The sequence below is a fragment of the Bifidobacterium cebidarum genome (assembly GCF_009193305.1).
GTDB classification, from domain to species: Bacteria; Actinomycetota; Actinomycetes; order Actinomycetales; family Bifidobacteriaceae; genus Bifidobacterium; species Bifidobacterium cebidarum.
Genome location: NZ_WBVS01000005.1, coordinates 57672 through 166752 on the forward strand (window position 1 = coordinate 57672; position 109081 = coordinate 166752).

Annotated in this window: 75 protein-coding genes, 3 tRNA genes, 1 rRNA gene and 1 pseudogene (1 of these 80 running past the window's edge); 30 read left to right on the forward strand and 50 right to left on the reverse strand. The window is 60.3% G+C overall.

The features are described from left to right. From F7D08_RS06145 to F7D08_RS06175, 7 genes are all read right to left on the reverse strand, one after another. Positions 1 to 2659, reverse strand: partial view of an ABC transporter ATP-binding protein/permease gene (locus F7D08_RS06145; RefSeq protein ID WP_152209788.1) — the 5' portion only. The gene continues 1190 nt to the left of window position 1, outside the view; only the first 2659 of its 3849 coding nucleotides appear in the window; its start codon is at positions 2657 to 2659; the stop codon falls past the left edge of the window. A 327-nt stretch (positions 2660 to 2986) separates the two neighbouring features. Continuing rightward, the gene (locus F7D08_RS06150) at positions 2987 to 3790 is read right to left on the reverse strand and encodes an ABC transporter ATP-binding protein (RefSeq protein WP_152209789.1); all 804 of its coding nucleotides are present in this window, start codon (positions 3788 to 3790) and stop codon (positions 2987 to 2989) included. After that, complete coding sequence (locus F7D08_RS06155; protein ID WP_226803406.1) at positions 3787 to 4617, reverse strand: ABC transporter ATP-binding protein; 831 nt, start codon at positions 4615 to 4617, stop codon at positions 3787 to 3789. The genes F7D08_RS06150 and F7D08_RS06155 overlap by 4 nt, the downstream gene beginning before the upstream one ends. Next, positions 4614 to 5423 carry an ABC transporter permease gene (locus tag F7D08_RS06160; protein WP_152209790.1) on the reverse strand — a complete coding sequence of 270 codons (810 nt, stop codon included), beginning with the start codon at positions 5421 to 5423 and terminating at the stop codon, positions 4614 to 4616. Before F7D08_RS06160 ends, F7D08_RS06155 begins: the two co-directional genes overlap by 4 nt. Then, the gene (locus tag F7D08_RS06165; RefSeq protein WP_226803407.1) at positions 5420 to 6421 is read right to left on the reverse strand and encodes an ABC transporter permease; all 1002 of its coding nucleotides are present in this window, start codon (positions 6419 to 6421) and stop codon (positions 5420 to 5422) included. Before F7D08_RS06165 ends, F7D08_RS06160 begins: the two co-directional genes overlap by 4 nt. Before the next feature lie 39 nt (positions 6422 to 6460). Further along, a complete protein-coding gene (locus tag F7D08_RS06170) occupies positions 6461 to 8035 on the reverse strand; it encodes an ABC transporter substrate-binding protein (protein WP_152209791.1) in 1575 nt (524 codons plus the stop codon). A gap of 199 nt (positions 8036 to 8234) precedes the next feature. Beyond that, the gene (locus tag F7D08_RS06175) at positions 8235 to 9689 is read right to left on the reverse strand and encodes an MFS transporter (protein ID WP_152209792.1); all 1455 of its coding nucleotides are present in this window, start codon (positions 9687 to 9689) and stop codon (positions 8235 to 8237) included. A gap of 591 nt (positions 9690 to 10280) precedes the next feature. On the opposite strand from F7D08_RS06175, the gene F7D08_RS06180 reads away from it, so the two are divergent. Beyond that, on the forward strand, positions 10281 to 12104 hold the full coding sequence (locus tag F7D08_RS06180) for an AMP-dependent synthetase/ligase (protein WP_152209852.1): 1824 nt from the start codon (positions 10281 to 10283) through the stop codon (positions 12102 to 12104). Between the two features lie 628 nt (positions 12105 to 12732). Here F7D08_RS06180 and araA read toward each other — a convergent pair. From araA to F7D08_RS06220, 8 genes are all read right to left on the reverse strand, one after another. Next, on the reverse strand, positions 12733 to 14250 hold the full coding sequence (gene araA, locus F7D08_RS06185) for an L-arabinose isomerase (RefSeq protein ID WP_152209793.1): 1518 nt from the start codon (positions 14248 to 14250) through the stop codon (positions 12733 to 12735). Positions 14251 to 14407: 157 nt separating this feature from the next. After that, positions 14408 to 15100, reverse strand: coding sequence for an L-ribulose-5-phosphate 4-epimerase (locus tag F7D08_RS06190; RefSeq protein ID WP_033891525.1), 693 nt, complete (start codon positions 15098 to 15100; stop codon positions 14408 to 14410). Positions 15101 to 15141: 41 nt separating this feature from the next. Further along, a complete protein-coding gene (locus F7D08_RS06195) occupies positions 15142 to 16788 on the reverse strand; it encodes a xylulokinase (RefSeq protein ID WP_152209794.1) in 1647 nt (548 codons plus the stop codon). Between the two features lie 172 nt (positions 16789 to 16960). After that, positions 16961 to 18076 (reverse strand): LacI family DNA-binding transcriptional regulator, encoded by a 1116-nt coding sequence (locus tag F7D08_RS06200; protein WP_152209795.1) that lies wholly within the window; start codon positions 18074 to 18076, stop codon positions 16961 to 16963. A gap of 157 nt (positions 18077 to 18233) precedes the next feature. Next, on the reverse strand, positions 18234 to 18932 hold the full coding sequence (locus tag F7D08_RS06205) for a ribonuclease HII (RefSeq protein ID WP_152209796.1): 699 nt from the start codon (positions 18930 to 18932) through the stop codon (positions 18234 to 18236). Positions 18933 to 18941: 9 nt separating this feature from the next. After that, complete coding sequence (gene lepB / locus F7D08_RS06210) at positions 18942 to 19835, reverse strand: signal peptidase I (protein WP_152209797.1); 894 nt, start codon at positions 19833 to 19835, stop codon at positions 18942 to 18944. Positions 19836 to 20014: 179 nt separating this feature from the next. Next, complete coding sequence (rplS, locus tag F7D08_RS06215; protein ID WP_033891529.1) at positions 20015 to 20380, reverse strand: 50S ribosomal protein L19; 366 nt, start codon at positions 20378 to 20380, stop codon at positions 20015 to 20017. Positions 20381 to 20585: 205 nt separating this feature from the next. Beyond that, entirely contained in the window at positions 20586 to 21599 is a 1014-nt protein-coding gene (locus F7D08_RS06220) for a LacI family DNA-binding transcriptional regulator (protein WP_193316216.1), read from the reverse strand. A 298-nt stretch (positions 21600 to 21897) separates the two neighbouring features. Here F7D08_RS06220 and F7D08_RS06225 point away from each other — a divergent pair, with 298 nt between their 5' ends. Together F7D08_RS06225 and F7D08_RS06230 are read left to right on the forward strand one after the other, a co-directional pair. Beyond that, positions 21898 to 23160 (forward strand): MFS transporter, encoded by a 1263-nt coding sequence (locus tag F7D08_RS06225; protein ID WP_152209799.1) that lies wholly within the window; start codon positions 21898 to 21900, stop codon positions 23158 to 23160. A 105-nt stretch (positions 23161 to 23265) separates the two neighbouring features. Beyond that, complete coding sequence (locus F7D08_RS06230; protein WP_152209800.1) at positions 23266 to 24846, forward strand: alpha-N-arabinofuranosidase; 1581 nt, start codon at positions 23266 to 23268, stop codon at positions 24844 to 24846. A gap of 310 nt (positions 24847 to 25156) precedes the next feature. Here F7D08_RS06230 and F7D08_RS06235 read toward each other — a convergent pair whose 3' ends face one another. The 4 genes from F7D08_RS06235 to pgi form a co-directional block, all read right to left on the reverse strand. Further along, on the reverse strand, positions 25157 to 25585 hold the full coding sequence (locus F7D08_RS06235; RefSeq protein ID WP_152209801.1) for a DUF1893 domain-containing protein: 429 nt from the start codon (positions 25583 to 25585) through the stop codon (positions 25157 to 25159). Positions 25586 to 25591: 6 nt separating this feature from the next. Further along, the gene (locus tag F7D08_RS06240) at positions 25592 to 26176 is read right to left on the reverse strand and encodes an ECF transporter S component (protein WP_152209802.1); all 585 of its coding nucleotides are present in this window, start codon (positions 26174 to 26176) and stop codon (positions 25592 to 25594) included. A 17-nt stretch (positions 26177 to 26193) separates the two neighbouring features. Then, positions 26194 to 27102, reverse strand: a complete 909-nt coding sequence (locus F7D08_RS06245; protein WP_226803408.1) for a DUF362 domain-containing protein — start codon at positions 27100 to 27102, stop codon at positions 26194 to 26196. A 366-nt stretch (positions 27103 to 27468) separates the two neighbouring features. Then, the gene (gene pgi, locus F7D08_RS06250) at positions 27469 to 29169 is read right to left on the reverse strand and encodes a glucose-6-phosphate isomerase (RefSeq protein ID WP_100494596.1); all 1701 of its coding nucleotides are present in this window, start codon (positions 29167 to 29169) and stop codon (positions 27469 to 27471) included. 469 nt (positions 29170 to 29638) lie between these two features. On the opposite strand from pgi, the gene F7D08_RS06255 reads away from it, so the two are divergent. From F7D08_RS06255 to F7D08_RS06265, 3 genes are all read left to right on the forward strand, one after another. Beyond that, a tRNA-Thr gene (locus F7D08_RS06255) sits at positions 29639 to 29711 on the forward strand. Between the two features lie 78 nt (positions 29712 to 29789). Next, positions 29790 to 29870 (forward strand) — tRNA-Leu (locus F7D08_RS06260). A 438-nt stretch (positions 29871 to 30308) separates the two neighbouring features. Further along, the gene (locus tag F7D08_RS06265; protein WP_152209803.1) at positions 30309 to 31310 is read left to right on the forward strand and encodes an AEC family transporter; all 1002 of its coding nucleotides are present in this window, start codon (positions 30309 to 30311) and stop codon (positions 31308 to 31310) included. A 133-nt stretch (positions 31311 to 31443) separates the two neighbouring features. Here F7D08_RS06265 and F7D08_RS06270 read toward each other — a convergent pair whose 3' ends face one another. The 4 genes from F7D08_RS06270 to F7D08_RS06285 all read right to left on the reverse strand — a co-directional run bounded on the left by F7D08_RS06270 (position 31444) and on the right by F7D08_RS06285 (position 34977). Then, entirely contained in the window at positions 31444 to 32718 is a 1275-nt protein-coding gene (locus F7D08_RS06270; protein WP_152209804.1) for an aminoacyltransferase, read from the reverse strand. Positions 32719 to 32777: 59 nt separating this feature from the next. Continuing rightward, on the reverse strand, positions 32778 to 33443 hold the full coding sequence (locus F7D08_RS06275) for a non-canonical purine NTP pyrophosphatase (RefSeq protein WP_152209805.1): 666 nt from the start codon (positions 33441 to 33443) through the stop codon (positions 32778 to 32780). Between the two features lie 43 nt (positions 33444 to 33486). Continuing rightward, positions 33487 to 34251 carry a ribonuclease PH gene (gene rph / locus F7D08_RS06280; protein WP_193316217.1) on the reverse strand — a complete coding sequence of 255 codons (765 nt, stop codon included), beginning with the start codon at positions 34249 to 34251 and terminating at the stop codon, positions 33487 to 33489. Between the two features lie 99 nt (positions 34252 to 34350). Next, positions 34351 to 34977, reverse strand: coding sequence for a Pr6Pr family membrane protein (locus F7D08_RS06285; RefSeq protein WP_152209807.1), 627 nt, complete (start codon positions 34975 to 34977; stop codon positions 34351 to 34353). A gap of 105 nt (positions 34978 to 35082) precedes the next feature. Here F7D08_RS06285 and F7D08_RS06290 point away from each other — a divergent pair, with 105 nt between their 5' ends. Next, positions 35083 to 36405 carry a nicotinate phosphoribosyltransferase gene (locus tag F7D08_RS06290; RefSeq protein WP_152209808.1) on the forward strand — a complete coding sequence of 441 codons (1323 nt, stop codon included), beginning with the start codon at positions 35083 to 35085 and terminating at the stop codon, positions 36403 to 36405. 219 nt (positions 36406 to 36624) lie between these two features. Then, a complete protein-coding gene (locus F7D08_RS06295; RefSeq protein WP_193316218.1) occupies positions 36625 to 37293 on the forward strand; it encodes a TenA family protein in 669 nt (222 codons plus the stop codon). 11 nt (positions 37294 to 37304) lie between these two features. Here F7D08_RS06295 and F7D08_RS06300 read toward each other — a convergent pair whose 3' ends face one another. Beyond that, positions 37305 to 37733: a MerR family transcriptional regulator gene (locus F7D08_RS06300; RefSeq protein ID WP_152209810.1), complete on the reverse strand. Its 429-nt coding sequence runs from the start codon at positions 37731 to 37733 to the stop codon at positions 37305 to 37307. A 251-nt stretch (positions 37734 to 37984) separates the two neighbouring features. On the opposite strand from F7D08_RS06300, the gene F7D08_RS06305 reads away from it, so the two are divergent. Beyond that, on the forward strand, positions 37985 to 38995 hold the full coding sequence (locus F7D08_RS06305) for an aldo/keto reductase (RefSeq protein ID WP_152209811.1): 1011 nt from the start codon (positions 37985 to 37987) through the stop codon (positions 38993 to 38995). A 204-nt stretch (positions 38996 to 39199) separates the two neighbouring features. Here F7D08_RS06305 and F7D08_RS06310 read toward each other — a convergent pair whose 3' ends face one another. Further along, the gene (locus tag F7D08_RS06310; RefSeq protein ID WP_152209812.1) at positions 39200 to 39496 is read right to left on the reverse strand and encodes a DUF3039 domain-containing protein; all 297 of its coding nucleotides are present in this window, start codon (positions 39494 to 39496) and stop codon (positions 39200 to 39202) included. A 111-nt stretch (positions 39497 to 39607) separates the two neighbouring features. Here F7D08_RS06310 and coaD point away from each other — a divergent pair, with 111 nt between their 5' ends. The 7 genes from coaD to ilvN all read left to right on the forward strand — a co-directional run bounded on the left by coaD (position 39608) and on the right by ilvN (position 45566). Beyond that, complete coding sequence (gene coaD, locus F7D08_RS06315) at positions 39608 to 40108, forward strand: pantetheine-phosphate adenylyltransferase (RefSeq protein ID WP_152209813.1); 501 nt, start codon at positions 39608 to 39610, stop codon at positions 40106 to 40108. Further along, positions 40108 to 40998, forward strand: coding sequence for an ATP synthase subunit B family protein (locus F7D08_RS06320; RefSeq protein ID WP_193316219.1), 891 nt, complete (start codon positions 40108 to 40110; stop codon positions 40996 to 40998). Before coaD ends, F7D08_RS06320 begins: the two co-directional genes overlap by 1 nt. A 67-nt stretch (positions 40999 to 41065) precedes the next feature. Continuing rightward, positions 41066 to 41698, forward strand: a complete 633-nt coding sequence (locus F7D08_RS06325; RefSeq protein WP_152209815.1) for a YceD family protein — start codon at positions 41066 to 41068, stop codon at positions 41696 to 41698. A 101-nt stretch (positions 41699 to 41799) separates the two neighbouring features. After that, entirely contained in the window at positions 41800 to 41994 is a 195-nt protein-coding gene (rpmF, locus tag F7D08_RS06330) for a 50S ribosomal protein L32 (RefSeq protein ID WP_100494607.1), read from the forward strand. 90 nt (positions 41995 to 42084) lie between these two features. Continuing rightward, positions 42085 to 42873 carry a ribonuclease III gene (gene rnc, locus F7D08_RS06335; protein WP_226803409.1) on the forward strand — a complete coding sequence of 263 codons (789 nt, stop codon included), beginning with the start codon at positions 42085 to 42087 and terminating at the stop codon, positions 42871 to 42873. A 181-nt stretch (positions 42874 to 43054) separates the two neighbouring features. Continuing rightward, the gene (locus F7D08_RS06340; protein ID WP_152209816.1) at positions 43055 to 44995 is read left to right on the forward strand and encodes an acetolactate synthase large subunit; all 1941 of its coding nucleotides are present in this window, start codon (positions 43055 to 43057) and stop codon (positions 44993 to 44995) included. A gap of 16 nt (positions 44996 to 45011) precedes the next feature. Next, the gene (gene ilvN, locus F7D08_RS06345) at positions 45012 to 45566 is read left to right on the forward strand and encodes an acetolactate synthase small subunit (protein ID WP_033891554.1); all 555 of its coding nucleotides are present in this window, start codon (positions 45012 to 45014) and stop codon (positions 45564 to 45566) included. Between the two features lie 98 nt (positions 45567 to 45664). Here the strand turns inward: ilvN and F7D08_RS06350 are convergent, their stop codons facing one another. Further along, positions 45665 to 46345, reverse strand: a complete 681-nt coding sequence (locus F7D08_RS06350) for a nucleoside/nucleotide kinase family protein (RefSeq protein ID WP_152209817.1) — start codon at positions 46343 to 46345, stop codon at positions 45665 to 45667. A gap of 221 nt (positions 46346 to 46566) precedes the next feature. On the opposite strand from F7D08_RS06350, the gene F7D08_RS06355 reads away from it, so the two are divergent. The 3 genes from F7D08_RS06355 (at position 46567) to F7D08_RS06365 (ending at position 48657) form a co-directional block, all read left to right on the forward strand. Then, entirely contained in the window at positions 46567 to 47796 is a 1230-nt protein-coding gene (locus tag F7D08_RS06355) for an ROK family transcriptional regulator (RefSeq protein ID WP_193316220.1), read from the forward strand. Between the two features lie 158 nt (positions 47797 to 47954). Then, the gene (locus F7D08_RS06360; protein WP_152209819.1) at positions 47955 to 48245 is read left to right on the forward strand and encodes a FitA-like ribbon-helix-helix domain-containing protein; all 291 of its coding nucleotides are present in this window, start codon (positions 47955 to 47957) and stop codon (positions 48243 to 48245) included. Further along, positions 48232 to 48657, forward strand: coding sequence for a type II toxin-antitoxin system VapC family toxin (locus F7D08_RS06365; RefSeq protein WP_152209855.1), 426 nt, complete (start codon positions 48232 to 48234; stop codon positions 48655 to 48657). Before F7D08_RS06360 ends, F7D08_RS06365 begins: the two co-directional genes overlap by 14 nt. 20 nt (positions 48658 to 48677) lie before the next feature. Here F7D08_RS06365 and F7D08_RS06370 read toward each other — a convergent pair whose 3' ends face one another. Both F7D08_RS06370 and F7D08_RS06375 read right to left on the reverse strand, forming a co-directional pair. Beyond that, positions 48678 to 50930: an ABC-F family ATP-binding cassette domain-containing protein gene (locus F7D08_RS06370; RefSeq protein ID WP_152209820.1), complete on the reverse strand. Its 2253-nt coding sequence runs from the start codon at positions 50928 to 50930 to the stop codon at positions 48678 to 48680. Positions 50931 to 50982: 52 nt separating this feature from the next. Continuing rightward, positions 50983 to 51711 carry a type 1 glutamine amidotransferase gene (locus tag F7D08_RS06375; protein WP_152209821.1) on the reverse strand — a complete coding sequence of 243 codons (729 nt, stop codon included), beginning with the start codon at positions 51709 to 51711 and terminating at the stop codon, positions 50983 to 50985. A gap of 147 nt (positions 51712 to 51858) precedes the next feature. Here F7D08_RS06375 and cysS point away from each other — a divergent pair, with 147 nt between their 5' ends. Continuing rightward, complete coding sequence (gene cysS / locus F7D08_RS06380) at positions 51859 to 53508, forward strand: cysteine--tRNA ligase (RefSeq protein WP_152209822.1); 1650 nt, start codon at positions 51859 to 51861, stop codon at positions 53506 to 53508. 233 nt (positions 53509 to 53741) lie between these two features. Here the strand turns inward: cysS and F7D08_RS06385 are convergent, their stop codons facing one another. Beyond that, positions 53742 to 54650, reverse strand: a complete 909-nt coding sequence (locus F7D08_RS06385) for a cation transporter (RefSeq protein WP_152209823.1) — start codon at positions 54648 to 54650, stop codon at positions 53742 to 53744. Between the two features lie 290 nt (positions 54651 to 54940). Between F7D08_RS06385 and ffh the strand changes: the two genes are divergently transcribed. The 5 genes from ffh (at position 54941) to rimM (ending at position 59306) form a co-directional block, all read left to right on the forward strand. Beyond that, entirely contained in the window at positions 54941 to 56602 is a 1662-nt protein-coding gene (gene ffh, locus F7D08_RS06390; RefSeq protein WP_152209824.1) for a signal recognition particle protein, read from the forward strand. Positions 56603 to 56692: 90 nt separating this feature from the next. Then, complete coding sequence (locus F7D08_RS06395) at positions 56693 to 57745, forward strand: endonuclease/exonuclease/phosphatase family protein (RefSeq protein ID WP_193316221.1); 1053 nt, start codon at positions 56693 to 56695, stop codon at positions 57743 to 57745. 215 nt (positions 57746 to 57960) lie between these two features. Next, positions 57961 to 58425 (forward strand): 30S ribosomal protein S16, encoded by a 465-nt coding sequence (gene rpsP, locus F7D08_RS06400; protein WP_152209825.1) that lies wholly within the window; start codon positions 57961 to 57963, stop codon positions 58423 to 58425. 17 nt (positions 58426 to 58442) lie between these two features. Then, on the forward strand, positions 58443 to 58676 hold the full coding sequence (locus F7D08_RS06405; protein ID WP_033891569.1) for an RNA-binding protein: 234 nt from the start codon (positions 58443 to 58445) through the stop codon (positions 58674 to 58676). 15 nt (positions 58677 to 58691) lie between these two features. Then, positions 58692 to 59306 carry a ribosome maturation factor RimM gene (gene rimM / locus F7D08_RS06410; RefSeq protein ID WP_152209826.1) on the forward strand — a complete coding sequence of 205 codons (615 nt, stop codon included), beginning with the start codon at positions 58692 to 58694 and terminating at the stop codon, positions 59304 to 59306. Between the two features lie 127 nt (positions 59307 to 59433). Here rimM and F7D08_RS06415 read toward each other — a convergent pair whose 3' ends face one another. The 8 genes from F7D08_RS06415 to F7D08_RS06450 all read right to left on the reverse strand — a co-directional run bounded on the left by F7D08_RS06415 (position 59434) and on the right by F7D08_RS06450 (position 77970). Continuing rightward, positions 59434 to 60300, reverse strand: coding sequence for an aldo/keto reductase (locus F7D08_RS06415; RefSeq protein ID WP_100494623.1), 867 nt, complete (start codon positions 60298 to 60300; stop codon positions 59434 to 59436). Between the two features lie 10 nt (positions 60301 to 60310). Next, complete coding sequence (locus tag F7D08_RS06420) at positions 60311 to 61507, reverse strand: glycosyltransferase family 2 protein (RefSeq protein ID WP_152209827.1); 1197 nt, start codon at positions 61505 to 61507, stop codon at positions 60311 to 60313. Continuing rightward, entirely contained in the window at positions 61504 to 63027 is a 1524-nt protein-coding gene (locus F7D08_RS06425) for a polysaccharide biosynthesis protein (RefSeq protein ID WP_152209828.1), read from the reverse strand. The genes F7D08_RS06420 and F7D08_RS06425 overlap by 4 nt, the downstream gene beginning before the upstream one ends. Positions 63028 to 63091: 64 nt before the next feature. Further along, positions 63092 to 64348: a glycosyltransferase gene (locus F7D08_RS06430; protein ID WP_193316223.1), complete on the reverse strand. Its 1257-nt coding sequence runs from the start codon at positions 64346 to 64348 to the stop codon at positions 63092 to 63094. A gap of 146 nt (positions 64349 to 64494) precedes the next feature. Then, positions 64495 to 73233: a Spy0128 family protein gene (locus F7D08_RS06435; RefSeq protein WP_193316224.1), complete on the reverse strand. Its 8739-nt coding sequence runs from the start codon at positions 73231 to 73233 to the stop codon at positions 64495 to 64497. Continuing rightward, entirely contained in the window at positions 73223 to 74698 is a 1476-nt protein-coding gene (locus F7D08_RS06440) for an isopeptide-forming domain-containing fimbrial protein (RefSeq protein WP_226803411.1), read from the reverse strand. The genes F7D08_RS06435 and F7D08_RS06440 overlap by 11 nt, the downstream gene beginning before the upstream one ends. Positions 74699 to 75124: 426 nt before the next feature. Then, positions 75125 to 77392 carry a DUF2207 domain-containing protein gene (locus tag F7D08_RS06445; protein WP_152209832.1) on the reverse strand — a complete coding sequence of 756 codons (2268 nt, stop codon included), beginning with the start codon at positions 77390 to 77392 and terminating at the stop codon, positions 75125 to 75127. Continuing rightward, positions 77392 to 77970: a LemA family protein gene (locus F7D08_RS06450; RefSeq protein ID WP_152209833.1), complete on the reverse strand. Its 579-nt coding sequence runs from the start codon at positions 77968 to 77970 to the stop codon at positions 77392 to 77394. The genes F7D08_RS06445 and F7D08_RS06450 overlap by 1 nt, the downstream gene beginning before the upstream one ends. 325 nt (positions 77971 to 78295) lie before the next feature. On the opposite strand from F7D08_RS06450, the gene F7D08_RS06460 reads away from it, so the two are divergent. Together F7D08_RS06460 and F7D08_RS06465 are read left to right on the forward strand one after the other, a co-directional pair. Next, the gene (locus F7D08_RS06460; RefSeq protein ID WP_193316226.1) at positions 78296 to 80029 is read left to right on the forward strand and encodes an ABC transporter permease; all 1734 of its coding nucleotides are present in this window, start codon (positions 78296 to 78298) and stop codon (positions 80027 to 80029) included. Between the two features lie 77 nt (positions 80030 to 80106). Further along, positions 80107 to 80829 carry an ABC transporter ATP-binding protein gene (locus F7D08_RS06465; protein WP_152209834.1) on the forward strand — a complete coding sequence of 241 codons (723 nt, stop codon included), beginning with the start codon at positions 80107 to 80109 and terminating at the stop codon, positions 80827 to 80829. 295 nt (positions 80830 to 81124) lie between these two features. Here the strand turns inward: F7D08_RS06465 and F7D08_RS06470 are convergent, their stop codons facing one another. The 11 genes and pseudogenes from F7D08_RS06470 to F7D08_RS06520 form a co-directional block, all read right to left on the reverse strand. After that, complete coding sequence (locus F7D08_RS06470; RefSeq protein ID WP_226803412.1) at positions 81125 to 82090, reverse strand: hypothetical protein; 966 nt, start codon at positions 82088 to 82090, stop codon at positions 81125 to 81127. A 676-nt stretch (positions 82091 to 82766) separates the two neighbouring features. Further along, the gene (locus F7D08_RS06475; RefSeq protein WP_152209835.1) at positions 82767 to 85547 is read right to left on the reverse strand and encodes a polyribonucleotide nucleotidyltransferase; all 2781 of its coding nucleotides are present in this window, start codon (positions 85545 to 85547) and stop codon (positions 82767 to 82769) included. A gap of 311 nt (positions 85548 to 85858) precedes the next feature. After that, positions 85859 to 86128, reverse strand: a complete 270-nt coding sequence (gene rpsO, locus F7D08_RS06485; protein WP_044089619.1) for a 30S ribosomal protein S15 — start codon at positions 86126 to 86128, stop codon at positions 85859 to 85861. 141 nt (positions 86129 to 86269) lie between these two features. Continuing rightward, positions 86270 to 86941, reverse strand: a complete 672-nt coding sequence (locus F7D08_RS06490; protein ID WP_152209836.1) for a hypothetical protein — start codon at positions 86939 to 86941, stop codon at positions 86270 to 86272. Between the two features lie 109 nt (positions 86942 to 87050). Then, positions 87051 to 87124 (reverse strand) — tRNA-Gly (locus F7D08_RS06495). A gap of 138 nt (positions 87125 to 87262) precedes the next feature. Then, positions 87263 to 89230 (reverse strand): alpha-amylase family protein, encoded by a 1968-nt coding sequence (locus F7D08_RS06500; RefSeq protein WP_152209837.1) that lies wholly within the window; start codon positions 89228 to 89230, stop codon positions 87263 to 87265. 126 nt (positions 89231 to 89356) lie between these two features. Continuing rightward, positions 89357 to 89884, reverse strand: a complete 528-nt coding sequence (locus tag F7D08_RS06505) for a holo-ACP synthase (protein ID WP_152209838.1) — start codon at positions 89882 to 89884, stop codon at positions 89357 to 89359. A 445-nt stretch (positions 89885 to 90329) separates the two neighbouring features. Next, positions 90330 to 92450 (reverse strand): beta-ketoacyl synthase N-terminal-like domain-containing protein, encoded by a 2121-nt coding sequence (locus F7D08_RS09965; RefSeq protein WP_452082086.1) that lies wholly within the window; start codon positions 92448 to 92450, stop codon positions 90330 to 90332. Next, positions 92438 to 99803, reverse strand: a pseudogene (locus tag F7D08_RS06510) (fatty acid synthase subunit beta domain-containing protein); the annotation flags it as partial. The gene F7D08_RS09965 and the pseudogene F7D08_RS06510, both read right to left, overlap by 13 nt. A 36-nt stretch (positions 99804 to 99839) precedes the next feature. Continuing rightward, positions 99840 to 101486, reverse strand: coding sequence for an acyl-CoA carboxylase subunit beta (locus F7D08_RS06515; protein ID WP_152209840.1), 1647 nt, complete (start codon positions 101484 to 101486; stop codon positions 99840 to 99842). After that, positions 101479 to 103362 (reverse strand): ATP-binding protein, encoded by a 1884-nt coding sequence (locus tag F7D08_RS06520; protein ID WP_152209841.1) that lies wholly within the window; start codon positions 103360 to 103362, stop codon positions 101479 to 101481. Before F7D08_RS06520 ends, F7D08_RS06515 begins: the two co-directional genes overlap by 8 nt. Positions 103363 to 103794: 432 nt before the next feature. Here F7D08_RS06520 and F7D08_RS06525 point away from each other — a divergent pair, with 432 nt between their 5' ends. After that, on the forward strand, positions 103795 to 104394 hold the full coding sequence (locus F7D08_RS06525) for a biotin transporter BioY (RefSeq protein ID WP_152209842.1): 600 nt from the start codon (positions 103795 to 103797) through the stop codon (positions 104392 to 104394). A gap of 234 nt (positions 104395 to 104628) precedes the next feature. On the opposite strand, the gene F7D08_RS06530 is transcribed toward F7D08_RS06525, so the two are convergent. Then, positions 104629 to 105528, reverse strand: coding sequence for a biotin--[acetyl-CoA-carboxylase] ligase (locus F7D08_RS06530; RefSeq protein ID WP_152209843.1), 900 nt, complete (start codon positions 105526 to 105528; stop codon positions 104629 to 104631). 197 nt (positions 105529 to 105725) lie between these two features. Between F7D08_RS06530 and F7D08_RS06535 the strand changes: the two genes are divergently transcribed. Continuing rightward, positions 105726 to 107825, forward strand: coding sequence for a DUF6020 family protein (locus tag F7D08_RS06535; protein WP_404979657.1), 2100 nt, complete (start codon positions 105726 to 105728; stop codon positions 107823 to 107825). Positions 107826 to 107854: 29 nt separating this feature from the next. Further along, entirely contained in the window at positions 107855 to 108709 is an 855-nt protein-coding gene (locus F7D08_RS06540) for a PucR family transcriptional regulator (RefSeq protein WP_152209845.1), read from the forward strand. Positions 108710 to 108955: 246 nt separating this feature from the next. On the opposite strand, the gene rrf is transcribed toward F7D08_RS06540, so the two are convergent. After that, a 5S ribosomal RNA gene (gene rrf, locus F7D08_RS06545) occupies positions 108956 to 109072 on the reverse strand. Positions 109073 to 109081: the final 9 nt, after the last annotated feature.

The following is a 109081-nucleotide window of genomic DNA, read 5'->3' on the forward strand; positions in this document are numbered from 1 at the left end:
TGGCGAAGAACCTCGGGATGATGACGCCGATCGCCAGATGCGCGACAATGAGTGCGAACGCCATCCACGGATTCAGGGTCGCCGCAATGATCGCGTAGACGATGGTGGTGGTCACGGCGATGGCCACCGGGCTGATGGTGTGCGCGAAGAAGATCTCGAGCAGTTCCACATCGGTGGTGAGCATGGCGATGAGGTCGCCCTTGCCCTTGCCGGCGAGCTTGGCCGGGGCGAGGCGGCGGAGTGCCGCGAACGCCCTGGAACGGAAGAGCGCGAGTAGATGGAAGGCCACGTTGTGGTTGAGGTATTGCTCGACGTACCGGGTGATGCCACGCAGGAGCGCGCAGATAATCATGCCGATGACCGCCGGCGTGACGCCCATGCCCCACACCGGATGGCCTGCGATGGCGAACGCTGCGACTATGCCGAACACCGGCAGGAAGGTCGCGGCCAAGTGTCCGATGGAGCCGGAGACGGTGGCTGCCACCATCAGACGGGTGAGAGGTGCGGCGACCTTGAGCAGACGCTTGACCGTCTGAAGGGTGGTGAGTTGGGCGGGCTTGATGGCAGACGGCTCGGGAGAGACGGACGATGTGGATTGTGCACCCTTATTATTGGAGATCTCTTCCCCACCCGGTCTGCGATCGGGAGTCCCCTCGTCAGAGCGGGCCTGTGAGGCGGATGCCTCGGCAAAATGTTCGATATTGGCTTGCGTGATGAACAGTTCGGCGTATCGACCGTTCGCGGCCATCAGCGTGGCATGGGTACCGGTCTCGGCAACATGCGCATGGTCGAGCACCACGACCTGATCGGCATGCTCGGCATTGGCCATGCGATGCGTAATCATAATCACCGTTTTGCCGCGAGATTCCGCCAGTTCACGGATGGTCGCGAGAATCAGTTCCTCGGATTCCACATCCACGCTGCTGGTAGCCTCATCGAACACGAACACCGGAGAATCATGCAGCAACGCACGGGCGATGGCGATGCGCTGGCGTTGCCCGCCGGACAGGTTGGCGGCATCCGGTTCAATCACCATGTCAAGTCCAGCCGGCTGAGCATGCACAAAATCGGCGATGCGAGCCTGTTCCAGAGCTTGCCACAGTAGCGATTCCACAGGAGAATCAGTGCGTTCGCCATCATCAGCATTGTCCAGCACCGTCTTAGGCAAAGCCATCATCAGATTCTCGCGCAACGTTCCGGAGAACAGGTGGCTGCTGGCACCAATCAGTGTCACGTTGCGTGCGAGCGTATCGCCGGAGAGTTCGCGAATCTCGCGGCCGCTCAACGTCACCGAGCCTTGATACCCGGTCAATGTTCCAGCGAGCAAAGCCGCAGCGGTGGATTTGCCGGACCCCGAGACGCCGACGATGGCGGTGAGCCGACCCGGGCGTGCGGTGAAGGACACGTCCGTCAGCGCTTCAGTACCATCTTCATAGGCGAAGGACACGTGGGAGAAATCGACTTCGAACGCAGCATCATTCGGCAATACCGCCGTGCCATGCGCCGGCTCGGGCGCGTCGAGCAATGCGAAGATGCGCTTCGTGGAGGTCATGCCGTTCATAGCCACATGGAAGAACGAACCGAGCTGGCGCATCGGAATGAAGAACTCCGCGGAAAGCAGCACAATGAACAGCAGTCCGGTAAGGGTCAGCGGGTATCCGATGCCGAATGGCAAGAGGTATTGCAGACCGTACACAGGGTAGCGAAGCACTTCAGGCACCTTGGATGCGAGGAACGCCATCGACAGTCCGGTATCGAACACATGGGCATGTGCATAACGCCATAGCGCCACGCCTATGCCGGCGGCCGCACCGCCATAGGCCACCACGTCCATGGCGGTCAGCGAGCGCAACTGGATCTGCAGCACGCGCATGGTCATCACGCGGAAGTTCTCGGCCTTCTTGTCCATTTCGGCGGCAGCGCGATCGTCGGCGTCGAAGTTCTTCAGGGTTTCAAGACCTTGCAGGTTGTCGAGGAACGCGGCACCCATATCGGTGTAGCGCCCCCAGTATTTCTTGAAGGCGCGGGCGGCTGTCATCGACACCATGCCGGTCACGATGATGATCAGCGGAGCGCAGACAAGCATGGTGAGCGCGGCCGGCATATCAATCGGTGCGATCGCCACGAACAAGGTGATCGGCGCGAGAATCGCATAGAACAGTTGAGGCAGGAACAGCTCGAAGAAGCTTTGGATCTGTTCCACGCCTTCGCCGGCGGACTGCACCACATCTGAGGTTTTGACGCGGCTGGCGTAGGAGGGGCCGAATGCCAGCATCTTGCGGTAAAGCTTGGAACGCAACGCGAGTTTGACGCGTTCGGCGGCTTCGGTGCCGAGGCGCGTGGCATGCGTGGTGGCGGTGTATCGTATGGCGGCGCACAGGAGTGCGAGGAGCACATAGAACATGATGTCGCCGGCCATCGGAAGCACACTGCTGCCTGCTACGTCTTGCAGCTGCGTGGGGCATGGCCACGAGTCAGGTGATGTGTCATCGCACTGGTAGAGCGGCGGATCGACTGCCGTCAGCGCATTGCTCAACAGCATGACCAATGAGAGTACGAAACCGATATTGGCGAGCAATCCCACCCACATCAAGGCCACTTTGCCGGCTATGAGTCTCCCGAGGCCCGGCGTCAGCTGGAATAGTCGCTTATCGAACATGCTTCCCCTCAATACGTGTCATCAATCTTCTTCACCGTAATGGAAAAGCGCGGCACACGCCAGCCTTGCCGATAGCGAAATACGTCACAGAGGCCTTTATGCAGCTATCTCGCTTACGAAGGGTACATTGGAGGCTTCGGGAACATCTATCTGCTTTACGAGGGGTTCCTAATCAGCCTAATCGCGACTAGAGCATCTTTCCTTGCATCGTTATTTCGCCGTTTTGAAGACCGGTCTACTCGGAGAGGAACCCCTTGTAAAGCAGATAGACCTTCCGACAAGCCCAAATCAACCCCTCGTAAGCGAGATAGCCATTGTTGCGGCAGCTCATCCGCGCATACCGGGTGCAATGCTGACGCTGCGGGCCGCAGCGAGCAGATCCTGTGCGTATTGCGGGCCTGGATCGGCGAACAACCCCTCCGTTGATTTATGGACCACGCTTCTGCCGCCGCGCATGACCATGATGTCATCACATAATGCGTTGGCCACACCTAAATCATGAGTAATGAGCATGAGGCTCAAGCCGTTGGTTTGGCGTAGTTCAGCCAACAGGTCCAAAATCTCGTGCTGCACAGAGACGTCCAATGCACTGGTGGGTTCGTCGGCTACGAGCACATCGGGATTCACCGCGAGCGCGCGGGCGATGGCGATGCGCTGGCGTTGCCCGCCCGAGAAGGCCTGCGGCCGGCGGGAGAGGATGCCGGCCGACTCGCCGAGACCGACCATGCGCAGCAGCTCGAGGCAACGCCGTGTAATGACCTCGCGCGAAGGCCTCGAGCCTAATGTGTGATGCAGCAGCATGCCTTCGGAAAGAATGCGATAGACGCTATGGCTTGGATTGAGCGAGGAATCCGGATTCTGGAACACCATTTGGACGCGTCGGCGTTGTTCACGGGTACGGCGTATCGGTGCAAGGGGCTGGCCGGCGAGTAATACTTGGCCTTCCGCTGGCGCAATCAGCCCGGCGGCCACACGCGCCAAAGTGGATTTGCCGGCACCGGACTCCCCCACAATGCCAATCGCCCTGCCTTTCGGCAGGCTCAACGACACATGGTCCACGGCGGTGAAACCGCCATAGTGCACGGTGATGCCGCGCATCTCAAACAATGCTGATGATGCATGTCGTGTCATCGGTCTTGTTCTCCCGGAATCGGCAGAATGGCGCTGACCAGTCGCCGTGTGTATTCCTGCTGTGGATTGTTGAGCACATCCTCAGTTGCGCCGGCTTCCACAATGCGCCCGTGCTGCATCACGATGAGCCGGTCGCACAGATGCGCGGCGACGCCAAGATTATGGGTCACGAACAGCATGGTGAGGCCGAGACGCTCGCGCAAATCGGCAAGAAGGTCGAGGATCTGCAGCTGCACGGTCACATCCAATGCCGTGGTCGGCTCATCGCACAGCAGGATGTCCGGCTTGGTGGCGAGCGCGATGGCGATGCCGACGCGCTGGCATTGGCCGCCCGAAAGCTGGCCAGGGTATCGATCGGCGGCGCGCAATGATGCCGGTAGGCCAAGGCTTATCAAGAGATCTGCAGCTTGGGCTTGCGCCTCTCGGCGTGGTAGATGCTGGTTATATCGCATCACCTCAGCCACTTGCCTGGCCACTCCGGTCAGCGGATCGAGCGAAGACACCGGGTCCTGGAAAATCATGGCGAGACGCTTGTGCTCCGAGATTGAGATTGATTCGGAATCGGCAAGCACCACACCTTCGGGCAGCAACCCCATAATCGCCCGCAAGGTCAGGCTTTTGCCGGAGCCGGATTCGCCGACAAGTCCCACGGTTTCGCCAGGCTGCACATCGAAGGAGATGCCATCGATCAACGGCCGATTCCCCATGGCCGTTGTGATGCGCAGATCGTTGACGCGGATGATGGGCTCATGGCACGAGTCCGCATGACTTCCGGCGGCAGCGCCCGGATGCTCCTGATTGCTGATGATGGAAGCGTCTGCGTTCATACCTGCCTCCTTGCGTCGTTGAGGCCGTCGCCGATTAGGGCCAGCGCTATGCCCACCAGCACCACAGCAGTCCCAGGCAACGTGGACACCCACCAGCGGGTGGCGAGGAAGGACTGCCCGTCCGCAATCATCGTGCCCCAATCCGGGGTGGGCGGGGTGACGCCGAGACCCAAATAGCCGAGCGTCACAATCGCCACCAGCAACGCCACCATGTCGCTGACCAGCACGATCACCGCTTGGGAGAACACGTTCGGCAACATCTGGCGCAGCAGAATGGAGGTGTCCGAGAAACCCATCACGCGAGCGCTTTCCACCCACTCCTCCCCCGCGAGCGAGGCCGTGGCGCCTTTAACCGTACGCGCGAAGATGATCCAACCCATAATGAGGAAGGTCAGGAATATGCCGGTGACGCCGGTACCGGTTACGAACGCCACGACCGCGACCAGCAGGTAGAACGGGAATGCGATCAGCGCATCGGAGAGCAGCGTGATGATGCGGTTCGGCCAACCGCCGTAGTAGCCGGCGATGAGGCCGGCCGCCGTGCCGATAATGAACGGCAGCAGTTCCACGCCAACCATCAGCGCAAGGTCCACCCGTCCGGCCGCGGCCACGCGTACCAGCAGGTCGCGGCCGAGCTGGTCGGTGCCAAACGGGTGCACGAATGATGGCGGCTGCAGCATGGAGGAGATGTCTTCCGCCGTTGGGTCGTATGGGGACAACAGCGGAATAATCAGTACCGCCAGCACGATGGCGGCAAGCAAGGCGACACCGGCCGCCAACGTGCGAGGTAAGTGCAACCGCTTCATGCCACTCCCCCGGCTTCCTGATGCCGTGCTTCGCCGCCAAGTCCGCCGCGCACGCGATAGTCGATGAGTCCGCCGGCAATCTCCACGATTATGGAAATCAGCACCACGCCGAGCGCGCAATAGATGGCGATGGCCTGGATGAGCGGGAAATCACGGACGGTGATGGCGCTGAACAGCAGCGATCCCACGCCTTTCAGGCCGAAGACCTGCTCGACCACCAACGTGCCGCCGACGAGGAACGAGATCTTCATGCCGTACAGCTGCAGCGCCGGCAGCAACGCATTGCGCAGCACATGGCGACGGATCACGCGCTCGGGCAGATGGGCGGCGCGGAGCGTTACCACAAAGTCAGCACCGAGCACTTCCAGGATTCGAGTGCGCAGCGAACGTACGATAAACGGGGTCTGTGCGAGCGCGATGGTCAGTGATGGCAGGGCCATCGAATACAGCATGCCATCGATGCCGGGCTGCGTGCCGCCGACCGGGAATATTTTGAGTGTCACCGCAAAAAGCAGCACGAACACCAATCCAACCCAGAATTCCGGCATGCCAAGGGTGATGGTGGGCACGATGCGCACCAATTGATCGACCCATCCGCCTTTGTGGAGGGCTGCGGTCATGGCCAGCGGCAGGGAAATCGCCACGACCAGCACGGCTGAGCAGCCGATGAGCCATAGGGATACTGGCAGACGACTCAATACCAGCGCGCGTGAGGATACGTTATAGGCGATGGATTGGCCGGTGTCGCCGGTGGCGAGCAGGGTGCCGATGAACGAGGTGAACTGTTTGCCGATGGATTGGTCGAGACCGAGCCGGTGATGCATGTCGGCAATCTGCTCGGGGCGGGCTTTGAGCCCCAACACCATTTGCGCGGGGTCACCAGGCACAAGGCGCACGATGAGGAACACGCCGATGGTGACGAGCACCAGCACCAAGAGCATATGAACGACAATGCCGCCCAGCCATTTGGCTAAGGCGGCAGGTCGTGATGTGGTCATAGTGGTTATTGTACGACCGAGCGGGTCATGAGGCCCGGATCAGCCGATCTTGACGTCCTGGAAGCGCACGGAGTTGTTCGGCAGCACTTCGAGACCGGTCACGTTCTTGCGCACGGCCTTGACGATCTGCGGGGAGTACAGCGGGATGTACGGCACTTCGTCGGCCAGGGTCTGCTGGATCTTCTCGTAGAGGGCGGCGCGCTCGTCACCGTCCGGGGTCACCTGGGCCTTCTTGAGCTCTTCGGTGACTTCGGGGTTGGAGTAGCTGGTCCAGTAGGACTTGCTGAAGCCGTCCGGGTCGGCTTGGAAGTCGATGATCGAGTCGGCGTCCGGGTAGTCGGCCTGTGCGGAGTTGATCATGATCTGGTAGTCGAATGCCTTGAAGCGGGAACGGAAGGTGGCGATGTCCACGGATTCGATCTCGAGCTTCACGCCGATCTTGGCGGCTGCGGACTGCAGCAGCTGAGCGGCCTGGGAGTAGGCGTTGTTGCCGGAGGCGAGCAGGATCTTGGCGTCGAAGCCATCCGGATACTTGGACTGGGCGAGCTCTTCCTTGGCCTTGTCGAGGTCGTTGTCCACCGGCTCGATGGAATCCTGGGTGCTGTATTCGATGGCCTTGGGCAGCACGGTCTTGGCGGTGTCGGCGTGGCCGAAGGAGACGGCCTTGGTCACATCGGAGCGGTTCAGCGCATAGGCGAGGGCGCGGCGCACGTGCACGTCGGAGAAGTGCTCGTCGGCGGTGTTGAAGAAGAAGGTGTGGGTCACCCAGCTACCGGCGGTCTCGACCTTGGTGTCGTTGCCGTTCTCGAGTTCGTCGAGGTTCTCGAGGGCCGGGTCTTCGATGCCGTCCACCTGGCCGGTCTTGAGCTGGTTCACGGCCTGGGTGCCGTCTTCCACGAGCTTGTAGACGAGCTTGGTGATGCCCGGCTTGCCCTGCTGCCAGTAGTTCTCGTTCTTGGTGAAGGTCAGGTCGCCGGACTTATCCCACTTGGAGACGACGAACGGGCCGGTGCCCACGGGGTTCGCGAAGAAGTCGGCCTCGGACTTGCCGCCGAAGTCCTTCGGCACGATGCCGTTGGAGAAGTTGGCGAGCTCGGCGAGCAGCGGGGTGTACGGGCTGTTGAGCTTGATCTCCACGGTCTTCTCGTCCGGGGCGGTGACGGATGCGATGTCCGCGGTGAGCGGCAGGGCGGCATCCTTCTCGGCCTGGTGCTGCTCGATGGAGAACACGGCGTCTTCGGCGGTGACGTTCTTGCCGTTGGAGAACTTGAGGCCGTCGCGCAGTGTGAAGGTGTAGGTCAAGCCATCGTCGGAGATCTTGTGGGACTTGGCGAGCCAGTCGATGATCTTGCCGTCCTTGTCGAAGCTGACGAGCGGCTCGAAGATCTTGTCGATGGCGAACGCGTTGTTGGAGGTGATTTCGGTCCACAGGTTGAGCGAGGTCACGGCGGCGGAGCGCGCGTAGGTGAACGTGGTCTGGTCGCCGGAGGCGCTGGTGCCGGCCGTGGTGGAGCCTCCGGTCTGCGAGCAAGCGGCGAGCGAAATTGCGAGCACGGCGGCGGTCGCGGCCGTCAGAGCCGTGCGAAGGGCACTGAACGTGCGGGTCTTCTTCATTATGTTCCTCTTCTTGAATCCTCTGTTTTGGCTCAGGCATCGGCGCGATTACGCGAACGAACGCGTGCAGCTGACGCACCGGCCTGAAATACAAAAGCGCAGTCCATCCTAGGATGGGCTGCGCCCTGCCGCAATCGCCGTCTTATCGCAGCGTTATCGGCATTGGTTACTACCGGTTATTAGGCGGGCAGGCAACCGATCAGGCGGCAGCGTCGGCGATGGCGCGGCGCTTGGCCAGCTCGGCGCGGATGGCCGGCTCGTTCTTCTCGAAGCGACGGTAGAAGAGCATGATGAAGATGCAGATCGCGTAAACGATGATGGGCAGCCAGATGAAGCAGAACTGGATGGCGCTCAGGGCCTGGGCGCTCTGCTGCTGGTTGGCCACGTAGCCGGCGGCGGCCATGATCTTGGACGGGATCAGGTTGCCGAGGCCGGAGCCGAACTGGATGCAGAAGGAGGCGCCGACCGCGGAGAGCAGACCGGCGGCGCGGATGCCGTTCTTCCATTCGCCGTAATCGACGGTGTCGGCCAGCATGGCGAACGGCATGGCGAGGGCCATGGCGGCGCCGAGGATGGAGATGGCCCAGAACACCACGAACAGGGCGAAGCTGTGGGATGCGGTGAGCAGCAGGAGCTGGCCGATGATGGCCATGACCATGCCGAGAATCATCGTGTCGGTCTTGCCGGCCTTGCCGAAGCGCTTGGAGATGATCGGGATGAGGAAGGTGGTCACGAGGCCGAGAATCTGCATGCCGTTGAGCACGGTGGCGAGGTTCTCATTGTTCAGGTTGTACTTGGCGTAGTACACAGCCACGGACATGCGGTCCTCTTGGGCGATCCAGAAGATCACGAAGGCGATGATCAGCGTGATCCACGGCCAGTTGCCCTTGATGGCGTGCAGGCTTTCCTTGAACGGCAGCGGGTTCTGGGTCTTCGGATCATAGTTATGCTCGCGGATGTTGCGGAAGGCGAACCACAGCAGCGCCACGGCGATGATGCCGTAGACGGCGAAGGTGAACATGAAGCCGATCTTCTGATCGGTGTGGCCGGTGATGGCCTTGCCGGCCCAGTTGACCAGCGGCAGGGTGCACACGGCGGTGATGAAGGTGCCGAACAAGCCGCCGGAAAGACGGAAGGTGTTGGCCTTCACGCGCTCGGCCGGGTCAGGGGTGAGGTTGGAGAGGATGGCGGTGATAGGCGTCTGGATGCCGGTGTACACGAGGCCTGCGGCGAGGATGTAGGTGATGGTGGCGTAGACGACCTTGCCGAACGGCGGCAGGTCAGGAGCGGTGAACGCCAGGAACACGGTGATGGCGAACGGCACGGCCATCCACAGGAAGAACGGGCGGGACTGGCCCCACTTGGTCTTGGTGTGGTCGACGATGGACCCCCACACCGGAGCGGAGATGCAGTCGCCGATACGAGCGATCAGCAGAATCCAGCCTGCGGCGGCTGCGGTGATGCCGAACACATCGGTGTAGAAGAACATGATGTAGGTGCCGAGCGAGGAGTACAGCAGGTTGCCTGCCATATCGGTGCTCAGGTAGGAGACCTTCTCCTTGAGCGGCAGCGTGCCGTCGAAGGCTTCCTCAGCTTCGGTTTCCCTCACCCTGCCGGCGGCGGTGGCCACCTGGCCAGTCAAAGCAACAGACATAACTCTTCCTCTCTTACGCCTGTTTGGTGTGCGTGCGCTTGTTCGCAATTGTTTGGATTGTTTGTTTTATCGGTAATGTTTGCGCTATCACCGATTGCCGAAATGGTATGTTATGCCCCTTTTAACGCAAAAACGCTCAAAAACTACCATGCATGCGAATCGTTGTGGAACCGTTATGAACATGGCGCGAAAACGGCTTCATCGTTATCATTGCGTTGCTGTTTCGTTATCGTTTCGTGCTTTTTTGGCCCTTGTTGCCACGCTTTTGCCATGCGAAAAATTTCGCTTATGCGCCTCCGCGCATTCCCGCCACGTGAAACGTGATACGCGCACCGCTTGTAGGCAATCCACAAAAGGGCGAGCATGACTTTTCCGCCGCGCACAACGCGCCTGACGCTACGCGCGCGTAACCTCGACTAACAGAATGGCAAGAAATGTCAACGCACGATGACTTTGCGCTATGACTTTTCCGCCTATGGCACTGCCGAGTTGCGGCTCGGTGACGGCCAGACACAACCCAAGACTTAGCCAACCGCAAGGCATTTAGCAGCACGCCGAGCGCACCAGCGCGGCATGAAAGAACAGGCACCAATGCTCACCGAATACACCACCCCCGGCGAATCCATTGCATTACGCGACAATCAGACCATCTATTCCTTGCTCACCGACCGCATCGCCCGCACCGGCGAAGATACGGTCATCGCAGCCAAGAAACTAGGCCCCGGCCGCTGGCAGGACGTGACCACCGGCGAGTTCCACAAGCGCGTCATCTCCGCCGCCAAAGGCCTGATCGCCCTAGGCATCGGCAAGGGAGACGCCGTGACCATCTTCTCCTCCACCCGCCTCGAATGGGGCATTCTTGATTTCGCCCTGGCCGCAGTAGGCGCAGTGAGCGTGCCGATCTACGACACGGATTCCGCTTCCCAGGCACAGCGCATCATGAATGACTCCGCGGTCAAACTGGCCGTGGCGGACAATCGCGAGCGCTTCGACCGTCTTGATTCCGTCAAGGACCACTGCCCCACGTTGCGCCAGATTCTGATGTTCGACGGCAACGCGCTCGGCGCGCTCGAAGGCTTGGGCGTCACTGTATCCGACGAAGAATTCGACGAGCGCGTGGCTTCGGTGCACATCGACGACCTGGCCACAATCGTGTATACATCCGGTTCCACCGGCAATCCGAAGGGTGCAGAACTGACGCATAAGAACTTCGTTTCCATTACGGTTGCGGCTTCCCAGGCGCTGCATGAGGTGATCCTTGACGACCATCCGCGACTGCTGCTGTTCCTGCCGCTCGCCCACTGCTTCGCGCGCTTCATCCAGTACGCCTCCATCGCCTCCGATGACGGTGTGGTCGGCTATCTGCCGGACACCAAGTCCTTGCTGCCCGACCTGCGTTCCTTCGAACCGACCTATCTGCTCGGCGTGCCGCGTGTGTTCGAGAAGGTGTACAACGCCGCCTCCCGCAAGGCCGGCACCGGCTGGAAGGGCCGTCTGTTCCTCAAGGCCGCCGAAGCCGCACGCGCTTGGAGCCGCAAGGAGCAGGCCGGCGAGAAACATACGCTGGCTGAGATCGCCGAGCACGCCAAGTATGAGACGCTGGTCTACCGCACGGTTCGCGGCGCTTTGGGCCCGAAGATCAAGTACGTGGCCTGCGGCGGCGCTCCGCTCTCCCTGGATCTGGCGCACTTCTACAACGGCATTGGTCTGCCGATGATTCAGGGTTATGGCATGACCGAGACCGCCGCTCCGTTCGCCGCCACGCGTGTGACCGACAATGTGATCGGCACGGTTGGCCAGCCAGCTCCTGGTTCTTCGATCCGCATTTCCGATGAGGGCGAGTTGCAGGTCAAGGGCCCGAATGTGTTCCGCGGCTACCATAATCTTCCGGAGAAAACCGCCGAGGCGTTCACCGCCGACGGCTGGCTCAGGACCGGCGATTTGGCTGAGATCGACGACGAAGGCCGCATCATCATCACCGGCCGCATCAAGGACATCATCATCACCGCCGGCGGCAAGAACGTCTCCCCGATTCCGCTGGAGGAGGAGATTGCCAAGTGCCCGATTGTGGAGCACTGCGTGGCGGTGGGCGACCGCCGCCCGTTCATTGGCGCATTGGTGACGCTTGACCCTGAGGCTCTGGCTGCCTGGCTGCCGGCTCACGGCCTGTCCGCCGATACGCCGGTGGACCGTTTGGCCGTGAACGCGGCGGTGCGCGAGGAGATTCAGCAGTACGTGGATAAGGCGAACGCCACGGTCTCCCGCGCTGAGTCCGTGCGCAAGTTCGCCGTGTTGGATACGCAGTTCACGCAGGAGAACAAGTGCCTGACGCCGTCCCTGAAGGTGGTGCGCCCGGCTGTGAACCGCGTGTTCGCCGATGTGATCGACCGCGAAATCTACAACGGCAAGCGCTGAGGTTGCGCAGGCAGCGCTTTCCTTAAAAAATAACGCTGCCACGCTGCCGCAACATGGGTTAGACGCCCGATTCTGATTGTTGGGACTTTTATTTGCGCCACAACAATCAGAATCGGGTGTTTTTGTATTTTCGTGACAACTGCCGGCAAAGATGCAGTACGCAGGTATCCCAATCGGCTTGCCACATGATGTCAAAAAGAGCTTAATTGGGCTTCATGTGCCATGAATATTTGTCACCAGATTGCAATGGCGGTGTTTTTGAAGGATCGTGACAAAAAAGGCCGCTCCGGTTTCCCGAAGCGGCCTTAGGCAGTTTCACTGGTTAAGAATAAGGAGGAAATTGAATAGCGCGTGCGGAGACCGCCGTCTGAAGGCGAAGGAGCTGAGCCGTCTAGCGGGTAGCCCGGTGGGCTGCCCGTAGGCGAGGGGAGCAGCTACGCTGCGACGGTTGGGCGCAGCACAACAAGGTACTTCAAGCCTGAAGAAAGGCGGTATACGCTCCGCTATTCAATTTTCCAATCAGTGGCGGCTTGCCGGCGCTGATTAATGTGTGTGTCCTCTAGGCGTACCGAGGGAAGGCGTACGAAGGTACGTCGACCGAGGAACAACGACGAGGACACCCCATTAATCAGTGACGGTTGTCGAGACGGTGGTACATCTCGGACAGCTGCAGTTCCTTCTCGAACTGGCGAGCGGTGGTCTTGTCGTCGATGACGGCAAGTTCGACACCAGCGATGCGGGCGAAGTCTTCCCAGGCCTCGCGACCAACGGAGGTGGTCATGCAGGTGTGGTGAGAGCCGCCGGCGGTGATCCAGCACTGGACAGCGGTCTTCAGGTCAGGCTGCGGCTTCCAGACGGCGCGTGCGCACGGCAGTTCCTTCAGGGAGCCCTGCGGCTCGACGACGTCGACGACGTCCATGAGCAGGCGGAAGCGTTCGCGCTCGTCGGCCATGGAGACCACGACTGCGTCCTTCTTCGGAGCGCCGGAGAAGACCAGGCGGACCGGGTCGGCCTTGCCGCCGATGCCCAGCGGGTGGATCTCCAGCTTCGGCTTGGCGATGGTGCCGATGGCCGGGGAGACCTCGAGCATGTGGGAGCCCATGTCGAGCTCGTTGCCCTCGGTGAAGTTGTAGGAGTAGTCCTCCATCAGGGAGGCGCCACCCTCGAGGCCGTAGCCCATCACAGCGCCGATGCGGACGAGGACGGCGGTCTTCCAGTCGCCTTCGGCGGAGAAGCCCCAGCCGTACTCGGACGGGAAGCGCTGCGGGCCGACGCCCGGCAGCTGCGGCAGAGCGCCGAGGTCTTCGAAGTTGTCGACGCCGGCGGTGCAGCCGTTGGCGCGCATCATGTTGACCATGGCAGCCTCTTCCTTGGCTGCGATGAACAGGGAGTCGTACTTGGCGTCGAGCAGAGCAGGGTCAACGTCGTACTTGGCCTTGTAGTCCTCGATGATTTCCTTAACCTGATCGTCCTTGACGGCATCGTAGGCGGCGACGAGCTCGTTGACGGCCCAGGTGTTGATGGAAGCGCCGAACACGCGCTCGGCTTCAGTCTTGTCGCCTTCAGTGACGGCGACGTTACGCATGTTGTCGCCCCAACGCATGACCTTCATGTTGTTGGAGGCATCCCAGCCGGCGCAGGCGCGAGCCCAGGTGCCGACCTTCTCGGCGACTTCCGGATCGGTGTAGTGGCCGACGACGATCTTGCGCGGAATGCCGAGGCGGGAGACGATGTAACCGAACTCACGGTCGCCGTGGGCGGCCTGGTTCAGGTTCATGAAGTCCATGTCGATGGTCTCCCACGGAATCTCCTTGTGGTGCTGGGTGGCCAGCTGCAGCAGCGGCTTGGTCAGCACTTCGAGGCCACGGATCCACATCTTGGCCGGGGAGAAGGTGTGGCACCAGGTGATGACGCCGATGACGTTCGGGTTGGCGGAGGCTTCAACCATGAACTGCTTGACGCCGTCGGAGGACTTCAGGGTCGGCTTCAGCACGATCTTGGCCGGAATCTTGCCGGTCTTGTTCAGGTAGTCGACCATTTCGGCGGAGTGCTCAGCGACCTGACGCAGAGCTTCCTCGCCGTACAGGTCCTGGGAACCGACGCCGAACCAGATTTCCTTGCCCTCAAAGGGGTTTTCCATTGCCATAATGGCTCCTTTTATTTACTTCGTTGTGTGGAGTTTTCAAAAATCAATGCTGGAAGCACTGAGCTATCCATTTGATGCGTGCGGCCTCTAGGCGTGGAAGGCGCAGGAGTACAAAGGTACTTCGAGCCTTCCACAACGACGAGGACGCTCCATCAAATCAGTGCTGTCCGTAGACGTTCTGGTAACGGTCGTTCAGCTTATCGATATCGGCCTGATCGATCTCGATGATGTCGCCGAGCTGCTTGGCGGCCCACATGGTGTGAGCGACTTCCTCGGTCATGGCGGCAGCCTTGACGGCACCTTCTGCATCCTTGCCGATGGTGAAGGGGCCGTGGTTCTGCATGAGGACAGCCGGGGACTTCGGGTACTTCTTGAGGGTTTCGACGACGCCCTTGCCGATGGCTTCAGAGCCGATGAGACGGAACGGACCAACCGGAACCGGGCCGCCGAACTCGTCGCCCATCATGGTCAGGCCGCAAGGAATGTTCTGGCCGGTGGCGGCCCATGCGGTGGCGTAGGTGGAGTGGGTGTGCACAACACCGTAGACGTCAGGCATGTTGCGGTAGATGTAGGCGTGGGAAGCGGTGTCGGAGGACGGGGCTTCGGTGCCGTCGACAACGTTGCCGTCAAGATCAACGACGACCATGGAGTTCGGGGTCAGGTTCTCGTAGCGAACGCCGGAGGGCTTGATGACGAACAGGTCGGCGGTGTGCAGACGCTGGGAGACGTTGCCTGCGGTCCAGACGACCAGGTTCCACTTGATCAGCTGCTGGTGCAGGTTGGAGACGACCTCACGAACCTGCTTGACCTCGGCGCGAACCTCGGGGCCGTAATCAGCCAAAGTTGCCATTGTTGGTTTTCCTTTCCACTTGGTTGGAAGCTTGCTAAAAGTTACTTGTCTTCGAGGTTGATGGACTCGATGGCGGTGTGCTCGATCGGCAGACCCTTGGAGAAGCGGGCGAAGAAGTCCTCGAAGCCGATGACGTCGGAGGCCACGGGGGTCTCGGTGACGGACTGGGCGTCCTTGAAGACGCAGCCGTCAAGGTAATCGGCCAAGTTGGAGCGATCCTCGTTGGTGTTCCACAGGTAGTTGGCGAGCACTGCCATGCCCCAGGCGCCACCTTCGGCGGCGGTGGACATGACCTTGATCGGGGTGTTGAAGGCGGCGGCCAGAATCTTCTGGGCGACCTTCGGGGTGGTGAAGATGCCACCGTGGCCCACGAGGGAGTCGATCTGCACGTGCTCCTGCTTGGTCATGACATCCATGCCGATCTTGACCGGGGAGAATGCGGAGAACAGCTGTGCGCGCATGAAGTTGCCGAGGGTCATGTGGGCCTCAGGGCTGCGGGCGAACAGCGGGCGGCCTTCGGGCAGGCCGGCCAGGAATTCGCCGGAGCGGAACGGGTAGTTCAGCAGGCCGCCGCAGTTGGCGTCCACATCGTCGGCGATGGCGGCACGAAACAGGGTGCCGTACAGTGTGCCGGCGTCGACCGGCTGACCGATGGCCTTGGCGAACTCGCCGAATAGGCCGACCCAGGCGTTCAGGTCGGAGGTGAAGTTGTTGGCGTGGCTCATGCCGGCCAGATCGCCGGCCGGGGTGGTGACCAGGTCGACTTCCGGGTGCAGGGCCTTGAGCTTGTGCTCGAGCACGACCATGGCGAAGATGGAGGTGCCGGCGGAGACGTTGCCGGTGCGCACGCGCACGGAGTTGGTGGCCACCATGCCGGTGCCGGCGTCGCCTTCCGGCGGCGCGAGCACGATGCCGGGCTTCAGGGTGCCGGACGGGTCGAGGAGCTTGGCACCTTCCTCGGTCAGCTCACCGGCCGGGGTGCCGGCCACGAGCGGGGTCGGCAGCAGGTTCTCGAGCTTCCACGGCTGAGCGGCGACCTCAGGCAGGGCATCGAACTTCTCGATGAACTCGGTTTCGTAGGTGTGGGTGGTCGGGTCGATCGGGAACATGCCGGAGGCATCGCCAACACCGAGCACCTTCTTGCCGGTGAGCTTCCAGTGCACGTAACCGGCCAGGGTGGTGAAGTAGGCGACCTTGGAGACGTGCTCCTCCTTGTTGAGCACGGCCTGGTAAAGGTGGGCGATGGACCAACGTTCCGGAATGTTGTACTGGAACAGCTCGGAGAGCTTCTGGTGGGCTTCGGAGGTGTTGGTGTTCTGCCAGGTGCGGAACGGAACGAGCAGTTCGCCGTTCTCGTCGAAGGCGAGGTAGCCGTGCATCATGGCGGAGAAGCCGATGTGGCCGATGTGGGTGAGCTTCTCACCGTATGCGGTCTCGACATCGTTGGCCATGGAGGCGTAGGCGTGCTGCAGGCCGCCCCAGATCTCCTCGGTGGAGTAGCTCCACAGGCCATCCTCCAGATGGGAGGCCCAGCTGTAGTCGCCGGAGGCGATGGTGTGGAAGGTGTCGTCGATCAGGACGGCCTTGATTCGGGTGGAGCCGAATTCAATGCCCAGCGTGGTTTTACCTGCGCGAATCTTCTCGGCGATGCTGGCGACCTGCTCGGCCGCATTGTCGATAACTGCCATATCTATCCTTACCCTGCGGAGCGCTGGGGTTTGCTCCCCTTCCTTGGGGTGTTTTTGTTAGCGCTCACAATTTCCGAAAATCATTGTACCTATAACCGAGGTTCGACACAACTTATAGCGCCAACCGGTTTATAACGAATCGATAACAGCGGATGGGGCGATTGCCGACGCCCTACCTGCGAGGGGCCGGCCCCAGGGAGCTACGGCTCATCACCTTGGCGGGAATCAGGCCCACGCCGTGCTGATTCGTCAGGAACACCGGCTCAGAGCCCTCCCCCAGCAGCCGCAGCGTCTCGCGCATCGCCACGCCGCCCAACGCCTCGAAATCGGGGTGCACGGTGGTCAGCGGCGGGTAGAGGTTATCCATGCCCGGCATGTCGTCGAAGCCGACCACGCTGATATCCTGCGGGATCCGCAGCTTATGCTCATGCAGCGAGCGGATGATGCCGACCGCCTGGCTATCGTTCGCGGACACCACCGCGGTGGGCAATGGCGCGCCTTTCATACCGTATTCGTCCAGCAGATGATTCATCTGCGCGTACGATTCGTCCGAATCCCAGGTATGGCAGCGCACGATCTGGGAATCGATGGAATGCATGGCGGAGAGCTTGCGCCATGCGTCCAGGCGGGTGTGGGCGTCTCGCCATTCGTTCGGACCAGCGAAATACAAGGCCGACTTATGCCCGTATTCGCTCATCAACCCCACGACTTTGGCCATCGCATCCCACTGGTCGATGCCCACGATGGCGGTGCGGCGCTTGTTGTCCGCGGAGATCAGGCTCAATCCCTCACGCACGGTCATCTGCCCGTGCGTGGAGGTGACGATGACGCGCGGCTGGCTGACTTTGGCCCGGCATGCGGCGGCGAACATCACATCCGTTGGCGTCAGGAAGATGAAGGCGTCCACGTTCTGTTCGATGAACGTGTCGCATAGATTATCGAACTCGGCCTGAGTGCACAACGCCTCGTGCACCATCATCACGCTCATGAACAGGCCATGTTCGCGCGCAATGGATTCGATGGACGCGATGGCGGAAATCGGACCGAAGAACTTCATGCCGCCCGCGATGAGACCGATGGTGCGGGAGCGTCGGGAGGCCAGGGCACGCGCGGAATTGGACGGACGGTAGCCGAGCTGGTCGACCGCGGCCTGCACTTTGGCTCGCGTGGCATCGGAGACATCCGGGGAATTGTTGATGACACGGGAAACGGTCTGGTGGCTGACGCCCGCCAGCTTGGCCACTTCGAACATGGACGGACGTTTACTTGGTTTGCGGCTGTTCACCATACCACCTGAACCTTTCCGCTCGCGGTCGGCATCCGTTGCCAAGCCGTTGAATGTACTGCATCACCACTGACTTTAGCGCGTTTTCGCAGCACGGCGTTAACGCTCACATCGCCGTGTCGCAGGGAATGCCACACCCGCAACGACTCACAGACGATGATCAGGTCAGATGCCAGCTGATGCGATGCAGAGGGCTCGGACCATGTTCGGCGATGGCGGCACGATGCGCCGCGGAACCGTAACCCTTGTTATGCTCCCATTCATACGGTGCATATTGCGGATTGCCGTGCGCGAGATCGACCATCAGCCGGTCTCGGGTGACTTTGGCGATCACCGCTGCGGTGGCCACGGTGGCGCAATGCTGATCGCCTTTGACTTTGGTGGTGACCGCAGCTGGAACAGGTACGTCCGGGGCATCGAAAGTGCCCAACGCCTTGGTGATGTAATCGTTTGGCCCATCGAGGATCGCACCGACGCGCCACGGCCGAGCACCACCATTCCCCAGCCCGAGCCGCCGTTCGGCTTGTTCGAGCGCGCGCAGCGCCGCGATGCCGAGCGCATAGGAGATGCCCCAATCATCGATTTCCGCATTGCTGGCTTGGCCGACCGCCCAGGCGGCGCACCAATCGCACAGTTCGTCGTAGATGGCCTCACGGCGGTGCTCGGTGAGCATTTTGGAATCGGCTACGCCTGCGGGCACATCAAGCGTATTCAGATCACGCGCCCAGATCGCGGCGCAACCGACCATCACCGGCCCGGCGAGCGCGCCGCGGCCGACCTCATCGAATCCGACGATCAAGTCAAATCCCTGGGCGGCAAGATTTCGTTCCAGGTCAAGTGTTGGCGTGATTTTCGGCATGGTTCACATTCAGGAGGCAGAGGCGTTGCGGTTGGGAACGTCGGCGAAGACGTCGTGATGGGCATCGAGCACGCCGATGCGGTCGAGGGGCCAGTACGTGACCAATCCGGTCCCCACTACGTCCGAAATGGGCACCAGGCCGTGGTCGCCATCGTCCTGATGGTAACGGGAATCGGCGGAGTTGGCGCGATTATCACCCATCACGAACACATGGCCTTCGGTCACGGTCACCGAGAACGGGAAGGCGCTCGGATCCACGCCGGGGCGGATATACGAGGACTCATTGATCGCCACGCCATTGATGGTGATGGGCTGGCCCGCACCCTTGCATTCCACGGTGTCGCCGGGCAGACCGATCAGGCGTTTAATAAGGAACCCGCCACCGAGTCCGCTGCTTTGTTCGGCACTCAGCCAATTGTTCGGATCTTTGAAGACCACCACATCGCCGCGCTGCAGATCAAAGTATTTCGGCGTGAGCTTGCTGGCGATCACACGATCGCCGGGCACAATCGTATCCATCATGGAGCGCGAGGGGATTTCATAGAATCCCAGAAGAAATACGCGAACCAGCACCACGATCAAAACCGGAACGCCGCACCAGAGGAAAAAATCACGCACGGTGAAGCGGTCATTGGACTGTTCGTCTCGCTTGGCGTGCCGTTTCACGGCGGCCGCCCCGCCCGTGACAGCCGCAGCGGATGCAATCGCAGTCGCCGAAACGGCAGGAGGCACGGGAGTCACGTCAACCCCATGATCGGCGACCTGCACAGTGCGCAGATCGCGGGCTGAGGATTCGGCATCGGCATCAAGCTCGTCGGCATCAGCGGATTGCTGCGCATCGGCTTCAGCAGCCTCGGCAATGACGGAAATCGGAAGCGGTTCGTTCTCCTGATCGTCCTGCATGTGCGTATCCTCCGTGGTTCAGACTGTTGCTTGCATAGCCGGCGGTCGGCATATAAGCGGGCTCCATCTTACTTGCCCATTACGAATTCAGCCCGGAACCAAGAACGATTCCGGGCTGAATTTCACGGTTTATTCGCGCGACTGCAGAGTCGCAAACTGCAACAAACCTACCGACGAACTCACTTAGCGGAGTTGTCGCGGCGCTCGACGATACGAGCGGCCTTGCCGCGCAGAGCGCGCAGGTAGTACAGCTTGGCGCGGCGCACACGGCCCTTACGCACGAGCTTGATGGACTCGATGGACGGGGAGTGAACCGGGAAACGACGCTCCACACCAGTGCCGAAGCTGATCTTGCGGACCACGAAGGTCTCACGAACGCCAGCACCCTGACGAGCAATCACCACACCGGTGAAGGTCTGGATACGGGAGTTGTTGCCTTCCTTGATCTTCACGTTCACGTCGACGGTGTCGCCGGGACGGAAGGCCGGGATTTCCTCAGCCGGCTTCATGTGCTTGGCGTCAAAAGCCTCAATAGCGTTAACCATTGTTGTTCCTTCAGTGCTGCCGCATACCAGCCCTAGGTCAAGGATTGCCGCCCGCGTTGTTGCATTGCCGGGCGCAATCGCTCTTAATCATCCCTCGGGTTTGCCCTTGGGAGGCCTGCCGATCCGCCGAAAGTCACGTTCGGCTGGACCCTGGGAGAAGCCGGCTTATGCGGCGGCCTGCCTCTCGACACAGCAAGGCAAAAGTCTACGGCAGCTTGCGGACACTTTGGCGCACAATCAGGTTCGTGGTCAGCTCGATATGCGTAGGCATCGAACCGCCTTTGCCCTCCAACAGTTGCATCAGCGTCGTGGCGCCGAATTGCGCCATTTCTCGCACGGCATGATGCACGGTGGTCAGCGGCGGCAGCAGCATGCGACTGGTGGGCATATCGTCGAATCCGACCACCGAGAGGTCATCCGGGATTTTGAGCCCACGCTCCCACGCCACCGCATAGACGCCGGCCGCCTGCATGTCGCTGGCGGCGAAGATGGCCGTGGGAGGATTCGGCAATGCGAGCAGATCGCGCGCACGCTCCCGACCGTCCTCATAGCGGAATTCGCCAGCCGAGACGAGCGTCGGATCCACGGCGATGCCGGCTTGACGCATGGCGCCGCGGAATCCATCCAAGCGAGCCAAAGCGGTCTGCAGATAGGTCGGCCCGCCAATGAATGCGATGCGCGTATGGCCCTGAGCAATCAGGTATTCAGTGGCTTCGCGCACACCGACATAATCATTCGACCCCACCGTAGGTACATTTTGCGGCACTTCGCCGGTGGGATCGACGAGCACTGCGGGAATGCCGGAGCGGGCCAGTCGCTCTTCGGCCTCTTTGGGAAATTCGAAGAGCGGGATGATCACGCCGGCCGACTTGCGCGCCAACACTTCCTCCAACCATGCGCTGATGTTCCAATCATCACTGGTTCGGGCGGAGACAATCGGCACATACGGCTTGTTGAGCCCTGCAAGCACGCCGGAGAGAATCTCCTCGGACCATGGGGTGTCGAGGTCATCGAGCAGCAGCTCGACCATGTTGGTGGTGGTCTGCTCGGTACGCCTGCGGCGGCGATACCCGTTCTTCTCCAGCAGCGCCTCGATGCGCTTGCGCGTGGCGTCGGATACACCCGGACGATTATTGAGCACCTTGGACGCCGTGGAGAGGGACACTCCCGCCTCTCGGGCGATCTGGGCGAGCTTGGCATTGCCGGGTTGGGAAGTCATGGCCCTTACCATAGCGCAGTTTGGGCACAGCATGGCCCACCGCCAATCCTGCTGCAGCTCTTCGAAGGCCATCACCCAGCAAAGGAAAAGTTTTTAAGAAACTTTCTTTCATTGTCAAGAAAGTCATAAAACCTCAAAAATCGGCTACATTCCAATAAACACGCCGTATTTTTGCACCGTACTTACGCAGTATTACAGTCACAAATAAACAACGAAGTTTCTCTGAAATAGAGAAAGTTTCTTAACCGTGTAGTGCAGCGTTGTCACCACTGGGAACAACAGAAGAAAGGACTTCCCCATGTCTTCCAACGAAGCGTCCACCGCAACGGTGGGTGTCACCAACGAATCGCAGCCCAAGCTGCCCACCCGCATCGGCTGGGCGCTGGTCATCGGCCCGGCCTGCTGGCTCGGCCCATACGTCGGCACCTCGGTCACCCTGCTGCCGGCCAAGATCCAGCAGCTCGCTCCGAACGACAAGGTCACCTTGGTGGCCACCTTCTCCGCCGTGGCCATGATCGTGGCCACCATCGCCAACATTCTGGCCGGCGCACTGTCCGACATCACCCGCACCAAGCACGGCAAGCGCACGCCATGGATCGTCATCTGCTCAATCCTTTCCGGCGTACTGCTGTGGCTGCTTTCCATGGCTCCGAACATCCCGGTGCTGCTCGGCGTGTGGGCCGTCTACCAGGCCGTGCTGAACGCAGTCGTCGCTCCGATGATCGCCCAGCTTTCCGACCGCGTCGCCCCGCGCTGGCGCGGCACCATCTCCTCCTTCTACGGCATCGGCATGGCATTCGGCAACTACGGTTCCGGCATCATCGCCTCCCAGTTCCTCGGCAATGTGGGCACCGGCATCCAGGTGCTCGCCGCGTTCGCCGTAATCGGCGGCATTCTCTCCGCAGTCATCGCCAAGGAGCCCAGCAACCTCGACGAGCCGCGCGCCAAGTTCGATCTCGACACACTGAAGCAGAACTTCATGTTCCCGACTCAGAACTGCCGCGACTACTACCTGGCCCTCGCCGGCAAAATCCTCATGGTCACCGGCCAGTACGTGATTGTGGGCTACCAGCTGTACATCTTTACCGACTACATGAAGCTGGACGACAAGGCCACAGCAAACTCCGTCTCCATCATGTCCGTGATTCTGATGATCACCGGCATCGTGTTCTGCGCCGTGGCCGGCCCGCTGGCCGATAAGTTCCACCGTCTCAAGGCCCCGGTCGCCGTGACCACCGTGATGCTCGGCGTGGGTGCGTTCTTCCCGTTCATCGCCGCCGAGCCGTGGACCATGCTCGCCTACGCGCTGGTCGCCGGCATCGGCATGGGCGCCTACAACGCCGTGGACGGCGCACTGAACGTGGCCGTGCTGCCCGACCCGAAGACCGCCGCCAAGGATCTGGGCATCATCAACATGGCCAACACCTTGGGCCAGGTCTTTGGCCCGATGATCGCCGCCGGTGTGATCAACATCCTCGGCTACCGCGCCATCTTCCCGACCGAAACCATCATCTGCGTGATCGGCGGCCTGCTGATCATGATGATCAAGCGCGTGAAGTAATCAATCATAATGCGATTACCAATGAGCCAAGCCTTGCCGCCGAGCAGAGCTTGGCTCCAGTAATCTTTCAGTCATCGATGACTTTTCTCCTCTAAGGACAGCACCATGAGCACCACTCCACAATCCAGCGCAACTTCAATTTCAGCATTCACCCCGGTTGCCGATATTCCGCGCCGCCTGTTCGGCTCGTTCGTTGAGCAGCTCGGCCGCAGCGTGTACGGCGGTATCTACGAGCCGACCCATCCCACCGCCGATGAATACGGTTTCCGCAAGGATGTGCTCGACCTCGTCAAGGAGCTCGGCGTCACCTGCGTGCGCTACCCGGGCGGCAACATCGTCTCCAACTACCGCTGGGAAGACGGCACCGGTCCGCGCGAGAAGCGCCCGGTGCGCCGCGAACTGGCCTGGCACCAGACCGAAACCAACGAAGTCGGCATCGACGACTTCTACCACTGGAGCAAGAAGGCCGGCACCGAAATCATGCTCGCCGTCAACATGGGCACCCGCGGCCTGCAGGAGGCACTTGACGAACTTGAGTATGTGAACGGCGCCCCCGGCACCACCATTGCCGACCGCCGCGTGGCCAACGGCATTCCGGAGCCGATGAACATCGCCATGTGGTGCATCGGCAACGAGATGGATGGCCCTTGGCAGGTCGGCCACATGACCCCCGAGGAGTACGCGAGCCGCGTGGAGAAGGTGGCGCACGCCATGAAGCTCGCCGAATCCGGCCTGGAAATGGTGGCATGCGGCTCCTCCAGCGCCCAGATGCCAACCTTCGGCACGTGGGAGAAGACCGTGCTCACCCGCGCCTACGAATATCTGAGCTTCGTCTCCGCGCACGCCTATTACTACGACCACGATCATGATTCGCACAAGCCGGAAGGCATGCGCGAATTCCTCGCCTCTTCCGAAGACATGAAGCAATTCATCGCCACCGTGGCCTCCTGCGCTGACTATGCGCGCGAGCAGAACCACGGCACGAAGGACATCGCCATCTCCTTCGACGAATGGGGTGTGTGGTATCAGGACGTTTGGCAGAAGCAGGAGGCTGAGTGGAAGGCCGCCGAGACCGAAGGCCTGCACACCGAACCGTGGCCCAAGGCGCCGCATCTGCTCGAGGATGTGTACAACGCGTCCGACGCCGTGGTTGAGGGCTCGCTGATGATCACGCTGCTCAAGCATTGCGACCGCGTGCGTTCCGCGTCGCGCGCCCAGCTGGTCAACGTGATCGCACCGATCATGGCCGAGGAGAACGGTCCGGCTTGGAAGCAGACCATTTACTATCCGTTCGCCGAGGTCGCCAATCATGCTCACGGCGTGGCCTATGCCCCTGAGGTCGATGGACCGACATTCCATACTGCGACGTATGGCGACGTGCAGGCGCTGGAGTCCGTGGTGACTTGGGACGAGGAGACGCGCGAAGGGTTGATTCTGGCCGTGAACCGTGACCCGGATGCCGCGCATGAGGTGTCGATTGACGTCTCGGCCCTGCCAGGCGTGGATGCTGCTCGCTTTGCGGTGACGCATGCCGAGGTGCTGCATGACGACGATCCATACCGCCAGAACACGGCCGCAAATCCGCTGGCCGTGACGCCGCAGGAGCTGACGGTGGCTGCCGATGGCGCTTCGGTGACCTATGAGCTGCCGAGCATTGCTTGGTCGGCGGTGCGTTTCAAGGCGTGAGTCTCCCAGTCCCCGCACAGTTCGGCGTCGGCGTTGGAACCGTGCGAGGGGAAATCGCACATAAGCTCTCAAACGAACAATGGCGGAATCATTGCGATTCCGCCATTTTCTTATGCTTCGACATGCGATTCAGCGCTGGCCTGGACACAGGCATCACCCTGATTGACACCGCGGAAATGTATGCCGACGGACGCGCGGAGTCACTGGTGGGCGCGCGACTGCCGATCACGATCGTTCCCAGCTATTCCTGGTTTCCAAGGTCCACCCCGTCCCACCAGCAAACAGCCGCTCGACATGGAGTAGCCGCGAGTCAGCCTCGCATCAGCTGGGCTACGGCTGCGCGAATGGCGGCCTCGGCGGCGGCCGGGTCGCTGATGGCTGTCACTGACCGCTCGATCGGGCACATGCCGGTGCCGGCACGATTGAGAATCATCGGCACCAAGGTGCCGTACAAGGCTGCGATGCCTTTGCTTTGCAAGGTCGCTAACCCTGCTTCACTCATCGTTTCGGCATACACGGCTTTGGCACCGAGCTTGGCATAGAGCAGTGCAGCGCCTTTGCCGACTACGCGGTCGGCAACAGAGTAGCCAGCCAAGCTTTGCCCGGCAGCAAGCCATTGCAACAGTGGCCGCACTCCTCGGCCAGTGCCGGTCAGGATCCCAGCACCACTGCGGCAGGCCACACAGCCGAGCGCAGAGTCGGATCGCAGCAGAGCTTTCGCTTGCTCGATATCGGACATAATTGCTCAATCACGCTTGCGATCCACAGCGAACATAATCATCGGAATCGCAATCCATTGCAGAATCAAGCCCGGCAGACCGGTTACGACCGCAGCCGCAACCGAGGCAACAGACATCTGAGCATTGCCCAGCAGATAGACAGCCACGGCGATGGCGATCGCATCGACCACACGGCCGGCGACCTGCGCGCCGAGCAGTTTGATCAGCCAAGCGATGGGCGAGGGAATGGACGCCGGCAGACTCATCCCGCGCAGCAGACCGGCGAACAGGCCGTATGCCGCAAGTTCGATGACCATGAACGGCACCATCGGAGCCATCGGCATGCCGGTCAGCGCAAAGCTGATGATCGGCGCAAAGGCGCCGGTGGCCACGCCGGCGTAAGGGCCGGCCAAAAGACCGACCAGCAATACCGGCAGATGCATCGGCAGCAACGTTTGGCCGAGGGCCGTACCGAGGCCAAGCGCAGCACCGGCTACGTGAAAAATCTGCGGCAGCGCCACTGCGGCGATGACGGCGAGCGCGGCGGCTGCAGTCTGGAATTTGATGGACGGCAACGCGTATGTGCGTGACGTGGTTGCATTGGCTTGCATAACGGAAGCTCCTTTTTTTACCGCTGATCGAGGTCGACGAGATGGTAGTCGCGCGAGCCCAGGCCCATTTCCACGGCGTGCTCGATGGTGTGGATGCCGTGGCGGGATTCGATGCGTTCGATCAATGGTTCCTTGTTGTCGTGCGAAACGTAGACCATGTCGACGCAAGCCTGATCCACGGCCACCGGGTCAAGCGAGGCGCAGATGCCGATGTCGGCCATGACGGGCGGGTGCGGGTTGCCATCGCAATCGCAGTCCACGGAGAGGTTGTTCATCACGTTGATGAAGAGCATATTGCCTTTGAGCGCGTTGAACACGGCGGTGGCGGCTTCGGCCATGGCCTCGAGGAAGGCATCCTGATCGCCGCTGAACGGGTTGGGCAGGATCTCGTCCTGCCCGGAATGCAAGCGTTTCTTGCCGTTAGACGAGGCCATGCCGATGGATATGTTCTTCAGCGCACCGCCGAAGCCGCCCATCATATGGCCTTTGAAGTGGGAGAGCACGGCGTAGTAGTCGTAGTTCGGGAAGTGCGAGCCGACGATGTCGCCGGTGATGCGTTTGCCGCCTCCGACCGGGATTTCGATTTCGCCTTCCTCATCTTGGATGTCGCAAGGGGCGATGTCGAGGAAACCGTGGTCCTTGATGGTTTGCCAGTGGTGTGCGGAGATATCGCGCGTGCCGGGATAGGCGGTGTTGCACTCCACGATGGTGCCGTTCAGGTGCTGCACCAGGTCTTTGATGAGCGCCGGCTGCAGATAATGTGTGTTGCCACCTTCGCCGGAGCTGAGTTTGACGGCCACCTTGCCTTGCGGGCGAGCGCCGAGCGCCTCATAGACGCGCATGAGGCCGGCCGGGCTGATGTCTCGTGTGAAGTAGACGTTGGCCGCCATCGGGTAGTCGGTGTCGTGATTATGCGTTTCCACCATGTGCTGCCTCCTTGCCGCATTGGTCGCATCCAGCTATAAGGATACTCGGAACGCCTCACCGCAAGAAATTTGGGAAATCATTGGCTTCAGCCGGAATTTCTTGCACTCAGACGCGCTCAGTGCAAGAAATTCGGGGAGACGGCCCTGATTTCCGTAATTTGTTGCACTGACAATGGCTCAGTGCAACAAATTACGGAAAACAAAATGAGCACAGTCGCAGGACCATTCCTTGGCCATTTCACATCGCTTCACTTACGCAAAAAGCCCGACAACATGACGTTGCCGGGCTTGGTCTCTCCCTCAGTCACCTATCGGTGACAGCTCCCTCGTCAGAGGGAGCCAGGAAGGAACGCGAGCAAAGCGAGATCAGAACTCGCGGTTCTTGCGGTAGAACTCAATCAGGGACTGGGTGGAAGCGTCCTGAGCGGCCAGAGCCTCGTCATCCTTGGAGATGGCCGGGGTGATCTGCTTGGCCAGCTGCTTGCCGAGCTCAACGCCCCACTGATCGTAGGAGTCGAGGCCCCACACAGTGCCCTCAACGAAGGTGATGTGCTCGTACAGAGCGATCAGCTCACCGAGGGAGAACGGGGTCAGAGCCACGCCGAAGATGGAGGTGGTCGGACGGTTGCCGGTGAACACGCGGGCCGGGACGATCTCTTCCGGAGTGCCCTCGGCGCGCACCTCGTCGGCGGTCTTACCGAAGGCGAGGGCCTTGGTCTGAGCCAGGTAGTTGCCGAGGAACAGCTCGTGCACGTCCTGGTCGCCGTCCTTGGTCGGGTTCGGGGTGTTGACGAACGCGATAAAGTCGGCCGGGATGAGCTGGGTGCCCTGGTGGATCAGCTGGTAGAAGGCGTGCTGGCCGTTGGTGCCGGGCTCGCCCCAGAAGATCTCACCGGTTTCGGTGGTGACCGGGGTGCCGTCCCAACGCACGGACTTGCCGTTGGATTCCATGGTCAGCTGCTGCAGGTAGGCCGGGAAGCGGTGCAGGTACTGGTCGTACGGCAACACGGCATGGGAAGCGGCCTTGAAGAAGTTGCGGTACCAAACGTTCAGCATGCCGAGCAGCACGACGACGTTCTTCTCGAACGGGGTCTTGGCGAAGTATTCGTCGATCTCGTGGAAGCCGTGCAGGAACTCCTCGAAACGAGCCGGGCCGAAGACCACAGCCAGGGAGGTGCCGACGGCGGAATCAACGGAGTAACGGCCGCCGACCCAGTTCCAGAAGCCGAATGCGTTGGCCGGGTCGATGCCGAACTCCTCAACCTTCTCCAGGTTGGTGGAGACAGCCACGAAGTGCTTCTTGATGGCCTCAGCGCGCTGAGCTTCGTCGCCCTCGGCGATGGCGCCGTTGGCGGTGAGCTCTTCAAGCAGCCAGGTGCGGGCTTCGCGAGCGTTGGTCAGGGTCTCCAGGGTGGTGAAGGTCTTGGAAACGATGATGAACAGGGTGGTCTCCGGGTCAAGACCCTTGGTCTTCTCAGCCAGATCGTTCGGGTCGATGTTGGAGATGTAGCGAGCGGAGATGCCGGCGTCAGCGTACGGCTTCAGGGCTTCGTAAGCCATGACGGGGCCCAGGTCGGAGCCGCCGATGCCGATGTTGACCACGGTCTCGATCTTGCGGCCGGTCACGCCGGTCCACTTGCCGGAGCGCACGTCGTCGGCGAAAGCGTAGATCTTGTCGAGGGTCTCACGCACGTCCTTGACGGTGTCCTGACCGTCGACGATGTACTTGCCCTCATCCTCGACCGGGCGGCGCAGCGCGGTGTGCAGCACAGCGCGATCCTCGGTGTTGTTGATGTGCACGCCGGTGTACATGGCCTTGATGCGGTCGCCGAGCTTGACTTCGTCGGCGAGGAAGGTGAACAGGCGCAGGGTTTCCGGCTTGATCAGGTTCTTGGACAGGTCGAAGTGCAGGTCGCCTGCGTCGAAGCTCAGCTCCTTGACGCGATCGGGATCTTCAGCGAACCACTTCTTGAGGTCGATGCCTTCGGCCTGAAGTTCATCATAATGCTTCTGCAGCGCAACCCATGCAGGGGTCTTGGTGGCGTCAACAGGAGGATTGATTGCCATTGGAATTTTCCTTTCCTCGGTGACTGGAGCACCCTCGCACACAGTTCGGATATGCCCCGTATCACCAAACAGAATACTCACAAATTCGGACATGAACAGAACAAAAACAGTCAGTGTCGTAGAACCGAACTACGTTGCATGCGCCAGAAACCTATATATAGTTACCGTTTGGTCACTCATTGGCAGCGAATCGCCCGGCGTTTCCTGAGTCGACTCATCCGCGATCAGACACGGCGACCATCAGCGCAGAACCCCACAAAAGCCCTACGGTTTTTCAGAGTACCTCCATCCGGCACTCGATACTCAAATCACTCGACATAAGGCCAGCATCAAACCGAGCCAGTTCCTGACGTTCACGACGTCTGCGACCTTCATGACATCGCAAGAACACGTCCGATTAGCGTTTTTCCACAGTGTGCTTTATACTCATTATCTTGTGCGCGGTTAGCGAACGCTTTCCGCGAGACAAGCCACTTTAGCTCAGTCGGTAGAGCGGCTCACTCGTAATGAGCAGGTCGTCAGTTCGATTCTGACAAGTGGCTCGACTGCCCTAGGTCGGTTCATCCGCCTAGGGTTTTGCATATCGCCCTGCTTCAATCGGTGCAAGTGATATGCACAACGCGCGAGTGGCGGAATTGGTAGACGCGCAGGATTTAGGTTCCTGTGTCTTTGACGTGTGGGTTCAAGTCCCATCTCGCGCACCCTCTACTACAGCCCGAAAACGGCGGCATTCCAATGAAAGAAGAGCCTGCCGGGCGCCTAAGACGGCGGAGATATACCAAAAATGTGACAGTACACCAATAAGGATTCACCCAAACAGTACCGTTTAATGTTTAATGTCTAATGTCTAATGTCTAATGTCTAATGTCCAATGCCCATATACGCCCATATAACTGTAGGTTTTTTGACACTAACTGTAGGAATTTGAACACTGACTGTAGGTTTTCTGACGGAATTCGTTCAAAAACCTACAGTCAGTGTCAAAAAACCTACAGTCAACGTCAGAAAACCTACAGTCGGTGTTGGAAAACCTACAGTCGAAGATTGTCCGCGGTGTGAGAAATCCCCCAGCGCCCTACGCCCCACGTCCTCCACGGCGAGGATAGTGAAACCCGTACGCGAATCGAGGGAGAGAAGCTGTGTCTGCCATACTTACGCCAGTCGGCCTGTTGCTGATCATTCTTGCCGGCTACCTGTTTCGGCGTTTTGGCCTCTTCGGGCAGAAGGATTACCGAGTCCTGCAAACCGCGGAATTCAACATCGTGCTGCCCGGCGCCATCGTCTACTCGTTCGCCACGAATCCACATGACATTTCATTGCTGTGGATCTCGCTGTTCGCATTCTTCTGCTCGTTCATTCCCGTGGTGTGCATTTTCATCGCCACACGCAAGCGCAACGTCACCGACCGCGCATTCCTGATGCTCAACGGCGCGGGATTCAACCTCGGCTGCTTCTGCTTCCCGGTTGTGCAATCGTTCTGGGGCGCGGGAGCCGTGGTGCCTGCCGCCATGTTCGATATCGGCAATTGCATCATGGTGGCTGCCGGCACCAATGTGCTCACCCAGCAGCTGCTGCACATCCAGCCGGGCAAAACACTCGCCGAACAGCATGCCGGTTCAGCGCCTACCCTACCGTACGAGAAGCCGAAGGATCGCGACGCGAAACGACTGGCCCGGCGCGCACTCCTGCGCACCATCGCCAAAAGTTTCTTCGGATCCGTGCCGTTCGACACCTATCTGCTGATGATTGCGCTCACAATCTTGAATGTGAAAATTCCAGGCTGGATCGCCACCCTTTGCGAACCACTCAGCGGCGCGAACGCGCTGATGTCGATGCTGATGGTGGGCATGCTCATGGATCTGCCGCAGTCCAAGCATGATGTGCGCGAAGTGCTGGCTGTGGTGGCTTGGCGACTGCCGTTCAGCATCATCTTCGCCCTCGCCGCATGGTTCCTGCTGCCGTTCAGCGCATCCATCCGAGCCGTGGCGGTGATCGCCAGCCTCGCCCCGATCGCCATCTTCTCCACATTGTTCACCGACAAAGTGCTCGGCAACGCCAAGCTCGCCGGATTCTCACTGGCATTGACGGCGATTATCGCACTGGTGTTGATGGCTATCGCGCATGCGCTGATGGGCGTGTGAACGGCTCGCTCCGGCAACACGCGCGGACGCACGGGCACATACAACTCCGTTTTCCTTCACATCCCATCGAAAGGGGCTGGCACCTGCCACAACCAGCAGATACCAGCCCTTTCGCATGAATGCATTCAGCCAATCATCGATTCAATAGCTTATGCACCAAACGACTCACCGCGCACATGAACGGATTGACGTCCAATGTGAATTCTCCCGGCAACTCTTCGACATAGCCATTGAATCCCTGCTTGAATTCCAGTACGCCGCGGCCTTCATCGTCAGGGTCATCGAACACACCGGAAATGCCGTAGAAATTATAGCGAGTGATGCCGCGTTCCAGGCATTGCGTCATCGCCACGTGCTGAATCAATGCGGATGCGTAGAACGGCTTATATTGTTCGATGCTTCCTGAGAACAGGTACACGCGTTCCTGCGGATGATCCACGAACATGGACGCCGCTGCGGGGAGGACATCCCCGCCCTTCGCGAATTCAGCGGCCTCAGCCAAACGCTTTTCGGCCGCCGCCAGATTGCGCTGCTCCTCGCCCAGCTGGCGTTCGGTCCTGGTCGTCGGATGCTCATCGTATTTGGTCTGGAGATTGGCCACTTTCGCCTGCAACGCTTCACGCTTGCGCTGCATGTCGGCCACATATTCGGCAATATGAATCTCGGCCAGCATATAGTGGACATCATCGCCGAACGCATGCTTGAACTGATGGAAATATTGCTCATCACGAGCGGCGAAATTACGGCGATTCGCGGTCTGACGTTCAATCTCCGAAAACACGTTCAGCTCATCTTCGCCGATTTCACGCACATGAACGCCCATGGAAGACGCTCGCTTCACGCTCCACTGAGTACGTTTGTCGTATGATTTCAGCAGCGCTTTCTCATCGGCGATGCCTGCAAGATCCTTGACATACACCCAGCGATTAATCACAGAGCCATAGCCACGGGTGAAACCAGCATGCCGCCACCCCAGGGCCTTGTAATTCTCCACCAGGGCATCATCGGCGCTGCCTACCGGATTGCCCTCGGAATCACGCCTGCAATATACAGCGCATGGCCAAGCCGTCACCTTGATGGCCTTATGCCTGCGGGCCGAATCTCGAATGGCGTCGGTCATGGTCTTCAGCACATCGGCATCATCCGGGTCGCACAGCGGGCCAAGCCATACGGAGCCTTCCAAGCCAAACCGGCTGCGCGTATATACGATTTCGGTCGCACCAACCAGCTCCTCGCCACGCCAGACGCCCATATAATCAGCGATTCGACCGGTGTTGGTCACATGACGGGCCATATCGAGGGACTGTTGGAAATTGCCTTGGGGGTACGTGCGCGAGAACGAATCCAACTGCTCACCGCTAATGGGCGAGTATCGAAGCGACCCATTATTGTTCGCTGTCATCGACATTGTCCTTTACTTATTTGTCTTCAGCATTGTTCAAATCGCGTCCGCTGCCGGACCGCGACCTAGCTCAGCAGCGCTTCAATTTCAGGCACCAAGGCCTTGAGCGCCTTGCCACGGTGGGAGATCGCGTTCTTTTCGGCCGGAGTCATTTCGGCACTGGTCAGCGGCTCGCCTTCATGATCAGGTTCGGTGCTGGTACGGCCGGCCGGCTGGTCATCAGGAACGAACAACGGATCGTAGCCGAAACCGTGCTCGCCTCGAGGTTTGCGAATAATACGACCGACCATATCGCCGAGCTTGACCACTTCGGATGCGATGCCGGCTTTCGTATCCGGCACGACCAACGCCGCCGCGCAACGGAATCGGGCAGTGCGCTTGTCATCCGGAATATCCTCGATCTGAGCAAGCAGCAGCGCGTTGTTGGCCTTGTCATGACCATGCGCGCCGGCCCAGCGAGCGGACAGGATGCCCGGGGCGTTGCCCATCACGTCCACGATCAGGCCGGAATCGTCGGCGATGGCGGGCAGGCCGGTGCGGCTGGCCACATCGCGTGCCTTGAGCAGCGCATTCTCCTCAAACGTGACGCCGGTTTCCACCGGATCGGGCAGGTGCAGGCTGCCGGCGGAGACCAGCTCGATGTTCGCGGCGTCTTCGCCGAGGTCCTCTTCGAGGATGCGGCGAATTTCCACCAGCTTGCCTTCGTTGTGCGTGGCGACGACGAGTTTCATGTGGGGATGTTCTCCTTATCGTTCATTCGATTCGCGAAGTCGATCAGTCCAGGGCCAAAGCGGCGCGCTGGGCGGCCTGCAGCTCCTTGTTGCCCTTCTCGGCGAGGTCGAGCAGGGTGCCAAGTTCGGCGCGGTTGAACGGACGGTGTTCGGCGGTGCCCTGGATTTCGATGAACGTACCGGAACCGGTCATGGCCACGTTCATATCGGTCATGGCCTGGCTGTCTTCTATGTAAGGCAGGTCGAGCATCGGCGTGCCGTTGATCACCCCCACGGACACGGCGGAGACGGTGTCCTTGAGCACCTTGGCGGCGGACTTGATGTGGTGGTTCTTCTCCGCCCAGTTGACCGCATCGACCAAGGCCACATACGCACCGGTCACGGAGGCGGTACGGGTGCCGCCGTCGGCCTGCAGCACGTCGCAGTCCAACTGGATCTGATTCTCGCCCAGTGCCTTCATATCGACGACGCCCCTGAGGCAGCGGCCGATGAGTCGGCTGATTTCCATGGTGCGGCCGCCGAGCTTGCCCTTGACGGATTCACGATCGGTGCGCTCGGAGGTGGCGCGCGGCAGCATCGCATATTCGGCGGTGACCCAGCCAAGGCCGGAGTCCTTGCGCCAGCGCGGCACGCCAGGGGTGAAGGTGGCGGTGCACATCACGCGGGTGTTGCCGCATTCGATCAGCACAGAGCCTTCCGGAGCATCGGTGAAATGACGGGTGATGCGAACCGGGCGCAGTTCGTCCACAGCACGGCCGTCCGCACGAATAATCTGATGATTGGGAAGCAAATCTTTAATTTCAGCCATGAGGCCCAGCATACGCCACCCGGTTCACGCGCGAATCGCGAGGTTCCCGACGATTGCGCACCGGCCTGTGCGCCGACCCGGGAATGCGCCGCACAGGAATCAGCCGACCAAGGCTCTTTTGGGCAGTACACGGTCGAACACCCATACCACCAAGGAAAGCGCCGCGAACGCGAGCGCCAGTTTGCCACAGCTCACCGCAAACCCCTGCCAGCCAAGCGCATTCACATTGATGAATTCATACGGATATGGGCTGCCGCCGGCGGCTGGCCCGGAATCAGGCCACAGCGCCGCGCGCATCAGTACAAATGTCAGGTACAAGGGGAAGTACAGCAGCCACGAGAACATGTAATGCCAACGGAATCGGCGATGCGGGTCGAACAGCAGGAAATCGATCACCGCCATGACCGGAGCGATTTTGTGCAGCATGGTATTGGTCATAATGCCAATGATCTGCGGCACGTAGGCGGGATCGTCAGGTGGCATCAGGAGGAACGCGACCAATGCGGTCACGATGGCGTAGAGCGTCACGCATCCTTTAAGCCATGCGGGCGGCTGTATGCCTTTGAGCAGCGTAGCGGCCCCGGCCCAGAGCATCACGACGCCCAGCACGAAACCGGTTTGGAAGGTGAAATACACCCAATACTGCGGCTTGGACCAAGCCTCATATGTGCCCACGAAGCAGAAACCCGCAATGGCCAGTCGCCATAATGCCGCGATGAATCTCATGACTGCGAGTCTACCCGCGCATTCGGCAATCAGTGGGGCAATCCACGGACTACACTTATAGTCAGTTTTACTATTACTAGAAAAGCAAATTTGAAAGGCCCGATAATGGTCGATTATTCGCCGGCTCTGATGACCGACATGTATGAATACACGATGCTCGACGCCGCGCTCAAGGACGGCACCGCGAACCGCAAGTGCGTGTTCGAGGTGTTCACGCGCCATCTGCCCGAAGGCCGCCGCTATGGCGTGGTGGCCGGCACCGGACGTATTTTGGACGAGCTCGAGCGCTTCCACTTGGACGACGAGGATCTGAAGTTCCTCGCCGACCGCCATGTGGTGAGCCCCGAAACCATCAACTGGCTGGAGAACTTCCACTTCTCCGGCTCCATCAAGGGCTACCGCGAAGGCGAGATGTTCTTCCCGAACTCCCCGATCCTGCAGGTCGAGGGCACGTTCGGCGAGTGCACGCTGCTGGAGACGCTAATTCTGTCCATCCTGAATTATGATTCCGCCGTGGCATCCGCCGCGTCCCGCATGGTGTCCGCTGCCAAGGACCGACCTTGCATGGATATGGGGGGCCGCCGCACCAACGAATGGGCTGCAGTCGCCGCCGCACGCGCCGCAGTGGTAGGCGGCTTCAAGGGCACGGCGAACCTGCTCGCCGCCCAGCTTTACGGTTTGAAAGCCATCGGCACCGCCGCGCACTGCTTCACGTTGGTGCATGATTCCGAGCGCGACGCGTTCGAATCGCAGATCGCTGCACTCGGCAAGAACACCACGCTGCTGGTGGACACCTATAACATCGAGGAGGCCGTCAAGACCGCCGTCGAGGTGGCAGGTCCGGAGCTCGGCGGCATTCGCATCGACTCCGGCGATTTGGCCGCGATGGCACAACGCGTGCGCAATCAACTGGATGCGCTGGGCGCCACAAACACCACGATCACCGTAACCAATGATCTGGATGAATACGCACTGGCCGCACTGCAGACCGCACCGGTGGATTCCTATGGCGTGGGCACGATGCTGGTCACCGGTTCCGGCGCTCCGACCTGCGCGATGGTATACAAGCTCACCGAGCGCGAAGGCGCGGACGGCACGATGCAGCCCGTGGCCAAGAAGTCGAAGGACAAGGCCACGGTGCCGGGCCGCAAGTTGGCCTACCGTTCGTACGAGTACTCGCTGGCCGAGGCCGAGCATGTGATCTCCGGCTCGGAGGAGAAGCTCGCCGGCTTCACGCCCGATCCGTCGTGGAAGAATCTGCTCGTGCCCTTTGTGGACCACGGCAAGACCGACCCCCAGTGGCAGGGGCACGACGCCATCATGGCCGCGCATGACTATCGCGCCAAGGCCTTGGCCGAGCTGCCCATCACCGCCCAGAGCCTGATGAAGGGCGAGCCCGTGATTCCTACGGAAACCACAGTGTTGTGATTTCCGTAGGAATCCGTCGCGGCATAGCCGCTCCCCTCATCTACGAATAGCCCACCGGGCTATTCGTTGAACGATTCGGCTACAGAAACCACAGTGTTGTAAGTCATAGCGCATGCCTCTTCCGCAGCATGGCGTATGCCGGTAGACTGGCGCGCGAAGGGGCATGCCGCCACCACGGCGGCCAATGCACAACCAACAATCCGAGGGAAGGCTCCAATCATGACCGAAACCAGTTCCATCAAGACCCCCTACGAGCAGCTGCGCGAATTGACTCACAACGACTGGGAGGCGGCGGTCAACCACCGTTTCGTCAAGGAGCTCGTGAACGAGACCATCGCTCCGGAAGTGCTGCGTGACTACCTGATTCAGGACTACCAGTTCGCCAGCGACTTCCTTTCCCTGATCGGCCAGGTGCTGGCCAGCGCCGACACGATGAAGGCCAAGGTACGTCTCGCCGCACAGCTCGGCTTCATCGCCGCCGACGAAGACACGTATTTCCAGGACCGCTTCGACCAGTACGGTGTGAGCGAGGACCAGATTCTGCACCCCGAACTGGCTCCGGCCAGCCTGGGATTCAAGAAGCTGTACACCGACACCATCAAGACCCGCTCGTACGCGGACGGACTCGCCGTGCTCGTGGTGGCCGAAAGCCTGTACCTTGATTGGGCCGAGCGCGCCACGGACCACGGCCGCAAGCTGCCGGTCAAGCCCGAACATCGCGGCTGGGTGGACGTGCACCGCGGCGACTACTTCACCGAATGGGTCGACTTCCTTATCAATGAATTCAACCGCGTGGCCGACCCGAACGACCCTGAGCTGCGAGAGCGCTTCCAGACCGCCGTCAGGTACGAGCTCGGCTTCTTCAACGATCCGTACGCCGGCAAGTAAGCCTCACTCTTCTAACAGTCGATTGAATAGACGCGGGTTTTGTAGTTCTTCCAATCCGGCAAGGATTCGCCCGCGTCTATCGCGCGCTTGATATCGCCGTAATAGTGGAGCTTGCGCTGCACATGGATGGCCGCCTCATTGAGTGCGCGACGCTGCTCATCCAACGCCTTGCGACGGGATTCCAGAAGCTCCAGAATCTCATCGATATGTTCCGGCTCATTGGACTCGTATACGAAGAACTTCTTCAAATCATCAATCGTCATACCGGCGTTCTTGAAGCAGCAGATGGCGCGCAGCCGGTCGATATGGCAATCCTCATACACACGCTGCCCGGTTTCCGTGCGCCCCACGTTCGTCAGTAATCCCTGATCCTCGTAGTAGCGCAGCGTGGATGGCTGCATATGAAACTGCGTGGCCACTTGCCGAATCGTGTATGACATGCCTTGCTCCTTCTCCGATGCGCAAATGCCACGCGACACGCCGACGTGTCACCCAGCATTTGCATTCAAGTTCACTTGAACTGGAACCATAATAACCGACAACGAAAGAGCACACCCCGAGTCGCGCGCCGCAATCTCACGCAGTTCCAGTTGCGGCGCATACGATAGGGCATGCATCGAGGCATACCACCCGCGCAAGGCTGCATCGGTCCGCGGCCAACAACGGCAACACCTACATAGGAGCAACAATCATGTTCGAACCAACCGCCACCTACTCCCCCAACCCTCACCGCTACGACACGATGACCTACAACCGTGCCGGCAACTCCGGTCTGAAGCTGCCGGCAGTGTCTCTCGGCTTCTGGCACAACTTCGGTGATATCACGCCATTCGAGCAGATGAAGTCGTTGGTGTTCACCGCATTCGACAACGGCATCACCCATTTCGACCTAGCCAACAACTACGGCCCGGAACCCGGTCAGGCCGAGAAGAACTGCGGACTGCTGCTCGCCAAGTATTTCAAGCATCACCGCGACGAGCTCGTGATCTCCACCAAGGCCGGCTACGAAATGTGGGCAGGCCCGTACGGCGACCTCGGCAGCCGCAAGTACCTGCTCGCCTCGCTCGACCAGTCGCTCGAACGTCTCGGCCTCGATTACGTGGATATCTTCTACCACCATCACCCGGATCCGGAGACTCCGCTTGAGGAGACTATGGGCGCGCTGGCCCAGGCCGTGGACTCCGGCAAGGCACTGTATGTGGGGCTTTCCAATTACGACGGCCCGACGATGGAGAAGGCCGCCGCGATCCTCAAGGAGCTGCACGTGCCGTTCATCATCAACCAGAACAAGTACAACATCCTCGATCGCACGGTGGAGCACAACGGTCTGAAGGAAACCGCATACAAGCTCGGCAAGGGCCTTATCACCTTCTGCCCGCTGGAGCAGGGCCTCCTGACCAACCGCTACCTGAACGGCATTCCCGCCGACAGCCGCATCGCCCACGATCCACGGTTCCTCAACGATTCCGCGCTCACCGACAAACTGCATAAGCAAGTGGTGGACCTGAACAATCTGGCGGCCGAACGCGGCCAGTCGCTTGCGGAGATGAGCCTGGCCTGGCTGCTGCACGACGGCAAGGTGACCTCCGTGCTGGCCGGCGCCTCCAAGCCGCAGCAGATCCTGGACAACATCGGCGCGCTGAAGAACACCCACTTCAGCGACGAGGAACTCAAGCTGATTGACGAGATTGCGGCCCGCTAGGCCGTACATCCAACCAAAATACGGGCTGAAATGGTCGAAAACGCCAATTCGCAGCGTCAAATAGGACAAGTTGCACACGCAAAACGTCCGGTTGATGCTGCGAATTGCGGGAAACGGCCATTCCAGCCCGTATTTTGCACTGGCGACGCCGTCACAGACGCCGCGGCCCGACGCGGCCGACGCCAGCAGGTGCCGGCAGCGGCCTCACGCCATCATTTCGTCATAAATGCGCTTGCAATCCGGGCAGACCGGGTACTTGGACGGATCATGCTTCGGCACCCACACCTTGCCGCACAAGGCCACGACCGGACGGCCGGTCGCGCGGGACTCGGCGATACGATCGCGGGACACGTAATGCGCGAATCGATCCGCGTCGCCCCCATCATCGCGAACCGGCGACTCCTCAACCTGCGGACGCTCCAGCACCGAAGTCCCTGCGGACTGATCCGGGTTCCTCAGCGGCTCAGCAACATCAGCAAAGCTTGCAACATTCAGGCTCATGGCGTACTTCTTTCCTTGGCATACAACGGCATACAGCGTCCGTCATCGACGGATATCCGCATTCCATCATAGATTCCCGTCGTTACCGGCGAACGATGTAGTCTAGAAGTCATGACTATCGCAGTATGCCCCGGCTCGTTCGACCCCGTAACCGCCGGCCACTTGGATGTAATCGAGCGCTCGGCGCGATTTTTTGATGAGGTTCACGTAGTGGTGGCTGTCAACGCCGCGAAAACACCGATGTTTTCCGAAGCCACCAGAGTCAACGTGATTCGCCATGCCCTGAAGGAGGCCGGCTGCACCAACGTGGTCGTCTCATCCACCGAGGGGCTCATCACCGACTACTGCAAAAAGGTCGGAGCAAGCGTCATCGTCAAGGGTCTGCGCCAGAACGGCGATTATGAGGCCGAACTTGGCATGGCTTTGGTCAATCGCAAACTCGCCGGAGTGGAGACCCTGTTTCTGCCGGCTGACCCGATTCTTGAACATATCTCCAGTTCCATTGTCAAAGACGTGGCACGGCACGGCGGCGACGTGACCGGCATGGTGCCCGATTGCGTGGTGCCGATGCTTGCCGAGGCCTTGACGAAGGAAAGTCAGAAGAAGGACTGATGACCATGAGTGACGATCACCCCACCGGATACGTTGACCTGACCAAGCCGGAGCAGGCACCGCAGGAGCCAGACCCGGCGACCGGCGCAGCCCCATCTGCGGACCAGGCGCCCTTGCCTCCCACCGAAGCCGCCTCCATCGTGATGCCGGCCGCCACCTCGCGCGCACCGCATGTCGATCATCCCGAGAACGCTGCACCTGCGGCAGCCGCAGCATCATCTGCCACAGCGTCGACGGTTGCCAGCGAAAGCACAAACGCAGGCAAACCACGATTCAGCATGGATGCGCTTCCCGATCTGCGAGAAACGTTGAATCCCGATTCCCCGGCGGAGAAGAGCCGAGAGGAATTCACCACCGTGTATGACGTCATCGATCAACTGGACGCCATGCTCGCCGAAGCCAAGACCAGCATTTTCACGCCCGGCATGGTCCGCGTGGACCGTGACGAGTTCACCGCGCAGCTCAACGAATTGAAGAAGCTGCTGCCCGTGCAGCTGGAACGCGCATCCGCGCTGATGCGCGAAGCCGAGCGTCGTCTGGAATCTGCGCAAACGCAGGCCAATGCGGTTGTGGCATCCGCGCAAAGCCGTGCCGCGGATATGATCAAGGAGGCCAACGAACAGGCGCAATTCCTGGCCGGTCAGGAGAACGTAACCGAACTGGCCCGTCAAAAGGCGCGTGCGATTCTGGAGCAGGCGCAAAGCAAGTCGGATCACCTGACCCAAGGCGCCGACCAGTACTGCACCACCGTGATGGAAGGCCTCTCCCAACAGCTCGCCAAGCTCAATCAGGATGTTCAGGCCGGCCTCAATGTACTGAACGAGCGGCAACGTGCGGCAGCGGAAAAGATGCCGAACATCACGCTGAACGATTATCCTGAAGCGCAGTAACGCATAAGCATCACACACAGCACGAAGTGCAGTTAGCACAACAAAGCACGAAAGGCACAGCACGCATATGGCACGAGTTGAGGATTCCCCGTGGGCTATTCCGGTAGCGCAGATTGCCTCCCGAGCCGGCCAGTCCAAGCCGGTTGACGCCGATTTCCCGGCACCGAGCGGCATCGGTGACAATATTGTGGGCATCAAGGAGGGTGCGCCAGTTCACGTCAGCGGCCAGTTTGATTCGATTGTGGACGGACTGATCTTCACCGGTCGGCTCGTCGCACCGTTCGTCAGTGAATGCACTCGTTGCCTGAAGCCGATTGACGAGGATTGGCCGGTGAACGTCACCGTGTTCTTCCCGTATGAATCCGCGGCGGATAAGAACGCGGCCCGCGGCGGCAAGGGTAAAGGCGGCAAGAGCGGCAAAGACGAGGAAGTGGAGATCTTCGCCGGCGAGGACGAGTCCGAAGATACCTATCCGTTGCTGGAGAATGGCGCATTTGCGGACATCGAAGCGATGATCCGCGACACGCTGGTGGAATCCCTGCCGCTGCAGCCACTGTGCAAGCCGGATTGCAAGGGACTGTGCTCCCAGTGCGGCGTGGATCTGAACGAGAACCCAGAGCACCACCACGAGTCCACGGATATCCGTTTCGCTGGCCTGGCGGCGCTGAAAGCCCAGCTGGAGGCTGAGCAGGGCGAATAAGGAAGCCTAGACGAGCAAACGCGTTTGGCGTTTGTACGAGCCATGCGTTAAGATAACGGACGCTTAAGCTCAATTGTTCGAACGAAACAGAGGATACTCAAATGGCACTGCCTAAGTACAAGACCTCTCGCGCCAACACGCATTCGCGTCGCGCGAACTGGAAGGCCACCGCTGCTGCGACCGTGAACTGCCCGAACTGTGGCGCTCCGGCCCTGCCGCACATGGCTTGCCCGGCATGCGGCAACTACCGCGGCCGCACCTACCGCTCCGCCATCCAGCCGGCTCACACCAAGTGAACCCTGCGATAACGGCTTCATGAAGACCCTGCCATCGACGGGTGGCAGGGTCTTCGCATATCAATCATCGCGAAGGATTGTGCATCAACTATGACTGGAACCTCAGCTGAAACATCGGCCGAACATCACGTGCGCGTAAGCACCCAGGATGCCGACTACACGCCGGCCAGCGAACTGCTGGAGGCGTTGGGCACCACCATCAGCCCCGACTTGCTGGTGCAGGCTTTGACCCATCGCTCCTTCTCCCACGAGAACCCGGGCGCGCTGAATTATGAACGTCTTGAATTCCTGGGCGATGCCGTGCTGGAGCTTGTCTCCACCGAAACGCTGTTCAAGCTCCACCCGGACATGACCGAGGGCCAGCTGGCCAAGATGCGCGCCAAGGCCGTTTCCGAGGACGCGCTGAGCGCCATCGCCAAGACCAAGCTCAAGGTCGGCCCCTACATTCTGCTGGGCCATGGCGAGGCCGAACAGGGCGGCGCCGAGAAGAACTCCATTCTGTGCGACATCGTCGAATCGCTGATCGGCGCCACCTTCCTGGAACATGGCATCGACGAGGCACGCAAGGTGGTGCATCGCCTGATTGACGATACGCTTGCCGAAGTGGCAACCGAAGGCCCGGCATTGGACTGGAAGACCTCACTGACCGTCAAGGCCCATGAACTGGGCAAGCCGGAGCCGGTCTACCACATGGAGGTCTCCGGTCCGGAATACGCCCAGGTGTTCACCGCCAAGGCCAGCCTGGGTGATAACGACCAGATCATCGGCGTCGGCAAAGGATCCAGCAAGCGCAAGGCGCAGCTGGCCGCCGCAGAGGCAGGCTGGAAGGCGCTTGACCGCCAGCACAAGTCCGACGCTCTCAAGAAGCGGACTAAGTAAGCCCGCTGTCAGCGATACGAATAGACTGATACCAACTAATACCACAACATGAGCAGCGAGCCGCATGCTGAGCCACAAGCCCAGACTACCGGCCGGAATGAGATGAGCGTGACCCCGGCTCCTATTCCACTGCCGAGCGGTTCGACGCGGTTAATCGCGTAATTATGAGGTGAGAGGAATCATGGCTTTACCCACGCCTTTGCAGGCTTTCAGTGGCGTGCCCAAAACCACTGCGGCCACGGATAAGCAGACCATTGTCGACGGTGAGAAGATGACCGGCGCCGAGGCGCTGGTCCGCTCGCTGGAGGACCTGGGAGTCGAAGATGTGTTCGGCATCCCCGGCGGCGCGATTCTGCCGGTCTATCATCAGATTAACGGCAACACGAAGTTCCGTTTCGTGCTGATGCGCCACGAGCAGGCCGCCGGCCATGCCGCCGAGGGCTATGCGCTGGCCACCGGCAAGGTGGGCGTGTGCATCGTGACATCCGGCCCGGGCGCCACGAACGTGGTCACCGCCATCGCGGACGCCAACATGGACTCCGTGCCGATGGTGGTGATCACCGGCCAGGTGGGTGTGAACGCCATCGGTACCGATGCCTTCCAGGAGGCGGATATCGTGGGCATCACCTACCCGGTGTCCAAGCATTCCTTCCTCGTGACCTGCGCGCAGGATATTCCGCGCGTGCTCTCCGAGGCATACCACATCGCCAGCACCGGCCGCCCCGGCCCGGTCGTGGTCGATCTGACCAAGACTGCGCAGACCGGCGAAATGTACTATTCCTGGCCGCAGCGCATGATCCTGCCCGGCTACAACCCCACCACCAAGGCGCACGGTCGCGTGCTCTCGGATGCCGCGAAGCTGTTCTCCAAGTCCTACCGCCCGGTGCTGTACGTGGGCGGCGGCGCGGCCCGTTCCAACGCCGGCGCGCAGGTCAAGGCTCTGGCCGATCTGACCGGTGCCCCCGTGGTCACCACCCTGCCCGCCCGCGGCATCATCCCGGACACCGATCCGAAGAACCTCGGCATGCTGGGTATGCATGGCACGATCGCAGCCACTGGCGCTGTGCAGCGCGCTGATCTGCTGGTGGCTATTGGTGCTCGCTTCGATGATCGCGTGACCGGCAAGTTGGACGCCTTCGCACCGACCGCTCGCGTGATTCATATCGATATCGATCCGGCTGAGATCGGTAAGAACCGTCAGCCTGATGTGCCGATTGTGGGCGATGTTGCTACAGTGCTGGATGATCTGATTCCGGAAATCGAGCGTACGCAGGCCATCGTGGGCAAGCCGAACCTGAAGCCGTGGTGGGACGCCATCGATGGCTGGCGCGAGAAGTACCCGATGACCTGGGATGAGCCGACCGATGGTTCCTTGGCTCCGCAGTGGGTCATCAAGCAGCTGTCCGAGCTCGCCGACCCCTCCACCATCTGGGTCACCGGCGTGGGCCAGCATCAGATGTGGGCTTCCCAGTTCATCGATTTCGAGAATCAGCACTCCTGGATTTCCTCCGGCGGTCTCGGCACGATGGGCTATGGCCTGCCGGCCGCCATCGGCGCTTCCGTGGGCTCGGCCCGCGAATTCGACGGCAAGAAGCCGGTGTGGCTGATTGATGGCGATGGCTCCTTCCAGATGACCTCCGAAGAGCTAGCCGCCGCATTCCTCGATCATGCTCCAGTGAAGATCGCCATCTTGAACAACTCCGTATATGGCATGGTTCGCCAGTGGCAGACCCTGTTCTACAACCATCATTATTCGCAGACCAACCTGAAGGACGGCGAGGCCCACGGCACCGAGGGCGAGGCCCAGCTGACCGCCGGCGATGCTCCGCTCGAGGTTCCGGACTTCATCAAGCTGGCAGAGGCCTATGGCTGCGTTGGCATCCGCGCCTTCACCGAGGATGAGGCGATCGCCGCCATCAAGAAGGCCAACGAGATCAACGATCGTCCGGTGCTCATCGACTTCCGCGTGTGGAAGGATGCCATGGTCTGGCCGATGGTCGCCGCTGGCGCCTCCAATGATGAAGTGACGTACATGCCTGGCATCAAGCCGCTAATCGGTGGCACGCCGGCTCCGGGAACCGGTGCCGATGATGCCGACGATTCCGCTGCGAACGAGCACTGAGGGGAGAAGATTTACGATGGCTATTTATCCTGCATCCCAGCCGGGTTCTGAGCGTCATACCCTGTCCGTGCTGGTGGAGAACCGCCCGGGCGTACTGGCTCGTATCGCCGGCCTGTTCGCCCGCCGTGCGTTCAACATCAACTCCCTGTCCGTCTCCCCCACCGAGCGTCCGGATATCTCCCGTGTGACCGTGACCGCCGACGTGGAGGCCGTGCCGCTCGAGCAAATCATCAAGCAGCTCAACAAGCTGCTGCACGTGCTGAAGATCGTGGAGTTGGACCCGAATTCCACCGTGGAGCGCGAACTCGTGCTCATCAAGGTGGCGGCCAACCAGTCCAACCGTTCCGACGTGCTTGAGATCGTGCGCCTGTTCCGCGTGCGCGTGGTGGATGTGAACCCGGAGTCCCTGACCATTGAGGCCACCGGCGCTGAAGGCAAGATCGATGCGTTGCTCGGACTTTTGGAGCATTACGGCGTGATCGAGCTGGTGCGCTCCGGTGCCGTGGCCGTGACCCGCGGCCCACGCGCCTTGAGCGAAAAGGTAATCGGTTCCGAAGTCACTGGCCGCTGAGCCGTTCCAGCCCAAAAGCCCAATCCAATTGCCTCACTAAACGTACGCTGAGCGTTCGCCAGCGTACGTTTTGCGAGGTAATGATGGCAATGTCGCTGTTAATAGAGATTCAGCGTCGGCAGTTCGACCGTGGCATCGGCACGGCCTCGGCATGCGGCAATGCGACGCGCGTTAATTTCGTCGACTTCCATCACCCACTTGCGCGCCTGCTCGGGAGTCTTGCCGAATTGAATGTGGCGTTCCACCAAGCGCTCACGGCGCAGATCATCATCCACATCCACGTACCAGACTTCGGTCATGGCAGCGCGCACGTCCTTCCATGCATCGGCTTCGTCAAGTAGATAGTTGCCTTCAGTCACCACCAAACGCGTCCATGGGAATACCGGAATCGCGCCAGCCAGCGGCTGCTCCAAGTCACGCTCAAACATCGGAGCGTAAATCACACCATCTTCGCCCTGATGAATCCGCTGCAGCAACGAACGATAGCCACGCGCATCAAATGTATCGATGGCACCCTTGCGCTGCAGACGGCCCAGGCGCTTCAACTCCACATCCGCCAAGTGATAGCCGTCCATCGGCACCCACGCGGCGAAATGATCGGCAGGATTAACAAGCCCGGTCTCACTGCCATCCTCGAACGCCTCAGCCAGCAACTGAGCCAACGTGGACTTTCCAGCACCTGGCGCGCCGACAATGCCGAGAATCACACGTTCATGAGATTCGAGCAGTTCCCTGACACGAGCCTTGGCTTCTTCGAGATTTGCGATGTTGACTACCATTGTCGTTTCCTTCCTCGGAATTTACCCTGCTGTATTTACGTTGGCCTCGTTGGAATTCCGCTATCGCAGACTCTCAGCGAGCTGGAGTTTCGAATGCTTCACCGTCATTCGTTTACTCTTTACGATACATAACTATACCATTGTTTTGTATATCCCTATACAAAAGCAAGAGGATAATTGTAAAAGATTTGTCAAATATCTGATGCTGTATGCTAACAACTATGGATAAGTCATCGGAGCTCATCGAGGTCAGCATCGGAACCATTGAATTGCTCACCCTCTTGCGAGAACGTGGACCGATGACACGCAGTGAAATCGGCACCGCCACCGGTTGGGCGCGACCCACCGTGAACAGGCGCATCGATGAACTGGCCGCCATTGGCATCGCACAACCGCTCGCCATTCCCAGCGCAACAGGAGGCCGCCCCGCACAAGGTTTTTCGTTCAACGCATCCTGCGCGTATATTCTGTCCATAGACATTGCCACTACGGCCACAGCGATTGCCTTGTGCGACCTTTCCGGGCAGCCAATCAGCACACAGACGATCAACGTCGGCGCGGAGAACGAACCAGAAGATGCTTTGCGCGCGATTAGCTCAATCGCCGACGCCATACTCACCGCAGGATTAGACGATACCGGCAGTACGCACACGCCTCGCTTATACGCAATATCCGTTGCCGTCACCACTCGAGTCGAGACAGTTACCGGCAACATCATTCAAGCTCCGGTGATGCAGCATTGGGAAAACCATCATTTGCGGGAATATTTTGCCGGCCGTTATCATGTCTCCGCCTTTATCGAGAATGACGCCAACGTTCGCGCCCTCTGCAAGGCACACGACCTAGCCACCGATCGCGCGCACATCGTGCCCAATCTGCTGTATGTGCACGCCGGTATGGGACTCGGCGCCGGCATCATCTCCTCTGGCACCATCATGCATGGCACCTGTGGAGCTGCAGGAGACATCGGACACATCCACGTCTTCGGCAGTATTGGCGAGCGCAACCTATGCCGCTGCGGCAATACCGGATGCGTAGAGGCCACCGCCGGAGGATGGGCCATATTGCAGACCCTGCAAGCTCAGGGCAAGCCTGCGCACACTCTGGATGATGTAGTGGAGCTCGCCAACCACGGCGATATTGAAACCATACAACTTATCCGCCAGGCTGGCCGACTGATCGGCGACGTAGTCTCCGCCTGCGTCAATATGCTCAATCCATCATGCATCGTGGTCGGAGGCGAGCTTTCGCACTGCGGCGAACTGTTGATGAATGGCATCCGCGAGCGTGTATGGGCGCGCGCGCAGCCGCTCGCGACCAAATCGTTGCGCATCGAAACCTGCTCCGACGAGGCGCAAGCCGGCATTATCGGGTTGGCGTATGTTGCCATCGACCAGGGATTGACTTCGTTGGATATGCTGCAGAACTTCGCCGATCAACAGAACCAATAGCCCATCATCTCACTCAACGTACGCTGAGCAGCAGTCACCGTACGTTGAGTGAGGTGTTTCTGTCTTGTTATCTGCTAGCAAAATGCATGCAGATTATGCTAGCATTTTGCTAGCACAGACAACGATGTCTTACAACGATTACGGAAAGGGGCTCCACCATGGCAACCATCACTTTGCGCAAAGTACCTGACGAATGCGTGGAAATCTTGAAGAAGGCAGCCAAGAACAATAATCGCTCTATGGAAGCCGAAGCTAAATCAGTGCTGGAAGAGTTCACTGCGCAGTATGCGGCACATAAGATTGTCACTAACGCTGATCTGGTTCAGGAAATGTGGCGTCTGCTGGATGGGCACGGGCTCGACGAGGATGAGGAACTCGTGCCGCCGCGCAATACATATGACACCGAACCACGCCCCGTTGATTTCGGAGACGATGATGATTGTGCTTGATACCAACGTCGTGAGCGAAATCCTCAAAAAGGACAAGAGCGATCACAACGTCATTAACTGGTTTATCCAATTACCTCCGCAAGAGTGCCGCACAACAACGGTTACCGTGGCGGAATTGTTGTATGGACTTGCTCTCAAGCCGGCCGGATGGAAAAGAGACGCATTGTCTCAAACCATTCAGGCATTCATCGCAACCTATAGAAACCGAACCTGGTCATTTAACCAGACAGCCGCAACCCATTATGCGGCAATCGCCGCATCACGCCGGCAAGCCGGACGGCCCATCGGCGTGCAGGATGCCATGATTGCAGCTATCGCACGCTCTCACGGCGCTACAGTCGCAACCCGCAATATCAAGGATTTTGAGGGCACCGGAGTCGAACTCATCAATCCATGGGAGTACGCGCAATAATGTCGCAGCGGAGCCGATAGTTACCCCAGCTGTTCGGAGAGTTCCATCCATTCGGCGGTAAGGTCGTCGGATTCGGAGTTGATGGCGTTGAGCTGCTCGTTGAGCTTGTTGAGGCCCTCGTAGTCGGCGGGATCATGGGCGGCCATCTTCGCTTCAAGGTCACTCTTCTGCTCCTCGAGCTTGGCGAGTTTGCGTTCGATGGCGTTCACGCGCTTGGAAGCCTCATGGAAGGCCTTGCCGGTGAGTTTGGCCGAATCATCAACACTATCCGAGGAGGAAGCCGACTGAGTCGCAGGTTGAGCGAAAGATGCAGCAGTATTGGCGGCAGCCGCCTTGCCCTTGCCGGACTTCGCCGAGCTGCTGCCCGTGCCTGCAAAGCCAGGGTTGTCGGCCGGCAATCCCTTGCCGTTCTTGATGTCCTCGACCATATCGAGGTAATCCTGCACACCGCCGGGCAGATGGCGCACCTTGCCGCCAAGCAGGGCGAACTGCTGGTCGGTGACGCGCTCGAGCAGGTAACGGTCGTGGGAGACCACGATCAGCGTGCCAGGCCAGGTATCGAGCAGATCCTCCATCACGGCGAGCATATCGGTGTCCAGATCGTTGCCGGGCTCGTCCATGATGAGTACGTTGGGCTCATCGAGCAGAATCAGCAGCAGCTGCATACGCCGCTTCTGACCACCGGAGAGGTCACGAATCGGCGTCATCAGCTGGGCGGACTCGAAGCCAAGCCGCTCCATCAACTGGCCCGGCGTCACTTCCTTGCCGTCCACAATGTAGCTCGGCTTATAGCGGGAGAGCACTTCCTTGATCTTGTACTTGCCAAGCTTCTCCAGCTCGTCGAGTCGCTGCGAGAGCACCGCGAACTTCACTGTCTTACCGATGTTCACGTGTCCCGCGGTCGGGGTGAGCGTGCCATCGATGAGCTTCAGCAGCGTGGACTTGCCGGCGCCGTTCGCACCGACGATGCCGAAACGATCGCCCGGTCCGATCAGCCAGGTCACATCGTCGAGAATCTCACGGCCGGACACCGTCACCTTGCGTGCGGCCGAGGTGGCGGCATCGCCATCGGCACCGGATGCAGCAGCATCACCGCCGATGGTCTCGCCACCGGTGTTCATGCGACGCACCTCGCGATCGTCGGCAAGCTGCGGATTGCCACCCTCGGCTTCGGCCTTCTTAAGGGCCTCTTCCGCAGCCTCTACGGCCTCCGGCACACCGGCATCCACCAGGCGCGGGTCGGTCATGTCGGTGACCGCCACCTCGACGGAACCATGCAGCTGCGGTTCGGCATACATGGCGTTGACCACGTCCACGCGGGAGGCGGATGCGGAGAGCGCGGCAACATCCGGGTCGATGTCGGCCATGCCCTGCGGCTTTTCGAAGATCTGCGTCACGTCGACGAGGTCGACCACCTGCTTGCCGAGGCGGGAAGTGGCCATCTGCTTCAGTTCGAGCGTGTTACGCATCGGCGGCACATCGGCGATGAGCTCGCGGGCTGCCTTCACATGGAACTTCTGCTTGGTAGAGCGGGCACGAGCGCCGCGGGAGAGCCATGCGAGCTCCTTGCGCGCCAGATTGCGACGCTTGGTTTCGCGCACGTCGGCCTGGCGGTCGCGTTCCACGCGTTGGAGCATGTATGCGGAATAGCCGCCTTCGAACGGTTCGATCTCGCCATCGTGGACTTCCCACATCGACTCGCAGACCTCGTCCAGGAACCAGCGGTCGTGGGTGACCAGCAGCAACGCGCCCTGGCCCTTCGGCCAGCGGTTCTTCAGGTGTTCGGCAAGCCAGTGGATGGTGACCACGTCGAGGTGGTTGGTGGGCTCGTCGAGCGCGAGGATATCCCAGTCCTTGAGCAGCAGTCGGGCCAAATCGGCACGGCGGCGCTGACCGCCGGACAGAGAGCCGATCTTGGCGTCAAGGCTCATGCCGCCGAGCAGCGCTTCGACGATTTCGCGGGAGGTGTTATCAGAGGCCCATTCGTAATCCGCACGGCCTTCAAGCGCGGCTTCGCGAATAGTGGCGTTGTCATCCAGCGGATCACGCTGGTCGAGCATGCCGAATGTCAGTCCACCGCGCTTCGTCACACGGCCGGAATCGGGCTCCTGCGCGCCACGGAACAGGTGCAACAACGTGGATTTGCCGTCGCCATTGCGGCCGACGATGCCGATACGGTCACCCTCGAAAACACCTTGCGTCACATCCGTGAAGATGGTTTTGGTGGCGAAAGCGAGCGAAACGTGTTCAAGTCCAATATCGTAAGTCGGCATGATTCACCAATGTAGCGGCATGCTTGCCCATCGGCAGTCTCATGCCGCAGACCTACTCAGTCAGCGTCTGCGCATACGAGTTACAGCGGGCCGCGAATCCGGAGAAGACCTGCTCGGCGAGCGGCTGCAGCAGCGGATCATACTGCGCGAACTGTTCACGCAACTGCGACTTCGAGCCGCCGGCATCCTTCAGATCCTTGACCATGCTGGGCTCTTCCAGCCATTCGTCCAGCAGCGAACCGCACACCTCGAGATGAAACTGCAGGCCCAATGCCGATCCGAGGCGGAATGCCTGCACCTTGGTGCCGGCCGAGCGGGCGAGCAGCTCGCCACCTTCCGGCAATCCCACCACATCGTTATGCCAGTGCAGCACGTTCAGCTGTTTATCCCACATGGAGAAGTAGTCGTGCTTTTCCACGCGCTTGATTGGCGCGAAACCGATTTCAGGCGCATCGCCCTTGCGCAGCTGGGCACCCAGCGCCGTAGCGATGATCTGATGACCCAAGCACACACCGAGCACCGGCTTGCCGGAAGCCACAGCGGCCTTGGCAAGCTTGGCCTCGGTTTTGAGCCCGGGATACTTGTCGTAATCAAGCGCGCCCATCGGGCCGCCCATAATCACCACACCTGCAAGTTCGCCAAAATCCGGAAGGTCGGGCTTCTTCTTTTTGGTGATGTTCATCGTCACCGTCTGAATGCCGAGATCCTCAAGGTTCGACAGGATGCGCCCGGGGCGTTCCCATGAAACATGTTGCAAAATGAGCACTTGTGGTGTGACCATGCCTCCCATTGTGGCACGAGCGTTTCCCGTTTGCGTTAATTCCGTGGTGTCGGCTACGTATCGCCCTACATCACCGCGTCCGCATCCAGTCCATATTCGCGGCCGACGCAACCTCCATGTCTGGCTTATTCCCTACGCTTGGAGGCTATGGGAAACAGCCAAGAACCGCATGATTTCAACATTTCCGTTATGCCTTCGAGCCTTACGCCGGTGCACGTGGCCAAGGCTGCCGAGGGCTTGAACCTGTACGACACCGCTTCGCATCAGGTCAGTCATTTCGTGCCGCTGAAGCCCGGCCGCGTGGGCATTTACGTGTGCGGCGCCACGGTGCAGTCCTCCCCGCATATCGGCCATATCCGCGCCGCCGTGGCGTTCGATGTGATTCGTCGCTGGTTCCTGAAGCTCGGCTATCAGGTGACGTTCGTACGCAACGTGACCGACATCGACGACAAGATTCTTGACAAGGCCGCCGCCGCAGGCCAGCGCTGGTGGGCCCGCGCCTACTACTACGAGCGCGAATTCACCGAGGCATACAACACGCTCGGCGTGCTGCCACCTACTGTTGAGCCGCGTGCGACCGGTCACATGTCGGACATGATCAATCTGATTCAGCGCATCATCGACAATGGCCATGGCTATGTGGTACTGGATGACGAAGGCAAGCCCACCGGCAATGTGTACTTCGATGTTGCCTCCTGGCCGCATTATGGCGAGCTGACCCACCAGAAGCAGACCGCCGAGGTGGACGAAGCCGCTGCCGTGGCCGACCGCATGGGCCCGTCCGTGGACGCCACCGGCACCGACAAGTACAACCCGGTCGATCCGGCCGACGCATCCCCCGACAAGCATGACCCGCGCGATTTCGCCCTGTGGAAGGCCCCGAAAGACACCGATCCGGAGGATGCCCGCTGGTCCACGCCGTTCGGCGTCGGCCGCCCGGGATGGCATATCGAATGCTCCGCGATGTCCCACCGCTATTTGGGCGACGGTTTCGACATCCACGGTGGCGGCTTGGACCTGCGCTTCCCGCACCATGAGAACGAGATGGCCCAGACCCGCGCAGCCGGCTACCCGTCCGCGGCCCGTTGGATGCATTCCGCCTGGGTGACCGCCAAGGGCGAGAAGATGTCGAAGTCCCTGGGCACCGGCCTGTCCGTGCCTTCCGTACTGGCCGAGCATTCCGCATGGGTGGTGCGTTACGCTCTCGGTTCCGTGCAGTACCGTTCGATGCTCGAATGGTCCGATCAGGCGCTGGTCGAGGCTCAGGCCGCTTATGACCGTGTTTCGAACTTCATCGAACGCGCTGGCGTGGTGCTCGGCGAGCAGCCGACCCGCGATGAAGTCGTGGCAGTGTCCGCCGATGAACTGCCGGCCGACTTCGTGGCCGCGCTGAACGACGACATCAATGTCTCCGGCGCCACCGCCGCCATTTTCACCGCCATCCGCTCTGGCAATACGCTGCTGTCCAAACTGGCCGACCGCGTGGATTCCGAAGCCGCCAAAGCCGAAGTTCGCGAGACGCTGGTCGCCGTGCGCGCCATGCTCGACACCTTGGGCCTCGACCCGCTGGCCGAGCCGTGGCTCTCCGATGGCGCCGCGGGCGGAGCCGGTGCCGGCGCTGGCGAATCGCCTGAGCACACAGCACTGGAAGCCTTGATTGCCGAGCAGCTTCAGGCTCGCCAGGAGGCCCGCAAAGCCCGCGACTTCGCCAAGGCCGATGCCATCCGCGATGCTCTGAGCGCTGCCGGCATCGCCATCGAAGACGGCCCGCAGGGCTCCACGTGGAGCTTGAAGTAGTTTCCGATGATAACTTGCGGATGTCTCAGTGGTACGTTGTCGTGAAATAAGCGATTTCGAGACAACGTACCACCGGATTTTGCCACAACAGCACGGTACTCTTGCTTCTCATACGGTTGTACCGCGTTTTTTGGCTCAACATGGAAAGCCGCCAAAAAACGAAGTGGTACGTCATCGCAGAATAAGCAATATTGCGATGACGTACCACTCATCATTAGTAAGTCAACCAACAATCAGTCGAAAACAAAGTCGACATCCACGATGTGCAGGCGTTTCGTCAGCGCCTTCTCCAGCGAGCGCTTGCATTCCACCAGATTCGCCACGTCAATGGTTGCGCCGGTGCCGGCCAAATACACATCGACCGTGTAGTTCATGCCGGTTTTGAAAATCAGCGTCTGCTCATATTCGGTATTGGCCGGTAGGTTCCGTTGCGCAGTCGCCTCGACGAACGCGTTGGTCTCGTCGTCGTCATGAATCCCGCCGACCAGTTCGATGAATGCATCCTTGAGCACGCTGAACGGTTCTTTAATGGTCAACGCGACCAGCGCCACGGTGATGAAGAAGTCGCCGGTGTAATGCAGGAAATCCAGCGGACCGCCCGCAGGCAGCACCATCAGGAATACCGCCACCGCACCGATGCCGAACGACATCGCGCCATCGACCAGCGTGCTTTTGCATTCCGCGGTGAGCATGGTGCTCGCGTTGCGGATCGCCCGGTTTTCGCGACGGTAATACATGAACAATCCGAAGCAGATCAGTACGGTCACGACCTCATAGATCACCACCGGCCCGGTGACGATGCGTTCGCCGTCGCCGAGCACGAAGTAGTCGTAGGCCACTTGGCAGACGTCGATCAGCGAATACACCAGCAAGGACATGGTGAAGATGGCCTTGCAGATCGCGTAGATCGGTTCCAACGCGAACATGCCATTGGGAAACCGTTCGGTGGTGCGCACGGTTCGCGTGGAGAGGTATACCGCCACAAGGCCCGAAAGCACGGATATGGCGGTGAAGGAGAAATCAAGGAACATGGCCTTCAGGCCGGTCATAAAGAACACGGCCATACCGGCGGCGACCTGAATGACGTTGACGACAATGCCGACGATCAGGGCTTTGCGTTCGATGGTTTTCGTTTGGGGCATCGGTGGTCCTTCCGTATTGCACGGCATGTCTGCGTTGGCCCGCTACTTCACTGGTCGATCTGGGAGCTTGCTCGTTCCGGTCGGCTCGATTCGCGAGGGCGCACGGCAGTCTGCGTATAGGGCGGTGTCCAAGGATTTTCAAAACTGCGTAAGCATTCCAAAAAACACTGGATTTTTGCCCTTACATGGTACCGGAAACCCCTCGATCAACATGGGGGCATCTGTGCCGTGGGCAGATAGGGGCTGCTCTCGACCCAATTTCCCGCGTGGCGGCTAGACTGTTGCCCATTATGGCAGCTTTTTCTTCTTTAACTGACAGGCTCTCGAATGCGTTCAAGCATCTGAAGAGCAAAGGCAAACTTTCCGAGGCGGACATCGACGGCACTATCCGCGAAATCCGCCGTGCACTGCTCGACGCCGATGTGGCGCTCGAAGTGGTCCGTTCGTTCACCGGCAAGGTGCGCGAACGTGCGCTCGGCACCGAGGTTTCCGAAGCACTCAACCCGGCGCAACAGGTGGTGAAGATCGTCAACGAAGAGCTCACCGATGTGCTCGGCCAAGGCGTGGACCGTCCGCTGAACTTCGCCAAGAATCCACCGACGATTATCATGCTCGCCGGTCTTCAGGGTGCCGGTAAGACCACGCTGGCCGGCAAGCTCGGCTACTGGCTGAAGGATTCCGGGCACACGCCGCTGCTGGTGGCCGCCGATCTGCAGCGTCCGAACGCCGTGACCCAGCTGCAGGTGGTCGGCGAGCGCGCCGGCGTGCCGGTGTACGCACCGGAGAAGGGCGTGCAGTCCGACGGCGGCGAGGCCGTGGCCGCTCCGGGCCAGGTGTCCGGCGACCCGGTGAAGGTGGCCCGCGACTCCATCGCCTTCGCCAAGCAGAAGCTCTACGACACGGTGATCATCGATACCGCAGGCCGCTTGGGCGTGGACGAAGAGCTGATGAAGCAGGCCCGCGATATTCGCGACGCCGTGCAGCCGAACGAGATTCTGTTCGTCATCGATGCGATGATCGGCCAGGATGCCGTCAAGACCGCCAAGGCGTTCGATGAGGGCGTGGACTTCACCGGCGTGGTGCTTTCCAAGCTTGATGGCGACGCCCGCGGCGGTGCGGCACTGTCCGTGGCCTCAGTGACCGGCAAGCCGATCCTGTTCGCCTCCACCGGCGAGGGCCTGAAGAACTTCGAGGTCTTCCACCCGAATCGTATGGCTTCCCGCATCCTCGACATGGGCGACATCATGACCCTGATCGAGCAGGCGCAGAAGCAGTTCGACGAGGAGGAGGCCCGCAAGGCCGCCGAGAAAATCTCCGAAGGTTCCTTCGGCTTGGATGACTTCCTGGATCAGCTGCAGCAGGTGCGCAAGCTCGGTTCGATGAAGTCGCTGCTCGGCATGATTCCGGGCATGGCCCAGCATCGCAAGGAGTTGGAGCAGTTCGACGAGAAGGAGATCGACCGCACTGAGGCGATCATCCGTTCGATGACCCCGGCCGAGCGCCGCGATCCGTCTATTATCAACGGTTCTCGTCGTGCCCGCATCGCCTATGGTTCCGGCGTGACCGTTTCCCAGGTCAACGCGCTGCTGCAGCGCTTCGAGCAGGCCGCGAAGATGATGAAGCGCATGTCGAACCGCGCCGGCATGGGCGGCGGCATTCCCGGCTTCGGCGGTCCGGCCATGGGCGGCGGCAAGAAGAAGGGCAAAGGCAAGAACAAGAAGAAGGGCGGCAGGTCCGGCAACCCGATGAAGCGCGAGGCCGAGGAGAAAGCATTGCGCGATAAGCTGGCCGGCAAGCCCTCCGGCTCCACCGGCGGTTCCGCGTTCGCCAAGAAGCCGCAGAACCCGGCCCTGCCCGCAGGTCTTGAGCAGATGATGAACAATGCCGAGGGCGATGGCATGGAGCTGCCCCCGAACCTTGGCGGCGGTCTCGGCGGTCTGTTCGGTCGCTGACACTGACTGCTTCCGGCTCCCCTCTTATGGAGGGGAGCCTCTTTTTGTACTGCATTACTTCCGTTCTTCACTACTTGAAGGAGTTTGTTCGTGACTACGTTGTTCGCTGTGGTAGTCATTCTCGCATGGCTTTGGCTGGGATTGTCCGCGTTGCCGGCAGGGCTTGAAGCGCACATGCCGATGCCGTATATGATTGCGCTCACGCCGTTTCTGTGGGTTCCGTTGGTGATATTGGCCGGCATGGCGGCATGGCAGCACCATTGGGGAGCCGTCTGTCTGCTGCTGGTCACCGCTCTGATGACCAGCTCCCAGCGCATCAGCTACTGGGGCACCGGTCTCAGGACCAGTGCGCGCCCAGTGCGTGAAACAACACGTGAAACAAATCCCGAGCCTCGTGAAACTTCTCGTGAAACATTGCCGAATCAGTTCTCGGTCATGACGTTGAACTGCCGATACGGCCGCGCGAACGCCGCGAATATCGTGGCCGCCATTCGCGAACGCAATATCGCGGTGCTGGCATTGCAGGAGGTTTCCGACGAACTCATCGCGCGTCTGGATGCCGCGGGAATTGCGGATCTGCTCCCCTACCGTCAATCCGGCGACCCTCAAGACTCGGATAATGGCGGCTACAATGTGCTGTTTTCCCGCTATGAGCCTGCCTCAGCCGTGCCGAATGTGGTTACGATCCCGGCTGCCGATGTACCGGCGCTCACCCTGAAGCTCGCCGCTGATTCCGCGGTCACCGACAATACCGACAGCGACAGCCGCACCGTCACCTTCTGCTCAGCGCATCCGAAGTCGCCGATGCGCGGTTGCGCGGATTGGTCGGCCGGCATTCTGGGACTTGGCGCGATTGCCAAAGCATCTTCCATCGGTGAGCACAACATCGCCGTGGTGATGGGCGACTTGAACTCCGGTACCGATCATCCGAGTTTCCGCGCACTGCTGAAAGCCGGGTTCAAGGACGCCAGCTTGACTCAGGCGACCGGCCCGAACCTCACCTTCCCCCGCTGGGTCAAATGGCCGCGCATCGAGCTGGATCATGTGCTGTTCACGGCCGGTCTCAAGCCGTCTGGCGTGAAAGCGTTTGAGGTCAAAGACACCGACCATCTCGCCCTTGCCGCCACGCTTACCGTGCGCTGATTCATGTGCCGGTCCGTACACCGTCGCAGCCCCTGCCACGAACACCAGCACAGGCGTGTTCCACGTCCGGGGCTCGGCGCTATAATGGGCCAGTTATTCACGCGCGCGTGGCGCCCTCTACACCCCGCACCGTGAGGACACGTGGGTTCCGGCGAGCCGTGCCCCACACAGCACACCGAGAAACCACAAACCTAGCATTTACAAGGAGAGCCATTTTGGCAACCAAGATTCGTCTGAAGCGAATGGGCAAGAAGTTCTACGCCTTCTACCGCGTGGTGGTCGTTGATTCCCGCAAGAAGCGCGACGGTAAGGTCATCGAGGAGATCGGTACCTACAACCCGAACACTCAGCCCTCCACCATCGAGATCAAGTCTGAGCGTGCTCAGTACTGGCTCGGCGTCGGCGCTCAGCCGTCTGAGCCGGTCTTCAAGCTGCTGAACATCACTGGCGACTGGCAGAAGTTCAAGGGCCTCGAAGGTGCCGAAGGCACCCTGAAGACCGTTGAGGCTGGCCCGGACGCCGCTGCTCGCGTTGAGGCTGTGGAGAACGAAGCTCAGAAGCTGAAGGCCGCTAAGTCCGAAGCTGAAGCCAAGGCTAAGGCGGCGTCCTCGGCCGCTGCCGCCGCCGAAGAGGCCCCGGCCGAGGACGCCGCCGCTGAAGAAGCTCCGGCTGAAGCCTGATTCGAGAAAGGCTCGCAATGCTTGCACAGGCTGTGGAACACCTCATCAAGAACATCGTTGATTTTCCGGACGATGTTTCCGTCAAGTCCCATGAGAACGCGCGCGGCGAACTGCTTCGCGTTCGCGTGAATCCGGAGGACATTGGTCGCGTGATTGGCCGTTCCGGCCGCACCGCCAATGCGATTCGCACGGTGATTCAGGCACTGTCCGATCACAAGGTGCGCGTCGATATCATGGACGTCCGTCGATAAGGTAAAGTTCACAGCATGGCACAGCAAGACATGCACGACGACCCTCAGCAGCTTGAGTTGCTGAGGGTCGCTCGTATTGGCAAGGCACAGGGTTTGAAGGGCGAGGTTACCGTCCGCCTGTACACCGACGATCCGGAATGGCGGTTTGAACCAGGCTCCGTGCTCTACGATGCGGACGGCGAGATCGAATACATCGTCGAGAATTCACGCACGTTCAAGGACCGTTGGATCATCAAATTCGAGGGAACCGATGATCGCACCGCCGCCGAGGCATTGAACGGCATTGAACTCTATGGCGAAGCCGATGACCCGGAGGAGATGCTGGAGGCCGACGAATGGTATCCGAAGGACCTCATCGGTCTGGAGGCACGACTGGCCGAAGGCAACGGATTGGGACTGCCCGCCGGCCAGGTGGTCGGCAAGGTGGTCGATGTAGTCGACTCCCCCGCCCAGTCACTGTTGAAGATTCGTCTGACTGAGCCTGTGGTAACCGGACAGAATTCCAAGGGCGAGGATGTGGTCGAGAAGACCGCACTGGTCCCGTTCGTGGAGCAGCTGGTTCCGGAAATCGACCTGGATGAGCAATATCTGACAATCGACCCGCCCGGCGGTCTGATTCCCGGACTGTGAAAAACAGCGCAATAAGTAACGCTGAACGTGGCCCAAGTCACGTTCAGCGTTACTTATTGCGAAGCGACACATATCTCGTGAAAAAGGCACGCTGAGTCACTCTCAGCGTGCCTTTTTCACGGAACAATCAACCGAGCTTGGCCAGTTCCTCGGGGCTGAGCTCCAATTGGTCAGCCTTCAGGGAGTCGAGGATAGTTTCGGGGCGGTGGGCGCCCGGAATCACGAACATGTGGTTGCCCTTGGCGAGCTCCCAAGCCAGCACCACCTGCTGGTAGCTCACACCGTGCGCGGCGGCCACTTCGCGGAATGGATCAAACTTGGACTCGTCATACGGGTGGCGATAGCCGCCGAGCGGGCTCCAGCACACGAAGGCGAGGCCGAGTTTGGCGCAGTAGTCAAGCGTGTCCTGGGTTTCCAGGTGAATCGGCGAATACTGGTTCTGTACAGCCACGAGTTTGTCGCCCAGAATGGAACGGGCGATGTCGATCTGCTCGATGGAGGCATTGGAGACGCCGGCCACGCGGGCCACGCCCTCGTCCACCAGCTGCTTCAACGCCTCGATGGACTCGTTGTACGGCACTTCCGGGTCATGACGGTGCAGGTACAGCAGGTCGATGGTGTCTACGCCGAGCGCCATGGCGGACTGCTTGCCGTATTCGATCAGGTGCTCGGGCTTGCCGTCGCGCGGCCACAACGGCTCACCGTTCTCGCCCCACACACGGCGCAGACCGATCTTGGTGGCCACGGTGACCTCGTTGCGTGGGCCCTTCCACGTGGCGAGCGCCTCACGCACCAGCTTCTCGCCGGTCTGCTCCTCCTCGCCCGGCGTGTAGTAGGCCCATGCGGTATCGATATGGCGGCAGCCTGCATCCAAGGAAGCGTGCAGGGTCTCCAAACCAACCTCATGGCCGCGATTGTTTTCGATGGTCAGCGGCATTTCGCCGTGGCCGATGGCGGTGGTGGAGAACGGACCAAGATTACGGAACAGCGCCATAATGACTCCTTTAATCTAAGCGACGGATAATGCAGGTTCTACTGGTAACTATAAGCCGTAAGCCGCTGCTCACAAGAGCATTCCATGGCAAATATGTCAACGAGCCATATCCCTCAGCCATCGCACGATATGCTGCGCCACCCATGCCTTGCCCCGATGCAACCACCTGAACAATGGATCCGCACGGCTGCGCCACCGATAGCGAAACGCACCCAATACCGCATAAACCCCTGCATGACGGCATGCCATCGAACAATACGCCGCCACGCACGGCGACAAGTACGGGTGGATGTCCGGCAGCAAATCTTTCAGTTCGGCAAAGAGCCGATTCACCCGTTGCGGGGTATGCCTCTCCGCTTTCCTCTTTCCGTTGCAGATACACCGTTCTCATGAGTTTCAGGAACAACACCGTCAGCGTATTGGCGTATTCCCTTAATATCGAGACATATCCATGATCCAAATAAAAACGCATCTCTACGAGATACACCTGTGCAAGATCCAATTTGCGAACATCATGGATAGCGTGGGTTATGCCATCAGGATTGTTGTCATAGCAGTACAGCGATCGTTCCAATCCAACAACGATATTCGCCGCATGGAAGAAGCGGAAAAACGTATATCGGTCTTCATATAAAAGATTGTCGGGGAAACGCACCGTTTTGCATAAATCGATGCGATACAGACGATTCCAAGCCACCGTATATACGCTGTTGATGATGTCCGCGTGCTTCAGATATTCGCGTCCGCCGCACACACCGCCATACGGTAACGATTGCGATGTTCTGCCACCCATCGAGACATTGGAATATCCGCAAATGACCAAATCGGCGTGATACCGTATAGCGGCATCGACCATTGCACCCGCATATTCAGGAGCAAGCCAATCGTCGCTATCAACGAAACATAGAAATGCGCCATGCGCATGATCGACGCCAGCGTTTCGCGCAGCGGATAGTCCCTGATTACGCTGATGAATCACTGTGATCCGCACATCCCGGGCACCCCATACGTCGCATAACCGCGATGAGCCGTCAGTCGATCCGTCATCGACGAGAATGATTTCCAAGTGACGATATGTTTGGCGCACAATACTCCGCATGCAGCGGTCGAGCGTACGCACAACGTTATAGACCGGCACAACAACACTGACCAACGGCTCGGCCGTGCGGCCAGCGTTGCGAACATTCTCTCCCTCACCTTTGCTCATGACCACCCCTTCGCCATGCCCAAACGCTGCCTGAGCATCGCAATCACACGACGGCGGTCATCGGAGCGAAGCAGAACAAGCCAATCGGCAGCGGCGACAAGCGACATGCATACCATGCTCATTACCGCAAACGTCGCCCACCCATTCACCGAAATCCATCGCCCCACGATGAGCCGGAACGCAACGGCCACTATCAAAGCCAACGCCGTGGCGCCGAATTGCCGGATATACAGCGGAATAAAGTATCCGCGCTTCAATTCAAGGCATCGGGCCGCGTAGCCGGCCACGAATATCACATTCGTAGCTATGTCGAATACCGGTTGCATAACGGCAATCGCGATGATCGCCCATTTCGGGAGCAACAGCGAGAAGCCACACATCGATATCAGGCAAAGCACGCCGGACCCGAGCCACACCAGCGAGTAGGTGCGCAGCTTGTTCAACATGAGCGGTAGATTCTGCAATGTCATGGAGATGCCGGATGTCAGGAAACCCGCGGATGAGCACACCATCAGTACATAGAGCAATGAATCATCCTGCCCCGGTTGCCACAGCCGGAGAAAATCCCAGCCCATAACAACCGTGGTCACAAAAGCGAGGTCTGCGAAGAAACCGCAGATATGCATGCAATACACTAATTCGCGAATCAACAAATCGATGCGACGCTGCGCATAATATTGCATCTGCGGGGCCGAGAAAATATAGGAAATACGGCCTATAAGCCCGTTCAGCACCGATGGAATCGTCTGCGCCACGGACAGCATGCCCATCAGATACGGTCCGGTCATGAGATTGGCGATGAGCAGTCGCACGCCGCTGCTCATGATCTGCTGCATTTTGATCACCACATTCCAGATGCCGGCGGCGACCATTTCCGTCAATGGTTTCCAGGAGACGAAACGCATGTTGAACTTCAGATCAGGCAGAATCCGACGCTTGCCATACCAGGAAAGCGCCGCAATCGTGAGGCTCATCACGCATCCGGCCATCCCCACGTACACGATATTCGCCGGGAATAATCCGAACAACGCGAGCAGCATCGCCAGGCGGGCAAGCGTGCCTATCAGATTGATCAGGCTGGTGATGTACAGCATATTGCCGATGAACATGGCCACGCCATACACGGAACTTATCGCGGAAATAACGAATACCAGCAGCGAGCAGGCGAACAATGCCTTGACATCGGCAAGAAGGGCCGCTGGGATGCGAATGAAAAGCTCCAACATGGTCAGAGGCGGGATCGTCAGGGCGATTACCACTCCGGACATGGCCATATTCGCGATAATCGTCGATGAATAATACCGCAACGCCTGTTTGGCGTCGCCCCGATGATAGGCAACGGTGATGAATCGTGAAGCGACTGAATTCAGGGCTATGGTCAGCAGAGACGCGTAATCCATAAGGCTATTGACCAGGCCGGTGAATCCGTAGGCCTCCACGCCCACTTTGGCAACCACGTATGGAGGCAGCACCATTCCTATGGCGATGCTCACGGCAAAGGCGGCGATAGTGGCCGACATGTTCAGCATGGTTTGCCAGTGAGTATTGATTTTGCCCGTACCCTGGCCCGTCATGATTGTCGCCTCACTCGGCAGAAGGCCTGACAGATGAATGCAGATAGTTCATCAGTTGCGCCATGGTCTCCTCATCGCTGTGCGCGATGGTTTTCAGATGTTCGCTGATCTTCTCCCGCTGCTCCGGCGAAGAGGCCAGGCGCAGTATCTCGTTGGCGAAGGCCTCGGGATCCAACGGGCACAATATGCCGGTCACGCCATGTTCGATCTGCTCGCTCATCGCCGGTATATCCGTGGCAATCACTGGCTTATTCAGCACCAATGCCTCTTGCACGGCCAGTCCGAATCCTTCGCTTCTGGAAGGTTGCACATAAAGGTCCGCATGTTTGACATATGGCATGGGGTTTGCCATATCACCGCACAGTATGAAGGATTCTTCCAGATGCAGCCGGCGTATTCTGCGCTCCAGTGGCTTGCTGTAGTATCCTCCTCCCATCACATACCAGGTAAAGGCAAGGCCGCGGTCACGCAGCAATGCGGCCGCATCGATGGCGATGTCCAGTCCTTTGATTTTGTCCAGCCTGGCAACGGTCACGATATGCAGATCATTCGCATCGCGCCACTGGGGCATATATTGGGCTGCTCGTTGCCTGATGCCATCCGCATCAATGAGGTTGTACAGCACTCGGGTTTTATCGGCGTATTGGGGCCATGTTGCATCAACGGCCTCTTTCAACTCACGTGAGACGCAGAATATGGTGTCGAAATCCGGAGCCAGATCACGAAATGCAAACCTGAGATGAAGATGTGCATGGAGCCATACCGCTTTTAACGGAGCCGATAGGCACGACGCCGCAGCCATCGATATTCCCGGCCCCGTGAAACCCAGAACGGCATCAAAGGAATCCTGAGGCAGCCCCGTTACATGATGCATGGCATAGACTTCAGACCACCACGCTGGCCGAACGCCGAACACCATCGCCGCCGCTTTAATGCAACGAGCAATCAATCTGAAGATTCGCGGCGTTGACTGCCAATTGAGGCCAGACATCATGTCGGTAAAGAATGTATCGGAATGAAGGTAATGCACACGCACCCCTTCCGGAATCAGATCCCGAATCGTATGCCGTTCATCGGCGCATACGATCACATCAACATCGTGACCATGATCGCGTAGCATTTTCAACAACCGAAATAAGGCGGATTCAGCGCCACCTCGCACATTCAATGTGCAGCACACTGCGATACGCAGGGCATTGCCTTGCGATGAATCAAAAGGAACGCCCCGCCGAACCGCAACCCGATAGATTTGAACGTCACTGTTCATACAACCACCATCCCAAATAAGGGGTAAGAGCACCATTATATCCCCCCTTAAATCGTTATAGTACGGGGGTGTTAACGGTAAAACAATGGGTGCCCTCCCAGTCGAGAGGACACCCATTGCCCGCGGCTTATATGCAGTCTATCGGGTTACTTGCAGTGCTTGCCGCGGAAGGCCGCCATATCCCCTTCGCGCTTGCGGCGAATGGCGATGATCATCAGTCCGCCACCAAGCATGGCCAGCGCAAGCGCCGCAACGGCCGCCGTGTTGGAGCCGGTGTCGGACAGCGGTGGCGTGTAGGTGTTTTCGAAGGCGGGGGTCTTGTGGTCGAGGCCGAGCAGACCGGAGGAATACGTGGCCGTTGCGGTCATCGTACCGTTGAGATTGTCGGCCACGGTGACCTTGGCGGTGTACACGGTCTTGTCGTACGAGATGCCTTGCGCATCGCCGGCGGCCTCTCGAATCGTGTACTTGTACTCCCCGGCCTTCTCGAATGTGATCGGCTTGAAGGCGATGGTACCGTGGGCGGTGTTCTTCGCCTGCTGGAGCGTCTTGCCGTCGGCATCGCGCAGCTCGAACGTGAACTCGCCATCCTTCAACGCACGGCCCTTCAGCGCCTTGGTGGCATTGAAGGTGAACTCCGTAGGAACCGGAACGTAGGCGTTGGCGAACACCGCATCCTTGTCGCTCACTGCGGCAAGGACCGGCTGTTCAGAGCCATCGGTGGGTGCCATGCGCGCGATGTGATGCGTGGCGCTCATCGTGCCGTCGTGGTTATCCACCACAGTGACGGTGGCCGCATAGACCGTATCGTCATAGGTCACACCACCCAAGTTGCCAGCAACTTCACGCACGGTGTACGCGTAGGTGCCGGGCTTGCTATAGGTGATTGTGCCGAATGCGATCTTGCCGTCCTTGCCGTTCGTGACGGTCTTCGCACCGTTCTTCGCGCCTTCCGGCAGCGGGGCGTCCGCCCCACCGGTAAGCGTGAACGTGAACTCACCCTTGTTGAGCGCGCGACCGCTGAGCTTCTTCGTGAACTTGAAGGCATCGGTAGCCTTACCAGCGGAGTATGCGTTCGTGAAGGCGAACAACGCTCCAGAAACCGGATCGGTGGTGGCACTCAAGGTGCCGTCGCCATTGTCGTGCAGCGTGACAGTGAAGGTACGGGTAAGGTTGGCGTCATTGGTGACGCCTGCCACCTTGCCGGATTCGGTGACCGTATAGGTGAACTTGCGTTCGGTCTGGCCATCGAGGTCGGCGAAGTGGTAGACCACCTTGCCGAAGTCCACGTTGCCGGCCTCGTCATTGGAGACTTCCACCTTGCCGTTCTTCGCGCCTTCCGGCATCGGGGCCGGCTTGGAGGAATCCGCGGCGTCCACGCCGGTAAGCGTGAAGGTGAACTTGCCCTTGAGCTGGGAGAGCGTGGTGGCGTAGTCGCCATCATCGAGCAACTTCACACCCTTGAGCTCAATCGGAGTGGAGTCCATGGTGGTGTAGTTGTTCTCGAACGTGAGGCTGTTGTCCTCGCCGAGACCACTGGTGGTGAGCGTGAGCGTGCCGTTGTGATCCTTATCCTCCACGTTCACGGTGAACGTGCTGGTACGGGTCACGGCGCTCACGCCACCAGGCAGACCTTCCTCGGATTCCACCACAGTGTAAGTGTGATTGCCGAGGTTGGCGAGCGTGTAGCTCAGTGGCTTGTCGAAGGTAATCGTGCCGGAGGCATCATTGGTGCCGGTGGCGACTGGGTCGCCAGTGACACCCGTACCTTCGTAGACGTTGAAGGTGAATACATCGTCGGCGGTCAGCGCACGGCCTTCGAGCGTCTTGGTGCCGGTGAGCGTGAGCTGGGCGGAAGCGGCGTACGTGTTTTCGAAGGAGAACAGGTTGGCCGTGTCTCCCGGCTCAGTGGTCACCTTGAGCGCACCGGTGCCGTTGTCTGCAACCGTAACCGTGAAGGTCTTGACTACAGCGGCATCATTGGTCACGCCGTCCGCAGCACCGCTCTCCGCGACCTCGTAGGTGAAGGTCTTGGAGCGAGTGCCGTCGGCCGCTGGCGCGGCATCCGCCAAATCGGCAAGCGTATAGTGCAACGCACCGAAGTTCACGGTGCCAGCCGCGGTGTTCCGCGCGACGAGCGATTCCTTGGTCTCGAGCGTTCCGGAATCGCCCGCAACACGGATGGGTGCGCCGTCCTTGCCCGTGAGCGTGAACGTGAACTTGCCGCCGAAGTCGGCCGTGTAGTCCTTGCCGTCATCACCCTTCACCGACTTGGTGCCAGCGACGGCAAGCAAGCCAGCTGCGTCATAGGTATTGGTGAACAGAGCCACTGAATCGCCGGTGGCATTCACCGTTTCCGCGCTTCCGTTCCGCTGGGAGACCGGTTCCATGGCGACCGCGGAGCTGAGCTTGCCCTTACCGTTGTCGGTAACGGTGACTGTGGCACGATACCAGTCGGCGGAGTAGGAGACGCCAGGCAGCGCGTGCTCAGGCTTGACTTCGCTGATGGTGTACGTGTAGATGCCGGCCTTCGTGTAAGTCATTCGGCCGAAGCCGAACGACTTGCCGTCGGTGGCGTCATGCGTGAGTACACCATTTCGAGCGCCGTCAGGCATTGGTACGTCATTCTTGGCCACATTCGTGCCGTGGTCGGCAAGCGTACCGCCCACCGCCTCAAGCTTGAACGTGAACGAATCACCGTCTCGCCAGTCGCGGCCTTCAAGCTGCTTCTGTGCATGCAGCTCGGCCGTGGCGCGAGTGACGCTCGGCACTGGCGGCGTGTAGGTGTTGGCGAACACCGCATCCTTGTCCTTCACCGGAGTGGAGGCAGCTGATGCCGTACGCATAATCTGATGCGTGGCGGTCATCGTGCCGTCGTGGTTATCCACCACGGTGACGATGACGGTATACACAGTGTCGTCATAGGTCACGCCGCTCAGGTCGCCGGCGGTTTCACGTACGGTGTACGTGTAGACGCCGGGCTTGGTATAGGTGATCTTACCGAAGGCAATCTTACCGTCCTTGTCGTTCGTGACGGTCTTGATACCGTTCGTTGCACCTTCCGGCAGCGGAGCGTCCGTTGCGCCCGTAAGTGTGAACGTGAACTCACCATCCTTCAGCGCACGACCGCTGAGGGTCTTCGTGAAGTTGAAGGCGTCGTCTGCCTTGCCGGCAGAGTAGGTGTTCGTGAAGGCGAACAATGCTCCGGAAGCCGGATCGGTGGTGGCGCTCAGAGTGCCGTCACCGTTGTCATGCAGCGTGACGGTGAAGGTGCGAGTGGTCTTCGCATCGTTCGCCACGCCCGCGACGTCACCGGATTCGGTGACCGTATAGGTGAACGTGCGTTCGGTCTGGCCATCGAGATTGGCGAAGTGGTAAACCATCTTGCCGAAGTCTATATTGCCGGCCTCATCGTTCTTTGCGGTCAGTTCGCTCTTGTCCGCGGCGGTCTTGCCGTCCGCATCAAGCACGTGAAGCGGGGCACCATCCTGGCCCTTGAGCGTGAAGGTGAACTTGCCCTTGAGCTGGGCGAGCGTGGTGGCGTAGTCACCATCGTCGAGCAGCTTCACACCCTTGAACTCGATCGGAGTGGAATCCTCGGTCGTGTAGTTGTTCTCGAACGTGAGACCGTTGCTGCCGTTCTGGTCGCCCAGGCCGTTCGCGGTGAGCTTGAGCGTGCCATTGTGGTCCGTGTCCGCAACGTTCACGGTGAACGTGTGGGTGCGGGTCACGGCAGTCACCCCTCCTGGCATGTTCGCGTCGGATTCGACGACCGTATACGTATGATCGCCGAGATCCTTGAGCGTGTAGCTCAGCGGATTGCTGAACGCAATCTTGCCCGTTGCGTCACTGGTGCCGGTGGAGATCGGCGTACCGGTGGTATCAGTGCCCTCGTAGACATTGAACGTGAACACATCGTCGGCGGTCAACGCACGGCCTTCGAGCGTCTTGGTGCCGGTGAGCGTGAGCTGGGCGGCAGCGGCATACGCGTTCTCGAAGGAGAACAGGTTGGCCGTGTCTCCCGGCTCAGTGGTCACGGCGAGCGCTCCGCTGCCATTGTCTGCAACCGTGACCGCGAAGGTCTTGATCGCGGCGGCGTCATTGGTGACGCCGTCCGCAGCACCGCTCTCCGCGACCTCATAGGTGAAGGTCTTGGAGCGAGTGCCGCTGGCATCGGCCACAGCATCCTTCAGATCAGCCAGCGTGTAGTGGAGGCTGCCGAATGCTACCGTGCCGTCCGCATTATTCGTGGCGGTCAGTTCGCTCTTGTTCTGAATCTTGCCGTTCGCATCTGCAACGCGAACAGGAGCGCCATTCTGGCCAGTGAGCGTGAACGTGAACTTCTTCGCGAAGTTCGCGGTCTGGTTGCTGCCGTCATCACCGGTGACCTTCTTGGTACCGGCGACAGCGGTCTGGCCGGCTGCATCATAGGTGTTGGTGATTCGAGCCAATGGCTCGCCGTTCTGAGCCTTGGTCTCGACGGGCCTACCCTGCTTGGCGGAAGGATCGACCTTGGAAACCAGTTCCATGGCGACCTTGGAGCTCAGCTGGCCCTTGCCGTTATCGGTTACGGTGACCGTGGCACGGTAGAGATCGGTGGAGTAGGAGACGCCAGGCAACGGATTGTCAGGCGTGACTTCGCTGATGTTGTACACGTAGGTGCCAGCCTTGGTGTACTCGATGTCGCCGAAATTGAACTCGTTGCCGTCGGTCACGGACTTGATGAGTTCTCCATTCACCGCACCGGTAGGCATTGGGATGTTGGCCTTGGCTACATCAGCCTTGTTTGCGGTGATCTTGCCGCTGACGGCTTCGAGCTTGAAATCGAAGTTATCAGAGCCATCCGCGGCCCAGTCGCGACCGTCAAGCACCTTTTGCGCGTACAGGTTGGCCGTTGCGGGAGCTGGAACGTACACGTTGTTGAAGGCGGCATCCTCGGAGTCGGCGTTGGTGGAGGTGTTCGGATCACCGTCGCTGACGATGTATCCGGTCTGCAACGCGCCATTGCCGGTATCAGTCACGGTCACTTCAATCTTACGAGTGGTGGTGTCGTAGGCGACGCCATCCTTCGTGTAGTCTGCAGCAACCGGGTTGCCGTTGGCATCGAGCTCGGCGGCCGTGTAGGTCAGGTTCCACGTCTTGGTGACGGCATTGTAGGTTGCATAGCCCTCATTTACAGCCTGTGCAAGTGAGGCAGGAGTGTAGTCGATGCGTTCGAAGGTGACATTGCCCGTGGTTCCGCCAAGCGCCGGAGCAACATTCGTCTTGGTTTGAATCGGCGTCTTGCCGTCCGTGCCATCGCCCTGGTACAGGCCGAAACTGAACTTGCCAGCGGTGAGCTTTGGTGCAGCAACACCGTCTGATGCGGTGAGCTTCTTGTGCAGCTGGAAGAACGCGTAGCCGGTCGGCGCATAGCTGTTGGTGAAAGCGGACTTATCCGTAGCTGCCTTGTCCGAATCAGTGAGGGCATCGGCATTGTCGTAAGCGGGGGTGGCAGTGAGCGTGCCATCACCGTTGTCCTTCACCATGACGGTCACATAACCGACATGCCCGTCCTTGTGCGTTCCAGCCTTGACGTTGCCCACCTCGGTGACCGCGAACTTGAAGGTTCCAGGCTTGATGAAGTGGATGCCGTCGAAGTTGAAGGCAGCAGGCCGACCATCCTGTGCATTCTCGACAGTGGTTTCCAGCTTGTCGGCGGACTTGTCGGAGCCGAAGACAATGGAATCATCCTTGAGACCGGCACGAGCGGCCCGAGCTTCAGCGGTGTCGTCTTCGGCAGCGGCAAGACGGAACGTGAACTTCTCGTTCGCATCCATGTTGCGGCCGGTCAGTGTCTTCTGACCTGCGATGTTCGCTTCGACTGGGGTCAGCTGGTAGGTGTTGGAGAACACCGGGCGGCCGTTGTCGAGCTTGGAGGCATCGACCGCATTGCCATTCTCGTCAAGCACCTTGACCTGATATCCCAGTACCTGCTTGCCATCCTTGTCGGTGGTCATTGCCACTGGAACCTGCACGGTATAGGTGGTGAGATCGTAGGTCATGCCGTTCAATGTGGCGGTCTTGCCGTCAGCGCTTGTCAGGGCGCCGGACGGCACGTTCTCCTTGAGCGTGTACTCGTAGGTCTTGCCGTCATCGCGTGCACTGGTGAGCTTGATTTCAGGGAATGAAGCAACACCAGCCTTGGTTACGTTGGCAACCACGGAATTGCCTGTAGCGCTTGCTGGAAGCGGCGCACCATCCTTTGCGGTAAGCGTGAAGGAGAACTTGCCATTGGTCAGCGGATTCGAGCCGGTCTTATCCGTGTACTTCTTCATGACAAGCAAGCCAAAATTGGCTTCCTCGGCTTTGTAGGTATTGGTTACCGCGGCCACATTGCCCTTGACTACTGCACCGTCTGCCGCAGTACCGTCATCGTTCTGTGCCTTGGTCATGGTGACGCCACCATTGGTGAGCTTGCCCTTGCCGTCATCCTTAATGGTGACGGTGACGTTATACAGCGCGTTGGAATAATCCACGCCAGGCAAAGCATGCTCGCCATTGTTGGCGGTGGGCGTGTGCTCGAACACGGTGTAGTGGTATTCGCCAGCCTTGGTATAGGTGATGCTGCCGAATGCGTGTTCGTTGGTATCGGTCACGTTGAGCTTGGCATAGCCATCAGCCGCACCGTCGGGAAGCGGAGCGTCTTCAGTCGGTGCCGCGGGCTGCAGACGGAACTCGAACGAATCGCCGTCACGCCATTGACGCCCTTCAAACGTCTTCTTCACCTTGATGGCATTGCTGACCGTGGTTTCAGTGGGCTTGTACGTGTTCGAGAACGTCCAGTTACCCTGATTTTCGGTGATGCCGGACACTTCAGCCTGGCCGCCCTTGATCTCGAGTTTGCCGGAGGCGTCCTGCTCCACCGCGAACTTGATGGAAGCGGAGCGGGCATCAACGGTCACGCCGTTGCCGCCCTTGCTGGTTTCCTTCACCGTGTAGGCGTAGGTGCCGGGTTCGGAGAAGGTGAAGCCGCCGAACGCGAATGTGGAAATGCTACCGTCTGCGCCATTACCGGTTTTCCTGGCAGTGGCGGTAGCGGTCTTCGGCATGGCGGCCTTGACCTCGTCAGCAGTCACATCCTCGCTGTTCTTCGTATCCGGGGCGAGCTGGAATGTGAATGCATCAGCATCGGTCCACGCACGCCCGGTCAGCTGCTTACCAAGGATCACGGAACCATTCACGGCGACGGGTTTGCGCTCGTCGTACACGTTGAATGATGTGCTGTCGGAAACCGGCAGTCCAAACGCTTTGGCCTTGGCGAGCGCGGCAGCCGACTCGTTAGCATCAGTGCCAGCAAGCATGAAGTAATGCGGCGTGGTGTCGAGTTTGTATTCAGTGCCGTCGGCGGCCTTCGGAGCCACGGTTTCCACGAAGTAGTAGAGCGTATTGGTGGCGAGTGGCTTGTCGGTAGATCCGAATGTGGCGACTCCATTGGCGTTGGTCGTGACATCATCACCGGCCTTCGTGGCGGCGGCCTTCACTTGGTCGAACGTCACGTTGGCGCCCGAGAGCTCGTCCATCTTCACCTGGTAGAGTGCGAACTTCGCGCCGGAAAGGTGACGGGACAGGTCAGCCGCATCGGTTTTGGTGATGGCAATGGAGCCTGCTGCACCATCGGTTCCGGAGCTCGGGTTGGTGACTGTCCAGTCATGCTTGTTGATGTCCTGCCCATTGACGACACCTTCAAGCGTGGCGGTGTTGGTGAGATTCACCTTGTCGCCAGGCTTGCCGTTGGGCTTCACATCGTACACGACGGTGACAGGCGTCGAGTCCGGCAGAGCGAGTGTGAGCTTGGTGGTAGGAGCGCCATTGTCGCTGACATTCTCCACCTTGACAGGCACGATGAGCGTGGCACCGGTGTTGCTGTTGGTGATTTTAAGAGAAGACGGAATAAACGTGCCTTCGGGGTCCATCAGATCGGACAGGGTCACAGTGTCGGAATCCTTGACGAGATCCGTACCTTCCGGGTTCACCTTGATGGTGTAGCGCACGTGGTTGAGGTCTTTGTTTTGCACCGCGGACTTGTCGATGACCTTGCTGCTACCGGTCACGGTGCTGGAATCCTCGCCGAAGTGGGTGCTACCGGAGTCGGCCGCGGCCTTGTTGGTGAAGGAGACCTCCTGGCCGGTGCCCTTGGCCGCAGTCTGGTAGGTGAGCTTGGCATACGCCTTGTCGGAACCGTCTTGCTGTTTGACACCATCCGTAGGAATGGTAAAGGTAAGTTGGCTGTTGGCGCTGCTCATAACGTCGTCGAGCTTGCCGGCCTGAGAGCCAGGTTTGCTTCCAGCCTTTACGGTGTACTTGCCGGAGCTGGGCACGTAGCTCATGCCCTGCGGCAAGGTATCAGTCACGACGATCGGCTTGCCGAGGGTATCAATTTTGCCGATGCCGCCATCGCCCTTATTGACATCGACCTGCCAGTCGGCCACCCAAGCGCCCTTGGTGGTGTCGGCAGGGTCGATCTGACTCCAATCGAAGTCCTTGACCCACTTCATGGAACCGGTCTTGTTGACCAGATTCGTGTTTTCGATGTCGTAGGAGTCGCTGGCTGAAGTGGTCTTGCCGTTGTACTTCATCTTGGCGGTGTTCTTGTAGGTGCCAGGTGTCTTGTCGCTGACGGTCCAGTACTTCACCTGCACGTCGGCATTGCCGATGGCGGTCTTAATGGCGTCACTGTTCTTGAACGTGATCTTGAACGAATCCGCGTCGTACTTGTCGAGCGAGTAGTCAGTACCTTCGGTGAGCGTCGCGTCGCCAATGGTGAGCACCGGCTTACGGGTCTGGTCGAAGCCGAAGCCGCCGTCCTTGGACCCATCGGCGTTCGATGCTTTGTCAAAACTCAAGCTTCTCATCAGTAAACTGCACACTCGTCGGGTCAGTGTTCGCTGCCATCAACGAGAATTTCACCAGCGAGGTCCATTCGGCCTTGCCGTCCGTAGCGGCCGTGGAAGAATCCACGTCCTTAGTCACATAGATGTTCTTATCATCCGGCTGCTGCGGTCCCTTCGGAGTGTAGGAACCGTCATCGCTGCCGCCTGGATGGTTCTTGTCCGGAGGCGTGACCTCAGCGTGGTTATCGACCTTGGCAGTGGAGTTCGCATCGTCGAGCGCGGTGTGGTATTCGATGGTGTACTGCTGCGCGCCGGCGTTCTGCGGGAACGTGTAGCTGAAATTCTTGGCCGAGCCGTCGAGCGCGCCTGTGCCCACCGTGTTGCCCTTGGCATCCTTCACGGTGTAGGAACCAATGTAGTACTGGCCCGTCTTGATGGAGTCCTTGAACACATAACCGCCCATGTCGGCCTTGAGGCTGCCGGTGTTGAGCTTGACGGTCCATTTGATGTCGGCAGCAGTGCCGGAGCCATTGGACTTCTGCACCATCTTGTAGCTGAGGTTCGGGGTGACATCGGCCTTGCCAGGCTCGTCTGCACCATCCCAGATCCAGCTGGCAACGTTCTGAGCGTTATCAAGCTTGCCGCCCTGGGCGAGTGTCTGCTTGGCGGCGTCGGTGAGCTGCGCCTTGTAGGTGAGCTGGTAGCCGTCCTTGTCGGCCTTGGCGAGATCGCCGAGGTCAATGCTTGCGGTCTGACCGCTGATGGTAGCATTTACAGGCTTGCCATCGAGCTGGAAGGAACCGTCGACGAACGTGAAGTTGGAGCCCATCGTATCGGTGACGACCATGTTCTTCACGTCAAACTGCGGCTTCAACGTCACGGTGAAGGTCACAGTGCCGTCGTCGTTCAGTTCATAGTCTTTCTGACCGCTCACCTCGGACTTGTCGATGGTGATGGTGATGTCGCCGCCGCCACCGGGGAACGTGATGTGCTCCTGGTTGCCGTCGCCGCCGGCGTTCTCATTAAGCGTGAAATCAAAGCTCACGAATGACGTGATGTCGGAAGGATGATTCGTCAGCCAGTCTTCGTTCCATGTAGCGGTAACCACGCCATCCTTGATCGACCAAGTGCCGGCTTCATTGCCGTCACCGTCGTACAGCGTGGAATTCTTTACATCTTTGACGTTAATGTTGCTGGGGAACTTGTAGGAACGCGTTGGGCTGTCAAGCGTAGGTTTCTCGGCCTCGGAGAAGTCGAAACTGATTTGCCCGTAGAACGTCTGGCCTATGGCGGCAGGCTGATTCGGATCGTATAGCTGTGTATGGTTCTTGTCTTTGTAAACCTTTACCGTCACGCCGCTGGTAACCTGCACAGCCGGAGCGTCCGGGTTATACGCAGTCTCAGCCGCATTGACCACGGGAGTGAGATTCACGCCCGTTATCAACATGGCCACCGTGGCCAACATAGCCACCAGCATTCGTCCGATTGTATTGTTCGACAGGCGAAGCATCCTGATCCCCTTGTTTCTTCTTCAACAAGAAGGCCTGCCGAGATGAACCGCCATCCTGCAGCACGTATATATCGCGCGCAGGACTCCCCTCAGACCTCATAGGGCGCAGAATACCCCCCCCCGAGGAACAAATCGCCGACTGCAAACGTTGCAATACCAACGATGCAAACGATTGCAAAATATTAACTCAGTTAAATACACCCCCGTTTCCCTTACCGCAGTATGGAATTGCTCCATCATGCGAACATTGACATCATTGTGACGCATTGCACAAAACATGCGTCTCAATAAGACACGCCAGCAACGCATGCATGCTCAATATCCCACCTGCACGTATTTGCAACGCCTCTTCAATCAGCGCCGATAACGCTCCTTCACAAGAGGGCCGGCATCTCAACGTCCTCCGAAACTGCCGCCGCCAGAGCCTCCGGAGGAGCCGCCGAAGCCGCCACCGGACGAGAAGCTGCCGCTGGAGCTGAAATCACCGCCGCTTGACGAACTCGGTGCAGCGGCATTGATGGTGGAGGTGATGTCCGCGAATCCGGAGGAAAGCTGCGAGCCAAGGTCGCCGAAGCTCAAGCTCGGCGCGTAGGAAGAGTCGCTGAAGCTGCCGCCCTGCATACCGACGCGCGCGCCGTAGCCGTAGCGGGCATCATCCCAGCTATGCGCGCGGTAGGACCAGTAGAGCGTGGAGTCGGAGGCATTATCGTCGAGCCAGCGAGGATCGGTCACCTGCGGATATGCCTTGGCCAGCTCGGCGGCCGCACGGTCGCTGATGCCGAATGCGGCGGCGTACACCATATACCAATCCCACATGGCCAAATCAGCGGTGCCGCGATCGGTGAAACTGGAGAAATCCTGCATGTAATGCTTGAGCCCCAAGCACTTGCCGGCGACTTCCTGGCCTTGCTCGGTAAGTTCCTTCGCCGCACCGCCCGCCGCGCAGAACATACCGATGAAGAAGATCGGCACACCGATGATCACACCGACCATCGCATAACCCAAAATCGCATTGCTGAGCATGGCGCCGAAGCCGATGATCCCAGCGAAGATACCGGCCACGATCGACTGCCAGCCGCGCGAACGCGAAGCGTTCAAACGCGCGTATTCGATATCGCAGGCACCGGTGAACTTATCGAGCTCCAGATAGCCGTCTTCCCAATCCTTGCAGGCTTGCTTCATCTGGCCGAAGTCGAATACCGGGGAACCGACGCGCTTGGAGATCACAATCAAGAGATCGAGCAGCGCGTTCTCGGATTCACTTAAACCCAACTGCTCGGCGTTCGGCACGCCATCGATGGCGGCCGGCAGAATCACGATGGTGCTCGTGGTGCGAGCGGCCCATCGTCTGCCTGCATCGGCATCAATCATATGGCTCAAGCCCACCGGCGTCGCCTTGCTCATGTCGATGCCGCGATAGATGTCTGAAGAACCGGGATAGATAGCGATGGCCTTTTTGACGGCGAGCGACAGCATCGTGGCCGTCAGCTCGCGGTTCGTTGGTCGCGAATGTTTCGGCGGTTCGACCACCTCGATGAGTCGCGCCGCCGAAGCCGGGCTGACGCCGGGTTGATCGCGCCAGTATTCAATCGGTCCGCGATACTTCGAGTTCCTATTGCTTCGGACCACGACCACGATGCCCCACACGCAGAAGATAAGGCCGAGCACTATTGTCGCAATCCAAATGCCCAAACGCACGCGGGCCAACGTGCGCTGCTTATCGCGCCACTGCTGTTCCTGCTCGTATTCGCTTTGCTTCAGCGCATCCAAGTGATCGCCGGATTGACGGCGGGCGATGCCGGTTTCATTCGGCGTTGCCTTGAACGCGGCGACCACATCGAGATAGTCGCCGGAACGCACGTTGTAGGCCTTGAATTTGAGACTGCCGTCCGCCGCTCGGCTGGTTTCCGACGTGCGCTCGGTATGCAGCCAGCCCCATGAGGTGTCTGCGGTGATGCCTTCCGGGAAATGCACGGTGCCACTCACTGTGCCGATGGGCACCGGATTGGACTTGCCGAACGGCTCCCATTGCAGGCTGGCGATGTCATCCCACTGAGTGGCCACATCGTGCAGTGTGAATGAAACATCGAATTCCATCGAATCCGCGGAGACGGTGGCGGGGATATTCCAGCCGATTTCCACGGTTTTCTGGGTTGAGTCGGCGCCGCCGGGCGCGGTGACCGCGAGCGCGTCCTGGCCGGGGGCGTACGGGTGGGCGTCGTTCTCGCCGGCGGTCACGTCCGCGATATACCAGTGGCCGGCGTAATCGGAGTTCCACGCATCGTCGCTCGGCACGTCGCCCGGCATTGTCAGCTCGGTCTGCTGTTGGTAGGTGGTGCCGTCGGTGACATTGCGCACGTAGATGTCGCTGATGTCCGTGAGATTGTCGCTACGCAGCGTGTACTGCTGGTACAGCTGTTTCCATGGCTTGGTATCGCCGTTCTCGTCCTCGCGCCTGCGCAGCTTCACATCGATGTGCTGCGTGACCTTGAGGTCGCCTTCGCTGGTGAAGGTGGCGTCATAGTCAAGCGTGCGATAGCTCAGATCGGCACCGCCTCCAGCGGCCGCGGTCGTGCCGAAGGCGAACACCATGAACATGCTGCTGGCCATCAGCGTGATCGCCACGCTGAAGATGATGGCTCGAATTAGCCGCTTCTTCATCAGAACTTGACCTGCGGCGCCTGACGGGCGGATTCGTCAACCTGGAAGTACTGCGCCTGCTCGAAACGGAACAGGCCGGCGATGATGTTGGTCGGCACGGTTTCGATGGCGGTGTTGAGCTTGAGCACCACATCGTTGTAGAACTGGCGGGCGTACGCAATTTTGTTCTCCAAATCCCTGAGCTGCCCCTGCAGATTCATAAAGTTCTGATTGGCCTGCAGTTGCGGGTAGGCCTCCGCAGTCGCCTGCAGGTTGAGCAGCGCGCGGGAAAGCTGATTCTCCGCGGCGGTACGTTGCGCGATCGTCGCATTCGGATCATTCGCGGCGGCGACAGCGCCTGCACGAGCCTGAGTCACTTGGACGAACACCTGTGATTCATGCGACGCGTAACCCTTAACCGTCTCCACCAAATTCGGAATCAGATCGGCACGCTGCTTCAACTGCACGTCGATCTGCGCCCAGCCGTTCTTCACACGGTTCTTCAGCGTCACCAAATTGTTGTAGGCACTGATGCCCCAACCAATCACGCCCACGATAATGACGACGATAACAATGCCGATGATTGCACCAGTGCCCATCACTGCCCCCCTTGCCAGCCCGAGTGGGCTTTCCAATCTTGACTGCCATTCTTCCACCACTCAGTGCAAAAAGCGAGGAGGACAGATGAACTTTTTGGCGTTCGCGCATAACAGTTCGGTCCAGCAAGCATTCAGGAAGGCTTCAGTCAAGTGCAACGTAGTTTGCCAGCGACTGTCAGCCTCACACCAGCACGCAATCATCATGGACGCCGATAGTTAGGGGCAGAAGTTCCACGCACGGCGGGCTGCTTGACGTGGGACTTGCGAACAACCATAGTTCCGCGGCCTTGGATTTCCCAGCGCCGCACCCACCCAAGGACCCGTTATGTTTGTGTTGAACAACGCCTGGAAAACCGTGATACGGAACAAGGGCCGCAATATTTTAATCGTGCTCATCGTGGCGATCATCGCCGCGGCAGCCACCATCGGACTCGCCATTCGCAATGCCGCAAGCACCGCGCGCGAAACCGGCTTGGCGAACACCTCCGTGACCGCCACCATCAGCGTGGACCGCAGCAAGCTGATGGAGCAGGCGCGCGAATCGCAGTCCAGCTCTTCAGATTCGTCTGATTCTTCTTCCTCTTCATCTTCCGGGGATTCCGCGCCTGATTTTGATTCGATGCGCAGCGCCCTGGAGGGCAGCACGCTTACTCTTGCGGATTACCAGAAATATTTGAAGGCCTCAAGCGTTTCGGTGAGCTCGTACTATTCCGAGAGCACCGGCGTCTCCGGCACCGATTCGTTCCAGCCGGTGGAATCCAGCACGGCGAATGCCGCGAACTCCAGCTCTTCTGATTCGTCTTCCTCGTCTTCCGATTCCTCCAATTCCGGCGATAACCAGCAAGGCCCGGGCGGCGATGGCGGCCAAGGAGGCGGGCCCGGCAACATGATGACCTCCGGTGACTTCACCCTGACCGGCTTCTCCTCCGACACCGCCATCGCCAACGCATCCAACGGCTCGTTCACCATGTCCAGCGGCGAAGTGTTCGGATACGACGAATCCGACAACGGCAAAGTCATCATCTCCAAGACCCTGGCCGACTTCAATAACCTCTCCGTGGGCGACACCATCACCGTGACCAATCCGAGCGACACCTCGCTCACCTATACACTGACCATCTGCGGCATCTACGAGAACTCCACCTCCAGCAACACCAACGCGATGGGCCCGATGGGCGGCACCTCGCAGGACGCGGATAATGCGATCTACACCTCCGTTTCCACGCTGAAATCGCTCGGCCTCGACTCCGACACCACCGCCAACGACGATAACGACGACACCACCACCCAGCTCAACTACACGTACGTGCTCGCCAACGCCGACGATTACGAGGCCTTCGCCGCCGACGTGAAGGCCGCTGGTCTGGACGATACCTACACCGTGCAGTCCGCTGACGTCGAGCAGTACGAGTCCAGTCTGGTGCCGCTCGATAACCTTGCGAAGTTCGCGCTGACCCTGCTCATCGTGGTACTTGTGGTGGGTGCCGTGGTGCTCGTGGTCTTGAATCTGTTCAATATTCGCGAGCGCAAGTATGAGGTCGGCGTGCTGACCGCCATCGGCGTGAAGAAAGCCAAGGTCGCAGCACAGTTCGTCATCGAGCTGTTGATCGTCACGATGTGCGGCATCGCACTCGGTGTTGCAGGCGGCGCGGTGGCCTCCGTACCGGTGTCGAACCAGTTGCTGGCATCTCAGGTGTCCGCGCAGGAATCCGAGGCCTCAAGCCAACAGCAGCAGTTCGGCCGCGCTGCGGACATGGGCGGTGCACCTGGCGGTGAGCAGCAGTCGAGCTCTTCGGATTCGTCTTCCTCCGATTCCGGCTCTTCGAGCTCGTCCACAGACTCCACCAAGAGCGATACCGCCCAGCCTTCGCAGCAGGGCGGACCGGGCGGTATGCGTCAAGCAGTGGACTACGTCAGTGAAATCAACGCCACCGTGAACCTGGCGGTGGTCGGGCAGCTGATTCTCATCGGTCTTGGATTGACTCTTGTCTCCGCACTGGTCGGCATCGTGTTCGTCATGCGTTACGAGCCGCTGCAGATTCTCGCCGATCGTTCGTAATCGCTCTCCCCTGCTCACCCGCCACACCATGGGATGGGTGAGCCATCCCAAATCACCCTTAAGTTAAGGACTTCATCATGAATACTGCAATCGAAACTACTGCCGACCCTGCGGCCACCGATACGGCTGCCCCGGCAACCACGCCGGCACTGGAACTGGAGCACGTCTCCTACTCGTACACCAAGGGCGGCAAACGCGTGCTCATCGACAAGAACTATGCGTTCCGCACCGGGCAGGTTATTGCCATCACCGGCCCGTCCGGCGCTGGCAAGACCACGCTGCTCTCGCTGCTGTCCGGACTGACCACGCCGACCAAGGGCCGCGTGCTGCACAACGGCGAGGACCTGGCCAAAGCCGATCGCTACCGCTTCCGCAGCCACGATATCGGCGTGATCTTTCAGAGCTTCAATCTGCTGCCGGCACTGACCGTGGCGGAGAACATCATTCTTTCCATGGATGCCTCAGGCAAGACCTTCGACAAGCCGAAGAAGGAAATTGCCGCCGAACTGATCGAAAAAGTGCGTCTGCAGCCGGAATATCTGAACGAACGCATCCTGCACTTGTCCGGCGGCGAGCAGCAGCGCGTGGCCATCGCACGCGCACTGAGCTACGACCCGCAGATCATTCTGGCCGACGAGCCCACCGGCAACCTCGACCTTGCCACGCAGGACGACATCATGGCGATCTTCAAAGATTTGGCGCATAACGAGGGCAAGTGCGTAATCATCGTGACGCACAGCCCCGAAGTCGCCTCCCAATCCGACGAAGTCTTCCAACTCGCCCCGCTTCGCGAACGATGACATGCGCATCTCCGACACCATGTAATTGTGGTGTGGTTATTTTGAGACGAAATGCGTGGCACGGAACCCGATGGAGCTGCGATACAGGTGTTCGGTGGGATGCAACTGCATAATCACGTGATTTGCGGTTGCATCCCACTGAGGCAGGGGACGCAACCGCAATCCACCCCTTATTGCAGTTGCGTCCCAATACCTCAAATCACAAATCCTTGAAATTCCGCCATTCTTGAAAATGAGGGCTTAATACGCATCGGGATGCAACTGCACTTATGCCTTTATTGCAATTGCATCCCTCTTATTTTCTTGCTTCTAGACCTCTCCAATCAATAGTCCGAGACAACGGAGCCAGCTGCTCCAAAGACAACGCCTTTAAGTGGAACGTAAATCGGGCTCCGCGCAAAGCCAGCGCGCGGCCGACGCGAAAAGCGAATTCGGCTTTCGTGTAATCATCAGCAAGACTTGCCGCCGTTGCCACGAATACCAGCCATCCGCGCCCTTGTAATTTTCCTCGCTTTTCCTGATCACGTCGCCATTGCATTTTATCGGTGCGATGCTGATCTCCGTCATACTCGACGGCGACTTTATAGTGAGGCCAAGCGAGATCCACCGTAATTGGAGCCCTGGAAGCAAACATAATATTGGGGACAACATAGTTGACCGATGCTTCGGGAATGCCATGAGACTGAAGGGACAGTCTCTTTTCGGATTCCTTTGGCGAATCCGCGCCCGGACTCATCAGCATCAACGCGCGGACGCATGATAAACGTCCGCTGAACTTCGGCATGTGTTCCAGCGATACGACAAAATCCCGGTATATCGACGAGCCGTCGCGATTTTGCGCCAAGACAGGCTGGCGGCGGATAGCAGTGATGATGGCATCGCCGAGAATCACCAATGATCGCAAGGAAATATGACTGGCAAGTTGGGCCCACACGTGAAAGAGGTCCATCGCCAATACATGCTGATTGATTCGGACCTTGTTGGCCTGAGGAGCCAATTTCCATATATGCGAACACAACGTGGAAGCATGCGCCCGGACTCTTCGAGTCTTCATGCTGGATACGATATGCAGTTTGGACGCATCAAGGTCGCAGTCCTCAGGCAGAGGCACGGACTGCAGCACCAATGATGTTGTCATGCCGAATAATAACGTACGGCCCACTTGCTGCGCTTCATGAGTGCAGCGTTCGATCATTGCTTGCCGACGTTCAGCAAGATTGCTGTGCATCGAGGGCGACGGCTCGGACGTTATGGCGTTCATACCGCAACGGTAGCTACTGACAGCATGCAGAGAAAAGCCAAATCGAGGTATGTGGTTCGAGCTTCTCCGACATGCCGTGGGTTATGCACAACAAATGTGGATAAGGGCTTATTGCGGGTGGTTTTCTGTGCATGCCAGCGCAGTAGGCAGTGGAATCACGGATTGAAGCTCACACGTCATATAAGCGGGTAAATGCACTCGAGGGAGTCTCAGCGGAATGCGCTTGAGGAAGTATTCGTGGGATGCAACTGCATAATTGCGTGATTTGCGGTTGCATCCCGTTCAGGCCGGGGATGCAACCACAAATCACCCTTTATTGCAATTGCGTCCCAAAACTCCAAATCACAAATCATTGGAATTCCGCCATTCTTGAAAATGAGGATTTTCTCCACGATGGGACGCAACTGCAATATCGGCTCTTTTACAGTTGCGTCCCTTGAACGACGCACATTTCAGAGCTTTACGGCACATCTATGGCGCTTCGCGAGACGAAAAAAGCCTGTGCACTGCGAAATGTAACGCAGCGCACAGGCATTGGTCAGCTAGCCGATAGTCCTCTCAGCGAGGGGAATCGGAGTGGATCAGTCCTCGAATGCCGAATCGTCAAGCGGGGAACCCGGTGGGTTCCCCGTAGGTGAGGGGAGCGGCTACGCCGCGACGGATCCGTGAGAGGACATCAGTCCTCGAACGGATCAAAGTCGCGGCGGACGCGACGACGCGGACGCTCGGAGCGCTCTTCGCGATCGGCGCGGTAATCGTCGTAGTTGTCGTCGGTGGCGTAACGCGGGTTGCGGTCAGAGCCACGGCCGCGACCACCACGGCCGGAGGAACGACGGTCGTCGCGATCGAAACCACGATCGGAGGAGCGGCGGCGACGCGGACGATCCTCATCACGATCATCACGGTCGTCGCGGTCAAAGCCACGGCCGCGACCACCACGGGAACCACGGCGATCCTCATCACGATCATCGTCACGGTCGAAGTCGCGGTCATCACGATCAGCGGAGCGGCGGCGACGCGGACGATCATCGTAATCGTCATCGAAGTCGCGGTCATCATGGTCGACCGGGCGGCGGCGACGCGGACGATCCTCATCGCGATCGTCACGGTCGAAATCGTGGTCGTCGCGATCGAAATCACGGCCGCCACGGCCACCACGACGGCGATCGTCACGGGAGCCACGGCCACCGCGACGATCGTCGCGATCGCCACGCTCGGAGCGAGCGCCGCCACGAGAACCAGCGTTGTTCTCCTGATCCTCGAAGCCCGGAATTGCCAGGGAGATCTTGCCTCGGTCGTCAACGCCCTGCACGACGACCTCGACGTTGTCGCCTTCCTTGAGCACGTCTTCCACGGAGTCGATGCGCTCACCATTGGCGAGGTTGCGGATCTGGGAGATGTGCAGCAGACCGTCGGTACCCGGGGTGAGGTTCACGAAAGCACCGAAGGAGGTGGTCTTCACGACCTTGCCGTTGTAGGTCTCGCCGGCCTGCGGCACATGCGGGTTGGCGATGGAGTCGATGATCTGCTTGGCCTTCTCAGCGGCCTCGCCGCCCTCGGAGGAGATGAAGACGGTGCCGTCATCCTCGATGGCGATCTCAGCACCGGTGTCTTCCTGGATCTGGTTGATCATCTTGCCCTTCGGGCCGATGACTTCGCCGATCTTCTCAACCGGAACGGTGGTGGTGATGATGCGCGGAGCGTACTCGCTCATCTCAGCCGGGCCATCGATGCACTCGTTGATGACCTCGAGAATGGTGGTACGAGCTTCCTTGGCCTGCTGCAGAGCGGCGGCCAGGATGTCGGCCGGAATGCCGTCGAGCTTGGTGTCGAGCTGCAGGGCGGTGATGAACTCGGAGGTGCCTGCCACCTTGAAGTCCATGTCGCCGAAGGCATCCTCAGCACCCAGGATATCGGTCAGGGTCTTGTAGATGTGCTTGCCGTCAACGTCGCCGGAGACCAGACCCATGGCGATGCCAGCAACCGGAGCCTTCAGCGGCACGCCGGCGGCGAGCAGGGACAGGGTGGAGGCGCACACGGAGCCCATGGAGGTGGAGCCGTTGGAACCAATAGCCTCGGAGACCTGACGAATGGCGTACGGGAACTCTTCGCGGCTCGGCAGCACCGGCACGAGAGCCTTCTCGGCGAGGGCGCCGTGGCCGATTTCGCGGCGCTTCGGGGAGCCGACGCGGCCGGTCTCACCGGTGGAGTACGGCGGCATCTCGTAGTTGTGCATGTAGCGCTTGGACTGCGGACCGCTCAGAGCGTCGATCTGCTGCTCCATCTTGAGCATGTTCAGGGTGGTGACGCCCAGGATCTGGGTTTCGCCGCGCTGGAACAGGGCGGAGCCGTGCACGCGGGGCACGATGTCCACTTCGGCGGACAGGGTGCGGATGTCGCGCAAGCCACGGCCATCGATGCGGTAGTCCTGGGTCAGGATGCGGCGACGCACGATCTGGCGCTGCAGCTCCTTGAAGGCGTTGCCGAGTTCCTTGTCCTTCTCGGCGTCGTCCAGCTCCGGGAACTCGTTGGCGAGCACCTCGCGCACGTGTTCCTTGATCTCGTGGATGCGATCCTGACGCGGCAGCTTCTCGGCGATGGAGAGGGCTTCGTCCAGATCCTTGTGGGCGATCTCGTCGATGCGGGAGTACAGCTCGTCGGTGTACTCCGGGAAGAGCTCGAATTCCTTGGTTTCCTTGGCGGCCTTCTCCTTGAGCTCGTTCTGAGCCTCGCAGATCACCTTGATGAACGGCTTGGCGGCCTCGAGACCCTGAGCCACGACGGTCTCGTCCGGCTTGGTCTGGCCCTCGTCGTAGATGAGATGCCAGGCGTTCTTGCCGGCGCCGGCCTCAATCATGGCGATGGCGACGTCGCCGTTCTCGATCACACGGCCGGCGACCACAATCTCGAACACGGCGCGCTCGCGCTCGCTCCAGCGCGGGAAGGCGACCCACTGACCGTCGATCAGAGCCAGGCGCACACCGGAAACCGGGCCGGAGAACGGCAGACCGGAGATCATGGTGGAGGCGGAGGCGGCGTTCAGGGCGATGACGTCGTAAGCGTCATCCGGGTTCACGGCGAGCACGGTCTCGACGACCTGCACTTCGTTGCGCAGGGTGTGCGGGAACAGCGGGCGCAGCGGGCGGTCGATGATGCGGCAGGCGAGGATGGCCTCGGAGCTCGGACGGCCCTCACGACGGAAGAAGGAGCCCGGAATCTTGCCGGCTGCGTACATCTTCTCTTCCACGTCGACGGTCAGCGGGAAGAAATCGTAGTTCTCCTTCGGGCTGGAGCCGGCGGTGGTGGTGGACAGAATCATCGAATCGTCGTCGAGGTAGGCGGCCACAGCACCATCAGCCTGCTGTGCAAGGCGGCCGGTCTCGAAGCGCAGCGTGCGCTTGCCGAACGATCCATTATCGATTACGGCCTCAACGGCCTTGATTTCGGGACCCTCCATAGGGTTCCTCCTTTTTTACTTATCTGTTATTCCTACATACAGTTGCGGCTTCGCGCCGCATGTCCTCTTCAGCGGACGTCACATACCGTGTTTCGGCTGGCCCCTTGGCCACCGTTTCCTCGTGTCAACCCATTCATTCGGGTTCTCTTTTCGGCCTTGCCTATCTGAACATCGGCACTTGGCTTGATTTGCGTAATGCAGCACAGTGCTTGTTTGCGGCCTATCCTCTAACCCTCTTGCTGTTGTTGCCGTTGGCTGGCGTATGTAAAACGCCCGAGCACCATTGTAGGTACTCGGGCGGAAGTCTGAAATTATCGACGCAGACCCAGACGCTCGATGAGGGAGCGGTAACGGTTGATGTCAACGCCCTTGAGGTAGTCAAGCAGACGACGACGATCACCGATCATGAGCTGCATGCCGCGACGGGAGTGGTGGTCGTGCTTGTGCTGCTTCAGGTGCTCGGTCAGGTCGGAGATACGCTTGGACAGGAGGGCAACCTGGACCTCGGGGGAACCGGTGTCACCTTCGTGCGTTGCGTACTCGTTGATAATCTGGGTCTTCTCTTCAGCCGTCAGTGCCACGGCATCCTCCTTAATTGTGTCGTTGCGCGGTGTTCCGTGCGGGCTCGCTCGAAACGCTCTCTATCCGCGGGCGAAATCACGCCAAATGGATACTTTACGGCAGGGTGCGGACCGCACAGAGCATCCGCAGCAATCAAGTAATCACACAGCGGTCAGCAGCCCGCCGAACAGTACGACGAACAGCGCCAACGTCTCAATCACAAAGTACAGAATGAAGCTTGCCCAGCTTTTGGTGAGCACATTGAGCGGCGAGCTTTTCTTGATGACGACCAGTAGGCCTACGAAGATCACGGCATACACGGCGATGCCGATGGCCGCGGACAGAATGCCGAGGTTTGCCGCGTTGGCCAGGGCCGACTGATCGCCGTACACCACATAGGTGGAATACCAGAAGTTCAGGTTGAGCATGCTCAGGCCCGCGATGAATTGCTCGAAGGCGAGACCCAGCACGAATACGATCAGCCAGGGCCAGGATGGCGAGACGACCACCGCCATCGCCAGGCCCACGTAGGTGATCACCACGGCCACCCAGCCGATCAGCGCGATACCCTGCGGCGCTACGCCATTGAACATGGAGATGATGGCGTCGGTGTTGTTGACGGCCAACGTGCGGCCGAACCAGTACGGTGCGATGATTGCGGCCAGCACGCCCACGATGATGGCCACCCAGCGCATCGGATGCGAGCGCCGACGTTCGATGTCCGCCAGCGACAGGTCGCTGACCGGAATCGAAGCCTCGGGGTGCTTGGAAACCTCAACGGTCTCCACTTTGCCGCCCACCACTTCGATAGCCTCGTTGGGTTCCCTGTTCATGCACCGCCTCACCGACTGCGTCTGATTCACACTGCTTTATCTGCAACGACCACATTAATAGCGGGTCGCCACATAACAAAAAACCGGCGATAATTCGCCGGCTTTCAAGTGGAGCGGATGACGGGAATCGAACCCGCGTAATCAGTTTGGAAGACTGAGGCTCTACCATTGAGCTACATCCGCGTGTAGGGCGTCGCTTTTGGCGACTTGAGACATTATACACAAATCGCCGAAAGCGGCAAGCCCGTCTGTCTACAAAGTCCTGCGCCGAGGTTCCCGATGACGGAGAAGCCTCGGCACAGGTACGTAGTCACGCTGAAATCACAGGTGGATGAAGCGGGCCTCGTATGGGGCGAGGTCGGCGTCGAGCGGCTCCTTGATTACGGCGTTGCCTTGCTCATCGGCACCGGCGTTCAGGTGAACGTGCTGCTCGAGTTCGGAGAAGTTGAACAGACCGACCAGCACGGCGTCATCGACCTTGCGGACCACGGCGAGCACGGCATCGTTGAAGGTGTCCCAGGTGGAGACCCAGGCGTCCGGAGCGAAGCAGGGGTCATGACGCTCTTCGCGCAGGCCTTCCATGCCCTTGAACAGTCGGTTCTGGAGCGTGCCTGCCTTCTTGCGCAGTGCGGCCTTGTCCCAATCGAACTTGCTGCGGTGCAGGTTGCGGCTGTCCTCCACGCGATCGGGGTCTTCCTTGTAATCCCAGCCGTTGAGCTGGCCGATCTCATCACCACAGTTGAGCATCGGGAAGCCACGCAGGAACGCCATGGTCTGGTGCATCAGCAGGTCGCGCTTGATGGAGGTCTCGAGCAGCGGCTTGTCGTGCGTGATGATGGCCTTTTCGATGCCGGTGAGGGAGGCGGTGGTGCCGCAGCTGCGGGCGTCGCGGGTGGCTTCGTCGTAGTTGTAGAGCTCGCCCATCGACCAGCTGCCAGGCACTGCGCCCTCGTAGAAGTGGTACAGGAATTCCTTGTGCTTGAGCGGGTCGATGTCGAGGTAGCGTTCCACGTCCTCATCGAGACCCCAGCCGATGTCGTCATGGCAGCGCAGGTAATTGACGAACCAGCAGTTGTCGGGCAGGGCGTCGAACTGGTCGATCTGGTTCTTGAGCAGGCGCACGTCGCGGCTGGCGAGCGCGCTCCACAGGTTCACCATGATGGACACGTTGTAGAGCATGTGGCACTCGGGGGCTTCCGGGGTGCCGAAGTAGGCGGCGAGCTCCTTGGGAGCCATCACCACTTCGCCCTTGAGCACGACCGCCGGGCAGACGCATTCGAGGATAATGCGCAGCATGCGCACGATGGTGTGTACCTGCGGCAGGTTGCGGCAGTTGGTGCCGAGCTCCTTCCAGATGTACGGCACGGCGTCGATGCGGAAGACCTCCACACCAAGGTTGGCCAGATGCATCACGGAGCCCATCATGGCCACGAGCACCTTGGGGTTACGGTAGTTCAGATCCCACTGGAACGGGTAGAACTGGGTCATCACCCACTTGTTCATCTGCTCGTTCCAGCTGAAGTTGCCCGGCGCGGTGTTCGGGAAGACCTGCGGCACGTGGGCGTCATACTCGTCCGGAACCGTGCGGTCGTCGTAGCAGAAGTAGTAGTCCTGGTATTCGGGGTCGCCGGCCTGCGCGGCCTTGGCCCAGCGGTGGGTGGAGGCAGTGTGGTTCATTACGAAGTCGATGCACAGGCTGATGCCGGCGCGGCGCAGTTTCTTGGCGAGGGCGGCGAGGTCCTCGTTGGTGCCGAGCTTCGGATCCACATTGTCGAAGTCCTCGACCGCATAGCCGCCGTCGTTGTTCGGGTGCGGCATCTGCAGCAGCGGCATCAGGTGCAGGTAGGTGAGCTTCTGCTCCTTCAGGTACGGAATCTTGTCGGCAAGCTTCTTCAGGTCGCCGGCGAAGAGGTCGGTGTACATGGTCATGCCGAACATGTCGCCGCGCTTGTACCATTCGGGATCTTGTTCGCGGGTCTTGTCGAGGCGCTTCAGATCGGTTGGGCGGTCGGCGTAGGCGGCGGCCATGGATTCGAGGAGCGCGTTGAAGTCTTCGGCGGCGGTTGCGCGCTCGCCGTACAGGCTCATGAAGAGGGTCTCGAGCTCTTCCTTACGGGAGTCGAGGCGGGAGAGAAAGACCGGGCTTGGAGTATGGCGCTTGGCTGCGGCGCCGGACTTCGTCGAGACTGCGCGCTTTGCCGTCGATCGCGTGGCCGTCTTCACTGTTTTTGCAGTCTTGGCCTTGGCTGCGGTGGTTGTTTCTTGTACCGATTGGTTACCCTGAGCCATCGGAAACTCCTTCGTCCCATTCTTTTGCCCGCGTCAACCGTTTGACGTTGATGCCTATAATATCGAACCGGTTCGACAGCGGTATGCGCGACACACCGTGCTATTTCGCGTATTGCAGCGGCTCGTTCAATCGGCAAGCGCGACCACAGCCGAGGCAATCGGGCCATCGTGACTCAGGGAAATGTGGATGACGGGAATCGAACCCGCGTAATCAGTTTGGGAGACTGAATTACTGACAATATCTCCATCGTTTGCATAATCGCTCTTGGGATTTCGCACATCATCACGAGAAGATCCACCGCAATCAACCGTCAGCTCACGGAAAGCACGAGCAACTACGCCGGAAAGCATCACATGCGGCACTCCACGCGAATCATCGAGGACTTCCACTTCGCGCCACGGGAAGTTGTCCAGCGTGAACGGGTAGGACCGCTCCCCCAGCGCCTCGCACCACGCTTTGAGGAACGCCTCCTTGCCAGCCCACTTGGCGGCCAGATGCACAGCTTCGCCATCGTTTTTGAGCCGCGCACGCTCGGCGGCCTGACGTAGCTCGCGCACGGAGAACAGCGAGCGCATATGCGACCCCGGTTCGGCCAGCTGCTCGGCGAATGCGGCGACATCGACCACGTCATGTCCCAGACCATATGTGTTCATGATTTCTATTGTCCATCGTCAATACACGTTTAGGAACGATTGTCACATGCTCCCACCGAGGCAATGCTACGTGCTGAACTTGCAGCGCGTCATATCTCGCTTACGAGGGGTACATTCTCGGACCGTCGGAGGTCTATCTGCTTTGCGAGGGGTTGTTGCCCAAGTAGCAGCAGCCCCAAAACGTTGAAACAGCGTTATGGGAATGCCGTTTATAGACGGACTCACACGGATCAGATACCCCTCGCAAAGCAGATAGCATTCCGCAACAGAGCCAATGTACCCCTTCCAACGCAGAAACCCCTCCGAAGAGGGGTTTCCGCAGCGTTACGAGGTCAAGCATCAGGCTGAGCCGTAAAGCGGGAAACCCAATGGGTTTCCCGTAGGCGAAATGAGCGGGACATACCACAGGTGTCCCGCGAAGGAATCCTGATGGGAGCCGTCTGAATCAGGCTTCGTAGAAGCCAGATTCACCGAGGCGAGCATCAGGATTCAGCAGCATCGCCTTTTCGACTTCGTGGTGATCATAGCCGCGGTGATCCTCATGGAAGCGACGGTTGTCGATCGGCTCGTAGAGCGCGGCGCGACCCATCATGCCTTCCTCGAGGTGGCGCTGGCCAGCGGCGAGGCGCTCGTTGGCGCGTTCACGCCACTTGGCCAGAGCCTCCTCACCATCGGCCTTGGCCACGGCGGCTTCGAAAGCACCAGGATGGACCAGCGCCACGAAACCGGACACATGGCCGAAGCCAAGCGATGTGGCCAGACCGGCCTTGACCGGGCGACCAGTGGTCTCGCGGCCAAACTGGTCTTCACCGCCGCCGATGCGCAGCGGCTTGCGCAACCAGACCATGTGGTCATCACGCTGCAACTTCGGATCGACGCAGTCGAGCGACGCGTTCGCCGGAATCACGCCGGACTTGAACAGCTGGGTCAGGCCGTTGACCTGGAAGATGCAGGCACCGCCCTTGGCGTGGCCGGTGAGCGTCTTCTGGGAGATCACGAACAGCGGGTTGCCGTCCGTGCGGCCGATTGCGTGGGCCAGCGTGTTGTGCAGCTCGGATTCGTTCGGATCGTTGGCATTCGTGGACGTATCGTGCTTGGAGACCACGGCGATATCGTCCGCGGAGACGCCCAGCGCGGCCAGATCGCGCACCAGCTTGGACTCGCGGCCACCGAGGCCTGCCGCCAGAGCGCCAAGGCCCGGAGCCGGAATCGAGGTGTGCGCACCGTCGGCATAGCTGTGGATGAAGCCGACCACGGCCGCGACCGGCAGACCGAGCTTTTCGGCGATGTCGCCGCGGGTCACCAAGATCGTGCCGCCGCCCTGGGATTCCAGGAAGCCGCCACGACGACGGTCGTTCGCACGGGAGAAGAAGCGCGCGTCGATGCCCTTGCCGTACATTTCGGCGGAGTTGGCGGTGGCGTTCATGTTGCCGAAGCCAATCACGGATTCCACGCCGATGTCGTCGATTGCGCCGGTGACCACGAAATCGGCCTTGCCGAGCGCGATCTTGTCGACGCCTTCTTCGAGGGAGACCGCGGCGGTGGCGCAGGCGGAGACCGGCTGAATCATGTTGCCGTAGCCGCCGATGTAGGACTGCATCACATGCGCGGCCACCACGTTCGGCAGAGCTTCCTGCAGAATGTCGGTCGGAATCTCATGGTTGAGGAAGCGGTCGAGGTAGAGCTTGCGCATCGAAGCCATGCCACCGAAGCCTGTACCCTGCGTGGAGGCGACCAACGACGGGTGAATCGACTGCAGGATTTCAGCCGGAGTGAAGCCCGCGTTCAGGTAGGCGTCCACGGTAGTGACGATGTTCCACAGTGCGATCTTGTCCACGTCGCCGACCATCGATGCCGGAATACCCCAGCGGGTCGGGTCGAAGCCCTTCGGGAACTGGCCGCCGACCGTGCGGGTCATCGTGGCGCGACGCGGCACGCGAATCATCGAGCCGGCGTGGCGGGTCACATTCCATTCGCCGGATTCGGCGTCCGGGGCAATGGTGGTGTGCTTGGCGTCCAGCTTGACGTATTCTTCGGCGACTTCGCGGCTCGGCACGGAGAAGGTGACATCGTGGTCCAGGAAGACCTCGGCTTCCTCTTCGTCAGCGCCATCCTTGTAGTCGTTACCCATGCCTTCCTCGAATGGACGGATGCCGGAGCGGGCCACGACCTCGTCGTGGTAGCGCTCGGCGATATCCTCTTCAGGCACCAGGTTGCCGTCGGTGTCGTACCAGCCTGGCTTCGGGCTGTCAGCCCAGGTCAGTAGGCCCATGTTCCAGGCCAGTTCAAGCACCGCGCCGGCGCTCAGGTCGACTTCACCATCCGAATGGATGCCCAGTTCGGCTTCGGCACGAGTGCGGCCGGAACCCCACGGTCCGAGTTCGCCGATGGACACGATGACGATTTCGTCCTCCGGCTTGGCGGTGACGCCCTGCCAGTCGGCCAGGTCGACATGCGCCTGCTTGGTGACGATTGGTGTAGGCAGAGCCTTGAGGGACGCAGCGATGGCACTGCTTTCCTCATCCGATTCCTCATTCGAGGAAGCTTCCTTCTCGGCATCCGCCATGGCCTCCGCGCGCAGGGCCTTGATGTCGATGGGCTCGGAGCCGAGGCCACCGGTCAGGTCCACGTCGAGCGGTGCCTTGATGGCTTCCGCACGCGATTCCGCGGTGCACAGATCAAGCAGCTTGGCTGCAATCTGCGCGGTGGAATAGGTGTGGATGCCGTGACGCTCCACCACGTTGACCAGCGGATCGTTGCCGCCCATCAGGCCGGTGCCGCGCACCCAGCCGATCTTCGGGTGGGCGAAGGTCACGCGGCCGGCCCATGCATCGCGCTCGGCACGGGCACGATTCACCACGGCATCGAAGGCGGACTTGACTTCGCCATAAGCACCGTCACCGCCGAAGACGCCACGGTTCGGGGAGCCGGGCAGCACCACGTGCAGCTTGTGCTGCACGTTGGTGTCTGCACCGATCTTGGACAGGCCAGCGATCGCGCGTTCCACGCCCCAGAGCATGAGTCGTGCCTGGGATTCGAACAGGTCGCCGGCATCGGCCAGTGTGCCATGCACCGGCGGAGCGGCGAACGGGAAGAACAGAGTCGGCTCCCACGCGGGCTTCAGGATGGTTGTGGTGGCACCGGAGGTCTTCTTTTGCTCGTGGCCCACCCAGTCGACCAGCGCATCCACATCGCGGTAGCTGGAAAGGTTGGCCGGCACCAGCCACAGCTTGGCATTGCCGGTGGCGTGCTCGCGGTAGGCCTGCTTGGCCCATGCCTTGACGGATGGCTTGAAGCTGTGCGAGGTGGCCACCACGGTGGCACCGCCGGCAAGCAGACCTTCGACCACCTGCGCGGCGATTGAGTTCGGGCTCACACCGGTCACGATGGCGATGTCGTTCGCGAAGCGGGATGCGGCAGCATCAGAAGCAGCCGGCTCGAGGGCTTCGGCAGCGACCTTTTGGAAGGCGGCCTTGAGATCATTGTCGGCCGCATGGTCAGCGAACCAAGTGGCTTCGTCGGCGATGGTCTTGCCGAGGCCGATGAAGCTGCCGGCAAGCGTGGAGGCGTCGCGGTTGTAATAGGCACGCGCCAGATCCTCGCGCGCGGAAGCCCAACGGTCGTCAAAGAGGATGGCCTTGTTCGCATCGAAGCGAGGTTCAACCTGCTTGGGCCAGTCGGAGCCAAGTTCGGCTTCGACCGCAGCCACCACGGCCGCATTCTCATCCTCGGACTCTTCCGGCACCGGAGCGGCCACGCCGAGCTCGTTCAGCACGAAGCGAGCCGTGGCGGCAAGCACGCCGTTGGAACCAGTGACCTTCTCAGCGAAGGCATCAAGCGCCGCAGAATCCACCACAGCACCACCGGCCGCGCCGCCTGCGGACGGCAGGGCAACCGAAACACCCTTGAGCTGGGCGACGGCCTGTACGGCAGCATCGATGAGCTTATCGGCTTCGGCCTTGGACTGCACGGCTGCGGTTGGCAGCTTGGCCAAGTCGCCGCCACGGGAGCTGGCACCTTCACGGGTGTCGAGTAGCAGCGCGGCAAGCACGCTGGCCACCCAACCTTCGCCGAGCTGCCAGACGTTGGTCACACGGTCGCGAATGTACTGCTGCTTAACGCCAGCGGCACCGAACAGAGCACGCAGACGATCGCGCAGCGCTTCGGACAGCACAGCACCGAACGGCTTGTAGTTCGGGGCGGCCTTGTTGACGATTTGCGCAAGCTGCACCAGCGTCGCCTCGGCAGCGCCATCCACACTGGCCACGCCCAGTTCGGAACTGATATCCATCAGCAGCTGGTTACGACGGGAAGAGACGCCGTTGGTCAAGGTGTCGGTGGTGTCGGTGCTGCCAATCTGGTCGAGGCGCACCTTGGCGGAGTAGGCCATGAGCACACCGATGGCGTCGGATGCCTTGAAGGGGAGATCCTCGACGGCAGCACCACTAGGAGCACCGGCGGCAGGAGCAGGCACAGGAGCCGCAGCGGCAGCATTCCCTTCAACGGTAGGATCCTTGGCAGGGGCAACGCCGGAGCCGAGCTTGGCGACGGCGGATCCGCCAGCGGGAGCGGTCTCAACCGGAGCTGAGGGCGCAGTCTCTTCGGAATCTTCCTCGGGCACCAGGGAATCGGTATCAGTCATGTAGACGCGGCCTTCATCGCGGCCCACGTTGTAGACCACGGTGTCAACACCAGCGAATTCAGGCAGACGCAGGGTCTTGGCACCGAGGTTGGCGAGTGTAGGCGCGTTGCCGAGGCCGACTTCCACGTATTCCTCAACGCCGAGGCCGCCAGCGGTTCGCGAGCCGAAGAGCAGCGCCTGGGTTTCGATCCAACGCACCGGGGATGCGAACTGCCAGGAGAGCAGTTCGGTCAGCAACAAGCGGCCGAGCTTCTGGTCGTCGGCGGCGTAGGAATCCCACACAGCCGGGTTCTCCAGAGCCTCGCGGATGCGCTCGGACGGCACGACTTCGAGAATCTTCGCCGCGAATTCCTTGGTCATCTCGAACGGTGTGGCCACCAGGTTCGGAATGTAGCGGCCGACCAAGCGGCCACGGTAGTCGATGTGCTGCGGCAGCAATGCGTCGAGCTTGTCGCGGAACTCCGGCACACCCTTCCTGAGTAGGGTGGAGTGGAACGGCACGTCGATGCCCGGCACCAGCATGAACGCCGGCTTGCCGCCGTATTCGGCGACTCGGCGGGCGGCGTCGGCCTTCAATGCCTTGAGACCGGCGATGGTACCGGCGATGGCGTACTGCTGGCCGGCAAGGTTGTAGTTCACGATCTGCAGGAATTCGCCGCTCTTCTTGGCCACGGATTCCACGTATTCCTTCACGTGAGCGTCATCCACGCCGAACTGGTTCGGTCGCAGGGCTCCCATGCGGTAGTTGGAGCGGCCCTGGGCATCGCGATCGATCAGGTGATGCATCGTGGAGCCGCGGTGGAACACGAGTTCGAGCACGGTTTCCAGTGGGATCACGCCGGCGAATGCGGAGAGCGCATTGTATTCGCCGAGCGAATGGCCGGCGAAGTAGGCGGGCCAGATATCGGCACCGGCTTCGCGCAGACGAGCGGTCTGGGCGAAGGCCACGGTGGCGAGCGCCACCTGGGTGAACTGGGTCAGGTTGAGCAGGCCTTCAGGATGGCGGTAGGTGACGCCGTTGGCGGTCAGTTCCTTCGGGTTATCGCGCACGAGGCCGATGATCGAGAAGCCCAGCTTGGATCGGGTGAGCTTGTCGGCGCGCTCCCACACGTCGCGGGCCGCGGCGGACTTGGCACGCTCGTCCAGCACCATGCCTTGCTTCTGGATGCCCTGGCCGGGGTAGACGAAGGCGGCGCGAGGCGCGCGCACCAATGCGGTGCCGCGGGAGACGAGCTGGCCGTCGATACGGCAGGTGACTTCGAGGGCCATGCCGCCGTGGCTTACCTTGCCGACGCGTTCCACGGAGATCTCCACCTGATCGTTCAGCTGGACCATGCCGTACATGTTGTAGGTCCAGCCGGCAATCTCGTAGTGCGCACCCTTCTCGTCGGTGGCCTGCACCGCGTGCTGGGCGGTGGCGGAGAGCCACATGCCGTGCACAAGCGGAGCCTGCAGCCCGGAGATGCGAGCGCCGCGCGTGGAGGTGTGGATCGGGTTGAAGTCGCCGGAGGTGCGGGCGAATGCGGTCATGTCGCCGGGGGCGGTGACCTTGACGCGGCGCAGCAGACGCCTCGGCGTAGGCTCAATCTCGTCATGCTCGGCGTCGCCGAATTCAGGGGCGTCGGTCGGCAGCGCGTCGGAGTAGACGCGGCCGCGGATGGCGAAACGTTCGGTTTCACGGGCGAGCAGCGTGCCGTCGGCGGCGGTGTGGGTCACATGGATGGTGACCACGCGGCCGGAGGCGGATTCGAAGTAATCCTCCGCCCAGGAAGCCAGTGTGACGGTTTCGCCGACGTGGCGCAGCAGCTCGTCCTCATCAACCTCAAGTTCGATGAGATGGTCGAGATGCACGGCGTTGAGCAAGCCCTCAATGACTGGGTAGCCGTTGACGGACACGGAACCGAGCGCCGCGTAGATCGCCGGCCAGGCCGGGCCGACCAGCGCGTCGGGGGCGATGCGGCTGGGCTGCAAATCGGCCGGCAGCGCACCGCCGGTGGCCGCCTCATGATCGAAGCCGAGGTTGGCGGACAGGGTGTAGGTGGTATGTGCTTCGCCGAATACGCGATCGGCGGCGGCCACGATCTGAGGCATTGCGGCGAGCTTGTCGCCGGTGATGGCGGTGTTGCCGATGCCTGCGGTGGCGGCAAGCATCGCGTACACGTCCGGAATCAGTCGTTCACGGTCCACGACCGGCACGCGGCCGGGCTCAGCGCCGTCCACGATCAGCGGGATGACGATGTCGCGCACGGCGTGCTTGGAGGCGCCGCCGTCCGGGTCGTTGTCCCAGAAGGTATCGAGATGGATGTCGAGGTCGTACTTGCCGGCTGCGGCATCGAATGCGCGAATCTCGTAGTGCTTGTCGCCCAGGGCAGTACCGTAGGCGGGATTGTCGGTGATGTGGCCGACCCAAGAGATGTTCGGGGACTTGCGGATGAAGTCCTCGGCGGAGGTCGCTTCGCCGAGCGCGGCGAAATCGTTGGCTTCGGACTCAGCTTCGCCAGACTCCGCCTCCTTGGCGCGCTCGATGGCGGCATGCTCGAAGCGACCAAGAATCGAGGCAACCGGCTCGTCCACGGTGGTGATGCCGGCCACGGAGATAGGGCCGGGAATGGCACGCACGGAATCAGCGGAATACCGCGCATCTTCGGACTGCCAGAGCTGATCCTGACCCCACCAGCGCAGCAGATCGTTGTCGATGACCGGCACGAACGGCATTGGCTTCGGGTATTCACGCACGAGCACTGGGAACCAGGCCACATCCGCAGGTACCACCTTGAGTTCAGTAGTACGTGGGTAGACCTCGGCCAGCTTGGCGAGTGCTGCGGATGGGTCGGCAGCCACATCGGCGCGAGTCAACAGTCCGACCGCGGCAGCCTCTTCGGCAGTGGCATCAGCTTCAGCGAACAGTTTAGAGGTGAATTCGCCGGAATCGGTGCGATTGACGCGGGCTTCGATGCGCTCGAGCAGGTGCTGGAAGCGGTCGGCATACGTGGGATCGACCCATGGGAAGGCGAGATCGGCGAAGCGCTGCGCCCATTCCAGATAGGTCATGGAGGCAAGGTCGCCGAAGTACGGCTTGGCGGTCTTGTCCAGCGCGGCGATAATCTCCTCACGACGGGAATCCAATTCCTCCGGGTGCTTCATCACGCGCACCAACAGTCGACCGCACTCGGCGGAAGCGTTTTCCAGTTCGTAGATGTCCGCATGCAGGTGGCTCAGGCCAGAGGAGACACCACCCACGGACTTGCCGGACGGCACCCAGTGCGCGGACTGCGGCGCGAACACGTCGGCAGTGGCGCCTTCGACACCATCGCCGGCGGCCGCAGCTCCGGCAATGCCCGGCGTCTTGACCAGCAATTGCTTGACTTCAGGGCTGGTGTGCGCTTCCTTGGCGGTCATCACGGCAGTGCCCACAAGTACGCCATCCACCGGCATATCCGGCAGACCGTAGGCGCGGGCCCACTGGCCGGAAATGTAGTCGGCGGCGCGTTCAGGGGTGCCGATGCCACCGCCGGCCACGAGCACCAGATTCTCGCAGGCGCGCACGTCGGCGTAGGTGGCGGCCAGCAGATCATCCAGAGCCTCCCAGCTGTGGTGGCCACCGGCTTCGCCGCCTTCCACCTGGATCATGATGGTGGCGGGCGCCACGGCCTTGGCGATGGCCACCACCTGGCGGATCTGGTCCACGGTGCCGGGCTTGAAGCTCACGTATGGCAGACCGTCGGCATGCAGCTGCTTGATCAGCGTCACAGCCTCGTCCAACTCGGGAATGCCGGCGGAGACCACCACACCATCAATCGGGGCGCCGGACTGACGCTTCTTCGGCACGATGCGGGAGGAGCCGAACTGCAGGTTCCACAGGTAGCGGTCCATGAACATGGCATTGAATTCCACCGTGCGACCTTCTTCGAGCTGTTCCTCGAGCGCGGCCACATGGCGGTCGAACACTTCGGCGGTCACCTGGCCACCGCCTGCGAGCTCGGCCCAGTAGCCGGCGTTGGCGGCCGCAGCCACGATCTCCGGATCCACGGTGGTCGGCGTCATGCCGGGCAGCAGCACCGGCGGCTTGCCTGTGAGACGGGAGAACTTGGTGACGAGCTTGTCGCCGGCCGGCGTGCTGATCACGCGCGGCGCGAACGTCTTCCAGTTCTGCGTACGCTGGGGCTCGCCTTCCAATGTGGAGAGCGCGGCGCGTTCGGCCAGCGTGGTGGCTTCCACCACACCAACGCCGGTGCCCTGCACCACGTTGCCGATAAGCTTGCCGAGCGTATTGCCCGGCCCCAAATCCACAATCCACAGTTTGGCCGGGTTTTCAGAGGCTTCCAGCAGCTGCTTGACGCGGGCGTTCCAGTCCACGTGATTAATGAGCACTTCCTCGGCGAGCGCGCGGGCACGATCCTGATCGAATCCGCAAGCAGCCGCCCATGCCACGGTCCGTTCGACAGCCTCGCCCATCAGCGGCGAGTGGAACGGCAGGGTGACTTCCAGGTATTCCAGGGTGGGGTTGAACACGGTGCCGCCGCGCAGCTTCTGTTCGCGCAGCTTGGCCTGATGCTTGTGTTCACGCTCGGTTTCCACGGCGAACGCGGCCAGATCCTCGGGGTATCCGGACAGCACGTAATGGTTCGTGGAGTTGGTGACGGCGATGGAGATTGGGCCATGGGCGCGACCGGATTCGGCCACGCGCGCGATCAGCGCCTCGACCTGTGCCTTGTTGGCTCCCTTGACGGAGAGCATCGGGCTGGCGTCGCCATACTTGGGGGCGAGTCCCAGCGCGCGCACGCGGCGGGTGCCGGCGGCACCGATCAATGCCGCAGTAGCCAGGATTTCATTAAGTGCGTCAGCAGCGCCTTCGACGGAACCGGCTTCTTCAATGGCTCGGGCCATGTGCACGGCAAGCACACCCTGCGAGTGACCGAGCACGGCGACCGGGTGCGCGGCCGACAGTTCGTAGCCGAGATGCTCCAGATCGAGCAGTGCGCCGAGCTGGGTCAGTGCGATGCCTTCCACCGATGCGGTGGCATCGGCCGCGGCGCCAAGCTTGGCCGGGTTCGGCGTGAAGGCGAACAGATCGACCGGGCGGCCGGTGGTGGCCAGCAGGTCTGCGGCGACCGGGGTCAGCAGTCGGTTCGCGGCCTCGGCGTGCGCGTGCAGCGCATCGGCAAGGCTGGGATCGGTGGTCTGATCGGCGAGTGCGACCGGCCACGGGGTGGACTGTCCGGCGAAGGCGAGCGCATGCGGCTCAGCGGCCAGGCGATTAAGGAAGAAGGTGGTCATTGGTGTTTCCTTGAGGTTGGTGGGTTGGTTGAACGTTTAGAGCGGCTGGTTGCCGTGGTGTTTGGTGGTACGTTTCACACGCCGCTTGGTGGCCAGCGTGGCGAGCGATTCGATGATGACCTCGCGTGTCTGTTCGGGGTCGATCATCGCGTCGATCTGACCGATTTCGAGCGAAAGGTTCGCGTTCACCGTGCTGGTTTCGTAATCCTTGATGTATTTGGCTCGTAGAGCCTCCACATCAAGACCAGCGGCCTTGGCCTTGGCCAGATCGTGGCGATGGATGATGTTCACCGCGCCGGCAGCGCCGAGCACCGCGATCTGCGAACTGGGCCACGCGAAATTCAGGTCGGCGCCGATCGCCTTGGAGCCCATCACGATGTAGGCGCCGCCGAATGCCTTGCGCAGCACCACGGTGACCAGTGGCACCTGCGCGTTGGCATAGGCGTAGATCACTTTGGCGCCGCGGCGGATGATGCCGGCGTGCTCCTGATCGGAGCCCGGCTTGTATCCGGGCACATCCACCAGGGTCACTACCGGTAGGTTGAAGGCGTCGCACAGGCGCACGAATCGTGCGACTTTCTCCGAGGAATCCACATCGAGGATGCCGGCTCGCACGTTCGGCTGGTTCGCCACGATGCCCACCGGTTTGCCTTCGATGCAGGCGAATCCCACAAGCGCCGAGGCACCGAAGAGTTCCTGCACCTGCACGAATTCGCCGTAATCGGTGATGCAGCGGATCACGTCGAGCATGTCGTAGGGCTGACGTTCGTTGGCGGGTACGATGGCGGCGAGACGCTTGGCGGTGTCGCGTTCGGCGCGGGTGGCGGCGTACGCGTAGGTCGGCGGCTGGCTGTCCGCGTTGGATGGCAGGTAGGCGAGCACGGTGCGCGCGTAGTCGATGGCGTCGGATTCGTCTTCGCCGAGGTAGTGGGCCACGCCGGAGACCTTGTTGTGCACTTCGCCGCCGCCGAGGTCGGCCATCGAGATGGTCTCACCGGTGGCTGCCTTGACCACGTCCGGACCGGTGACGAACATGTTCGAGTTCTCGCGGGTCATGATGATGAGGTCGGTCAGGGCCGGGCAGTAGACGGCGCCGCCGGCACAGGGGCCGAGAATCAGGCTCAGCTGCGGCACGAATCCGCTGGCCTCACAGGTTTTGCGGAAGATGCGGCCGTACTGGGTGAGCGCGGCCACGCCTTCCTGGATGCGGGCGCCGCCGGAGTCCACGATGGCCACGATCGGCACCTTGAGATCGATGGCCATATCCATCAGTCGGCAGATTTTCTCACCTTCCGCGGTGCCCAACGTGCCACCTTTGACGGAGAAGTCCTGCGCATAGACGGCGACTTTGCGACCGTAGACGAGGCCGAATCCGGTGATGACCGCGGCCCCGGCGTTGCCGCCGGCGATGTTGCCGCCCTGGAATCGTCCGATTTCCTCGAACGAACCGGTGTCGAACAGCAGATCGAGGCGTTCGCGCGCGGTTTTCTTGCCTTTGGCATGCTGCTTGTCGCGGGCGCGGTCTTCGGCGGCGCGGGCCAGTTCCGCGGCTTTGACCACGGCCGCGCGCAATGGCTGGTGGGTGGACGGCTGTGCGGCGTCGGCGCCTGCGGAGGCGGAGGCTCCCGTTCCGGCGGCGGCCTGCACGGCTTTGACCGCCGGCGAATCCATGATGTCAGTCATTCTTGCCGCCTTCCTGCTGCTTGCCGCCGGTCACGTCGAGCGTGACCAGGGTGTCGCCGGCCTCCACGCCGTCGGCCGGGCTGACGAAGATCTTCTTGACTTCGCCGGCCGCGGGTGCGTACACGTAGTTCTCCATCTTCATGGATTCGAGCACCACCAAAAGGTCGCCCTTGGCCACCTGCTGTCCTTCGGACACGTTGATGCGCGTCACCACGGCCTGCATCGGGGAGGCGATGATGCCGGATTTGGCACCATCGTTCACCTTGGCCGCGCTGGAGTCGACGTTGTGCAATCCGGCACCGCGCAGCGGCTGGGTCGGGCGCTTGGCATTGCGGGCGCGGGCGGAGCCGGTCAGGTTCTCCACGATGTCGAGCGGCACGGTGAGCTTGACGCGGCGATCGTTCATCTCGATGACGAACGTCTCGGACTTGGTCTTGTCCGCGGCATCGGCGGCCGCTCCCGGAGCACCGGCGATTGCGGCGCCCAGCGATGCCGGCTGGCCGGCACGGGCGGAATTCGGCTCACGGTTCAGATACGTGCGCTCCAGCCACTTGGTGGTCACCGAGAACGGATGGCCATGCTCGGCGGTGAAGTCATCGTTGCGGAAGATCTCCTTGTACAGGGAGATCGGCGTCGGCACGCCTTCGATCACCAGCTCGTCGAGTACGCGGCGCACTCGGGCCACGGCGTCAAGACGGTTCTGCGCGGTGATGATCACCTTGCCCATCATCGAATCGAACTTCGGGGAGATCGTATCGCCCTGCTCCACGCCGGTGTCGATGCGCACGCCCGGGCCCGCCGGCCATTGGATCTTTTCGAGTGTGCCGGAGCCCGGGGTGAGGTTGGTTGCCGGATCCTCGCTGGTGATGCGCAGCTCGAAGCTGTGGCCGCGCGGTTCGGGGGCGTGAGTTAGTTCGCCGCCTGAAGCGATCACCAGTTGTTCGCGCACCAGATCGAGTCCGCTGACCTCTTCGGAGACCGTGTGCTCCACCTGCAGGCGTGGATTGACTTCAAGGAAGTACACCTTGCCGTTCGGCGTCACCATGAATTCGCAGGTGCCGAGGCCCACATAATCCACGGTGGTGAACAGTCTGCGGGAGTATTCCTCCAGCGTCGATACCACTTCCTCGGTCAGGAACGGCGCCGGCGCCTCCTCCACGAGTTTCTGGTTGCGTCGCTGCAGCGAGCAGTCGCGCGTGGAATACACGGTGAAGTTGCCGTGTGAGTCGCGGCCGGACTGGGTTTCCACATGGCGGGCCTTGTCCACGAACTTTTCGATGAAGTATTCATCGAGGTCGCCGCCCTGTAGTGCGTCGTGGTTCGTGTAGAAGCGGCGCAGCTCCTCGTCGTCATGCACCACGGTGATGCCGTGGCCTCCACCGCCGTCGGTGCGCTTCATCATGATCGGGTAGCCGTGGGTGTGCGCGAAGTCGAGCAGTGTGCGCACATCGGTCACGGGTTCGGAGATGCCCGGCACCGGCGGCACTTTGGCGCGCAATGCCACACGGCGGGCGGTGATCTTGTCGCCAAGGTCCACCAGCGCGGTGTGATGCGGCCCCACCCAAATCGCGCCGGCATCCTCGACCTTCTGTGCGAAGCTCGGCACTTCGGAAAGGAAACCGTAGCCTGGGTGTACGGCGTTCGCCCCGGAACGATGGAGGATGTCGATGAGCAGGTCTTCGTTGAGGTACGTGTCCTTGTAGGTGTCGCCGGAGAGCAGGTAGGCTTCGTCCGCCATGTCCACGTAACGGCTGTTGCGGTCCTGTTCGGCATACACGGCCACTGTGGAGATCCCCATCTCCTTGGCCGTGCGCACTACGCGAAGGGCGATTTCACCTCGGTTCGCGATCAGTAATTTTTTGACACTTTGAGTCATATCGTCAGATTGTCCTCGCGTCCTCCGGCTTCGGCAATCGGCATCCGAACAAAAGCTTTCACCCGGTTTTGTAGAGCCCAAACAAACGTCCGCGTAGGTTCCGCTTACGTAACCGGTAAGTTGAGACAGCCAAAAACACTGGAATTACAACGATTGCGCAAGTCGTCAATCATCCAACAACCAAGTTGACACTACTGTATTATTCGTCAATTACCAACAAAGATAATTTCCCAAATTTGTATTTTGATACGAAACCGAACGAAACCGCACACCCGTACGATGGCAATCACAGTTGGGAAGGCTCCTCACGTTGTGCCGGCATCCCCAGCAGGCATCCCGGCACAACGATCAAGAGAATCACAATTATTCATGCGCATATCGCGCGGCATATGCCACGCTCAGCGCAACCGTAGCGCGACTAAGGGGAACATCATGCAGACTTCACACACCGCGGCACCCACCGCCTCCACCGTATCATTCATTCGCCGCATCGCTTTGGTCTCCTGGAAGCCGGTGCTGTTCGCCGTGCTGCTGTGGCTGTCCGCCGCGGCCGGCGAAATCCCGATTCCGGGCACTCCGGTACCGATTACCCTGCAGACGTTTGTGGTGATGCTCGCCGGTCTGATGCTGCCTTGGCGTCAGGCCGGATCGGCACTGGCACTGTACATCGCCGCCGGCGCCATCGGACTGCCGGTGTTCGCCGGCGGTGCCTCCACCATGGCCCTGGTCGGCCCGAGCGCCGGCTTCATCTTCGGCTTCCTGCCGGGCGTGGTGGCGATCGCGCTGCTGCGCGGCAAGGCCGACACCACTTCCACCGCCCGCACCGCACTGACTGCGGCCCGTTACCTGTTCGCCGCCATCATCGGCGGTGTCGCCGTGGTGTACATGTTCGGTTTCCTCGTCCAGTCCGCGCTGACCGGCGCCCCCATCACCGCCGTGGCCCTGGCCTCGATGGGCTTCGTCGCCGGAGACGCCGTCAAGGCCGTGGTCGCCGCCCTGGCTGCCACCGGATTGACCAAGCTCAGCCGCTGAGTGCAAGGAATTCAGGAAATCATCCCGCTCCTCCCGAATTTCTTGCACTGAGCAGCCATCACCGCAAGGAATTCGGGAAATCGACCCATTGTCCCCGAATTTCTTGCACTCACGAACGCTCAGTGCAAGGAATTCGGGAGGTTGGGCCTCTCCACCGGAATTATGAGCGCTGACGGAAGCCTCCGGGAACACAACTAGAACAACAATTAAAAACAACTAGAACAACAACGCCTATTACAGCACACCGACGTCAGCCGTATGCACCATATGATCCACACCGTCCGACGTGCGCAGCACCAGAGACGCCTCATCGTCGAGGCCGATCGCCTTACCGGTCAACGTGGATCCGTCGGTGAAATGCGCTTCGACCTCACGGCCGCGGGCCCAGCATATGGCCTTCATTTCCGAGCGCAGCAACTCAGCCTGACCTTGCGGATCGGCAACGAACCGCGCCAAACGCCTGCCCAGCCCCTCGACCTCGCGAGCGGCCACCGCATCCTGCATCACATCGAACGACGGCAACCCCGTGGCATGCAGCTGCAAGGACGTGGACTTCGCAGTAGGCAAACGGCTGGGGTCCAGAGCCAGATTCAGACCGACGCCGAACACCAACGCCACATCATCAATACCCTCAGACGCGGGAAGCATCACCACTTCAGACAGCAAGCCTCCGAGCTTGAGTCCGTGACAGAACACATCGTTCGGCCATTTGAGCTCCAGGAAATGCTCGGCATCGACCATCGAGGCACCGGACTCCTCGATCATCCCATTGAGCGCATCGACCGTGGCCAATCCGGCGATCATCTGCAGCCAGCCGTTCACGGATGGATCCAATGCGACGGCACGCGGAATGCGCACGACATAGGAAATCGTCGAGCAGCAACCGGGCTGGCTGATCCACGTATGCCCGTTGCGGCCTCGCCCCGCCACTTGGCGGTCGGCGACCACCACAGCGACGGGCAGCCGCCCGGCATCGGGGCCGGCAGCCGCAGACGGCACCACCAGCGACCCATCCGCGATCATCTGCGCGGCGAGCGCATTGGTGGAATCGGTCTCGGCAACGCTGACAATCCGATCCGCAATGGCCTCAGTCTTCGGCAGTTGTGGCGTTGTGGTCTGTAGTGCAAGCATCATGGGCAAAACGTTACCGCATTATGGACGCCGAAGAGCCCAAAAATTCCACGAAAAACGGCTCAAAATCAAGGTTTTCGGCATATCAGCACCATGTGAACGTTCACAGGTGAGCAAAGTCACAGCCCGGCATCGCGAACGGCACCGCAATACCTTGTTGGTTGCCTTGCCGTTCGCGTGTGCGGCTACCATTGACTGACATGACGTCACCAGCCATTGCCAAGCCCACCACCGCAGGTCAGCCTTCCGCTGCGCCCATCCAAGGCCATGCTCATCCGCGATGGGCCCGTCTCGGCTCCATCGCGCGTTGGACTTTGGCGGTATTGGCTTGCCTATGGCTGGCATTGTGCACGGCAGTCGGCCCGTTGTACTGGGATTTCGAAACCGGTACCATCGCGCATTGGAACTGGGCGAATACCGCGATCTTCATTGGCTCGTTCGTCATCTATATCGGCATTATCATCGCTCTGGTACGGTTTGCCAAGCTCGGCCATGTGCTGCCCGATCAACTGAGCAAGCGACTGCAGCGAACAAGGCAGCGGTTCCTCGCGAGTGCGGCGGCTTCCCAGCAATCCAGCTCCGTGGCCGAATCCGCCGGCGAATCCAAGCCTGAGCGTACGCGCAAGCATCACATCGATCTTTCACCTCAGCGCATCGCCGCAACCATGGCACGTGCGCTGATGTTCTGCAACCGTTGGATTGTCCGCGGCACGAGCCGGTTCTGGAAGCTGCTGCTGGTGTTCTTCATCGGCTGGCTATGGATTCCCACGACATTGCTCGCCGCGTTCGGTGCGGACATCCGCTCGCAGATCCGCGAATTCAGCTGGGCATGGAATCAGTGGACGGGATTGAAACAGCCCTATATCGGATTCTTCTCGTTCGTGCCGATGGACATCTACCCCACCGCGCATTACATGTGGCCTTCCAACCCCACGTATCTGACCGACCAGCACAATATCGTGCTGACGTTGATTTACGGTGCCACAGCCTCGTTATCACGGTATGTGACCGGCTCGAACGATGCCGGCATCGTGGTGCTCGCCGCCCTGCAGATGCTGTTCGCCGTGTTCTGCTGCGCCGCCGCCTCCCATCGATTCCTGAACCGGCCGTGGATGGGCGCCGCCACCGATGCCGATGCGCACGATGCCGCCGTCGCCGCCCGGGCCAAGGCTTCGGCAACCCCTCAGCAGGCCGGCGGATTGGCCCGATTCCTGATTCTCCTGTTCTTCATGGCGTGCCCACTGGCCGTGTTCGCCACTATTTCGCTCACCAAATCACCACTGTTCGCATTCGCGTTCGTCTGGTGGTTCGGCATCTGGTACGAGCTCACGCAAACGTGGAGGCCGGCCGCCACGCTGCCGCGCCACAGCTTCATCGCCTTTATCCTAGCTACATCGGTCATGCTGATTTCCGCCAAATACGCGTGGTACATCATCGCCTTGCAAATCGTACTGGCCATCATTGCCGACCGCCGCCGCTGGACCACCTATGTGGCGGCGCTGCTCATCCCAACCGTGCTGATCCACGGCGGCATCGCCTATGCCATTTCCTCGAATATGATCATCGGCGGCGACCCGATCGAAAGCCGCGGCGTGCAACTGCAGATGATCGCGCGCGTGGCCCAGCGCAATCCGGATGGCATTTCGGATGAGGCCATGAGGAACCTCTCCCCCGTGTTCAACAAGGATCAGATGGCCGACGCCTACTCCCAGCAGGACGCCGACCCGGTGAAATCCTCCGGCATTCAGGCCAAAAAGGTCAGCTACAAGTGGCGCACGGTGACCCCGGATGACATGGCGAACTTCAATAAGGCCTGGTTGGACATCGTCAAAGACAATCCGATCATCGCGCTCGATGCGCTGCTGGCCAAATGCTTCGGCTACTTCAACGTGACCGATCAGCCGTATGTGTCCATGGGCTACTACGTGTCCAGTGATTATGTGCAGAAAAACTCGGCGTGGATCAAGTCGTACAACCATGATTGGCGCGAACGTATCGCCGGCTTCGCCAAAGCCTGGGGCTGGATCCCAGTGATCGGCTGGCCTACGCATGGCAATTTCTATGTGGTGTTGACGCTGCTGATCGGCGCTGCGGAAGTGATTCGCCGCCGTTGGCTCACCCTGATGACGCATATTCCGCTGCTGCTGCTGATGGGCGTGATGATCACCGCGCCGGCCAATAATTTCGAACGGCACATGCTGCCCGTGGCATTCGTATTCGGCTTTGTGGCGCTCACGTATTGGCGTGAGTCGCGCGCCGAGCTGGCCGCCGGCGAAAGTATGGCAAAGGCAACTGCATAGCTCAAGAATCAAGGTTTACACTATTGGGTATGCCTTCAGACTTTCTTGATCTTCTCGCCGCCGACGCAGCCGACGCCAATGACGTTTCCGCTGTGGATCGGATTCGCAAGGTTCTTTTCGAATGTCTGTTCAACGAACTCTCCGATCAGCGCGTAACCTCGCTGTTCACGCTGCTTGGATTCGATGGCGAGTTCGATTGCTATGCCATCGCCGGGTACCCCGCACGGTCTTCGGCACGGACGCGCAAGTCCATCGAAAAAATCGTTTCCGATTTCGCTGGCACCTGTTTGACGGCGGAACATGCCATGGGCAATCCGGTTGTTCCGAACGCTGATGATAGTGGGCGCGCGAATAAGTCCAATACCGTGGTCGTCGCGCTGATCCGACCTGTCGGTGCCGCTACGCCTGAGGTAATCTGCAATACGATCGCGTCGGAGTTCGACGATACCCGCCCTCTGGCATTAGGTCCGCAGCGCAGTGGCGCGGAAGGCGCAATGAAATCGATGCGTATGGCTCTGTACTGTCTGCAGGCCGCGCCTGCGCTGGCTGCCGCGGTGCCGCAGCTGCCGCGTCCGCTTCGCAATGACGATGCCTTGCCTGAACGTGCGATGATCGGCGACCCTGATGCACGCGAAGAGCTCGTGAACGTGGTGTATGGCAGCTTGGCTGCCGCAGGGCCGGATGATCCGACGTTGCTGACCGTATCGACGTTTCTGAAATATGGCGGCTCATTGGAGACGGCCGCCAAAGAGCTGAATGTGCATCCGAATACGATTCGTTATCGTCTGAAGCGTGCTGCCGAATCGACAGGCTGGGATGCGACTGATCCGCGCGAGGCGTTTGTGCTCTCCTGCGCGATTGCGTTGGGCCATATGGCCGTCTGACGGCTCAGCAATCTCCGCCAGCCAATGCAACGGCCCTCTACGGAAGATGAATCCGTAGAGGGCCGTTACTGTCATTTATGCGCATATGCGCACACACAGCAATGAGCATCATAAGATACTGGCCAGATGGCAATCCATCGTGCTGGTTGAGTATGTGCAAGTCTGAGGATTGTGTGTTGTGCGGTTTCCTGCGCGTATACGGGAAGGCCCGGTACCTTCGTGGTATCGGGCTTTCCTCAACGTTAAATGCGGCGGTGTGCTACTCTCCCACACCCTGTCGGGTGCAGTACCATCGCCGTGCCAGGCCTTAGCTTCCGGGTTCGGAATGGGACCGGGCGTCTCCCCTGGGCCATGACCGCCGCAAATCTTCAA

Excerpts from the sequence above, each read along its gene's own strand:
- F7D08_RS06150 (WP_152209789.1), bottom strand. The coding sequence starts at position 3,790 with ATGACACGACATGCATCATCAGCATTGTTTGAGATGCGCGGCATCACC.
- F7D08_RS06155 (WP_226803406.1), bottom strand. The coding sequence starts at position 4,617 with ATGAACGCAGACGCTTCCATCATCAGCAATCAGGAGCATCCGGGCGCT.
- F7D08_RS06160 (WP_152209790.1), bottom strand. The coding sequence starts at position 5,423 with ATGAAGCGGTTGCACTTACCTCGCACGTTGGCGGCCGGTGTCGCCTTG.
- F7D08_RS06165 (WP_226803407.1), bottom strand. The coding sequence starts at position 6,421 with ATGACCACATCACGACCTGCCGCCTTAGCCAAATGGCTGGGCGGCATT.
- F7D08_RS06170 (WP_152209791.1), bottom strand. The coding sequence starts at position 8,035 with ATGAAGAAGACCCGCACGTTCAGTGCCCTTCGCACGGCTCTGACGGCC.
- F7D08_RS06175 (WP_152209792.1), bottom strand. The coding sequence starts at position 9,689 with ATGTCTGTTGCTTTGACTGGCCAGGTGGCCACCGCCGCCGGCAGGGTG.
- F7D08_RS06180 (WP_152209852.1), top strand. The coding sequence starts at position 10,281 with ATGCTCACCGAATACACCACCCCCGGCGAATCCATTGCATTACGCGAC.
- araA (WP_152209793.1), bottom strand. The coding sequence starts at position 14,250 with ATGGCAATGGAAAACCCCTTTGAGGGCAAGGAAATCTGGTTCGGCGTC.
- F7D08_RS06190 (WP_033891525.1), bottom strand. The coding sequence starts at position 15,100 with ATGGCAACTTTGGCTGATTACGGCCCCGAGGTTCGCGCCGAGGTCAAG.
- F7D08_RS06195 (WP_152209794.1), bottom strand. The coding sequence starts at position 16,788 with ATGGCAGTTATCGACAATGCGGCCGAGCAGGTCGCCAGCATCGCCGAG.
- F7D08_RS06200 (WP_152209795.1), bottom strand. The coding sequence starts at position 18,076 with ATGGTGAACAGCCGCAAACCAAGTAAACGTCCGTCCATGTTCGAAGTG.
- F7D08_RS06205 (WP_152209796.1), bottom strand. The coding sequence starts at position 18,932 with ATGCCGAAAATCACGCCAACACTTGACCTGGAACGAAATCTTGCCGCC.
- lepB (WP_152209797.1), bottom strand. The coding sequence starts at position 19,835 with ATGCAGGACGATCAGGAGAACGAACCGCTTCCGATTTCCGTCATTGCC.
- rplS (WP_033891529.1), bottom strand. The coding sequence starts at position 20,380 with ATGGTTAACGCTATTGAGGCTTTTGACGCCAAGCACATGAAGCCGGCT.
- F7D08_RS06220 (WP_193316216.1), bottom strand. The coding sequence starts at position 21,599 with ATGACTTCCCAACCCGGCAATGCCAAGCTCGCCCAGATCGCCCGAGAG.
- F7D08_RS06225 (WP_152209799.1), top strand. The coding sequence starts at position 21,898 with ATGTCTTCCAACGAAGCGTCCACCGCAACGGTGGGTGTCACCAACGAA.
- F7D08_RS06230 (WP_152209800.1), top strand. The coding sequence starts at position 23,266 with ATGAGCACCACTCCACAATCCAGCGCAACTTCAATTTCAGCATTCACC.
- F7D08_RS06235 (WP_152209801.1), bottom strand. The coding sequence starts at position 25,585 with ATGTCCGATATCGAGCAAGCGAAAGCTCTGCTGCGATCCGACTCTGCG.
- F7D08_RS06240 (WP_152209802.1), bottom strand. The coding sequence starts at position 26,176 with ATGCAAGCCAATGCAACCACGTCACGCACATACGCGTTGCCGTCCATC.
- F7D08_RS06245 (WP_226803408.1), bottom strand. The coding sequence starts at position 27,102 with ATGGTGGAAACGCATAATCACGACACCGACTACCCGATGGCGGCCAAC.
- pgi (WP_100494596.1), bottom strand. The coding sequence starts at position 29,169 with ATGGCAATCAATCCTCCTGTTGACGCCACCAAGACCCCTGCATGGGTT.
- F7D08_RS06270 (WP_152209804.1), bottom strand. The coding sequence starts at position 32,718 with ATGTCGATGACAGCGAACAATAATGGGTCGCTTCGATACTCGCCCATT.
- F7D08_RS06275 (WP_152209805.1), bottom strand. The coding sequence starts at position 33,443 with ATGAAACTCGTCGTCGCCACGCACAACGAAGGCAAGCTGGTGGAAATT.
- rph (WP_193316217.1), bottom strand. The coding sequence starts at position 34,251 with ATGGCTGAAATTAAAGATTTGCTTCCCAATCATCAGATTATTCGTGCG.
- F7D08_RS06285 (WP_152209807.1), bottom strand. The coding sequence starts at position 34,977 with ATGAGATTCATCGCGGCATTATGGCGACTGGCCATTGCGGGTTTCTGC.
- F7D08_RS06290 (WP_152209808.1), top strand. The coding sequence starts at position 35,083 with ATGGTCGATTATTCGCCGGCTCTGATGACCGACATGTATGAATACACG.
- F7D08_RS06295 (WP_193316218.1), top strand. The coding sequence starts at position 36,625 with ATGACCGAAACCAGTTCCATCAAGACCCCCTACGAGCAGCTGCGCGAA.
- F7D08_RS06300 (WP_152209810.1), bottom strand. The coding sequence starts at position 37,733 with ATGTCATACACGATTCGGCAAGTGGCCACGCAGTTTCATATGCAGCCA.
- F7D08_RS06305 (WP_152209811.1), top strand. The coding sequence starts at position 37,985 with ATGTTCGAACCAACCGCCACCTACTCCCCCAACCCTCACCGCTACGAC.
- F7D08_RS06310 (WP_152209812.1), bottom strand. The coding sequence starts at position 39,496 with ATGAGCCTGAATGTTGCAAGCTTTGCTGATGTTGCTGAGCCGCTGAGG.
- coaD (WP_152209813.1), top strand. The coding sequence starts at position 39,608 with ATGACTATCGCAGTATGCCCCGGCTCGTTCGACCCCGTAACCGCCGGC.
- F7D08_RS06320 (WP_193316219.1), top strand. The coding sequence starts at position 40,108 with ATGACCATGAGTGACGATCACCCCACCGGATACGTTGACCTGACCAAG.
- F7D08_RS06325 (WP_152209815.1), top strand. The coding sequence starts at position 41,066 with ATGGCACGAGTTGAGGATTCCCCGTGGGCTATTCCGGTAGCGCAGATT.
- rpmF (WP_100494607.1), top strand. The coding sequence starts at position 41,800 with ATGGCACTGCCTAAGTACAAGACCTCTCGCGCCAACACGCATTCGCGT.
- rnc (WP_226803409.1), top strand. The coding sequence starts at position 42,085 with ATGACTGGAACCTCAGCTGAAACATCGGCCGAACATCACGTGCGCGTA.
- F7D08_RS06340 (WP_152209816.1), top strand. The coding sequence starts at position 43,055 with ATGGCTTTACCCACGCCTTTGCAGGCTTTCAGTGGCGTGCCCAAAACC.
- ilvN (WP_033891554.1), top strand. The coding sequence starts at position 45,012 with ATGGCTATTTATCCTGCATCCCAGCCGGGTTCTGAGCGTCATACCCTG.
- F7D08_RS06350 (WP_152209817.1), bottom strand. The coding sequence starts at position 46,345 with ATGGTAGTCAACATCGCAAATCTCGAAGAAGCCAAGGCTCGTGTCAGG.
- F7D08_RS06355 (WP_193316220.1), top strand. The coding sequence starts at position 46,567 with ATGGATAAGTCATCGGAGCTCATCGAGGTCAGCATCGGAACCATTGAA.
- F7D08_RS06360 (WP_152209819.1), top strand. The coding sequence starts at position 47,955 with ATGGCAACCATCACTTTGCGCAAAGTACCTGACGAATGCGTGGAAATC.
- F7D08_RS06365 (WP_152209855.1), top strand. The coding sequence starts at position 48,232 with ATGATTGTGCTTGATACCAACGTCGTGAGCGAAATCCTCAAAAAGGAC.
- F7D08_RS06370 (WP_152209820.1), bottom strand. The coding sequence starts at position 50,930 with ATGCCGACTTACGATATTGGACTTGAACACGTTTCGCTCGCTTTCGCC.
- F7D08_RS06375 (WP_152209821.1), bottom strand. The coding sequence starts at position 51,711 with ATGGTCACACCACAAGTGCTCATTTTGCAACATGTTTCATGGGAACGC.
- cysS (WP_152209822.1), top strand. The coding sequence starts at position 51,859 with ATGGGAAACAGCCAAGAACCGCATGATTTCAACATTTCCGTTATGCCT.
- F7D08_RS06385 (WP_152209823.1), bottom strand. The coding sequence starts at position 54,650 with ATGCCCCAAACGAAAACCATCGAACGCAAAGCCCTGATCGTCGGCATT.
- ffh (WP_152209824.1), top strand. The coding sequence starts at position 54,941 with ATGGCAGCTTTTTCTTCTTTAACTGACAGGCTCTCGAATGCGTTCAAG.
- F7D08_RS06405 (WP_033891569.1), top strand. The coding sequence starts at position 58,443 with ATGCTTGCACAGGCTGTGGAACACCTCATCAAGAACATCGTTGATTTT.
- rimM (WP_152209826.1), top strand. The coding sequence starts at position 58,692 with ATGGCACAGCAAGACATGCACGACGACCCTCAGCAGCTTGAGTTGCTG.
- F7D08_RS06415 (WP_100494623.1), bottom strand. The coding sequence starts at position 60,300 with ATGGCGCTGTTCCGTAATCTTGGTCCGTTCTCCACCACCGCCATCGGC.
- F7D08_RS06420 (WP_152209827.1), bottom strand. The coding sequence starts at position 61,507 with ATGAGCAAAGGTGAGGGAGAGAATGTTCGCAACGCTGGCCGCACGGCC.
- F7D08_RS06425 (WP_152209828.1), bottom strand. The coding sequence starts at position 63,027 with ATGTCGGCCACTATCGCCGCCTTTGCCGTGAGCATCGCCATAGGAATG.
- F7D08_RS06430 (WP_193316223.1), bottom strand. The coding sequence starts at position 64,348 with ATGAACAGTGACGTTCAAATCTATCGGGTTGCGGTTCGGCGGGGCGTT.
- F7D08_RS06440 (WP_226803411.1), bottom strand. The coding sequence starts at position 74,698 with ATGCTGGTGGCTATGTTGGCCACGGTGGCCATGTTGATAACGGGCGTG.
- F7D08_RS06445 (WP_152209832.1), bottom strand. The coding sequence starts at position 77,392 with ATGAAGAAGCGGCTAATTCGAGCCATCATCTTCAGCGTGGCGATCACG.
- F7D08_RS06450 (WP_152209833.1), bottom strand. The coding sequence starts at position 77,970 with ATGGGCACTGGTGCAATCATCGGCATTGTTATCGTCGTCATTATCGTG.
- F7D08_RS06460 (WP_193316226.1), top strand. The coding sequence starts at position 78,296 with ATGTTTGTGTTGAACAACGCCTGGAAAACCGTGATACGGAACAAGGGC.
- F7D08_RS06465 (WP_152209834.1), top strand. The coding sequence starts at position 80,107 with ATGAATACTGCAATCGAAACTACTGCCGACCCTGCGGCCACCGATACG.
- F7D08_RS06470 (WP_226803412.1), bottom strand. The coding sequence starts at position 82,090 with ATGAACGCCATAACGTCCGAGCCGTCGCCCTCGATGCACAGCAATCTT.
- F7D08_RS06475 (WP_152209835.1), bottom strand. The coding sequence starts at position 85,547 with ATGGAGGGTCCCGAAATCAAGGCCGTTGAGGCCGTAATCGATAATGGA.
- F7D08_RS06490 (WP_152209836.1), bottom strand. The coding sequence starts at position 86,941 with ATGAACAGGGAACCCAACGAGGCTATCGAAGTGGTGGGCGGCAAAGTG.
- F7D08_RS06500 (WP_152209837.1), bottom strand. The coding sequence starts at position 89,230 with ATGGCTCAGGGTAACCAATCGGTACAAGAAACAACCACCGCAGCCAAG.
- F7D08_RS06505 (WP_152209838.1), bottom strand. The coding sequence starts at position 89,884 with ATGAACACATATGGTCTGGGACATGACGTGGTCGATGTCGCCGCATTC.
- F7D08_RS09965 (WP_452082086.1), bottom strand. The coding sequence starts at position 92,450 with ATGGCGGATGCCGAGAAGGAAGCTTCCTCGAATGAGGAATCGGATGAG.
- F7D08_RS06515 (WP_152209840.1), bottom strand. The coding sequence starts at position 101,486 with ATGACTGACATCATGGATTCGCCGGCGGTCAAAGCCGTGCAGGCCGCC.
- F7D08_RS06520 (WP_152209841.1), bottom strand. The coding sequence starts at position 103,362 with ATGACTCAAAGTGTCAAAAAATTACTGATCGCGAACCGAGGTGAAATC.
- F7D08_RS06525 (WP_152209842.1), top strand. The coding sequence starts at position 103,795 with ATGCAGACTTCACACACCGCGGCACCCACCGCCTCCACCGTATCATTC.
- F7D08_RS06530 (WP_152209843.1), bottom strand. The coding sequence starts at position 105,528 with ATGATGCTTGCACTACAGACCACAACGCCACAACTGCCGAAGACTGAG.
- F7D08_RS06535 (WP_404979657.1), top strand. The coding sequence starts at position 105,726 with ATGACGTCACCAGCCATTGCCAAGCCCACCACCGCAGGTCAGCCTTCC.
- F7D08_RS06540 (WP_152209845.1), top strand. The coding sequence starts at position 107,855 with ATGCCTTCAGACTTTCTTGATCTTCTCGCCGCCGACGCAGCCGACGCC.